This window comes from Alkalihalobacterium sp. APHAB7 (genome assembly GCF_048323755.1).
Lineage (GTDB): Bacteria > Bacillota > Bacilli > Bacillales > Bacillaceae_F > Alkalihalobacterium.
In genome coordinates this window covers 1-98,754 of record NZ_JBLWFS010000015.1, presented here as the reverse complement: position 1 = coordinate 98,754, position 98,754 = coordinate 1, and the positions used below count along the sequence as shown (strand labels likewise).

The following is a 98,754-nucleotide window of genomic DNA, read 5'->3' as shown; positions in this document are numbered from 1 at the left end:
TAGCTTTTTACTCATGATTCTCCATCTCCAAGTTATGTCTCAATTTGTAGTTCTTACATTATACAAAAAAGTACCCTACAGAGAGAGCACTTTTTTTAAGTGTCTACTCTATAGGGTACATTTTAGAATAGGAGTCATCTTTTTATATTTCTTCCAGTTAGGTTGTCGAGATAGAACTTCTTTGGATTGCACTTTGAGCAAGTGTTTGAATCGTTGCGTCGTCCATCGGTGGATTATGCAGTCCAGCGCGGACGTCGCGGTAGTATCGCTGAAGTGGACTTTTTTCGGATAAACTTCTTGCGCCGACGACCCGCATCGCTTGATCGACCACTTCAATAGCTGAATTCGTTACGACATGTTTGACTGCGGCTAGATCAGGGATCGTAACCGTTTTATCTTCTAACTCATCCCATTTTTCTGCAACTGATAAAAGAAAATGTCGGGAGTGTTTTAACTTAAGCTCCATTTCACCAATTTGTCTTTGTAGATTAGGTAATTTAATAATGGGATGAGTGAGGCTATTTGGTTGATAGGAACTTGCAAACTCAATAGCATAGTTACTTGCTGCTTGTGCAATTCCTAAATAGCAAGCAGGAATATGAAGGAGCCAGCCGTTTGCTCTATGTCTCGGTCTTGAAGACACCATTTCTAATAAATGATCTTCCTCTACTTTTACATTCTCTAAAATTAAATCATGACTTTCCGTTGCCCGCATCGCAATACTATCCCACGTTTCCTCAATACGAACACCTGGTGTATCACGGGGGACTATAAACTCTCCAACCTCTTCACTCCCATCAATGGTAGCTGAAACTAAAAAGAAATCAAGGGCAGGAGCCATCGTTGTAAATGTTTTTCGACCATTCACTCTCCAATGCTCCCCATCTTTTACTGCCATTGTCTGCGGTTTACCGCCTCGTGTAGGCGAACCGGTTTGTGCCTCTGTGGCTGCACGATTAAGTAAGGCATTTTCTTTTACTTTCTCCATAATCGCTGCGTATTTTACTTTCGTCCAAGGCCGATTGGTTGCCAAATCTAAAATAATTCCAACATGCCAACCAATCGAAAGAGCAGTCGGCCCGCATCCTTGAGCTAATCGTTCATGCAGTAATATAAATTCATATAAGGAAGCGCCTTTTCCACCGAATTCTTTCGGGAGTGTTAATGTGGTATAACCGATCTTTTTTAAATCATTTATATTTTCAATTGGAAATGTAGCCTCAAGGTCATGAAGTTGAGCTCGTTTCGAAAACTGATCTGCTAATTGACCAATTTCTTCGTATCGTTGATTTTGTTCTTCTGTCTTAAAAAACATATGACATCGCCCTCCCAGCTTCTTACTTATTAACTACCATGAGTTCGTTTGGAATGCAAATTTTAAGTGCATATTTTCTAGAGATATAAGTAAGTTACAGTTGCTAAATGGTGTGAAATGGTAAAATAAGGTTAGGTTATTTTGTCACACAGTATTTATACGAACGAATTATATTGAGAAGGAATTGTTGTATACATAGAATTTTTCAAACTAATGTTAAAAGATTGTAACCTTTTGAAGCTGAAATAAGACTAATCAGTATCAATAAAAAAGGGGAGGTTGAGTTTTGGAACGAGAACATGTAAAAGAAGAGATTAAACAAATTTACCGTGACCATTACAATGATGTGTATAAGTTTCTTGTAGCTTTTACAAATACAAGAAATGAATCTGAAGACTTAACGCAAGAAGTCTTTATCCGTTTATTTAAATCGTTACCTAAGTTTAAAGGAGAATCACAATTAAAAACATGGATTTTCTCGATCGCACGGAATGTTGCCATCGATCATTTAAAAAAATGCAGAAGACAGCAGTTGGTGAGTGACATTATCCTAAAGTTCATGCCTTCCAAAGATAAGACAACCGAAGAGCTAATTGAAGCGAAAGAAGATATTGATACTGTGTATGCTTCACTAAGATAGTTAAAGTATGAATATCGGATGGTAGAGGTATTTTTAAATGAATAACATGTTCATTTAAAGCAAGGGAAAAGGGATCTCTTGCTTTTTTTTGTTTTTTAAAGTTTTAAGTATATATATAGGGGGAAGTTTTAATTTTAATATACATAAAATGTACCTACATACTTCAGTACTAGGTTAATATTCCCGGTGATTATAGGAAGTGATGTCATGAAAGTATTTATTTCAGGTGGAGGTATAGCTGGTCTAACGTTAGCGTTGAAACTTCTTAAGTATAACGTAGATGTCATCGTTGTTGAAAAAAATGCAAAACCATCGACTAAATATAAAGGTGAGCTATTACAACCGAAAAGTATTGAGATATTGAGTCACTTAGGTTTGGGTAAACAATTATCGCGGTATGGTCAAAAAATAGAAACGATGGTAGTAAAATCACTAGACCCCACTCATGGGGAGAAATCTGCCAAATGGGATTATCGTATTTTAGAACATTCTTTTAATTATGCAATGATGATCCCGCATGAAAAATTAAAAGAACTATTACTAGAAGCCTGTCATCAATTAAAGAATGACTTTTATTTAGCTGATACGAAGTTTCTATCACTCGAACCAAAAGAAACTGACTTAAAGGAAATAGCTGTAATTGAACAGTCTGGAGAGGTGAAGAGAGTATCTAGTGAATTTTTTATTGGGGCTGAAGGCAGGATATCTCCTGTACGCCAAGCCCTCGGGATCGGTGTGAAACAAAAGAAATATAATCATCATTTTTTAACAGTATCGTTTCCTAGACCACCGCAATTAAAGGATGCAACGATTATTACTAAAGAAGATCAACTATTAGGTCTTTTTCCATTACCCAACGATTTAGTTCGAACCGTCTTACTTATTAAACAAGGTGAATATAAACAATTGCTTCGAAATGGTTTAAACACCTTTTATAAAAAATACATCAATTTAATGCCAGAGATGGATGGGTATGTTCAAAGTATCGACAGCTTTAAGAAAATTCAACTGATGATCCCGGTTAATCACCATGCCGAAAACTATGTTTACGAAAATGCAGCAATAATTGGAGATGCGGCTCACAGTGTTCACCCTATTGCTGGGGAGGGGATGAATTTAGCCATTCAGGATTCAGATGTACTTGGTGAATTGTTAGCGTGGATGAACAGCACCAATCGATTAGATCCAATACATCTTCGTTGGTTTGAGCGTGTAAGAAGGCCTAGGGTTGAATACATTTCTAATTTAAGTCACTTTTCTGCGCTCGTATATTCTTATGATTTTGCTTTGTGGAGGAAGTTTAGAATGCAAGTCCTGCAAAGAATAGAGAGAAATACACGTCTTCATTTTAAGCAAATATTAAATATTTCAGGCTTAGGAGCATGGGAAGAAAATATGCTTGATCGGTTAATACAAGCTGGTTTTCCATTAGCTCAACAGTTTGGCCAATCTTTTGACCAAGTAGAACATTTTTACAATAAAAAGGACGATTATCCGTGGTACTAAAAACAGGGAGGGGGAATCAAATTGTTTAAGGAGTGGAGAAGAGTATGGGAAGCAAGAAAGTGGATGAAAAGAAATGAAGGGTTTCTTCCGACATGGCACGCCTATATTGGCTTTAAAATGAATTTATTTGATGAACTTGCTAATGGTAAGACGCTCTCTGAACTTCAACAGTCTACTGGTATGGACGAACAGTTAATCACCTGTTGGGTAGACGTAGGGAAAGTAATCGGCCATCTAAAAATAGGGGACAAGCAAAGAATCTATCCTACTAAACAAATGATCACGTATTTCTCGACTAATAGTCGCTATTCTGTTGGTGAACTATTGAGAGAAATGATGGAATTGCATATTCCGACTCTATTAAACTATCCTCATTTATTGACAAACGAGACTACTAGAAAGAACTATGATCATGAGGGGTTTGGTCAGACTGTTGCAGAAACTTCAGCACTCATTGAAAAGTTCGCCTTTCCTAAAGTGAATAAGAAAATAAAGAAGTCAAAGGCTACTTCTATTTTGGATATTGGGTGTGGTCATGCTGGTTATCTTGTACGCTTATCCAAACTCTATAAAAACAAGGAATTCACTGGGATTGATATAAATAGAAGTATAGTAGACGAAGCACAGAAAAAAGTAAAAGAAAACAAGATTAAAAATGTAAAAGTTTATCAAAAAGATATAACAAACGGAGATAAAATCAATCAAGTCTTTGATTACATTATGATGAATAACCTTCTGCATTATTTTAGTAGAGAGGGAAGAGAAGAGTTGTTTCAATTAACATACGATAGTTTACAAAAAAACGGCTCCTTATCTATTATCTCTCCTTTATACTTGAGTAAAAGCGGGAAGGTATTTTCGGTAGCCTTTAATAGCTTTATGACCGCCCATGAAAATTTACATCCGATTCCTACCGAAGGTGAAATTAGAACGTATGCTAAAAATACAGGGTACCAAATTGATGAAATTACTCCTGTCGTTAAAGAAGGTAGCTGGTACATGATCGCACTGAAGAAAGAGGGATAGCTTTACAGGAAATGCTTATTGACAAGGATTGAAGTATTATAAAATGCGCTCAGCTATTGCGGTCTGAGCGCATTTGAATTTCAGTTTACTTTAAAATAAGAATTAAATAACCTTCGTTGTCCAAGTCTCGCAATTCCATTTTTCAGTAACGATATCATTATAAAATTCAGGTTCGTGGCTAATAAGAAGGATGCTTCCTTTGTAAGCTTTCAATGCACGCTTTAATTCTTCTTTTGCATCGACATCAAGGTGGTTCGTCGGCTCATCGAGAACGAGTAAGTTCGTTTCATTGTTAATTAGCTTACAAAGACGAACTTTTGCTTTTTCCCCACCACTTAAGACCATAATTTTACTTTCAATATGCTTTGTCGTTAATCCACATTTTGCTAATGCAGCACGAACTTCAGCTTGGCTGTAAGAAGGAAACTCTCTCCAAATTTCGTCGATACACGAATTTTGATTAGCCGCTTTCGCTTCTTGTTCAAAATAGCCAATATGCAAATAGTCACCACGTTCAACCGAACCTGAAACAGGCTTAATCTCACCTAAAATGCTTCGTAATAATGTCGTTTTTCCGATACCGTTTGCCCCGTACAATGCAACTTTTTGTCCGCGTTCCATACGAAGGTTTAATGGTCTTGAAAGTGGTTCATCATAACCAATCACTAGATCTTTCGTTTCGAAGATTACTTTTCCAGACGCACGAGACTCTTTGAAATTAAACTCAGGTTTTGGCTTCTCCTTAGCAAGTTCAATGACTTCCATCTTATCTAGCTTTTTCTGGCGAGACATCGCCATATTACGTGTTGATACACGCGCTTTATTTCTTGCGACGAAGTCTTTAAGTTCAGAGATTTCTTGTTGTTGCTTTTTATAGGCTGACTCTAATTGCTGTTTTTTCATTTCGTGAACTTCTAGGAAATGATCGTAATCACCGACGTAACGATTTAACTCCTGGTTTTCCATATGATAAATAAGATTAATTACACTATTTAAGAACGGGATGTCATGTGAGATTAAGATAAACGCATTTTCATATTCATTTAAATAACGCTTTAACCACTCAATATGCTGTTCATCTAAATAGTTTGTCGGCTCGTCCAATAGTAAAATATCAGGCTTTTCTAATAGGAGTTTAGCAAGGAGGACTTTGGTTCGTTGTCCACCACTTAAATCATCGACATCACGGTCTAATCCGATATCAGTTAGTCCAAGACCACGGGCGATTTCTTCAACTTTTGCATCAATCGTATAAAAATCATTATTTGTTAAAATATCTTGAATCGTTCCTGTTTCTTCTAGCAACTTTTCTAGTTCATCTGGAGAAACATCGCCCATTTTATCAAATAGATCATTCATTTGTGTTTCTAAGTCAAATAAATATTGAAAGGCACTTTTTAATACGTCGCGCATCGTCATGCCTTTTGTCAGAACCGTATGTTGGTCTAAGTAGCCGACACGAACTCGTTTGGACCACTCAACTTTTCCAGCATCGGGTTGTAATTTACCTGTAATGATATTCATAAACGTTGATTTTCCTTCGCCGTTTGCTCCAATCAGACCAACATGTTCTCCTCTTAAAAGGCGGAAAGAAACATCATTAAAAATCGCACGGTCACCAAATCCGTGACTTAAGTTTTTTACTGTTAATACACTCATGAATGGACAACACTCTTTCTATATAAATTTATAGATAATCAATTTAATTTTTTGCACCTTACCTATTATAAAACGAATGAAGCTATTTTAACATACTTTGAAAATATCCAATTTATTTTTTTGTAAATGAGAGCTTTGTAGAGAAGTGTTGTTTCTTTACAAAAAGTTTGTACAATCAATCTTATGACTATTGTAAAATGAAGTATCGGAGTTAACTTAGCCTACGGACTAACGATGATAAACCTTACCCCCTTTAGTTCTTTTAACTATAACAAGTAGAAAAGGTCATTTTCCTCCATTTATAAAAATAACAAATTCCTTTACAATAGAAAAAGCAGTAGTTAGGAAGGAGTTCATTCATGCAAACAAAAGCAGTTGAACTTTTAAAACAATACTTTGGCTATGAAGCTTTTCGGAAAGGCCAATATGATATTGTCGAGAAAGTTTTGGAAGAAAAAAATACACTTGGTATTATGCCAACAGGTGGAGGTAAGTCCATCTGTTATCAAGTTCCAGCGCTTATCTATTCTGGAATGACAATCGTTGTTTCACCACTTATTTCATTAATGAAAGACCAAGTGGACGGTTTAAATCAGCTTGGAATTCCGAGTACATATATAAATAGTTCTCTCTCGAATAGTGAATTAAGTGAACGAATCGAGAAGATGAGAAATGGACAATATAAACTAATTTATATTGCACCTGAGCGGTTAGAAGATGTTCGTTTCTTTTATTTATTAAATGAGCTGCCGATTTCGCTCGTTGCAATTGATGAAGCGCACTGCCTTTCACAATGGGGACATGACTTCCGCCCGAGTTATTTAAATATCTCATCACTTATCAGGAAATTGCCAACAAATCCGGTTGTGTTAGCTTTAACGGCAACTGCAACGCCTCAAGTAAGAGAAGATATTTGCCGTCATTTAAGCATTGAAGAAGAGAATACGATTGTGAATGGAGCGAGAAGAGATAATTTATCGTTACAAGTGGTCAAAGGGCAAGAGAAATTTTCTTATGTCTCGCAGTACTTAAAAAAGCACGCCTCAAGTTCAGGGATTATTTATGCGTCAACGCGGAAAGTCGTAGAGCAACTGTATGATAAATTAACAGAAAAGGGAATAGCTGTTGGAAAATATCATGCCGGCTTATCAGATCTCGAACGAGCGAAGTATCAGGATGATTTTATCCGTGACAATATAACGGTTATGATCGCAACAAATGCATTCGGAATGGGTATTGATAAATCCAATGTCAGGTTTGTCATTCATTACAATTTGCCAAGAAATATCGAATCGTATTATCAAGAAGCGGGAAGAGCAGGACGAGATGGTGAAGAAAGTGAATGTTTGTTACTTTTTGCACCTGACGATATTCGTATTCAAAAATTTTTAATTGAACAATCCGATCTAGAAGAAACCAGAAGAACGAATGAATACAAAAAGTTGCAGCAAATGGTAGATTATTGCCATACGGAGTCGTGTCTTCAACAATATATTGGACACTATTTTGAAGATGAAGAATTTGAAAAGTGTAAAAAGTGTTCGAATTGTCTAGATGATGGCGAAACTTCGGATGTGACCAGAGAAGCACAAATGGTCTTTTCCACGATTAAGAGGATGCGAGAAAAGTTCGGAAAAACAATTGTCGCACAAGTTCTAGTTGGATCGGAAAGTAAAAAGATCAAAGACTTTAAATTAGATCAATTGACGACCTATGGCCTACTCAAAACGTGGACAGGGAAAAATCTATCTCAATTTATCGATTACTTGACGGCAGAACAATATTTGAAGCCTTCTGAAGGTAATTTCCCGACGTTACGTTTAACGGATAAAGCAGTTGCTGTTTTAAAAGGAGAGCTACAAGTATACAGGAAAGAAAAGGTGGCTCATGTAGCGATTGAAGCGAATGACGAAATTTTTGAGAGTTTACGTAAGGTACGTAAAGAGATCGCAGATGAAGCAAAAGTCCCGCCTTATTTAATTTTCTCAGATAAGTCGCTTCGTGAAATGAGTCGCTCAATTCCTTCAAGTACCGAAGAATTATTACTTGTGAATGGAGTCGGCCAACAAAAACTAGAGAAATACGGTGAACAATTTTTAGCTGCATTGCAACCGTATCGGAATCAAAAAAGTGAACAGGGCGTAACAGTACAGAAGAAAGTTTCGTCAAAAACACCGAGTCACCATATTACGTATGAAATGTATGAGCAAGGAAGTTCAGTCAAGGAAATCGCTGCCGAGCGGGAGTGTACAGAAGAAACAATCTTAAGTCATCTAGAAAAATGTGTCGATGAAGGAAAAATCATCGATCTTCATCAATTTGTTAATGAGCATCACGAACAATTAATTGAAGAAGCCATTGAGAAGATCGGAGCAGAACGATTGAAGCCTCTCAAGGAAAGCTTACCAGAAGAGGTAACGTATTTCGAAATTCGTTATGTGATTGGAAAGAGAGTTAGGCATGGTTAGCTGAATAAGGATTTAGAGCGAGTGGGTGTAGATAGGCTATGTAAAAACATTAAGAGAAGAGGCTAGGTAACTCACTCAGCCTCTTTTTTGATATCCTTGCAACTAATACTTCTTAAGGAGACCGGCTGCGCAAATAGCATTTTTCATTGAAGAAAAACAAAAAAACCTCTTCATCGGGAAGAGGTTTTCAGGACGATTAACCGTTAATTGCATTGTCTAAAAATTCAATTGCTTGTTCTTCTTCAAATCCTTTGACAAGAATGAGTTCGCTAATAAAAATGCGTCGTGCATTATCAAGCATAAACTTATCTTCAGTACCAAGCTTCTTATTTTTATTTAAGAACATTAAATCCCTAATTACTTGGGCACTTTCACAAATATCACCCGTTTTCATTTTCTTCATGTTTAAATGATAACGTTGGTGACGATTAACCGAGTCGTCTGGTTCACCATCGTGAAGAATTAATAAAGCTTTTTCTAACGTATCTGGGTCTACGACTTCACGTATACCGATAATTGATGTTTTCTCCATAGGAACCATTACTTGCATCGTACTATGAGACAAATTTAAGACATAGTATTGTTGGGTCTCCCCAAGAATCTCTCTTTCCTCGATATCTTCAATCACACCAGCGCCGTGCATAGGGTAAACAATCTTGTCTCCAACTTGAAACATAGCTCGACCTCCTAAATTTGAGTTCTTTATTATTATATCACACTTGTCTGATAATAGCAAAATTAATAATTTTATCACTCATTAATTTCACTGTCAATCAATTTATGATATAGTTTTTAATAGTTGTTGTTGAAAGGGTGTTTTTATGAAAAAAACAGTAGTTCTGGCTGAAAAACCTTCAGTAGGAAGAGACATTGCAAAAGTTTTAAATTGTCCGAAAAAAGGCAACGGATTTTTTGAAGGTGATCGTTATATCGTTACTTGGGCGCTGGGCCATTTAGTGACGTTAGCTGACCCTGAATCCTATGATGAAAAATATAAATCCTGGAATCTGGATGACCTTCCTATGTTACCCCAAAATTTAAAAATTATTGTAATTAAAAAAACAAATAAACAATATCAAGCCGTAAAAGCTCAATTAAATCGCAAAGATGTTGGAGATATCGTTATCGCGACCGATGCTGGTCGAGAAGGAGAGTTAGTCGCAAGATGGATTATCGAAAAAGCGAGTGTGAAGAAGCCAATTCAACGTCTATGGATTTCCTCTGTTACGGATAAGGCGATAAAAGAAGGGTTTCAAAAGCTTCGACCAGGTAAGGATTATGAAAATCTGTATGCAGCGGCGGTTGCACGAGCTGAAGCCGATTGGATTGTCGGTTTAAATGGGACAAGAGGATTGACATCAAAGTACAATGCTCAACTATCTTGTGGAAGGGTCCAAACCCCTACACTTGCGATTATCCATCAAAGAGAACGAGAAATTGCTGAATTCAAACCGAAGAGTTACTATGGTATAACTGTTCAAGCTAATAAATCGTTAAAACTAACTTGGCAAAATACTGAGACGAAAGAGTCTAGAACATTCGACCTAAATCACGTGAAAAGAGTACAAGAGAAAATAAGTAATCAACCGATACAAATTGTAGATATCGAAAAAAAATCAAAAAAGACATACTCACCACAACTGTTTGATTTAACCGAATTGCAGCGTGAGGCAAACCGTATATTTGGCTTCTCGGCAAAAGAAACGTTAAATACGATGCAAAAATTATATGAGCAACATAAAGTTTTAACATATCCCCGAACAGATTCGCGTTACTTATCTGAGGATATTGTAGATACTCTAAAAGACCGAATAGAAGCATGTGGTGTTGGTCCGTATGCGAAGCAAGCTTTTAAGATCGCACAAAAACCGATAAAGGCAAGCCGTCATTTTGTTGATAATCAAAAGGTTTCAGATCACCATGCTATTATTCCAACGGAAGTCGCACCTATACTTTCTTCATTAAGTGAGAAAGAACGTAAAATCTATGATTTGGTTGTGAAACGCTTCTTAGCCGTCCTTTCACCACCATATGAATACGAACAAACAACGGTTGTGACTAAAATAGGAGGAGAAACCTTTATTGCAAAAGGAAATGTTGTTCAATCTCTAGGTTGGAAAGAAATTTACGGAGATGATATTGAAGAAAAAGATAGTGCAATGAGTAGTGACATCCTCAAATTAACGAAGGCGGATGCTTTATCGCTTCAGTCTGTCACACAAACCGAGGGAGAAACAAAGCCACCAGGATTATTTAACGAAGGAACTCTACTCTCAGCGATGGAAAATCCAGCAAAGTTTATGGCAGAAACGAATAAGGATCTTGCCAAAACGCTTGGAAAAACTGGAGGACTAGGAACAGTTGCAACGAGAGCGGATATTATTGAGAAGCTTTTTAATAGTTTTCTTATTGAAAAAAGAGGAAAAGATATCGTAACGACTTCAAAAGGAAGACAATTACTAGAGTTAGTACCTTCTGACCTTAAGTCACCAGCACTCACAGCAGAATGGGAGCAAAAGCTTGAGGCCATTGCAAAAGGAAAGTTAACGCAGCAAGCGTTTCTCGTTGAAATGAAAGAATATACAAAAGCAATCATTCGTGAAATTAAAGTGAGTGAGTCCAAATATAAGCATGATAATATTTCGGGACGGACATGTCCGGAATGCGGGAAAAATCTACTACAAGTGAACGGGAAAAAAGGGAAGATGCTTGTTTGTGAAGATCGTGAATGTGGACATCGAAAAGCAGTTGCGAAGAAAACGAATGCACGTTGTCCGAAGTGCTTCAAAAAACTAGAATTACGTGGACAAGGTGAAGGACAAGTATTTGCTTGTAGCTGCGGACATAAAGAGAAGCTTTCAACCTTTAATGAGAGAAAGAAAAAAGAGAAAAATACGAAAGTCTCCAAAAAAGAAGTCAATCAATATTTAAAGAAACAAGACAAACAAGAAGAGCCATTCAATCCAGCCCTAGCAGAAGCCCTAGCCAAGCTAAATCTAAAAAAATAAAACATCAGGTGCCATTAAATATTCGGTGCCAGGCACCTTTACCACTGTAATAGAGTAAAGGTGCCTGGCACCATTTTTTTTATTTCTCTTTTCTCTATTATTTATTCTAAAATCTATTTTTTTGAATAGAGTAATAGAAAAGAGATGAAATGAGGTGTGGAGATGGTTTTCGTTCTACCATTTATATTCGTTCTATTTGGATTTATTTTTGCATTTATTGGGGGTACTATTTCTAGTCAAATGAATCATGTCCCGTTCTATCAAATGATTGATGAAATCCTTTTCTATTTTCAATCGATCCTAACTGGGGCAGGACAAGCCTCGTTTGTTTTTAGTTTTGATATTATCCATGAATTTTTAATACCAGGGAGCTTATACTTTTTAGCAGCAGCATGTTTGGTCTCAGCGTGTAAAATGCTTTATCAACAAATTGAGACAGAACAGTTGGAGGAGTCATTTCTCCGAATAGCAATTATTACCGTTATTGGATTGATGACAATCGTATTGTTCTATAAGGGTGGAGCTACATTGCTTATTATTTCAGTATGCTTTGTTTTAGTGATTAACATCTATCAGTGTGTAAAATTTTTATTTGTAAAGACGGTACAACCATAAAAGAAAGGCTGACAGAAGTGAGCGACTATCACTTATAAGTCAGCCTTTTTCTCAATCTTTTTTATCAAACTGTTCCTCCAACCATTCATAAAAGTGATCTTGATTATGAAAGGCTGTTGTATCTTGAGCATAAGTGTTATCACGTGCTTTTAATTGCCCTTCATCCATAAAAAATTCCCACCCTAAATCTTTTGCATCTTGAGTTAATAAAACGATTTGTTTTAATTGATCATAGTTCATTTGTAGCCCCCCTAGTAGATTCCTTTTACCATCACTTCTTGAATTTCTTTAATTTTTCGTTGTAACTCGGTTAATCTACTTCGTTGATCTGGATATTGGACCATTAATTGATCTGCTTCATTTACCAGTTCATGTAATTGCAGTTGAATATACGAATAGTCAGAAAGGTCATTTTCACGGATGATTTTCGTTTCTAAAAGTTCATCCAATCCATCATCTACCAAACCTTGTGCTTTATCTAAAAAACGTTCGATTTCCTCATTTATTTCCACATGAAAACCTCCAGACTTCCCGTTTTTAATAACATGTGAAAAATTCATTCAAGTTATTCCTGTTCGCATTTCCTGAATGAACAACATGGAAAGTGTTTACCTACAATGGCCATCACTTCTTTTACGAAGTCTATTTTTAAAAAATTGATGAATTTGATGGAGTTGTCACATAATAATATAACAACTTAGAGTGAGGAGTGACATCTAGATGTTTCATTTATTTACTCATAATGATTTAGACGGGATTGGTTGTGGGATCCTGGCGAAATTGGCCTTTAAGGACCAGGTGCGAGTACGCTATAACTCCGTAAGCGGATTAGATTTTCAAGTCGAACGGTTTTTAGAGCGTGCGAAAAAGGACGATTTTATTATAGTAACCGATTTGTCAGTCAATGAAAAAAACACCGAAAGAATAAATGAATATTATAAAAAAACAGGCAAAGCAAAATTAATCGACCACCATAAAACGGCTCTTCATTTTAATGAGTATGAATGGGGAAGTGTAAAAGTTGAATATGAGGATGGGAGGTTAACGGCAGCAACCTCATTATTTTACGAATATTTAGTTGCTAACGGACAGTTGGAGTCTTCTCCTGCGGTCGAAGAGTTTGTAGAATTAGTAAGACTCTATGATACGTGGGAGTGGGAAAAAAATAATAAAGAAACAGCGAAGCGACTCAACGATCTTTTCTTTATGATTTCAATTGAAGATTTTGAAGAGCGAATGGCGGGGCGACTACAGCAAAGTGACAGCTTTTCTTTTGATGAATTTGAAACAAAAATATTAGATATGGAAGAGAATAAAATTGAACGTTATGTTCGCAGAAAGCGAAGAGAAATGGTGCAGACGTTCATTGATAGTAAATGTGTAGGCATTGTCCATGCGGAAAACTACCATTCAGAATTAGGAAATGAATTAGGAAAAGAAAATCCGCATTTGGATTACATAGCGATTATGAATGTCGGCGGGAAAAAAATCAGTCTGCGTACGATTCATGATCATATCGATTTATCAGAAGTTGCAGGGCAATTTGGTGGAGGAGGACATGCGAAAGCGTCAGGGTGTCCTTTAACAGATCATGCTTATCAACTGTTTGTTGCAGAAGCATTCCGTATTGAACCGATGAAACCAGATGCTTTTCGTAATCAGTACAACCTTAAGGGAGCCGAAAAAGGTTGTTATTATGAAAATCATTTTGAAGATCAATTTTTTGTTTATCAAGTCGGTGAAAATAAATGGTGTATGGATCGAAATGGTAAGATGGTTGGACAAACTTTTACAACGTTTGATGAAGCAGTATACTATTTAAAAAGAAATCATTCTGCTTGGTTAGCAAGAGACGAACAATACGTCGATTACCTCTCACAAACCTTAATTCAATCAATAAAAAAAGAACAAACGAATGAATATGGAAAATTAACTGAGAAGGATACGAGTTTTGTGCCTTATGAACCGATTGTACACGCTTCTGAACAAGAGGACCGACCATTGTCGCACTAACAGGTATTTTAGCTCTTATCAAAAGTTATTCCAGAAGAACTTTGATCAATTTAAAGAGGCTGACTCATAAGGGGACGCACCCTTTCGAGTCAGCCTTTTGTATTTTAGTTCATTATAACGAAGGTTACACACAAGAAGAAAGGAATAGGATGATAAGGTTTCTACAGTGATTTGTTTCCAAAAGGAACAGTTATAGTTTTCCAGACAGCCTCTTTTCTAGTTCTCACTTTAGTGAAAATTCTTTTGTAACTTTTTTTCGTTAAAGGTCGTCTAATTGTTTAAACCGAAACGAATGGAGTGTATAAGTTCATGCAGAAAATATACCTACAATGGTTAGTTTTAATTGCGATACTAGGAATCAGCATCGTGTTATCAGCTTGTAGCAGTAATGAATATCAGATAATGAGTGAAGACTCTGGTGGAATGGATATGGTCGCTGAAGAAGCGAGCTATAGTGGAGTGGCAAATCGGGGGATGACATCTGAGAAGGAAATGATAGAGGATACTCCGGCTTCTAACGATGAGCCTTTAAGTGGTGCGACTTCTGAGAGAATGGTCATTTACAATGCGCACCTATCCCTTGAAGTGAACGATTATCATCAATCAGAAGCTGCCATTCAAGATCGAGTAAGAGGCCTTGGTGGGTTTGTCATAGAGTCCTCGATTTATCGATCAGGTGAACAACAGCTTCACGGAAATCTGGTCGTGAAAGTACCACAAAAACATTTCCAAGCATTTTTAGATGATGTAGAGTCTGAGAGTGTTAAAGTAAACGAACGAATGATAAGTGGAAATGATGTAACGGAAGAATATGTAGATTTAGAATCTCGTTTACGTTCGAAGCGAGTCGTAGAAAAACGTTTGCTTGCATTTATGGAAGCCGCTGAAAACACGGAAGACTTATTAAAAATTTCTTCAGATTTAGCGAAGGTGCAAGAAGAAATTGAGCGAACACTTGGTCGAATGAACTACTTAGAAAAAAATGTAGAGTTCTCAACAGTCACCCTCTACTTACAAGAAAATAAAGTGAATGTTCCATCGATTCAAGGAAGTAATGACTTAAATACTTGGGAAAAGTCGAAAAGTTTATTTATGGCGTCCATCAATAATACGATCACTTTATTTTCTGGTTTTATTGTTTTACTTATAGGTCTTTCACCGATTTTTATCCCAGTTACGATTATCGCACTATTTATCATCTATAAACTTCGAAAAAGACCTAAGAATACGGAGACATTGTAGACGCTCCAACGAGTTTACGCTATATTTAAATACAATGGTAGTTTTTCCGGTATTAAATAAAAATAAAAGGCTGATTTATATTCAAAAACTTCACGCTAAAGCGTGAGTAACCAAGCTTTTGCTTGGTTACGGTCCAATATCTAAAAGCAACAATAGTTTAGAATTGAACAAAAAAAATATAAAAAGCTATGATCTATAAATTAAAGGGTCATAGCCTTTTATAATGGACAAATGCCTGCATAAAAAAGTAAATACAGCCGATGGCAACGGCGGGGACCATGATGAAATGAAAAAACGTGGCCTCATCTAGGCTGTAAATGACCACATCTAAATATTTAAAAAAACTACTTAAAAGCAACAACCCGAAAATCGTATAAAATACAACTTTTTTCTTTTTCTTAATTGTAAAGCACATCCTTACTCTAATTAGTACCTATCCTTCATTTTAGTAGCAATCCTTTGTGAAATAAAGTGAAAACTAGGAACAATAGTATGCAAGCACAATACTTTTGGTATAATAGGTAAGGCATTGGTCAAATATACCATTGGTCATTTTTTAAGGTGGATAAATAGAATAAGGAGTTTTTTAAGAATGAATAATTTACAAGCAGGTTCAATTGCCGAATTACGAGTAGAGAGACAAGCCGAATTTGGTTATTTTTTAACGGATGGCGAACAAGACTTTCTATTACATACAAATGAAATCACAGGCGAAGTAAAAGAAGGCGAAATGATTCAAGTTTTTTTATATAACGACAAAGAAGGTCGTCTCGCTGCCACGATGACAATTCCAAAGATTCAGTTAGGTGAATACGATTGGGTTGAAGTCGTTGATATTAATCCCCGCTTAGGTGTCTTTGTTAATATCGGTATTCAAAAAGATATTCTGGTTTCCCTTGATGATTTACCCGCTTTTAAAACGGTCTGGCCAAAAGTTGGAGATCAATTACTGGTTACATTAAAAACGGACTATAAAGATAGATTACTCGGGCAGCTTGTTACAGAAGAGGTCGTGGAAGAAATAGCGAAAGAAGCTACTGTCGAAATGGACAAACAGCAAATTTCAGGACGCATTTATCGTGCATTAAAAGTAGGTTCTTTTATGATGTCAGATGAAGGCTACCGTTGTTTTATTCATGAAAGTCAAAGACGACAAGAACCACGCCTTGGAGAACAGGTTACCGGTCGTGTTATCGATGTAAAGGAAGATGGAAGTCTTAACGTATCGCTACTTCCATTAAAACAAGAGAGTTTAGATGAAGACGCAGAGATGATTTATTCCTATATAGAGCGAAGTGGCGGCAAAATGCCGTATACGGATAAGAGTGACCCAGCAGACATTCGCTTAGATTTTGGAATGAGTAAAGCTGCATTTAAAAGAGCCCTCGGCAGATTAATGAAAGAAAAGAAAGTCGAACAAAAAGGGGACTGGACATTTCTAATCAAAGGCGAGTAGAAGAGAAAAGCCGATGTCTAGCTTGAGATTAGAGCCACGAATTAGTATTCGGATCAAAAAAGGAAAATCTAGACCATCAATGGCTATGATGACCTATTCATACAAAATTCAATTAGAACAAATAAGAAAAACCTTCAAAACTCGCTGTACAGCACGAGTATGAAGGTTCTTTCTCGTTCATTATTATTTAAGCAGAATAACCCTCTAGCCATTCATCTCTTCGATTTTACGATCGGATGGTAAGAAAAACGTCAAAACCCCAATCAATGGAAGAGCAACGGTGAATAGCATCGTGTTTGTTAAGCCGACAACATCGGCAAGCCATCCGAGTGCTACAGAGCCGATTGCTCCCATACCGAAAGCAAGACCGACAATTAGCCCAGAAACTGTGCCGATTTTGCCTGGTACTAATACTTGTGCGTAAACGACAGTTACCGAAAAACTCGATAAAATAATAAAGCCAATAACAGCTAATAAAAAGTAAGTTGCAGTGGGCCCTGCATACGGAAGGATCAGTGCTAATGGAGCAGAAACTAGCATCGAAAGCATGATCATCGTTCTTTTTCCAAATCGATCAGCAAGCGGTCCTCCAGCAAATGTTCCGATCGCGCCAGCTAAAAGAAAGACGAAAATATAGCCTTGGGATTGGGCAATTGTTAAACCGAATTTTTCAATAATGTAGAAAGCATAAAAGTTGGTGATGCCAGCATGGAACCAAGATCTAGCAAATACTAAAAAGATTAATAGACTAATAGCAAACATGACCATCTTCTTATGATTAGGACTCATCTTAGTTGGTACAACTTGCTTTTTTGGCATTTTAGCTATGGCAATGATTTGACTAGAATACCACCTCGCAATGTAAACGAGCAGTCCAATCGCCAAAGCAGCAATGATTGTAAACCAAATTGCGCCAAATTGGCCTAGAGGAACTAAAATTAGTGCAGTTATAAGCGGAGCCATCGCTTGACCTGCATTTCCTCCAACTTGATAAATAGACTGCGCAAATCCGCGACGTTTTCCAGCTGCCATATAAGCCACGCGTGATCCTTCAGGATGAAAAGTTGCTGATCCTAATCCGATAAAAATGACTGAAAGAACGACAAACCAAAACGACGGAGCAAAAGCGAGCCCGAGTACTCCAAAAAATGTAAAGCAAAGTCCGATAGGTAAAGCATACGGTGACGGCTTTTTATCTGTATATAATCCTACGACAGGTTGAATTAGTGAAGAAGTTATATTCAATGCGAATGCAATGATACCGAGCTGAGTAAAGGTTAACCCCATTGACCGTTCGAGTATTGGGAACATAGCCGGTACGAGTGCTTGTATCGCATCATTAAGTAAATGAACAAATCCGATAATAAGTAAAATGTTGTACATTGTTTTTTCTTGAGGCTGAACAGTTTGTTGTTGAGCTTTTGCTTGCATAGAAGTTCTCCTTTCGTAATACGAAATTATCGTATCATTAAACAGGCAAAACTGCTAAGTGAAATTTTATTATGAGACAATTCGCTAATTATGAGCAGAACACCACCAATTTATTGCGAGGTGGTAATTTAAGAATAAAATACTAAATTTTAAAAATATTGGTAAGGGGCAGTTAAATATATTAAAATGAAAAGGGAAATTTTATTTTTGTACACCTAAAAACGTTGGTATCAAAATGGTTAATTTTTAATTTTTTTTGAAACCAAACAAAACCCCGTTCGTAAATATAGCATAAGCTCACTCAACGCCCACTTTTTTGCAAAAGGTCAAAACAAAATAAAAATAAAGGAAGGTAGTTTATGACAACACTCATTGTAGTTCTTTTACTAATCGCAATACTCATTCCGGTTAGCGTCATTATTTATTTATGGTTGTCCTACAACAAACTCGTTCGTCATGAACAGTATGTAAAAACCGCTTGGTCCAATATTGACAATCAACTGGATGCTAAATACCGAATTTTAACGAATGTGGTCCAAATGTTTGAACTCGGTTCAGACCGAGAGAAAGATTTTGTGGAATCCGCTTTACTGGCACGAAAAGGGTTAACAAGTAAAAGTGTCAAAGAAAAAGCAGTCGCCAACGAAAACGTCAACTCCTTATTACCACAAATGTCTATGCTAATGGAGGCGTACCCAAATTCAAATGTCGCCCACTCCCTGAAAGATGCTATGTCTTCTATCAAACAAGCAGAAGAAAAAATTACGTATGCACGCACGGGCTACAATGGAGGCGTTGAGAATTATAACATTCTCATTCGTTCATTCCCGACGAACTTAATAGCTAGTAAATTTGGCCATACACCTAAAGAGTCTTTTTCAATTACGGAAGAAGAAAGAAAGGTTTACAATCATTTATCAGTGAATGACGTTCGGTCGAAATAGGTGATGGAAATGACAAAAACTAGTGAAAAAGATTTACGATATTTAATGTCCGGAGAAGAGATTCGGAAGAATAAATTTAATTCAATCTTTCTACTCATCGTTTTTTTCTCACTTATTGTCGGTGCAGGTGCACTATATGGCTACCTTGAAGGAGATGTCATTACTTTTACGTTTATTACGATGGCTATTACCGGGGCTTACTTATTATTCAATTTCGTAACGTTCAAGTTCATGATCAAAAAAAGCATTAACGGTAGATTGGTGACGAAGGAAGCTCAAGATGAAAAGTTACGGACTCTTTACTATATTGTTGAGAGATTATCGGTAGGATGCAACATCAAAATGCCGGAAATCTACGTAATTCCTACAAACATTCCGAATGCTTTTGCAACTGGATTTAACCATAATAATGCTATTGTGGGTGTAACAGAAGGTTTGTTACATATGCTTGATGAGGACGAACTTGAAGGGGTTATGGCCCATGAATTTGCCCATATTATGAATTACGATATTAGGTTAAAAGCTGTGACGATCGCACTTACATCGTCTTTCGTTCTTTTAGCTGAAATTATTTACCGAAACATGCGGGTTAAAGGAAGATCAAGGAACAATAATAATGATGGTAAAAGTACAGCCCTATTATTTGTTGTTGTGCTAATTATTCTAGTATTTTCTCGAGTCATTTCTGCATTACTTTCTTCAGCGATCTCAAGACAACGAGAATACATGGCCGATACGAAAGCGGTACGGATTGTATCCAATAATCGAGGACTAATTAATGCATTAGCGAAAATTGGTGGTTATCGTCCTCGCTATAGTAAATCTGAATATGAAGCACAACTTGGGGGAAATAATCTTAAGTCATCCTACATCTATAACCATTTCTCCAAGAAAACCGCATCACTTTTTTCGACTCATCCTCCTATTGAGGACAGAATTCAAAAGTTAGAAAGAACCATCTAAGCCAGTCACTATAGATCGTAAAAAATATAGTTTAAAAGGAGTTTTGTAGAATGTCTATTTTCGGAAGATTAGTTACGTTAATTAAAGGAAACGCTCATGCTGCCATTGATTCGATGGAAAATGTGGAAAATGTCTTAAATCAAAAGATCAGAGATTTAGAAGGTGCCTATGCAGAGGCTCGAGATGGAGTAGCAGGAGCTATGGCAGAACAAAAACGGTTAGAAGGGTTAGCAAACCAAGCAGAAAAAGAAGCTGAAAAATGGTTAAATCGAGTGAACAACGCGTTAGACTCTGGTGACGAAGCAGCTGCAGAAGAAATGGCAGTCCAGTATGAAAAGCACCTAGGTGAAAAAGAGAATTTCCACGCCCTAGCCGAAGAGCAGGCCGATACAGTATCGGTTTTACGAGATCAGTTGGAATCGCTTCAGGAGTCCATTGCTGAAGTGAAATCACAAAAAGCATCGATTGTTGCTAAACATAAAATGGCAGATGCTAATGAAAGTATCAATAAAGTATTTGAAAAAGTAAACAAAAATAGTTCACTTAATACTTTAAATCGTTATGAAGAACGAGCCAATGAGCGATTAAATAAATCAAAAGCTGTTAAGCAGTTAAACTCTACGACTTCTGTAGAAGAGGAGTTTAAGAAATATGATAAACCAAATGGCTCTTCCGCATTAGAACGAATTAAACAGCAACGAGAAGATAACAGTCAACAATAAGGACCGAATAAAACGTACTTTGCTATGATTGTCTAGTAAAGTACGTTCATTTTTATTCTTGTAGAGAAGGTGGTGCTCAATATGTTAAATGAAAATAAAGAAGATATGGCACATCATTTTATCCAATTGCACTTGAAAAGCTTGCCTATTACGAATGAAACGATTGAAAAGGTAATCGATGGGACTGCCATTCGCGTTATAACGAATAAGACACCGTTAAGAAGAGAAGCGGACGTTCAAGTGAAATTGGACGATACTTATGAAACACTGAGGTTCTTAAGTCCGAACTTACACATTACTTCCGCATTTATAAAGGCTCAATTAGCTAACTTTGTTTACCATAATAAAGCTGAATTAGAAAAAATGTTTAATGATATTATTTGATTGTCCGGTAGCCGTAATTCAGTATTCCTATCGTGCAAACTAGGAACCTAAAGAACGATGACGTTGAAACATTTGTATAGAATATCGTATGAATTGAGGAGAGGTGATGACGGTGTTCACAGAACTAAATGAGAGGCTGTTTGTAGCTAAAGAAAAGAAGCGGAAAAAAGTGAAATACGAAGAACATATTGCTCGTAGTGAGGCTTACTTAGAAGAAGAAAAAGAAAAAGTTAATCACTTGTATCTTCAATTGAAAAAAGAAAAGAAAGACGTTTCCCGGCTTGAAAAAATTACATTAACGAATATCTTTTTTACGATTATGGGTAAAAAATTGGAGAAGCTTGATCAAGAACAACAAGAAGTTATTGCAGCTGAATTAAAATATAAAGAAGCAGCAGAAACGATTATGGACTTGGAAAAAGAATTAAAAGATTTACGTATGATGCTGCAAACCGTTGGAAACGCAGAAAATGAATATAAAAGTTTATTAGAGGAAAAAGAACGGTTAATCCATGATAAGCATTCAGTTTTAAGCAGAGAATTATACGACCTTTCAGAACAAGAAACGAGTATTCGGTCGTATGTAAAAGAATATGAAGAAGCGATTTCAGCAGGTCTTGCTTCTCTATCCTCACTACAACGAGCCATTCATTCGCTTGATAAAGCAAAAGGCTGGTCAACGTGGGATATGTTCGGTGGTGGGATGCTTACAACATCTATTAAACATAGTCATTTAGATGATGCGAGAAAACAGATCCATCATGCACAAAATCAACTTCGTCTGTTTCAAGAAGAGCTTCTTGACATTGAAAATCACTTCCACATTAACATGGATATAGGCAATTTTCTTACATTCGCAGATTATTTCTTTGATGGAATCGTTGTCGACTGGTTAGTGCATGGAAAGATCAACGACTCATTAAATCAAGCTGAAGAAACCACTGCGAAAGTACGTGAAATTATTTCTGTATTAGATCAACATAAAAAACAATTAACTGATGACTTTAATGAGATCGTTAGAAAAAGGAAAGAAAGGTTGGAAAGTGCATAATTGTTCATAGTGCAAATCCGTATACGTTTTTATCTATTAATCTAGTTCATAAAGAGGGAGTGACAATTAATGGTCACTCTCTCTTTTCACTATCCAATTCAACAATAGTTTGTTAGGATAGATAGGTACGTCCTAAAAGTCAGGAGTGGGTTTCTTGGAAAATAATAAATTAATGCTAGTTGATGGCATGGCTCTATTATTTAGAGGCTACTACGCAACAGCATATAGAGGATATATAATGAAAACCAGTGCAGGCGTTCCTACGAATGCGATCTATGGTTTTGTTAGATATATGTGGGATGCTATTCAAACATTTGAGCCGAGTCATGTCATTTGTTGCTGGGATATGGGCAGCAAGACGTTTCGTACCGAGCTCTACGATCAATATAAAGCCAATCGAGGCGAGCCACCTGAAGAGTTAGTTCCTCAATTTGATCTCGTCAAAGAAGTCGTATCCAGTTTTGATATCCCGAATATTGGAATTCATCAGTTCGAAGCAGACGACTGTATCGGTTCATTAGCCAAAAAATATAGTTCTGAAATGCAGGTTCAAATTTTAACGGGAGACCACGATAGTTTACAACTTGTTACCGACCGGGTACAATCGATTATTATGAAAAAAGGGATGTCTAACTATGAAGTATATACACCTGAGAAATTACTTGAAGAAAAAGGTCTAACTGCAGCTCAAATGATTGATTTAAAAGGATTGATGGGAGACACGAGTGACAATTTCCCTGGGGTTAAAGGAATTGGCGAGAAAACAGCGATTAAGTTATTAAAAGAGTATGAAACGATTGAAGCTATCATTGAAAACTTAGAGAAATTACCAAAGGGAATGAGAACAAAGATTGAAAATGAATTGGACATGCTCCACCTGTCACGCCAACTAGCTGAAATTCGTTGTGATGTACCAATTGAGTGTGTCGTTGAAGACGCATTATTAACCATTGACGCAGAAAAAGTAAGAAAGCAATTTGAAACGCTTGAGTTTAATAAGCTATTAAAAGAAATGGGGATCCAGTAAGTACTTGAAAATAGCAGGGAGAAATAGCATTGCTTATTTTCGGTTTAGCGCGCAATGGATCGTTATAACTTTAAATGTCAAACACACCTTTCTTCTAGAGAGGTGTGTTTGTATTTTTAAGCAGAATGAAAACTTCTAATGGCCAGGCATTTAATTCACCTGATTGAATACAGTGATAGGGTAAATATTGGGCATTAGGGAGGAAAAGCTGTGCAAATACATGTTGTTTCACCAGGGCAAACGCTGTTTGGAATTGCTCAAGCATATAATACAACGGCAAATGCGATTGCTCAAGCCAATCAACTGCCAAATCCAGATCAGCTCGTCACCGGGCAAGCGTTAATTATTCCAATTGTCGGCAGGTTTCATTTTATTCAACCTGGAGAAAGTTTATGGCAAATTAGTCAACGTTATCAAATTCCAGTGGAGAAGATTCTTGAAGTAAACCAAATTCAGGACCCGCAAAACTTACCTGTTGGCTTTAGGCTATATATTCCAACTCAGTTTCTAGAAAAGCCAACTGTCGATGTAGGAGCTTATGTTGATTTGCAAATAACGGGGGAGGAATCTCCTGAATTTGTTGATGCAGTAGGTGAGTACTTAACGTTTGTTCAAATTTTTAGTTATGAGTTAAACCCAGATGGGACATTAACGCCAATCGATGATCAAGCAATTATCAATGTATCATATGAAAATGGCATTGTTCCTTTGATGGTCATAACGAATATTCAAGATGGAGCTTTTGATACAGATCTAGTAACCACTGTATTGCAAAGCGAAGCATTACAAAACCGATTATTGGATGAAGCGATAGCAATTATGGATCAAAAAGGATATCTAGGGCTAGACTTTGATTTGGAGTATCTAGGTGCCCAAAACCGAGAGCCGTACAATGAACTGATGCGTAAAGCGAAAGTAAGGTTAGATGAAAGAGGTTATTTTCTTTCGAGTGCACTTGCACCACAAGTTGAGCCGGGCATGGTTGGTGTTTTGTATGAAGGTCATGACTATGCGGCCCATGGGGAATATGCCGATTTTGTCTTCTTAATGACGTACGAGTGGGGCTGGACAGGTGGACCACCGATGGCTGTTGCACCGATCGATCAAGTCAGAAGAGTCATTGAATATGCAGCATCAGAAATGCCGAATGACAAAATTATGATGGGTATCCCACTTTATGGTTATGACTGGACTTTACCTTTTGTCGCAGGTGAAACGAGAGCCAGGGCAATTGATCACCAGGAAGCGATACGATTAGCGGCCACATATAATGCGGACATTGAATACGACCCAGTGGCACAGTCTCCTTTTTTTAACTATGTTGATGAAGACGGCGTAGAGCATGAAGTGTGGTTTGAAGACGCAAGAAGTATGCAAGCTAAGTTTGATCTAGTCAAAGAGCTTGGTCTGCGAGGTTTTTATTATTGGGTATTAGGGTGGGATTTCCCGCAAAACTGGTTACTCATTGATGAGAATTTTAATGTAAGAAAACGTGTGTAAAGAGCAGAGGCCGCCTAGATGTAAATGTACTTTAAGATGATCAAGTGCATTACATATAAGGCAGCCTCTTTTCTAATGGTGTAAGTCTTATTCTTTTCGAATGATTCACTTTATTTTATTTATGTTGCCAGATAATTGCTACCGTTCCTTCGCCAGCGTGAGCTGCGATCGTTGAACTGATCTCACCGATAACGACATTCATGTTTGGAAATTTACTTTTAACGTCTTTTTCTAGGGCTACTGCTTTTTCCAACACATTTCCGTGCATGATTTGAACTTCACTTATGGAGTGTTTATCATACGCATGTTCAATAAGTTCTAATAAACGACGGACGGCTTTTTTCTCTGAACGAACTTTTTCAAACACTTCAAATTCTCCGTTTTGATTAATACGGATGATGGGTTTAATTTGTAGAAGATTTCCTATTAAGAATTGGGTTCCTGACATTCTCCCGCCTTTATAAAACTGCTCAAGACTTCCTAAGAGGATGTAGTTTTCGCCTTTATCTGCTTCCTCGCGAAGTCTTTGTGCAATTGTATCTCCTTCTACTCCTTCTTCTGCTAATTTCATACCAGTTTGGATTAATGAAGTAATCGCATAAGACATGGATTTGGAATCAATGATTTCAACAGGGAATTCCGCCATTTCACTTGCGGATCTGCTGCTTTCTAATGTTCCACTTAATTTGCTTGAAATGTGGACAGCAATTGCTTGTTCGTAGTCTTTTTTCAGTTTTTCATATAACTCAACAAATTTACCAACAGCTGGTTGTGAGGTTTTCGGTACTTCCTTAGATTGCTTAATTTTTTCGTATAGTTGTTCTGTTGTTAAGCTAATCCCGTCTTCGTAGACAGTATCACCAAAAATAATCGCAAGAGGCATGACATAGACATCAGGATGATTTTTTAAATCTTCCGTTATATAAGCGGTACTATCGGTCACAAAAGCAATCTTTTTCATATGTATCAACCCTTTTCGTTATCCAAAGTGTAGTATTTGTAAATAAAGTTATTGTAATGATGTTTATAGCATTTGTCTTTTCTCGTATTACATTCACGTTTTCAAGCAGTTTTAAACTAAATAGGGCAAAGTTATAGAACTTTACCATTTTAATTAAAGTAGTCTTCTAAAAACTGAAGCGATTGTAAAGTGTAGCTAAGTAGTTGTTCAAAGTCCTCAATTTGATCTTCATTGATCTTTCGGCCGAAGCTGATCGTAATTTTATCAGTTAAGATAGGTTCCTTACCGTATGAAAATGAAATACTTTGTGAGATGAGCGGCCGATTTTTCCAAATTTGCATCAGCTTTTTTTCGATTTTATCGCAATCATTAGCTGTGTTTTGGATGGTAGTGAATAAAATAACGTCAAGAACACATCCAGCTGCTTTTTCGTCTTGATGAATTTTTTCAGTCGCAAAGTCTTGAAGCGTTGAAAGGAGTCGAACTTCAGCCATGGGGTAAACATTGTTAGCATTTATTGTTTTAAATTGCATTGAAAATTCTCTCGACAATTTTGCTAAATCGATGATGTCAGATCGATTGGTCACATGGATTTCTTTTGCAAAGTCAAGATCATATATGGCGCCTTCTAAAACAACCTTCAAGTTTTCATAAATGGTCGGGTCGAACAAGTGGACCACTCCTTAGTAAATCGATTAATATTAGTGTAGCACTATCTATTCATAGGTGAAATTAGTAAGAATAGTAAGAATTAATACATAAAATAGAGGTAATGTTATGAAAACAACTGGTTTAGTTTTAGAGGGCGGTGGGATGAGAGGGATGTATACAGCTGGTGTTCTTGAGTACTTTTTAGAGCAAAAGCTACTATTCCCATATGTCGTTGGTGTGTCAGCAGGAGCTTGTATGGGAGCTTCTTATTTGTCTAGGCAAAAGGGGCGAAATAAAGAAGTGAATGTAGGCCTTGCTGGCGATCACCGATTTATTTCTTTTCGTAATTTGCTGTTTAAACGACAATTGTTTGGGATGGACTTTCTGTTTGATGAAATTCCCAATAAGATCGTTCCTTTCGATCATGAGACGTTTCGAACGGGGAGCGAGCAATTTGTAATCGGGACGACGGACTGCGAGACAGGTAAACCCATTTATTATAATAAACATAATAATGGTGAAGATATCTTAACCATTATTCGAGCTTCTAGTTCTTTGCCTTTTGTTGCGCCAGCTGTATCATATGGTGGGAAAACATTGTTAGATGGAGGAATCATTGACCCTATCCCTATTCGGAAAGCACAAAGCGATGGCTTTAAGAAAAATGTAGTTATTATGACGAAGGCTGAGGACTTTAGAAGACAGCCAACCAAAGCGGCAATGTTTGCAAAATTTATCTACCGGAAGCATCCTAAAATAGCAGAACTACTGGAAAAGCGACATCTCGTATATAATGATACATTAGCTTTACTTGAGGAGCAGGAAAACGCAGGTGAGGTCTTTGTAATTAAGCCTAGCATAGAAGTTCCTGTCAGTCGTATTGAACGTAATCAAGCGCGTCTCTTAGCCTTATATGAATTAGGTTATGAAGATGCTAAAAAACAATATTCAAAACTCCTTTCATGGTTAAGTTAAAAGACGAAAAAACGAATTGGGATAAAGTACCATGAACAAAAAAATGGCATGAAAGAAATAATAAGAAAGATAATTCACGAAGGGAAGTGTTTCTTCATGTCATTAGAGTGGTTTGATCGAGTTTGTGGAGAGTTACAGGACTATATGGAGTCCATTTGCGAAGAATATGATGAGATGGGGCATATTACTGTAGATCGAGCTGCTAAACATCCTAGAATTGAATGTTTTGTTGAGATGGAAGATAATGAACGAGAGTTTTTCTGCACGCTGTTTTTTGACCCGCATAACGAAGAATTTTACATGGAAGCGTTCGATTTAGAAACAGAGCAGACATCGAGAACGTTACTTCCTGATATTGAAGATATCATTGAAGCAGTTCACGAATCATTCCATGATTTCTTAGATGAATTTGAACTTGTCGATGAAATAGAAGTGGAAGAGGAAGATGAGGAAGATACGATTCTTCTCGAAGATGATGCAGATTTAATGGATGACTTAGAAGATGAAGATTATGAGGAAATCATAGTCGATGTCGAGTGGACAACTCCTGAAGTAATGGCTTATACGTATCTGGATGAAGTTGAAGTATCTTATCAATTCGGTGTAATCCATGATACAGGAGACGGAATTCTTCGACGTGTCAACCGAATTAAAACAGAAGATAATGAATTGTTAGAGGATGAGAGTAACTTTATCTTTAGTAAAGAAGAAGCTGGAACGATTATTGAACTCATTGAAAATAACATGGAAACCATGGACGGGTTTGATATGTAAAGTTGTACATAGCACCTTCTCTAGTGACAATAATCTAGAGGAGGTGTCTTTTAGTTACATGTAAAATAAATCATCTTTTAGGATATCGGGAGATGCTGTAATGGATAAAAAAATAATTGATCTAGTAAGTCCTGAATTAAAAGAACGAATTGATAATGAACTATCGGCTTTAACATTTACAAAAAATTTCCGTTCTGCTACCGCTGAAGAATGGTTTATTTTTCTAAAAGAATTTAAAGACCCTAAAACCGGAGGGGCTGCAGGGAAAGTGATTATTCACTACGATCTACAGGGAAATCGTGATATCTTTATTAATACAACGATCATTTTTGACGATCCTTCGTTATATCGAGGGGAAATAGAACCTCTCGTATATGCAATTTGCGACGAATTAGTAAATCGGCTTGTCGGCTATGCCAATACATTATTAGCTGTCCATGCTGGGGAAAATTCGTATGAAGCTGAATATGTGAGGTAGGTATGCCAATAAAACTTGATATACAAAATAACGATAAGAAAAGCACTTTAAAGAGTCCCAATTACTATAAGCAATATTGAGGTATTGTGTTGAGAAAAATGATAGATTAAACAGTGGGTGATGACAAATGACAAATGTTGAGAAAATAAAACAAACAGAAGCATATGTACATAACCAATTAAGTGGTGAAGCTAGTGGACATGATTGGTGGCATATTTACCGTGTCACCAAGCTTGCAAAGACCATTGCCAGTGTTGAGGGAGCAGATGTATTTATTTGTGAAATGGCCGCACTCCTTCATGATATAGCCGATGAAAAACTGAATGAGAGTGAAGAAGCAGGATTGAAAAAAGTAGAATCGTGGTTACAAAGGATTGAAGTGGAAGAAGCGTCGATGAAGCATATCATGGAGATTATTGCCTCGATGTCATTTAAAGGGGGTGGACAACCGCCGATGAAAACAGTAGAGGGACAGGTTGTCCAAGATGCAGATCGTCTCGATGCGCTAGGTGCAATTGGGATTGCAAGAACGTTTGCTTTCGGAGGGGCGAAAGGTAATATTATGTATGATCCTTCGATTAAGCCCCGAAGAGATATGAGTAAAGAAGAATATCAAAAGCGGGATAATACCGCTATTAATCATTTCTATGAAAAACTGTTAAAATTAAAAGGTTTAATGAATACTCCGTACGGAAAACAATTGGCTGAAGACCGACACTTGTACATGGAACAATTTCTTAATCAATTTTATAAAGAGTGGGAAGGTGAGCGTTAATTTTGACGCTCACGCCTCTCAATATACTCGATCAGTAAGTGATAGATAGCTAATAATTCGTAAGCGACTGTCGTACTCTTTGTTAAAATTTCTTTTTCATCTTGGTGATCATAAATTAGAGAGTAAAGCATAGATCTTACTTTTTCTTCTGCCGTATGATCAATTTCCTTTTTCTCATAGGCATCTTTAATGTGTGTCCATGCGGTTTGCAGAACCGCTTTATCTTCTTTAGGTATGGATTGTTGCTCTGAAGCAGACAAGATATCCCCTATATGAAAAGAGACTTTATGTAGTAAATCAATTTGTCGTTCTAAATCATAAAGTTGCTGCGTTTTTGTCACATCTTTCTTACGGTACCGGAAGTCTTCCCGTTGAAAACGGATCGTTTCGGTGGCCCGTTCAATACCTTTACTTAAATGTTCAAATCGAAGCTTCAATACCTGACGACTTCGTTTGCCCATTAATTGATATTCGAGAATGTCTTCAACCAGTTCAATGGTTTCACCAAAGAGGGCATGACAGTCTTCGTGTATTTCTTTCATAAAGTTCGGTGGCCAGATAATAAGATTAACAAGTGTAGAGACGACAATACCTATTGTAGTCGTAGCAATTCGAATTAAAAATGCTAAGAAAAAGCTTTCCGAAGTCATTGGAATCATAGCTATGGCTGTTAAAGTTGCAACTAAAATAGCATCATCCCAGCGCAAACGATGACAAATATAAATAGTAAAAAAAGCAGACAAAGCAAAGGTAATCGGTACTTGCCCAAATAAAAAATCAAATGTCATTGCAATTCCGGCACCAATGGCAGCGGCTGGCAGTCGAATTTTTCCTTTTTGAATGGAAGCATGAACGGTCGGTTCAACGGTAACAATAGCTGCAATCACGGCAAATACTACAGGCCAATTAAGCCACTGGCATATTAACGCAGTAATAAATACTGCAAGCCCTGTTTTCAGTAACCGTTTTCCTAGAAAAGATTGAATCCAATTATTCATAGCCCTACTCCAAAGTATGTCTTTACTATATTGTAAAAGGTTTATTTACTTTTTAGTAGTAGAAATCCATTCTTTTATAATCTGAATTTCTTTTTCGTGTATGTCTGGCTCATCATTAGGTGTTTCAAGGATGATTGGAATTTCGCTTATAAACTCCCCATCTAAGAGGGTAAACCATTGCTTTTTAGTGATATGTCCGCTCGTAATATTTGCGTGGCGGTCTTTTCTTGCTCCAAATGAATACTTGGAGTTGTTGAAATGGATGGCTTTTAAATTAGAAAAGTATTCAAGTTCTATTCCTTTTGCTTCTAGTTCAGACCAGTTCTCCCCATTCCAAATTCCACTCGCATAGGCATGGCATGTATCAAAACAAAAACCGATTTTTTCAGGATAGTCAGACAGCTTACGAATTTGAATCATTTCTTCAAATGTAATGCCCATATCCGTGCCAGCACCCGCATTATTTTCAATGAGAAGCAGTGTGTTTCCGTCCCAATCCATTAAAATACGATTCAACACCTCAATCATTTTTTGATAGCCTTGTAATAGTTCGAGTTTCTTTGTCGTTCCAAAATGAACAACGATCCCGATGGAGCCACATGCTTCAGCTATTTCCAAATCATTTTTAATAGATGCAATAATTAGTTCTTCATCATTTGGATCTTCAGGAATGAGTTTTGTAGGGTAGGGAGTGTGAGCTATGGTTTTTATATCATGTTCTTTACAAAACGAAGCACACTGCCTGGCATCTTCCATATCAAAATCTTTTACTTTCAAACTGCGGGGATTTTTCGGAAAGTATTGAAAAGCTGAAGCGCCAATACGACTAGCTGTTTTTGCCGCTTCATAATATCCATTTCGAATACTGATATGACTCCCAACATACATGTGTATCACCTACTTTAAAGTTGACAATTTTGACAGAAAAACGTTTTTCTTGAAGAGACTTGCTCTAATATAATTGTTCCATTACATCTTGAACAAGGGCTTCCTTCTCGATCATAGACGAGTGTTTGGTACTTACCGGTTAATTGATCATCTTTTGTGAATGGGGAATCCATATAGCCGCCTTGTTGAATACCTGAATGAAAAATAGTAATCATAGCATCAAACAGTGCTTTTATTTGTTGTTCTTTTAGTTCGTTAAATTTTTTAGTTGGCTTTAACTGGGCTTGAAAACAGATTTCGTCTGAGTAACAGTTACCGATGCCAGCAATAAATGATTGATTGACTAATGTTGTTTTGAGCATTCCTCTTCTATTTTGAACTAATTTTACAAATGTTTCATAAGTGAAGCTAGGATCTAATGGTTCTGGACCGAGCTCTTTAAATTCGTCTTGTAATTTCTGATCATTTATAAGATGTAGAAACCCTAGTCGAAGGCCAATGAAAAATAGTTGTTCAGTACCAAATGAAAGAGTGACTTGTTTGGTTCGGTCTGGTTGATCTTGTTCATTACCATAATACATCCAACCGCCTAACATTAAATGGAGAAGTAAATTCATTCCTGAATCCAGTTCAAATATTAAATGCTTGGCACGACGTGAAACCTTTATAACTCTTTTATTCATAACACTCTGTTTAAATAGTTCAACGTTTGTATTGATCGTTTTTTCACGAGTTACAGTAACATTTGAAATCGCTTTTCCTTGTATCTTTTGATTAAGTAAATTTTTATAGTTTTCCATTTCCGGTAATTCAGGCATAGAAAAGCTCCTTTATATGAATTACAGTTAGTATGGGAAACAGTCCCTCGTTTTATTATTTTTAATTATCTTGCCACCTTCTCATTCTTTATATTAGGATATGAAAAAGGCATTCACCGGAACAAATCCTGGAATGCCAATTTCTTTTTGTTATCTAGATCCTTTTTCATATGGTTTACCAATAGCTTTTGGCGCATCAGCTCTTCCAACAAGTCCTGCAAGAGCTAATATCGTTAATACATATGGTGCAATCAGTAAGAATACTTGCGGTATATCTTGCAAAACAGGGATTTGTTGTCCCACTATACTTAACGATTGAGCGAGTCCGAAAAAGAGGGCCGCACCTAAAGCTCCAAGTGGGTGCCATTTTCCGAAGATTAAAGCTGCTAATGCCATAAACCCTTGTCCAGCGATCGTTCCAGCAGCGAAGTTTCCTGAGATGGTTAAGGCATAAACAGCCCCACCCATAGCTGCAAAAGCACCGCTTAGCATAACTCCAATATAACGCATTTTAATCACGTTTATTCCCATTGTATCAGCGGCCATCGGATGTTCACCAACAGAACGTAAGCGAAGACCAAATGGTGTATAGAAGACTACATACCAGACAGCGAAAGCTACACCGATCGCAATATAAGACGTTACATAAGCATTCGAGAAGAATAATCTTCCAATGATTGGTATTTCACTTAATACAGGTACATTAATACGATAAATTAAGTTTTGAACAAAGTCAGTTTGTCCTTTTTGATAAATATTTTTAACTAAAAATACAGCTAAACCAAGTGCTAAAAAGTTTAGTGCAACACCACTTACGATTTGGTCAGCTTTTAAGGTAATTGAGGCAACTGCATGAAATAAAGAGAACACCATACCAGCCAAAATCGCAAATATGAAAGCAATCCAAGGAGATGCAGCACCAAGCCCCATACTTTCTAGTGTAAGAGTTGCAACTATACCGACGAAGGCACCAATTACCATTAAACCTTCAAGCCCAATATTAACAACACCAGATCGCTCACTAAATAATCCACCGATCGCTGTAAAAATAAGAGGGGCAGCTGAAAATATAGCAGCCGGGATGATTAAACCTAAGATTTGTAGAAAGTCCATTTAAATGCCCTCCTTTTTCAATCGGCTAATAATCCAACGAACTAAGTAACTGGATGCTACAAAAAAGATGATTAATGCAATAACGATATCTACTAATTCAGTTGGGATGCCAGCTTGAGATTGCATATTTAAAGCTCCAATTTTCAGTCCCCCGAATAATCCTGCAGCAAGTACAACACCAATGGCAGTGTTTGCACCGAGAAGGGCAACGGCGATCCCATCAAATCCAACGCCTGTAAAACCGGACATTACAGTCATATATTGATAAGTACCTAGACCTTCCATGGCACCAGCAACACCAGCGAAAGCACCGGAAATGACCATCGATAATACGATATTTGTCTTTACATTCATTCCCGCATATTCTGATGCGTGTTGGTTAAATCCAACAGAACGTAGTTCAAAGCCTTTTGCCGTTTTCCAGAGCACAAACCAGAGAACAAAACATGCGGCAATAGCGACGAGAATACCGTAGTGTAACCTTGAAAAGTCGGTAATTGACTGTAAAAAGGGTGAAGCAAGAGATGCGGAAGGGTTGATCGTTCCTGTACGCTCACCGGGCTCTAATAAAAAGCTTCTAATGATGTAATTGACAACATATAAGGCGATATAATTCATCATGATCGTCACAATGACTTCATGAACATGAAAACGCGCTTTTAGAAGTCCAGGAATTAAACCCCAAAAAGCTCCAGCAAGAGCACCTGCTCCAATAGCGAGTGGAAGGTGAATGATTGCTGGTAAGTCGAAAGCAAGTCCTACATAGACAGAAGCTAACCAGCCCACGATCAGTTGTCCTTCAACACCGATATTGAACAGACCCGTACGAAAAGCAAAAGCAACGGCTAAACCAGCTAAAATAAGTGGTGTCATCGTACGGAGTGTCTCACCTATAAAATACATGTCTCCAAAAATCCCTCTGACTAACGCTGAGTAGCCAGTTATCGGGTTATTGCCACTAAGTAACATAATAATTGCTCCGATAATAATACCAAATAAGACAGCGATAAGAGGAAAGAGAAGATGAGATAACTTTGAATCTAGTGCTTTCTTCACGATGGATCACCTGCCTTTTTCACTGAGCCTCCAGCCATCAGTAGGCCGAGTTCATTTTCATTTGTTTCGTTCGCATTAACGATAGCTACAATTTTCCCTTCATAGATAACGGCAATGCGGTCGCTAACGTTTAAGATTTCATCAAGCTCGAAAGAAATGAGTAAAACGGCTTTACCTTTATCCCTTTCTTTAATTAAGCGACGATGAATAGTCTCAATGGCTCCGACATCTAATCCGCGAGTCGGTTGAGCAGCTATGAGTAGGTCAGGAGAACGATCGACCTCGCGAGCAATAATTGCTTTTTGTTGATTCCCACCAGATAAAGCACGAGCTAAGGTGTGCTCACTTGGAGTTCGAACATCATAATCTGTAATTAATTCATTTGCTTTTTTATAAATTTCTTTGAAGTTAAGAACGCCAGACTTCGAATAAGGCTGTTGATAGTACGTTTGAAGAACGATATTCTCACCAATCGTAAAATCAAGAACGAGTCCGTGCTTATGGCGGTCTTGTGGGATATGTCCAACACCTGATTCTGTTACTTTACGAGGGGGTAAATTCGTAATATCTTGTCCATTCAAAGTGAGTTTTCCGCTAGTCGGTTTTTTTAAGCCTGTAATCGCTTCGATTAATTCGGATTGACCGTTGCCATCGACCCCTGCAATCCCAAGAATTTCGCCAGCTTTTACCTCTAAATTCAACTCATTCACTGCGCTGACTTCTCGTGCGTCTTTTACAATTAATTGTTCGATGTTAAGTACAGTATGTTTTGGTTCGGCAGGGTCTTTCTCAACGGAAAAGTTAACTTCACGGCCGACCATCATAGCGGCTAAACTATCAGGAGTAGACTCGGATATGTCAACTGTGCCGATCCCTTTGCCACGGCGGATAACCGTACAACGATCACAAACTTCCATAATTTCTTTAAGCTTGTGAGTAATTAAAATGATGGATTTCCCTTCAGAAACTAGTTTTTTCATAATTTGAATTAGTTCCTTGATTTCCTGCGGAGTTAGCGCAGCTGTCGGTTCATCAAAAATTAAAATTTCTGCTCCTCGATATAAAGTTTTTAATATTTCAACACGTTGTTGCATCCCAACCGAGATATTTTCAATTTTGGCATGAGGGTCCACAGATAAACCGTATTGTTTAGAAATCGTTTCGACTTCTTTTGCCGCTTTCTTAATATTAATTTTGCCTCTTGCTGTTGGTTCTTTTCCTAAAATAATATTTTCAGTTACAGTGAATTTCTCCACCAGCATAAAGTGTTGGTGAACCATTCCGATACCTAGACGATTAGCCACATTAGGATCGGTAATTTTAACAGGTTTCCCTTTCACAAGGATGTCACCTTGTTCAGGTTGATATAGTCCAAACAAAACATTCATAAGTGTAGATTTTCCGGCACCATTTTCACCAAGTAAAGCATGAATTTCACCTTGTTTTAATTGAAGCGTTACATTGTCATTCGCGACGATACCAGGAAATTCTTTACGAATGTTCTTCATTTCAATTACATAACTCAAATGTCACACCTCCAACAGAAATGTTTCCTAAGACAATCAATACAGTTAGCTATCAGGTCAAGGTCTTATTTTACCTTTGTAGGCAATATTAATTAAGAAATAACGAGAACAAAACGCCTAATAGCGACACTGATAAAAATTTATCAATAAAAAAGGCGGTCTCATGGAGTAGTCAAGCCCTTTAACCCCAGAAAGTGTAAGATGTTCGGGATGCAGGTTGCGAGACACAATTGAGACCGCCTACCATTTAATGATGATTATAGATTTTTCTGAAACTCTTCCAATGTTTCATCTGTTTGTGGTACTTCAATTTCTCCAGATTGGATTTTTTGGATGTACTCTTCAACAGCGGATAATGCTTCTTCAGAAACATTATCTGTTGTAGGAGCGATTCCAACCGCTTCTTCTTCTAATCCAAATTCTAATACTTCACCACCAGGGAATTGGCCGCTCATTGTTTGTTCATTTACAAGATATAAAGCAGTGTCTACACGTTTAATCATTGAAGTTAATGTTACGTTTTCAGGAAGTCCTTCTTCATGTTGGTCACGGTCTACACCGATTGCCCAAACGTTTTCATTGTTACGCTTACGATTTTTTGCTTCAGTAAATAATCCATTACCAGTACCACCAGCTGCATGATAAATGATATCAGCACCTTGGCTGTACATGGCATTAGCGATTTGTTGACCTTTTGATGCGTCATTAAAATCTTCAGCGTATTGGACAATAATTTCAGCATCAGGATTTACTGATTTCACACCAGCTTTAAACCCATTTTCAAACTTTTTAATAAGTGCACCGTCAACACCACCAAGGAAGCCTACTTTGTTAGATTCTGTGTGCATACCAGCAATAACTCCAACTAAAAACGACCCTTGATGCTCTTTAAATGTAATGTTTGCAACATTTGGGATGAGTTGATCATCATCGTCTGTGACAACCATATCAACAATTGCAAGTTGTGCTTCAGGACGCTGTGTTGCAACTGCTTTAATGTCACTTGCCATTAAAAATCCAATTCCCCATACAAGGTCGTAGTTTTCACGAATAAGTGAATTTAAATTTGGACCATAATCAGCTGCAGCAGTTGACTGTAAGTATTTGTAATCAGTTCCTTCAGTCAGGCCAAAATCATTCCCGAATTGTGTCATACCTTCCCAAGCCGATTGGTTAAATGACTTATCGTCAATTCCACCTGTATCCGTTACCATTGCCACTGTGAAATCTTCAGCTACATCTTCAGTAGGTGCAGCTTGTCCATCTGTTTCTGGAGCAGTTTCTGCTTCGTCTCCACCAGTACCACAAGCCCCAAGTAGTGTTCCGCCTGCGAGGATGATGGATAGTAGAAGTGATTTACTTTTCTTCATGTGTTAAACCCCCTGAATAGAAATAATGTGATGTTGTCGAATTTAGTACAGAATGTTAGTTAGTCTTAAGTATGTTATTAAGTATGTAAATGCTTACAAGTAACTATACACCATTCTTTTTCCAATTAAATGACATCTGTCCTCTGACGTTCGACACATTTCGACTTAATATACCTTAAATATTTAAATATACAATTAAAAAATGACACTTATCTTTACAATTTTTCAAACAAAAGGTAGTTTTTAACTAGTTAACATCATATAATAGCCTGTGCAATTTTCTGGAAAGTATGAAGTAACTTAAAATGTTGTTCTAAATAAAACAACAAAATTTCAAAAAATGGTCCAAAAGCAATAAAGGATAGGAAAACAGCCCAAAAAATTAACAATTTTATTGAGAGTTTTTAAAATATACACTCGATAATAAAATATTTAACGAGCATTTATTATAAACTAGAAGATGTTCAGCTTTACTTGAGGAGGAGATGAGGCAATGAGATGGCAAAAGGACTTATTAATTATTCTTTCTAGACGTGAGGACAAAAAAATTGCACTTGCAGTTGATACGTCTACTACGGACTATCCGACCGAGACGATTTCGAATATTGTAAAACTTTTTCATGAATTAAAACCAGAAACCCAATTGATCTTAGCCGACTATAAAATACGTGAATTGACATCAACAGATAATAGCGATATTCAATATTTCACTCATGGGAAATCTTCTTATACGGAAGTGTTGGAATGGGCCAATGAAAATGAGATTGAAACATTATTTTACATAACCGATGTTACTGGTTATGTGGTTGAAGATATGGAAATCAACTATGAACTTTTTTGGATAATTCCTGGAGGCTTCTCACCGAAAGTACCTTTTGGAAAGAAATTATTAATTAAATAATCTTTAAGACTATAGAAACGATTTGAATAAATAGAGCCTGATGAGTCCCCCGTATTGGTGGGCTTTTTTTAAATTCGATTTGTCTTACATAAAGGCTCTTTTCACAAAGATTGTTGCTCCGTGCTTTTGGACCGTAAGCCAAGCGAATGCTTTGCTCTTCACGCTAGCGTGAAGCTTTTGAAAATAAAATAGCCGTTCAGACAAATGAATTTGTCTTGAAAAGGCTATTTTATTTTCAAAAAACGGTCCAAAAGCAACAAAGTTTACGAAAACAGCCTACATAAAAGAAATATACAAAGAAAATACTAGGAAAATAACGGTATGAATAGGTGAATGTATGGTGACAATCGCATTTTTTCTTGTTTTATTTGGAATGGTTTTATTGATGACGGTGTTGAACTTCTTTGTATATGGTCAAATTTCTTTATTGGAAAGCTTTCTTTTTTTAATTTGGTTTGAAATGGGGTCACGGAGAATGATTGTCATCGGTGCAGTTGTCGTTGGTTTATTGGTGGCGATTTCCCATGACATACAAAGCAAAAAGAATAAAAATCAAAAGAAACAAGAGAGGCAGCAATGAAAGAAAGAATATCGCTTTGGCAATTATTACTTGTGTTAATCATTTTTTTAGTAGGAAGCGCCGTTGTTGTTGGTGCGGGTGAAGAGGCTAAACAAAATTATTGGTTGGCTGAATTAATTGCAACGTCATTTGGGGTCATTATTGTGCTTGGTTATTTTTTTCTCTTAAGTCGAATTCCTGGAAAAAATATATTCGAACTAATTGAAACGGGATTTGGTAAAGTGGTTGGAAAAGCCATTATATTTTTTTATATCATTTACTTTATTTACATTGCGGCGAGGGTACTTAGAGATTTTGGAGAGTTGATACTAACCACCATACTACCGCTTACACCGGTTGAAATTATTCCATTAGTCATGTGTTTACTATTAGCGTATGCGCTCTATCTCGGTATTGAAGTATTTGCGAGAATGACTGAAGTCATCGGCCCGTTTATTGTTCTTGCCTTATTTTTAGTAGGAGTTTTCTTGTTTATTGGTGGAGATCTTGATTTTCAACAACTTCTCCCTGTTTTAGAAGATGGAATCGGACCGGTAATCGACGCTGTTTTTCCGACAATGGTAACTTTTCCTTATGGAGAACTTATTGTATGTACACTATTGATGACACAAACTAATCATTTTCAGTATGTTGGTAATGTTGGGGTGGTTGCTGTTATCATAAGTGGCTTATTAATTGCCTATTCCAATGTGATTCAAATTGTCACGTTAGGGGTAGATATTAAAGTTCGTTCCAGCTTCCCTCTTTTAGTTGCTGCTAGAGAAATAGAAGTGTTTGATTTTTTTGAACGAGTTGATGTTCTAGTGGTCTTTATATTGATGTTTGGAATTATGATTAAGGCCGGTATTTTTTTATATGTAGGAGTAAAAGGGCTAGAACATTTATTTAAAATTCCTTATCGGGCTTTTTTGTTTCCTACCTCTATGCTGTTAGCCTTCTTCTCGGTGATCATTGCTGATAACATTGTTGAGCATTATGAAGAAGGGTTAGCCCTTGTACCGTATTTTCTTCATTTACCTTTTCAATTCGGAATTCCTATCGTACTCTGTCTCATTCTACTTATTAAACAGTGGAAGAGTCAGTCGAGTGCAGGAGGTCTAGACGTATGAGTATATATAGAAAACTAGTAAAAAGCCGGATAAAAACGAGGTCTAAAAGCCAGGTTCAAACTCTCGATGAACTATTAGAAAGAGGGCATTCGCAAAGAGTCATTTCTAAATATTTAAAGCTAAATAAAAACCAAGTTCAAAGTGTATTCGAAGGGAATTTTGATTTTCTAATGGAAGAGATGAAAGTCGGTCAACAAGTCGCCGCTATCGTCTATTTAAGAACTATGGTTGATTTAAATATGGTTGCCAAACAAATCACGGAAACGTTAGCTGAAATAGAAGACGAAATGGTGCTGGAAACAAGAGGACAGTTAGATCAACTTTATAAAAAATACTTTTCAAGTCATGAGTGTTACTTGATTGAGCATGAACATGAGGTTGTTTGGTATGTACTTTTGGGGTATGCAGTAATTTTTTTAGAAGGGCTGCCATGTGCGTTAGCCATTAATGTTGTGACTACTCAGGAACGGGATATTTCCATTTCCGAAACGCAGACGATTGTTCGCGGACCGCAACATAGTTTTACAGAATCAATTAATACAAACGTAAGCTTAATCCGGCGGACCGTTAAAAACCCATCGCTTAAGTTTGAGAGTTTTACAGTTGGGACTGAAACTAAGACCACGGTTTATTTAGGGTATATTAAAAATATCGCAAATTCTGATCTTGTAAATGAAGCGAGGCGAAGAGTTGCAGAAACGAACATTAATGCCATATACGACTCTGGAAATTTGGAAGAGATTATTAGTGATACGACACTTACGCCATTTCCATTAACTTACCATACTGATCGTCCAGATACGATCTCATCTCATTTGATCGATGGGAAGTTTATTCTGCTAGTGGATGGGAGTCCTTATGTCATTAGTGCCCCTGTAGTATTTGTTGACTTTTTTCAAGTAAGTGAAGATTATTATCAGAAGTATATGATGTCATCTTTTATTCGTTTGATAAGATATATTTCTTTTTTCTTAGCTTTATGTTTACCGGCAATCTACATCGCACTTACGACCTTTCATCATGGACTCATTCCGACAGATTTGTTAATAAGTATCCAAGCTCAGCGTGAAGGAGTACCCTTTCCAGCTGTCTTAGAATTATTGTTAATGGAGATTACGTTTGAGATTTTAAGAGAAGCAGGGGTCCGTATGCCTAGAGTAGTCGGACAAACGGTTTCCATTGTTGGTGCACTCGTTATTGGACAAGCAGCAGTTGAAGCTGGTGTGGTGTCTAACTTTTTAGTCATAATCGTTGCATTAACTGCGATGGCAGGATTCGTATCTCCAATCTATAGTTTTGCTAACACCGTTCGATTATTGAGGTTTGGACTTATTTTTATCACAGCAGCATTAGGTATGTTTGGAACATTAGTCGGTCTTTTAGCCATTCTGCTACATTTAATTAGTTTACGTTCATTTGGTGTACCTTACTTCGCTCCGTTAGGTCCGTTTATCATTGAGGATCAAAAAGATGTTTTCGTACGATTTCCTTTTCAGAAGACAAACTCCCGTCCCACATACTTGAAGACGAGTAGTGTAAATAAGTCTTCTAGTAAAGAAAGTGAGGGATAGAATGAGGCGCTTCCAGTTTTATATTATGCTGATCTGTCTTTCCTTTTTAATTATAGTAACGGGTTGTTGGGACCGGTATGAGTTAAATGATGTTTCCGTTGTAAGTGGCATGGCTTTGCATAAAGGAACCGAAGGAAGGTTGCAGTTATCAGTAGAAGCGATTAATGCTAAGCAAATCTATGAAGGGGAAAGTGAGGGAGGTACACCAGCGATCGTATACGGAATAGAAGGAAATACAGTTGCAGAGTTAGTGGATAAACTGAATGTAGGATATACAAGAAAGCCAATATTTTCTCACATCCAAACGGTAGTCATTGACGAAGAACTGGCAAGAGAAGGGGTAGGTGAATTCTTTCAATACCTAGAACGAAATGGTGAATTTCGAAATGATTTTAAAATTATTGTTGCCCGTGGAGTTAGGGCTGAGGATATCATTAGTACTACGTACCCCGTTCAAAAAGTACCTTCCTTAAAATTAAGTGTACAAATTGATACGATGGAAGAAGAGTGGGGAGGGGAACCGAAAGTTCGTTTGACGGACTTTATTCGTGCCATTACTGCAAGTGGACGGCATCCAGTAACTGCAGCAATGACAATCGATGGTGACCCTACAAAAGGACAACACTCAGCACATATAAAAAAATTAAAACCTGAACCAATTGTTATTGTAGACGGGATAGCTGTATTTAATAATGACAAGTTAGTAGGCTATTTAAACACTGAAGATACGAGGAATTATCTATGGACGCAGGATGAAATTAAATTAACGACAATAAGTGTCCCGTGTGATGAAAATAACTTTTTAGGTATTAGAATCAAGAATTCTTCAACAAAAATTAAAACTTCTTATCATGATAAGAAGCCCAGAATTACAGTCGATATTTTACTGGAGTCGGTTTTGCAGTCGTCCCAATGCGCTGAAGACTTAACGTCAATTGAAACGTATGAAAAGTATCAAGAGTTAATTGATAAGTATATAGAAGAGCAGATCAAAGGAACTATCCAAAAGGTCCAACAAACCTATGGCATAGATATATTTGGCTTTGGTAATACGTTTCACCGGCAACATCCTAGAAAGTTTAAAGAGCTTAAAGATCATTGGGATGATGAATTTGCAAAGGCAGAAATTGATGTGGTAACGAGTGTTTATATACGACGAGCAGGTATTCGAACCGATGGGTTTTTAGATAAGATAGAAAATTAAGTATAACAGAAAAAATGGACAAACAGAGGTGGACTATTTTAGTCCACTTCAAAATTAATGTTGACATCCTAGAAAAAACAATTATATAATTTATCTTGAATTCAAGATACTCGAAGGATATGGTTCATATGACAAATGATGAAAAAATTAATAACGAAGAGTTAGCGTTAAAATCATTTATCGTCTTATCCCGTGCACATCGAGCGGTTGCAGATCGTGTAGAGGAAGATATTCGTCGGTACGGGTTAAATCCGACTGAATTTGCAGTATTAGAGTTACTTTTCCATAAAGGCGACCAGGCCATTCAACAAATCGGCAAGAAAGTTTTGTTAGCAAGCGGGAGCATCACGTATGTGGTGGATAAACTAGAAAAGAAAAATCTTATCATACGCAGAGCATGCCCAAAAGACCGCCGCGTGACGTATGTAGCCATTACTGAAGAAGGAAATGAATTAATGCGTAAAATCTTTCCGAGTCATCAGGAAGCGATAGAAAAAATCTTTTCCAGCTTAGATCAAGGCGAAAGAGAAACATTAATTGAATTATTAAAGAAATTAGGGATCAACGCTTAAAGCGCTCTAATTTTTAACTAGTATCTCGAATTCGAGAATAATTAAATGGAGATAGTTTGTCTTATGAAAAATAGTTTAGTATCGCTAAGAATGTGGGTATAGCTTTATTAATGGGTAAGACAAAACGCACGTTCAGTATTTGTGACATTAAGAATTATTTGTCGGCTTAAATATCTTGAAGTCATATTATTTGAATTCGAGATTTAAGATAAAATTACAATATAATCCAAAGGAGAGTGTCATACGATTATGTCAAATTTAAATTTAGCAATTATTTATTACAGTTCTACAGGTACTAACTACACGTTAGCAAAATGGGCGGAGGAAGCAGCGCAACAAAATGGTGCAAACGTCAAAGTTTTAAAAGTACCTGAGTTAGCGCCCCAACAAGCGATTGATTCCAACCCAGCATGGAAAGCTCATGTGGAGGCAACAAAAGAGGTTCCTGAAGTTTCACTTGAAGACTTAGAGTGGGCCGATGCCATTATTTTCAGTGTACCAACTCGTTTTGGTAACATGCCGGCGCAAATGAAACAATTTCTAGATACCACTGGAGGATTATGGTTCCAAGGGAAATTAATTAATAAAGTAGTAAGTGCAATGAGTTCAGCACAAAACGCTCACGGTGGTCAAGAAGCAACAATTTTATCTCTATATACTTCGATGTTCCACTGGGGAGCAATTGTGGCTGCACCAGGATACACAGATCCTGTGTTATTTACAACCGGCGGAAACCCATATGGAGCAAGTGTTACTGTAGACCAAGACGGAAATATGCAAGAAGATGTTCAGCCTGCTGTACAACACCAAGTAAAACGTACATTAGACATTGCAAGATTAGTTAAACAAGGTAATCAATAAAAAAATATATGAGCAGGAGTTGATCACTTAAGTCAGCTCCTGTTTTTTTATCGTTGGGGGAAACATCCAGAAAAGGGTGTTTTTTTGAATTGAGAAAAAGAAACAGATCTAGGAAAATAAGTAGAAGTGTGTTCATTTTAAAGGGGCGTGATGGCGTGGGTACTAAGGAAATGAATGAAGTATATTGGCTGCGTATCATAGCTTGTTTGAGTGTTGTCCTAACTCATGCTGTAAGCAGGGTAATAACAGACTTCTCTTTGTCGGGGGATATACGGGTGGTATATCGCACCCTTCAAATGTTGTTGTTGTACGGGACGCCAATGTTTGTATTGATCTCAACTATTGTGATGACGCATGCTTACAAAGAAAAAATTCCTACGGGCTTTCTAAGAAAAAGGATCAAGTATATATTAGTCCCTTATTTAGTAATGGCCACATTTTATGCGGGTCATAAATATATTCGATTTGATTGGACATTTAAAAATTTTGCCATCGAACTTGGGTTTAATTTTATAGGACAGTGGCACGGGTATTTTGTTTTAATTATCTTTCAGTTTTATTTACTGCATTTATTATTTATAAAGTATTTGAAGCGATTTAAAGCTATGCATGTCTTAATCGTAAGCTTTATCATTAGCGCAGGGTATTGGATAAGCTTTTATTTCTTTTTTATCGATTTCGTGCAGCATTCGAGTTATCTGACTCTATTCTTTTCAAGAATTTTGATTTTTGGTTGGTTATTTTATTATGTTGTTGCCTACTATTGTGGGAGAAATTATGAAATGTTTATCGATAAGTTGCATAGATATTGGATGGTTGTAGTGCTAGGTACTATAGTATCAATGGGGCTTGTACAGTTTATATATCATTCAGGAATGTTAATGCGAGTGACATCAGCTCGTTTTGATATTATTCCTTACACAGTCATGTTATTCTTTCTCTTCTTTCTGCTGTTTTCGAAACTGAACCGAATTCCAACGTGGATCGTTTCTATAAGTGGATATTCGTATGGGATCTATTTGCTGCATCCTTTTGTTCAAACGATGGTTAGAAGCTGGTTCCCATTATTAGAAATAACACCATTCGGTTATATGATTGTTCAATTTATGGCGGGGGTTATTGTTCCGATTATTTTCATCTATCTTTTATCTAAATTTCATTTGGGTGCCTTTATTGTGGGGAAAACAATGACTCGCAAGAAAGTCTTCAGAGAAACAGCAATGTCTAAAGCGGCATAAGGAACGAATTAAAGGTTTGTAAGTATAGGTTTTATTAGAGAAGTTTAAAAAGGGAATATATTCGTGTAGAGTATAAAATTACAAGGTTGAAGTACACTATAGGTGATTTTCTTGAAAGGGATGGTTATGTGAAAAAATTATCAATTGGTGTACTTTCAGCTTTATTTTTGTCGTTGACGGCATTCGGACCGTTGCCTGCACAAGCAGAATTTAACGATAACGAAGCTGAAGTCCAAGAAGTCGAGCTAACAGAAGAGCAAAAACAAGAATTGGCAGTCTTACATAAAGAAGCTTTTGAAAAGAAGAAAGAAATTATTGAGAAGTATGTAGAGTTTGGCGTATTTAGTGAAGAGAAAGGAAATAAAATTATCAAAAAATTTGAAAGTCATTATGAAAAGCTTGAAGACGATGGTTATATTCCGAAATGGGATCATAAGAGGAAGCATCATTAAAGCAGGCTTATTGCTAGGTTAGTTCAATTAATTAAGATAAGTTGTAGTTTTTAAGAAGGTGTATAGTGATAGTGAATGAAAAGAGGATGACCATCGTTGTCATCCTCTTTTCATATTTAAAATTTAACCGTTTGTAATTGCTTTAATAAAGAAGGTGTAATATCTTCGGCTTCTTCTTTATCGAGGAGGTGAAGTGTGAATTTGACGAGTTGGCCATTCATTTTTTTAACAACTATGCTCTGTTGTACTTTTGGGTTAGAGCTTGTGAAATAAAATTCGGGTCCTTTATAAAATGGGTGAACATTTTTTAAGTCTTTAACTTCTTTAACATTCCCTGTCGTTTTCAAGTATTCTTGGGCATTCTTCTTGAGGTCAGCCATGGTGACTTTGGCATCAATGAGTTCTACTCTTACAAAAAATCCTGGATCTCGTTTAGAGAAAAGTTGATATTTACCAGGTTCTTCTTTTACAAACTGATATCCGTTTTGAACCGTTAGTTTAACTTCTTTGTTCATCGTAGGTATAGAGTTGTCTGCGACAGGTTTTCCTTTAATCACTAGTTTTTGCCCTGGGAAAATGGTATTCGTTGTCAAGTCGTTTAAATTCTTTAAGTTCTCTACTTTCATCTGATGTTTCTTAGCAATACTGTATAAAGTGTCACCTCTTTTCACGACATAAGATAAAGTGGCTGCGTCCTGCACTTGAAGTTTTTGCCCAGGAAAAATGATGTTGCTTTTTAAGTTGTTCGCTTGTTTTAATTCATTAACGGTCATCTTATTTTCTTGAGCAATTCGAAATAGTGTATCTCCTCTTTTTACTTCATAAATTGCTGCATCTGCACTATGAGCAAATCCCATCATAGCTGTTACTCCAAGTGATAAAGCCATCATTTTTATCGCATTTCTTTTCATATTAAACAATTGAATGCACCTCGATTGATTATATTTTTATTAACGCACATTTTTACGTGATCCATTTTAAACTGGATAAAAGAAACTAGTTAAGTTGAAGCACTTCCAATCAGCAGGGGCCCTCCACTGAGTGAAGTGAACTTCTTGTGAATGTGTTTCCAAACGATTAGACGGAGGATTCCGAAAGAAAGTTACAAAATAAACAAGCCCAAAATTAAAATTATTAGAAACTGACAAAAACGCTGATGACAAGGTACACGCCTACACGTCATTCCTACAAACGCAATAGTATATATGGACTTTGCAAATGTAGGGAGGCGAAATAGTGCGTCAGTATGTTGTTTTAGCAGCCGTTTTTATTTTAGCTTTTGCTTCCTTTTTCTTTTTTGTAATAAATGACGGTTACGAACGAACTCTTATTTGTGAAAACGGACATATCGAAGACCAAGATGATCGTAATGGAAGTAACGGGGAAAGCAATGGAGAGGGAGAAAACGGTGAAACTGGAAATGGTGAGAGTGGAGAGAGCAACGGAGAAGAGACAAATGGAGAGAACGGCGAAGGAAGCGGTGAAAACGGAACGATTAATGGGAACGGTGAAGATACAGGTGAAATCGTCTGGGGTGTAGATTCAGCAAGTTTAACGACTGAAGAATTATACACGTGCGTGACGTCGAACTTTGGGGAGCCAGAAATTTGGGGAAGGTATTTAGAAGATAAGGACGGCGTTTCTTTTGGCTTAACGGAAGATGAAGTAAGTTTTCTTCATCAACAAGGTGTGTCTATTCTAGTAATCTATAATCACTTTACAGATGGTACGACATACGACAAAGGAGTAGCGGAGGCCGAAGTTGCGATTGAGTATGCAGAACGTATTGGCGTTCCAGAAGGAGTAGCGATCTTTGCAAACGTCGAACCAGAATATCCAATCGACTCGGCTTTTATACAGGGGTGGTACGACACACTACAACCATCCGTCTACAATGCTGCGATTTACGGATTATTTGATGCAGAAAGTGATGTGTGGGCAGCGTTTGAAGGTGCCATTAACGAAAACGCTGATATCGCGGATAATATGATTGTCTGGGCAAACCAACCTCAAATTGGGATTACAACAGAAGAAAATGCACCGGAAGAGTACGAACCAGGCCCGCCAAACGAATGGTTGAATTGGGCATGGCAATATGGAATAGATGCTGAGACCTGTAATATTGATACGAATTTGTTTCAGTCTGCTATCTTTGAGTATCTTTGGCAGCAGGAATAAGCGATAAAAATAATACTAGGAAGGAGCGAAGTTACGATATAGCTTCGTTCCTTATTTAGTATAAAATAACTTTATTATATTTCCCTCATAAACAATCTATTTATACTAGTGCCTTGTATTAAGTTGAGGTTAAATTAGTACTATATAAATATGATCTAGAATATTTATTAAATGGAATTGGTGTTGTATTGGCATATTTTCAAGTAGGTTACTATTAAACCCATAAATTAATATTGTAACTTAATTAATAGTTTATTATACTTTATTATTGATTTCATTAGAATAATAGAAGTGAATACTTTTTGGGGGGAGAAACCGAAAATTGAAATATATTCCAAACCTTGTACAGGAACTTCAAGGGATGACTAGCCAACATTTAAAATTATCAATTGCAATAACAGATAACCAAGGCGAATTAATGGTATCCCCAACCCATATTGGAAACATGTCAGTAGAAATCTTAAATGATCAAGATGTAAGCTTTGGTGAAATAATTAAGAGGTTTGATAAAAATGAACAAACGATCGTTTTTGATGCTTTTAATGAAAAGTATCTAGGTATGAAGTTTTTTCTCGTTCCAATAACTAATAATAGGGTAACCTCTCATTTCATTTGGTCCGGGCCATTTGTGGAAAGTGAAAGCACAAAAGATTTGATAGAGAATAGAAATAGAAAATTGGGGTTGTCCGTAAAAAAAATTCAGGGTTTTATTAACAATCTTAGTATCATTGATTCTAAAAGTGTGAATGAATACATTGATCAGCTACAAAAATTAGCTATTTTTGTAGGAGATTTTTTTTACACGAAATTTAATAAAGAAATTGAAGGAAAGTTACATCAATTAAATAATGAGATCGATCAGCTGTCTGAAGACGAAGGTAGTGTAATCCCGGTACTACTTACTAAAATTTTTCAAACATATAATAGTAATCCAAATCAAGTGAAAAAAACAGAGATCGTGTTTATTGGATATGCAGATAAAAAACAGAATTCTATCTATGAAATTGAACATATAGTTGGAGCGGGTGCAACATATTTAATAGGTAATCAATTTTTTGTTGGTGAAGGATTTTTAGGACAATCCATAGTATTAAGGGAAAGTATGCAGTGGCATAATATTAAAAATGATCCAAGACTATCTTTCTTTGGTGACCGAGGGTTGGATATTGATCATTTATTTAGCTTTCCAATTATGTATAAGGAAGAAGTCTATGGAGTGATTTTTGGTTCTTGTAAAGAATTGTTCCCATGGAGTGACCATTATATTCATCATGCTAGTCTAATTGCAAATAAAATAGGTAAAAGATTATATATTAAAGAATTAAAAAGGGAAAAAAACAATACAAAACTAAAACTCGATATTCATAAACAAGTTTTACAAATTTTAATGCATAAAAGGTCCAAAAAAGCAACATTATATATAATTATAGATATGTTACGAGATTATACTCGATCAATAGATTTAAGTTTAATTTATACGAATAATCACGAGACTAAAATTATTTCGCGAGGCATTTTTTCTAATCAAGACCACCTTCTGGAACTTTTCACCAAGTATATAAAAACTGACCTTTCATCAGTTCGTCTAAACTTATATAACCTTGTTAGTGCAGGGAAAAACAAAATTATAGAGATACCCATTGTGAAGAAAGGAAACGTATATGCTTTATTAGTAGCTCATGTAGAGAGCGAGAAGCGCGACAAGTTGGAATTACTTCACTTTTGTAGTGATATCATAAGTGAAATCTTCTCTCATTCAGAGTTCTTTAATGAAGAAGTTCAGTCCTCTACCAATACAGGAGATTATTCCTATACCGAGACTGCTTCTAGTACTGCATTACTAGATCCTAAATTATCAGTTCAACAACAAGGGGTTTTAAAAGAAGAAAATCTTACCAAAGTTTCTAACATTAAAACGGTAATAGAGGATTTATCCCTAACAAAAAGAGAGAAAGAAGTATTATATTTAGTATTAGAAGGACTCAATAACCAAGAAGTAGCGGAAACTTTAGTCATCAGTATTCATACAGTAAAAAATCACTTAACAAACATCTTTCAAAAATTAAACGTTCAGGATCGCTCACAAGCTTTTGCTTTAATATACCGTCTCAAATACAAACAATAGTAATAGGTTAAAAATATAATATAAAAAGGCCTCTTTTCTAAAAGATTGTTGCTGTTAGCTATTGGACCGTTAACCAAGCGAAAGCTTGGTTCTCACGCTTTAGCGTGAGGCTTTTTAACATAAATCAGCCAGATGGACAAATGAATTTGTCCATCTGGCTGATTTATGTTAATAAAACGGTCCAATAGCAACAAAGTTTACGAAAACAGCCTATAAAAAATAGAATATGAAAAGCTAGCTCTTAAGTACTAGTTTTTCAGTTACTACTAATGATGTTTTATTAGAGTGATTGAGAAATGAAACTTAATAAAGAGCTAGCTTTTTTATGGGTTAAAGCTATATAAACCCCAATCTACTGTGATATCTATCACTTAAAGTATAGTAGGTTTTAATATAAAAATAGGAAAGATGGTTAGTAGCTTTGATGTTAAATAAAAGAGAAAATAAAAATATACAAAGGACTAATTTACTAGAATGAATTACTTATAAAAATTGGGTGGAATAGAAAGAGGTGGGATTATGAGTGTAACAGCCACTAGGAACCAATATGTAGTTTTCACGATTAACCAACAGTTATTTTCACTTCCGATAAACGAAGTTGTTGAAATTCTTAGACCGCAGACGGTCACGCAAATACCCGGGATTAAACCGCATATTCAAGGTGTGATCAATTTAAGAGGAAAGATTATTCCAGTAGTTAAAATGCTCGGGCAATTGAATTCTGGTGCAAAGGCAAATAAAAAAAATAGAATCGTCATTGTTCAAGGTGATAGTGAAAACATAGGAGTCAAGGTTGATGAAGTAAAAATGGTTACCTATGTTGAACTAGAGAATATCGAACCACCGCCAGGGATGCAGGTCGATGAAGATTTTTTTCACGGTTTTGTTAAATTAGATGGTCAGGTGATCGGAATTTTAAATTTAGAAAAAGTATTATATCCAACCGAGTAGGAGGTGAGAATGTGGAAGGAATAAACATCTCGGAATATATCGGGGTTTTCCTCGATGAAGTTGATGAGCAATTGTTAATTTTGGATCAGCAAATTATCGACCTAGAAAATGATCCAATGAATAGAGAAATTATCAATAATATTTTTAGAGCTGCACATACGTTAAAAGGCTCTTCTGCAGCGATGGGTTTTGATGTGATGAAAGAATTGACTCATCATCTTGAAGGAGTCTTCGATTTAATCCGCAGACAACAGCTGAAAACGTCTAAAGAAATTTTTGATGTCATGTTTCAATCTATTGATGTCATCAAGCAAATAAAAAGCTCAATTATTGAAGGTCGAGGTGAGGATGTAGATATATCATCTTTACTAAAAAAAATAGAAGCAACGAAAGCACAAAAAGTCAGTATTGAAAATCAAGTCAGCATTGAATATGTACTTGATGAGATGAAAGGTGAATTGGCAGCTGAAGAACCTTTAGTCATTGAGTTCGATGAATATCAAAAACACGTATTATATTCAGCACTTAATGATAATTATCTGATTTTTAATATTCACATTCAGCTTCAGAAGAAATCGTTAATGAAATCTGTACGAACCATTTTGCTACATAATAACCTGAAAGAAGTTGGCGAAATTGCGGTTACCTCTCCGCTACGTGAAGAGATTGAAGCGGAAACATTCAATGGAAATGTTATCTTCACCCTTATAACGTTGGAAGAAGAAGGGGCCATCTATAAAGTAATCGATCAGGTTTCTGAAATTGAAAGTGTTAAGGTCATCCCAGTAACGATTGATCAATTAGTAGTAGTGGAGAAAAAAATGATTGACGGAGATGAACTAGTAGAAATCAAAAATACTCTTTCTTCAGAACCGATGGAATTACTTGAAGGGCAGCAAAGTGAAGAAACCGTTAAGACTGATGAAACATTGAAACAAAAATTAAAAATTAACCCAACGGTTCGAGTAGATGTTGATAAATTGGAACACTTGATGAACTTAGTAGGTGAACTCGTTATTGATCAAACGAGATTAGTAGAAGTGAGAAATCGCTTTAGTCGAGTGACAACCGAACATCAGGAAGAAGTAGAGACTTTAACAGAAGTAACGAATCATCTTAATCGTGTCATCGGAGAATTACAAGAAGGAATGATGAAAACGAGGATGTTACCGATTGAACAGCTCTTTAATCGCTTTCCTCGTCTAGTAAGAGACACAGCAAGTATTGTTCAAAAAGAAGTAGACTTTTTGATGGAAGGAAAAGAAACAGAATTAGATCGAACGTTAATCGAGGAAATTAGTGATCCACTCATTCACTTACTTCGTAATTCTATAGATCATGGAATCGAGACACCGGACGAGCGTGAACGTGTTGGGAAACCAAGGAAAGGAAAGGTATTAGTAAAAGCATTTCATCAAGAAAATCATATCGTCATAACGATTACAGACGATGGGCGTGGAATAGATGCCAAAAAGATTAAAGAAACTGCGATCAAAAATGGCACACTTACTGAAGATGAAGCAAGTAAGATGACAGAACGAGATCTAATTTTTCTTATTTTTAAATCAGGTTTATCAACAGTAAAACAAGTCTCGGATATATCTGGTCGAGGGGTTGGCATGGATATTGTCCGCTCGCACATTGAGAAACTAAATGGAATTATAGATATTGAAACAGAAGTTGGCGAAGGTACGACCTTTACCATAAAGCTACCTCTAACCCTAGCAATTATTCGTTCTTTACTCATTGAACTAGGAAAGCGAATTTTCGCTATTCCACTTGTAAACGTCCTAGAAATTATTCGTCTTAATCCAGAAGAAGTGCAATCAGTGAAAGATAAGGAAGTTGCAATCGTCCGTGGAAGTGTGTTGCCGCTTGTACGTATGGATCAAAAATTAGACATCAACCAAGAAAAAACTAGTAATAAATTAAACGAAACAAAACGAATTTTTGTGATCGTTGTTGGAATCGCTAATAAACGGATTGGAATCATTGCTGATCGAACGTTAGGTAACCAAGAAATTGTAATAAAATCTTTAGGTCAATACATTGGCAATCCACCACATATAGCTGGGGCTACGATTATGGGGAATGGTAATGTTGCCCTTATTTTAGATATTGCATCGGTAGTTAATGAAGAAGGGGCTCAAGATAATTTAGCAGATCAGAAGCAAAACCGTAGTGAAGAAAATGAGGAAGATCAACTTGTAACGTTTAAACTAGCTAATGAGGAGTATGGAATTAATATCTCATACGTCAAAGATATAATTTCGATACCGAAAATTACAAAAGTGGTCACTTCTGCTCCGAGTGTCCTAGGAATGATTAATTTACGTGGTAAAGTCATTCCTGTGATTGATTTAAGAAATTACTTTAATTTACCAACGAAGTCTTTCAATAAGAAAACAAGGGTGATTGTTGTCAAGATGAAAGAAACGGAAATTGGTTATTTAGTAGATGAAGTCACTCAAGTTCTAAAAGTGAGTAGAAACAGTTTGGAATTATGTGATGAAAAGAATACGTATGTAAATACCGAGATTATAGAAGGTATTTGTCATTTGGGTGAGCGATTAATTACAGTTCTTGATTTTGAACAATTGATTTTTAGTCAAGAAATTCACCAACTTACAAATGAAAAGCTGGATGAAATTGCAGCACAACTAAACTAGCAGTTATTTAGGAGGAATTCATATATGTTTGGGAAAGCTAGATTAATAAATAAATTGAAAGATGCATCTACTGCAACAAGATCGGTAGAAGAAAAAGTAGATAGTTTAACAGAAACGACACGACAAGTTGTTATAGGAGTAAAAGAGCAGTCAGCGACGATCGAGTCAACAACTTCGATGATGAACAATTTAAACCGTTCAGTAGAGGGTGTCGTGAAAAATACGGAAAGTCTTCATTCAACAGTTGCAGATACGTTAACAAATTTAAGCGCGACGACAAGAGATATTAAAGATGCGGTAAACAATAGTCAAAGTACTACCGCATCTGTAGAAGAAATATCTGCTGCAATCGAAGAAATGGGCACGCAAATTAAAGGTGTGGCTAAAAATGCAGATAATATGACTGCTTCAACGAAAGACACTTCAGCGTCTATTCAAGAAGTCGCGGCCTCAATTGAACAAGTCGCTGGTAATTCACAGAGTACTGCAAGTTCGGTTGAACAAATTTCTGCCTCGATTGAACAAATGAGTAAGTCTATTACAGATGTTGCTAGTAATGCCGAAAGTTTAACGAAGTCGGCGAAAGAAACGACAGATGCGATTCAAGAAATGGCGGTCTCAATTGAACAAGTCGCTGGAAATGCGCAAAGTACAACTGGTTCTGTCGAAGAAGTGGCCGCTGCGATTGAAGAAATGGGTAGTTCGGTAAAAACGGTTGCCCAAAATGCGGAAGTATTGACGAAGTCTTCTCATGAAAATGCCTCAGCGATACAAGAGATGGCGGCCTCAATTGAGCAAGTAGCTGGAAATGCTCAAAGTACTACGGGCTCTATAGAAGAAATTTCAGCAGCGATTGAAGAAATGGGGAGTCAAGTAAAAGGTGTGGCTCAAAATGCGGAAAGTTTAACGTCATCTTCTAAAGAAGTTAATTCTGCGATACAAGAAATGGCGGCCTCGATTGAGCAAGTAGCTGGAAATGCAAGTAGTACAGCAGCTTCTGTCGAAGAAGTGTCAGCAGCGATGGAAGAGATGGGGAGTCAAGTAAAAGGGATTGCTGGAAATACTGATAGTTTACATCGTTCATCAGAAGAAGTGTCAGCTGCGATACAAGAAATGGCAGCATCAGTTGAACAGGTAGCTGGTAATGCTGCAAGTACAGCAAGTTCTGTAGAACAAGTTTCAGCTTCAATCGAACAAACGAGTAATTCCGTAAAAGCAGTAGCCCAAAATGCGGAAAGCTTAACCGTATCAGCAGTTGATACGTCAGCATCAATACAAGAAATGGCGGCCTCAATTGAACAAGTAGCGCAAAATGTTCAAAACGTCAATCAACTAAGTGTAAAAGTATTTAGTGACGCTAATGATGGAAAGAATGCGGTCCAACAATCCATTTTTGGGATGAAAGAAATCGGTGAAGTGGTACAGCAAGCTTCTGGCGTCATGCAAAATCTAGGAAAAAGCTCAGATGAAATTGGGAGTATTATTGAAGTTATTGATGATATTGCCGAGCAAACGAATTTATTAGCACTAAATGCAGCGATTGAAGCAGCTCGTGCAGGTGAGCATGGGAAGGGGTTTTCAGTTGTAGCAGATGAAGTTCGTAAGCTTGCCGAAAGAACAGCAACAGCTACAAAGGAGATTGCAGGCTTAATTAAAGGAATTCAAGCTGAAACGACAGATGCGATTAAAGCAATTGAAGTTGGTGAACAAAAAGTAGAGCAAGGTAACAAACTCTCTGATCAAGCGAATTCAGCAATAGAAAAAATTGTTGATGGTATTGAGCATATTACAACGGAAATGAGTCAAATTACAACCGCAACTGGGGAGCAAGCTAAGCAAGCACAATCGATTGTAAATTCGGTGGAAAATGTCACAACACAAGCTCGTTTAGTAACTCAAGCGACCAATGAACAAGCTATTGGTGTAGAAGAAATTGTAAAAGGTGTTATAAATGCGAGAGAGCAAGTTCGCCAAATTACAGCAGCTACAACAGAACAAACAAAGCAAGCTCAAGGGATCGTAAAAGCGGTTGGAAGTATGACAGAGCAAGTTGGTCAAGTAACAGTCTCTATTAGAGAGCAAGTCGCTGGAGTTGATGAGATCAACCGTAGTGTTCGCAGTGCAAGAGAACAAGTGTCCCAAATTACCTCAGCGACGAATGAACAAGCAAGGCAAGGTCGAGATATTGTAACATCTGTTGTAAGTATGGATGGACAAATTGAGATTGTTACCCAGTCTGTAAAAGAACAAGCAGTAGGTGTTGAAGAGATTATAAAAGGAATTGTTAGTGTCAGAGAACAAGTCCGCCAAATAGATACGGCAACAGATGAGCAAACAAAACAAGCAGTTAACATCGTAAAATCTGTGGATGACATGACGCATCAAATTTTAATAGTAACTCAATCCGTCAAAGAGCAAGCGTCTGGTGTCGAGGATATTGTTCAATCAACAGCAAGTGCAAAAGAACAAGTTCGTCAAATTTCAGTAGCTACAACCGAGCAAAGTAAGCAAGCTCGAGAAATTGTGAAATCGGTACAAAATGTAACGGAACAAGCGGAGCTTGTGACGACTGCCACGAAAGAACAGGCTGTTGGAATCAAAGAAATTATCTCCGGAATTGTTAATGCAAGAGAGCAAATCAATCAAATTAGTCTAGCGACTGTAGAACAAGCTAAACAAGCAGACACAATTGTACAATCTATCACTAGCATTACAAAGCAATCTGAACATGTTACTGTTGCGACGAAAGAACAAGCGTTAGGTATAGAAGAAATTATTGCTGGTATTAGTAATTCCCGAGATCAATTACGTCAAATTGCTCAAGGTCTAGTAACGATTAATACGAGTACTGAAGGCGTAGTGACATTAATGTCTAATGTATCCCAACAATCTGAAAATGTAACTGATGCAACAAAAGTTCAGCTGAGTGAATTATCGAATGTAACGAATACAATATTGAATATGAAACAAGTGGTGCAACGTAATGGTGATGTGTTAGATGGTCTGCACGCTGCCACACAGGACATACAGCAAAAAACGAAAAACTTATCATACCAGTTACAAGATTAAACTTTACGAAGAGATTTAACGAAAAGGACAAATAACTTCATTTATACGTACATTCCATGGGGAGTAGATATTCCCATGGAATGAGTTTTACTTTTATTGAGAGAGGTTTGAAAGATGAATCAATTTTCTATAAAGCATTTTAGTCAATTAGTGTACCAAAAATGTGGACTGAACTATTTGAACAACTTAGTGGCGTTAGAAAATAAAATTATGAAACGTATCCATGAGCTACAACTAAATTCTTTATGGGAATATTGTAGATACCTTGAAGAACTACCAGCTGAATGGGATCGAGCAGTTGAAATATTAACTATCAATGAAACCTATTTTTATCGAGAAGAAAATCAATTGGTTGAATTAAAAAATGTTGTTTTACCACTTATTAAGCAAAATGGTGGGAAAGTTAGAATATGGAGTGCGGCCTGTTCAACAGGGGAAGAACCCTATACATTAGCAATGATGATTAAAGAAACAGGTTTGTTTCGACCTGATGAATTCGAAATCGTTGCTACGGATATTAATAAGCGGGTAATAGGAGTAGCTAAAAATGGGTTTTATAATAAAGCGTCGCTGTCATTTCGAAGGATACCTGATGAGTTGTTGAAAAAATATTTTGTAAAAGACCCCACTGGTTATACGGTCACAAATGAAATAAAAGAACAGGTGCAATTTAAATACCTAAATTTATTGGATGAGTCCTCGATGAAGGAAATGCTCCACTTTGATGTAATCTTTTGCCGGAACGTTCTTATTTACTTCGATCAAGAAACAATAAAAAAAGTAACGACTAACTTTTTTCACTCACTAAAAAAAGACGGATATTTGTTTTTAGGTCATTCAGAAAACATTTCTACCTTTAATTTAGGATATAAAACGATCAACACTCCGAGCACCTTTTACTATAAAAAGGAGTAATAATATGAAAAAGTATGGAGTACTCGTTGTAGATGACTCAGCTTTTATGCGAAAAGCGATTGGTCAAGTCATTGAACAACATGAAGAGCTATACGTCGTTGGCATAGCTAGAAATGGAAAAGATGCCATTGAAAAAGTAAAAAGATTACAACCAGCCGTTGTCACTTTAGATATAGAAATGCCAGAAATGGACGGACTGGAAGCATTAGAAATTATTATGAATGAATGTCCAGTTCCTGTCGTCATGCTTACGAACGCCTCAGCTGATACAGCTTCTGCGTCTATTACATCAATAGAGCTAGGAGCCGTTGATTTTATTATTAAAGAAAAATTATTTCCTCAAGCCTCTATTGAAACCTTAACCGTTTTTTGGGAAAGTCTTGAGGTTGCCATTTGTTCAAATGTACAGCGAAAAAAACTTCAAACTACTCATGAGGAATTGCCAATTCGATCAGTAAAACGAAAAAACAAACCATTATTATCTGAAAATTTAGACCTTTTAATCATTGGGTGTTCTACAGGGGGACCAGCGGCACTTCAATCCATTCTCCCTTATTTTGAAAACGGATTATCTTTTCCAATCGTTGTTGTTCAGCATATGCCAAAGGGGTTTACAAGACCACTTGCGGAACGCTTTGACTCAATATGTCATCTGATCGTTAAAGAAGCAGAACATGAAGAAGTGCTAGTGCCAGGTACTATTTATATTGCCCCAGCTGGCTTACAAACGACGATTAAAAAGGATGGTCACGAGGCGTTTTTCCACTTAGCTGAAGATGCACCCATTGAAACCTTGTATCATCCGTCTGTTGATGTCACGTTATTATCGGCTTCAAGTATATATAAAGAAAAGCTTTTAACTGTGATTTTAACGGGAATGGGACAAGACGGGTTAATAGGGTGTAAACAAGTAAGAGAAAATCAAGGTAAGATCATTGTAGAATCGGAATCAACTTGTGTCGTATATGGAATGCCGCGAGTCGTATATGAGGCAGGGCTTGCGGATAAACAAGCACCAATTACGAGTATCGTTTCCACTATAAAATCACTAATATAAGGAGCAGGTTATGGGGAATTTTAATCGCATGATTATCAATCGTGTAGAAATTTTAAAATGTGATGGTGAAATCACCTTAAAGAATGGAGACATATTTAAAACGTATATTTATGAGTTAATCAAAGCTGAAACGAATCAATTGTTACTAGATTTAAGCGACGTAGCTTATTTAAATAGTGCAGCTATAGGATATATAGCTGATGCAGTGTTAAAAGCAAGGAGTAAAAACAAGGAGTTAATTGTAGCAGGTCTTCAACCTAATATTCAAGAAATATTTGAAATCACAAAATTGGGTACATTTGTAAAATTATTTAATGATGTCGGTGAAGCTTTGTTAAATTTTAAAGAAGTATAACTCTGTTTTATGAGGGAGGTAAAACTAGGTGAAAATAAAAGTACTAGTCGTAGATGACTCTCTCTTTATGTGTGATTATATAACAACAATGTTATCGACTGACCCGCAAATTGAGGTAGTGGGTCATGCGAGAAGCGGTTTAGAAGCTATAGAAAAAATAGAAGCGCTCACTCCAGATATTATTACTCTTGACCTTGATATGCCCAATATGAACGGATTAGAAACCCTAAAGTATATGAGGAGAAAAAAAACGGTTCCGGCAGCTATTATAGTAAGTGGACTTACGCAGCAAAGTACACATGATGTTCTAGAGGCTTTGCAACTGGGTGCAGATCATTTCTTATTTAAACCTGCAAAAGATTGGGATAGGTTTAAGATGGAGTTAGTTGAACAAGTCAAATTATATGGTAATCAAAAAAAAAGACAACTTTCGCAGGGTAGAAATAGACGGGTGCTCCAATATGAAGTAATGATCAAGGTAATTGCACAGCGTCTCCCGCTCCATGATATTCTTTCCATCATCTCGTGGTTTATTGAAGACCATTGTGATGGTTTATCTTGTTCTATTTATTCATTTCAACAAAGTAATAAATCATTAAAATTAGGTGGAGCCCCAAGTATTACCGACCCGTTGTTTGTACTTGAAGAAATTGCACTCGGAATAGATCGGATTAATGATGAACATTTAGACTTTTTTAATAGTGTACTTCCTGTACACGTTCTTGAACTAATGGGTCCTTTTAGTAAAATCTATCCTGTTGCAAAATTGAATGATTTAAATTATTTTATAATCATTCCTGTTCTTTCTGTTCAGAATGACTTATTAGGAGGGTTAATTTTATTTTCCAAAACGGATACCCTGCAGCAACATTTAGGAAGTTTAAATTCATACAACCAATTAGTCAGAATTGCTATCGAGCATAATAATAATATAAGCAAAGTATATTCGAGTCAGAACCAAATCCAAAAACTAGTTAATTTTGATAGTTTAACAGGATTACCCAATCGGTTCTATTTTCAGCAGAAGATTGAGCAAAGTATGTTAGAAGGTAAACATAAGTTTGGGATATTACACCTTGATATTGATCGCTTTAAGTTAATTAATGATGCATTTGGTCTGCAACAAGGTGATGCTTTGCTGAAGAAAGTAGGGGCTCGTATTCGAGTACTACTTCAAGAAGGAGATTTTATTTGCCGAATGGGTGGAGATGAATTTGTCATTCTCCTCGCTCAAGCAGATGAAAAAAAGTGCAGAAAGGTTGCTCTTGACATTTTAAATGCATTTAAGAAACCATTTTCTTTTACAGGTAATGACTTATATGTAACTTCAAGTATTGGCGGTGCCCTTTATCCTTATCATGGCACGAATTTTAGATCATTAATGAAGAATGCTAGTTTAGCGATGAAAGAAGTGAAAGAAGGAGGAAAAAATAACTTTACATTTTATTCTGCTACCAAAGAGCATTCCCCTAAAGAAATTTTGATATTACAGAATGATTTGCATGTAGCAGTAGAAAAAGGTCAATTTTTAGTGTACTTTCAGCCGAGATACAAGTTAGATACTGGAAAAATCATTGGTGCAGAAGCTTTAATAAGATGGAACCATCCCAAACTTGGGCTATTACCACCTATGAACTTTATTCCACTTGCTGAGGAAACTGGATTAATTATTGATTTAGATCACTGGGTATTAGAACAAGCATGCAAGAAGTTAAGTGAATGGGAACAAAAAGGGTTAGACCTTATTAATATTTCAACTAATATTTCAGTACAACATTTTCAAAGAACGAATTTAGTTGAACAAGTAAGGCATATTATAGAAACGTACAATATTAACGGTAAGAATTTGGAGCTCGAAATAACGGAAAGTATGTTAATGAAAAATGTAGATTATGTAATAGATGAATTAGAGCGGTTAAAAACATTAGATATTAAGATATCTATAGATGACTTTGGGACAGGTTATTCTTCGTTAAGTTATCTCGAACAATTTCCAATAAGCTCTTTAAAAATTGACAAATCCTTTGTTATTAAAATTCAAAATAATACAAATAAAGAAATTGCACACGCCATTATTCAATTAGCCAAAAGTTTAAATCTGCATGTGATTGCTGAAGGTATAGAAACAAAGGAGCATCTAGAATTTTTAATTGCAAGTGGTTGTTCCGAAGGACAAGGTTATTACTTTAGTAAGCCTTTACCAATTGCGGACTTTGAACAGTTACTATTTAAACAACAAAGGGAAGAGGGTAGGGGTTGTGAATATATCGAAGCATAAGGATCAATTCTTCCTCTTTTACCTCGAGGTCAAGAGTGACATCTTAAAAGCAATGGACTTTGTAAAACGCCTTGCTTTAGGGCTGGATTTTAATAGAAAGGAATCATTGCATCTTCAATTAGTAGTAGAAGAATTATGTACAAATGCGTTTGATCACACAGACCGTTATTCTATGAAATTTCTAAAGGTTGAGAAATTAGAAGATCAAAAGGGCATTACGTTAACTTTATACACCGAAGGCGAGCTTTATTCTCTAATCCCACCCAAAGAATCCGAAAATAAAGGTCCAAGAGGAAGAGGACTAAAACTCATTTTATCTTTAGTTGACTTTGCAGAAGTAAAAACCGAAGGGAATTTTATAAAAACACAGTTAGTGAAAAAGAGAAGCCAAGAACATTAATAAGGTATTACCAAAATATCTGCTATCGCCAAAATAAAAGAAAAAATAATACTAGAAAGGTGCGATGTTCAGTTTAAGTGCAACCTCGCTCCTTTCTAGTTAGTCATTAGAATGCATCCTTTTTTATTAGCTTATTCCGCGTACTGAGGTGGACAACCCCAGCATCTTGTTTAGGTTGATCTTCTAGTACTGAAATATATTCTAACGTATTCCCGTCTGGATCTAAGAAGTAATAACAAGCAGACGGCATCCAACCATGTACAACTGGTTCCGTCGTATCAAGTCCAAAAGATGGAATTAAGGAGATCTCCCTTTTTTTGAGAAAATCAGGAACTTGAAGTAATTCTTCAAAGGAAACATGAAAAGCGAAATGGGATTTACGGAAATTTTCTTCAGTCACTTCCCACACCCCAAGCATAAATTCTTTTATAGTCGGACCTCCAACCCAGAAGAAAGCTGCTCTTCTATCATTTAATACACAAGCTAACTCTAGATCTAATTTTTTATAAAAAGCAATCGATCTTTCTAAATTAGTCGATTGAACATGTGTTTCGTATAAGCGTGCATTTTTCATTTATAATTCCTCCTCATATTTTTTCCTATGATTATAGATTACATAAAGTTGAAAACGAGTTAATCAAGAGAAAGATTGAAATATAATTACAACTTTAGGAGGAGAAGCAGATTAAGAGCTTGAATAAAAGTTCATAAAACCGATTTTAATAGCAAGGAAAAATATGTTATTAAAGCGAATTACCTACTATTAATCTATTAGGAGGAACCCTTTATGAACGAAATCAAAGATGAAAAGTCGTCAAGGTATCAAAACCCAATTCGTGGCATGTTTGCAAAGATGAGTGAAGCGGTCCAAACGAAAAAAGTATATGGTGATCCAATTGAATTGGAAGATAAAAAAGTCGTTCCTGTTTCTAAAGTAACCTATTTATTTGGTGGTGGAGGCGGGACTGCCGAAGAAACGAAAGAGGGCTCTAGCCTTGGTGAAGGGGAAGGTGGAGGCGGAACGATGTTGGTTCGGCCTGTAGGGGTATATGAGATTACTAAAAAGAAAACTCGTTTTATTCCAACGGTAGATTTATCTGCTTTGTTCCTATTAGTGGGATCTGTAGTCTTTCTATTTTCTATATTAGGGCGGAAAAATAAAAGGACAAAAGAAAAATAAAGTATTGACAGTAACAAATTGGTCGAAACGCATCGGTTTCTGGTAAGGAAAACCAATGCGTTTTCTTTATGGAGATATTGAATTAACAGCCCCCTATTGTCCTTAATTATTAAAAAGAAGGCAAGAGTCAAATAAATTCTATTATATGGATGTTTCGTGTAGTATTAATGTATACATAAGATAAAAATACATATACATCGATTGCGCTTACAGAAGGTAGTCTGGGGGATTTATTATGGCTGTAATATTTTCATATTTAAAACGGTATCGATTATTTATGGTTATTGCGATTGCTTTAACCTTAGTTGAATTAGCAGTTGAACTAGTGCAGCCGTTATTTATGGCGAAAATTATTAATGATGGTATTTTGCAAGAAGATCTTACGGTTGTTATTTATTGGGGCAGTATTATGATTGGTCTGTCCCTCGTAGCCTTTGCGGCAGGTATAATTAATTCATTTTATGCAGCACATAGTAGCCAAGGGTTTGGTCATGACATTCGAAACGGGTTGTTTGAAAAAATTCAATCATTTTCGTTTACGAACTTAAGTCATTTTCCAACGTCATCGTTAATTACGAGGATGACGAACGACGTGAATGTCCTTCAACTTACTTTGTTTACCGGCTTACGTATTATGTTACGTGCTCCTTTATTAGTCATAGGAGGACTAATCATGGCGCTCGTTGTTAACGTAAAGCTTGCTCTCGTGTTAGCAGTAGCCGTTCCCCTAAGTCTGTTATTTTTAATCTGGATATTTAAAAAAGGACGTCCTTTATTTAATATCGTCCAACAAAAGCTAGACGGTGTGAACCGGGTCATGCGTGAAAATTTACTAGGAATTAAATTAATCCGAGCGCTCCTTAGAAAAGAAACAGAAAATGACCGGTTTTCAAAATCGAATCAAGAATTAATGGGAGCGTCTGTTTCTGCATTACGAATGATGGAAATTACAATGCCCATCATTTTGCTGCTAATGAATATAAGTATTCTAGGCGTGCTTTGGTTCGGCAGTTTTCAAGTAAATTCAGGCGGGGCCAATGTAGGTGAAGTCGTTGCGGTAATCAATTATGCAACACGAATAAGCGGGGCTTTTTCGGTATTTTCGATGATTATTATCTTCTTCTCACGGGCTAGAGCTTCATCAGAGCGGATTGTTGAAGTTCTCAATACAGAAGTCGATTTAGTAGATGTAGATAACTCCAATGAACCGAACGAACCGACTGAGAAATTGGTGGGCAACATAACATTCCGAAAGGTGTCATTTCGTTATCCAGCTACCGACAGAGACATTTTAAAGGGAGTATCGTTTGAAGCACAACGAGGTAGTACCGTAGCTATTCTAGGCTCAACAGGGTCTGGAAAATCATCGATGTTTCATTTGATCCCACGGTTATATGATGTGACAGACGGTGAGATCGAGATCGATCATAAAGATATTCGAACGATAAAGCTAGAACACCTTCGTAAACAGATAGGGTATGTCCCTCAAGAAACGTTATTGTTTACAGGAACGATTAAAGACAATATTGCTTGGGGAAAAGAAGATGCAACAGACGCTGAGATAATAGAGGCAGCTAAGAAAGCTCAGATCCATGAAACGATTGCTAAGTTTACGAATGGTTATAACACAGTACTCGGCCAAAAAGGTGTTAATTTATCAGGAGGACAAAAGCAACGGCTTGCGATTGCCAGAGCACTTGTACGGAGGCCAAAGATCCTTTTACTTGATGATAGTACGAGTGCATTGGATTTAAAAACAGAAGCAAAAATACTAGCAAGTTTACGTGAATTACAATGCACAACACTAATCATCACACAAAAAATAAGTACGGCTGTTGAAGCGGATAAGATCCTAATATTAGATGACGGGAAACTGATTACAGAAGGAACACATCAATATTTAATAACCAATGATTCACTGTATCAAAAAATATATCGATCTCAGTTTGGAGAGGAGGCGATGTACGTTGCTAAAGGAAGTGAGTAAACCTTTCCAACATAAAAAAATAACGATTGATCCCAAGGAAACTAATACCGGAGCAAACCAAAAAAAGAAAGCTAAAAATTGGGCAGGAACGTTGAAACGAATTTGGGGTTACTTGGCCCAAAATAAAAGCCCACTATTGCTAGTATTATTATTAGTTATTGTAAGTTCTGTGTTTGCTCTACTTGGACCATTTATCGTTGGTATGGCCATTGATGAGTTTATCGTGACCCGTAATTTAGACGGTATATTTTATGTGATTATAGGTTTGATGATTATCTATGTCATCCATTCGACAGCTGTTTGGGGACAGAATTTTGTAATGATCCGAGTTGCTCAAAAGACCGTCTTTCAAATGCGTTCAGATTTGTTTAAGAGGCTTCACCAGTTACCGATTGCGTTTTTTCAGAAGAGGCAGCATGGGGAGTTAATGAGTCGGGTAACAAATGATATCGAAAATGTCAGTTCAACGTTAAACAGTTCAGTTATTCAAGTCATTTCGAGTGTTCTGACGCTCGTCGGTATTTTAATCGTGATGTTATGGCTTAGTCCACTGTTAACTCTAGTCACTCTTACCATTATTCCTTTAATGGTACTAGGAATGAAGTGGATTACGAAAAGAACAGGAAAGCTGTTTAAAGAGCAGCAACGTAACCTTGGTGAAGTAAATGGTTTTATTGAAGAAACGTTATCTGGTCAGTCCATTATTAAAACGTTCTCGCAGGAACCAAAAGTGTTAGCTGAGTTTCAGGAGAAAAATAAACGTCTTCGTGAAGCGGGATTCTGGGCCCAAACCATTTCTGGATTTATCCCGAAGCTCATGAACGTCCTAAACAACTTAAGTTTCGCGGTTATTGCACTTGTTGGCGGGATTTTCGTTTTGAATGGGATGGTATCTATCGGTGTAATTGTCATTTTTGCCGAGTATGCGAGGCAGTTTACTCGTCCGCTAAATGATCTAGCGAACCAGTTCAATACGATCCTCTCAGCAATTGCAGGTGCTGAGCGCGTGTTTGAAGTCATCGATGAAAAAGAAGAAAGTGCAGATGAAGCGAACGCTATAGCTCTTAAGGAAGTGAAAGGGGAAGTTGAGTTTAAGCAAGTATCGTTCTCTTATGAAAGTGATGAAAATACTTTAAGAAATGTTAGTTTTACTGTAACCCCAGGTCAAACGGTTGCTTTAGTTGGTCCAACTGGTGCAGGGAAAACAACGATCATCAACCTCCTAACTCGCTTTTATGATGCCGATGGTGGTCAGATCTTAATTGATGGATACGAAATGAAAAAGATACAACGAGAAAGTCTCCGCAGGCACATGGGATTTGTTTTTCAAGACTCTTTTTTGTTTGAGGGCACTATCAGGGAAAACATTCGATATGGCAGGTTAACTGCAAGTGACAGGGAAGTGGAGGAAGCGGCAAAACTTGCGAATGCACACTCTTTTATTATGAAGCTGCCGGATCAATATGATACCGTTTTAAAACAAGATGGCAGTGGTATTAGTCAAGGTCAAAAGCAATTATTATCGATTGCGAGGGCGATCGTTGCTGATCCAAAAATATTAGTCCTAGATGAAGCTACTAGTAACATTGATACGATCACAGAAGTGAAAATTCAAGAGGCCCTGCAACGTTTAATGAAAGGGCGTACGAGCTTTGTCATTGCTCATCGTTTAAATACGATACAAAAAGCGAATCAAATTATTGTTTTACAAGAAGGTGAAATTATAGAGAAGGGTAATCACAAGTCTTTAATCCAAGAAAGAGGCTTCTACTATGAATTAAACAGTAGTCAAATTAGCAAAATTTGAGAACTTCCTTCATAATAGAAGTAACAGTTCGTAGTTATTATAATGGAACAAAATGGGAGGAACCGAATATGGCAAAGCACATTCAAGACACAACAACGTTACATAATGGAGTAAAAATGCCTTGGTTAGGCCTAGGTGTTTGGAAAGTAGAAGACGGTTCACAAGTGACTGAATCTGTAAAAGCAGCCGTTCAAGCAGGCTATCGAAGTATTGATACGGCAGCTATTTATAAAAATGAAGAAGGCGTTGGTAAAGGAATAAAAGAATGTGGAGTACCACGCGAAGAATTATTTATTACAACAAAAGTCTGGAACGCTAATCAAGGATATGAAACGACATTACAAGCCTTTGAAGAAAGTATGGAAAAGTTAGGTCTAGATTATTTAGATTTATATTTAGTACACTGGCCAGTGGCTGGAAAGTATAAAGACACTTGGCGTGCATTGGAGAAATTATATGCAGATAAAAAAGTACGTGCGATTGGTGTAAGTAATTTTCACGTTCATCACTTAGAGGATTTACTAGAAACGGCAAACATTGTGCCGATGGTCAACCAAGTTGAATTCCATCCGCAACTGGCACAACATGATTTACGTACATTTTGTAAGGAACACCAAATTCAATTAGAAGCTTGGTCTCCATTAGCACAAGGTAAATTACTAGACCATCCTACGTTAGTTGAAATTGGACAAAAGCATGGGAAATCACCAGCACAGGTGATTTTACGTTGGGATTTACAGTGTGGTGTAGTGACCATTCCGAAGTCAGTCAATGCAGATCGAATTGCCACAAACGGAGATATCTTTGATTTCGAATTAACAAGTGAAGATATGGAGCAAATTAATGCATTAAATAAAGATGAGCGAGTCGGTCCAGATCCGGATAATTTTGATTTTTAATCCTCCTTTTAGAACACAGTAGATTTCGACATAACAGAAAGAAGGCCAAAAGCTGTAATTACTCAGCTTTTGGCATTTTCTTTATAGCAACTGTACAACGAGAGATACAAATTAGTTTCTCTTGTTCATCGATAATTTTAATGTCCCAAACCATCGTTGTACGTCCTTTGTGAAGAGGCGTTCCAATCGCTGTTACAATTCCGTCTGTTTTGGAACGTAGATGATTGGCATTAATTTCTAAACCAACAGCGACTTCGTTTTTTTGGTCAACAAGGTTCCATGTCCCCATACTCGCTACCGTTTCCGCTAATACAACTGATGCACCGCCGTGCAGCAAGCCAAACGGTTGGTGTGTTGCAGAGTGAACAGGCATAGTCGCAACGACACGGTCTTCAGAAGTTTCAACTACTTCAATTCCTAAAGCTCCTAATATTGTTTCTTCTAACGGTTTAATCACTATTCAGACTTCCCTTCTTATCAATTTAGATTCTAGTAAAATACTATATTCTCTATCGTTCGATGAATTCCTCTAAAATTCTGAAAATAATGTAGAGCGAAGGTGTTGAGAAATTAATTTGAAACTTTCGTTTTATAGCCATGAGACATAGAAAATAGGCCAACTCTCCTTATGAGTTAGCCTATTCCAATTTCCTTTTGTAATGGACCGTATTTATTTAGCAAAAGGACTCGCCCCATGCTGCACAACCTTTTTCATAACCTCAAGGTTTGGATATTGTAAGCTTTCATATTGGGATATTACTCTTTCAATATCGTAAGGAACTCGTTGAATTGAAATGCTAAACTGATCCTGCTTTTCTTCTACAATCGCGTAAGAAGCTAAAGGTTGTCCGTCAAACGGCAAACCTACACTACCTAGGTTTGCAATACATTTTCCATTAAAGTATCGAACATAAGGTAAGTGGATATGAGCATAGATGTATAGGTTTGCATCACTCGACGACATCATTTTATCCATTAAAATCGTTGGGTCTGTATCAGGTAAAACCACTTCGAATAAACTTGTCGGCGTAGCATGAAAAGCATAAATAGCTGTACCGTTTGGTAAGGTGATCTCTAAGTCGGTAGGAAGTTGTTCAAGATAAGAAAGATCCTCTTCATTAAGTTGTGCTTTGCACCAGTCTCTTTCAATGTTCATCATTTCAAGCATTTGATCTGGAACCTCACCTTGTTGTACACCTCGAACCACCCATTCATCAGCATTTCCTTTAATGACTTTTGCTTGTAATGCTTGTACAAGTTGTAACGCTCGTTTTGGTTCTGGACCCCGATAGCATAAATCTCCTAACACAAATATTTCATCAACGTTTTGTGACTGGATATCTTCTAGCACGGCTTCTAGAGCTATAGCATTCCCGTGTATATCGGATAGAAACGCATATTTTTTCACAACATCTCACCCCGTATTTTTTCGTTAACCAAAGTATAGCAATCGCTTCGTTATTTAGCAAAAATGACATTTTTCCTATTTGTATAGTGTAAATTCCTTATAGGTTATGGAAGAATTTTGTTGAAACGTGTATTATTGTATATAATTATTCGTAGTACATAAGGGGGGCATTGTGGACAAGCAGAAACAAGATCATAGGAAACTTACAACTTTTTTGCGAACCGAAGATGGTCCATATAAAAAACTTTTTTATACTTATCCTGAAGCTTTGTTCTTAGTCGATACGAAAGGAAACATTATTGAAATTAATCAGCGTGTTTCTACATTAACAGAATATGACTCAATAGAGATCATAGGAAAAAACTTTAAAGAGTTTATCCTAGATGAAGACGTTTCTAAAGTCATGGAGTTCTTCCAATTCGTCTTACAGGAAAAAGAGAAAGAGATCACATTTAGAATTCAGCAAAAAAGTGTAAATATAAAATATGTCGAAGTAACGGCTACTCCTATTAAGGTTAAAGGAGAAGTTGTAGGTGTGTACGGTGTCGTAAAAGATATAACAGAAACTGTTAAACTTGAACATAAAGTCATTCAAAGTGAAGAACGATTTCAACATTTGATTCAATACTCAAGTGATGTTATTGGAATAATTGATGCCAATGGAGTGGTTTTATATGAAAGCCCAGCATGTGAACAAATGCTAGGCTATGAGGCAAAAGATTTGGTTGGTACATGTGCGTTCACATACATACATCCAGACGATTTAGAACTTGCAAAAAATACCTTTGCCCAAATACTTACTAAACCAGAAACAGCCTCGAAGGTTGAAATAAGGATACAAAGAGCAGATGGGCGTTGGATTGATACGGAATTGATTGCATCTAACTACCTAGATAACCCTTATATCAAAGGGGTTGTTGTGAATTATCGAGATATAACAGAACACAAAAAAAACCAACGAGAAATTGAGTACTTAGCCTATCATGATCAATTAACCGGAATGTATAATCGAGGATACTTTGAAAAGCGTTTGAAAGAACAAGTAGAAATAGCCAATCAAATGAAACAAGAATTTTCGGTTTTTATTATTGATTTGGATGGGTTTAAATTTATTAATGACACACTTGGTCACCATATTGGCGATTGCTTGCTAAATGAAGTTGCCGAAAGAATATTAACGAGCATTCAAGATGTTGAAGTGTTAGCTCGTTTAGGCGGGGATGAATTCGGTTTACTTCAACCTTCTGCGGAAGGTGAACAGGATGTTACTAATTTAGCGAAGAAAGTTATACAAATTTTTAAGGAACCGTTCTATATTAATGATTACGAGTTATATATGACGTGCAGCATTGGAGTAAGTACTTACCCTAATGGGGGAACCAACATTCATAAACTAATGAAAAATGCGGATGCTGCCATGTATCAAGCGAAGGATCAAGGGAAAAACCAGTATGAAGTCTATACACCATCCATGACGAATAATACGTATCGAATTTTCACTTTAAAAAATCATTTGCGAAAAGCAATAGAATACAATGAATTCTTGCTGCACTTCCAACCAAGAATAAATAGCCAAACCGAAGAAATTGTTGGTGTTGAAGCATTGCTCAGATGGTACCATCCGACCTTTGGCAATGTCCCGCCAAACGAATTCATTCCAGTAGCAGAAGAGGGTGGGCAAATTATTGCCATTGGTGAATGGGTTTTAGACCGTGCGTGTGAACAAAACAAGCAGTGGCAAATTCTTGGCTTGCCGCCAATAAAAATGTCAGTTAACTTTTCGGTGTTACAGTTTTTAAAGAAAGACCTGGTAGAAATCGTTCTCGCTACATTGGAGAAACATAATCTTAATCCTGCATGGTTGGAAATTGAAATTACCGAAAGTGCAGTATTAGAAAATAACCCTTATATTCTTGAGACGATTAAGATACTACAGTCGATGGGCATAACCATTGCGTTAGATGATTTTGGAACGGGATATTCTTCACTCAGTTACTTGTCAAAATATAAAATTGATACGTTAAAAATTGATCGTTCGTTTGTGATAGGGATCCCGCAAGAAGCCGAAAGTTATGAGATTACAAAAACGATTATTACATTAGCGCAAGCCCTTAAGATGAATGTTGTAGCTGAAGGGGTAGAAACAGCAGAACAATTAAAAGCCTTGAGTGAAGTGAACTGTAAAGAAATACAAGGATACTATTATAGTAAGCCAATACCGGCCTTACAGATGGAAGAGATGTTAAGATATAAATTCCCTAAGAAGAATAAATAATGCATTGAAAACAGGCATAGTTCTCTATGCCTTTTGTAATCTTTGTATATCATTATTGTGGGCATCTTCGTTTAACTAGAAGGTTGTTCACGTAAAAGTGGCATAGTACAGCACCGAAAAGAACCGCCTGATTTAATAATTTCGGTAATATCGACCTCAATTACCTCGAACCCGCGCTCCCTGAGTTGTTGGTTGACATTTTTATTAACAGGTAAGCTAATAATTTTCTTATTTCCAATTGATAAAACATTCGTTCCTAGTGTAAACTGTTCTTCTTCTGTAACCTCAATTAAATCATACCGTTGGCTAAGAATATCTATTTCTTTTTGCTCAAGCGCCGCCGGGAAATATATTGCTTCTTTAGGTGAAATTACATTAAACACACAATCAAGATGTAAATATTTTTCTGTAAAGGGAACGGTGACAACTTCAAATTGAGGCAGTATACTTTGTAAATGGTCGATCGCGAATTGATTCGTACGATTACTTAACCCAACATAAATGGTCGACTGATCGATAATGACATCTCCACCTTCAATTTCATCACCAATGAGATTGAAATACGAAATCTTCTCGTTTTTTAACCACTCTTTTAAAACATCTTCTTCTCCTTTTCTAACATCATGTGCCATTTCAGCTACAAAGATCGTTTGTCCTAAAGTAAAACCAATATCACGAGTAAATACTTGTTCAGGAAACTTTTCCAATGGTGAAAGTAGAACGACATCAATCCCATGATTTAGTAAAGTCTCAACAAATTGTTTGTGTTGTTCAAGGGAGCGCTCAATGTGAATTCCTTCATCTTTAAAGTGCTTTTGTGTATCATTAATAACTTCACGGATCTTCATATTCTGAGGTTCACATAAAATCACTTTCTTTAATACATCGTATTCACTCATAGCAAACGATTTATATTTCTGTTCAGTTATTACAGACATAATAATCCTCCCAGTTGTATCATTTCAGTATAGTATTTCCACTAATTACGTGGATATGTGAAACCCTTTTAAGTAGTAGTTTTTTCTGAAATTAATTATTTCGATTTCCTTAATAGTATTGTATGATTGTCTAAACAAGTAAATCTAAAATATAGGAGTGCAATAGTATGTCTAGTGAGAATGGATGACGATTTTTGTTAATGTAGTATTACCTGCCATTTTAATATTCCTTTCTGGTTTTGTTGTTCAGCGTTGGAAAAAGATGGACTTGAAATCGATTTCGACGTTAGCAGTATATATATTAACGCCAGCACTAGTTTTTCGAACGTTCTATGATGTTCAGTTAGATCAACAGTATGTGTTTATTACGGTCTTTTCTCTTATTCTTTTATTTGTCCTCATTATTATTAATAAGGTTTATGCGAAATTTCGTAAATATCCGCGTGATGTAGAAAGCGGCTTAATTTTATCGACAGCCTTTATGAATGCAGGTAATTATGGTGCGCCGATCATTTTATTTGCTTACGGTGAAACTGGTTTTGCTTATGCCGTTTCGTTTATGGTTCTACAGTCCGTTATTATGAACTTTTTCGGGGTATACTATGCAGCAAGCGGACAGTTAGGATTTAGAGCCGCAATCAAAACAATAGGTGCCATGCCACTAACGTATGCGATGATTATTGCGATCCTGTTTAACCTGGTTAACATTCCCTTATCAGCTAATTTATATTCAGCTGTTGATCTTGTCGGTCAAGCGACAATTCCAGTTGTCATGTTAATACTCGGCATGCAATTAGCCGAATTAAAAGTCGATAAAGTAATTAATAAAGAAAGACTTATTTATGGAACGACAGTAAGGATGTTTGTATCGCCACTTATTGCTTTTATATTTGTTATGTTGTTTCCTGTAGACCCGCTCTTAGCAAAAGTACTGATTGTATTAACCGCGATGCCAACAGCAGTTACAACAACGATGTACGCATTACAATTTAACACAACACCGAAGCTTGTCTCGAGTATTGCATTAGTTACTACTTTAGTCAGTGTTGTGACAATCTCGATTCTTTTAACGATTTTAGGGTAAACTAGATTTATAGGATAGAAGTGAAAGGAGTAAACAAATGGGAAATGCATTAGCCGGAAAAACCGTAGTTTTAGCTGCCTCACGTAAAACAGAAGAGATGGCAACATTAATTGAAAAACAAGGAGGAACGGCGATCGTTCGTCCTCTACAAGGTACTGTCTTCTTAGCGGAAGAACTAGTGGAGCCAGAACTTAAACAATTGATTGAAGATGGAACTGACTGGATGATTTTTACAACGGGTATTGGTACTGAAACCTTGTTGAAAATTGCACAACAAAATGGGTTAGAAGAACGGTTTTTACATATGGTTCAAGAGGTTAAAGTGGCTGCAAGAGGATATAAGACATTGGCGGCATTAAAGAAAATAGATGTGAAACCTATTGCTAAGGATGATGATGGGACAACGGAAGGATTATCGCGAGCTCTAAAAGACTGTGACCTTAGAGGAAAACGTGTAACGATCCAATTACACGGAGAAACAGCACCACGTTTAACGAAGTTTTTAAAAGAGAAGGGTGCAATTGTTAAACACATTTTACCGTACCGACATATTGCTCCTGAACCAGCAACGGTTGACGCATTATGCGAAGATATTTTTGCAGGAAAAGTAGACGCGGTATGTTTTACAACTGCGATTCAAGTTCGTTCCCTTTTTAATTATGGAAGAGAAAAAGGAATTTATGATCAGTTATTACCTTTCTTCAAGGGAAAAGTCGTTCCGGTAGCAGTGGGTAAAGTGACGGCCGAAGCCTTTAGAGAAGAGGGGATTGACAACTATGTAGCACCTGAGCTAGAAAGAATGGGTGCGATGATTATCGAACTTGCCAGGTATTATGAAAGCTCAAAAGAGGTATAAAAAAAAGGTTGTCATGAAGTGATTAGTATCCTTTATTGACAACCTTTTAGATTTATAATCAATCTGTATTTGTGTTTCTAATCACAGTGGTATAATTAATAAGAAAAACTTATATTACTTAAAGGCAGTTATAGGGAGATAAATGATGTCGATTGATAACTTACGGATATATGTGACTGTTGTAGAACAAAAAAATTTTTCGAAAGCCGCGAAAATCTTAAATCTTTCACAACCGAATGTTAGCTTACACATTCGTAATTTAGAAAATGAATTTGAAGCTACGTTATTACATCGGTCACCCAAACAAGTGAAAGTGACTGAAGAAGGAAAAATATTGTATGTAAAAGCAAAACAAATGCTTTCTTTATATGATGAAGCAAAACAAGAAATGAATGATCGTAAAAACATTGTTCAAGGGTCTATTAAAATTGGTGCTAGCTTTACCATTGGTGAGTATATCCTTCCGAAACTTTTGGCTGAATATGCTCGTGAAAACCGTGGGGTTACCGTTGAAGTGACGGTTGGGAATACCGAAGAAGTAATTGAGCGAATTCGTAAGAATGATTTAGATATTGGATTAGTCGAAGGGGAAGTCGTGAACACGGATATCGTAGTGCACCCATTTATGGAAGATGAAATGATCATGATTGCACCGGCAAATCATCCATTAGCGCAATTACAGGTAGTCAAGCCTGAAATGCTACAGGAAGAAGTTTGGGTTTGGAGAGAAAGTGGTTCAGGTACACGTGCCTACAGTGATCGATTTATGCATGAGTTGAATTTAAACGTCAAACATTCCTTTATTTTTAGCAGTAGTCAGGGGATAAAAGAAGCGGTGTCTGAAGGTTTAGGAATAGCAATGATTTCGAAATGGACAGTAAGGAAGGAACTTTTAGCGGGGACGATAAAAAGACTAAATATCAACAACCAAAAGTTTGTTAGAAACTTTTCTCTTGTCCAATCGAAAAACCCAGGGTATTCAAAAGCTCATCAATTATTTATAGAAAAAATTGAAAGTGCCAATACCTACTTTGATTAATGTATATATTCATGTGCATTTAGTTAAAGAACAAAGAGCTTGTACATGGTAAGGAATGTACAAGCTCTTCGTTTAAAAAGATAATAAATGATAAAAATTCGAAGCTGTCTATCTCCAGCGCTAGCGACTAACGAGACTTCGCTCCTCCTTGCGATAAGTCAACATCGGCTCACTTGCGTTTACTGTGTTTCCTTTATCTCAAACGGCGGTCTCTAGTTCGCACTTCACTAAACGGGCGCTTGCGCTAATCCTGGTTATTTAGTTGGTTCTAAGTATTTTTCAACGAGATTAGCGATTTCAAATGTAGTGTGAGACAATTCGTAGTTTTCAACTGAGTACTCACATTTTTCTTTGTAAGTCATGTCTTCGTTATAGTGATCTATGTGACTTTGAATCACTTCATCTGAGTCCCCTCGACCATATTGACGTCTTTTGACTGTTTCTTCATCTGCGTATACAAACACGCGAATGACTTTATCGCCATACATTTCTTTTAGAATGTCAGCACCTTCTGTATTCAATACAACCCAAATACAGCCTTTTTTCTTAAACTTCTCTTCAATTTCTTTTTCTTTAATTCCATACAAATACCCGTTAATTTCAACTTTCTCTAAAAATTCTCCGTTACGGTGAGCTTCAAGGAAATCTTCTTCACTTAAATAGTGATAATCGACACCTTCAGTTTCATATCTTCTTTTTGTTCTGGTAGTATGTGAAACGACACCGTTCATATGGAAGGTTGCTCCAACTAATTTTGCAACGGTTTTTCTTCCTGAACCGTCTGGACCAGTAAAAACAAAAATGCGTTCACTCTCTTTTAAGTTATACATGTTCTTTCACTCACCTTTCATATGTATGGGACTGCTTCTTTATTTTACCTTTTTTTGAAAAGAAAATCGAAGGTTAACCTGATATTTTTTAATTTTTTTGTGAGTAATAGAAGTTTTGTTGAACATTAATCATTTTTTGATTAGAAGGAAGAAGTAATTAGAGTTTTCTAAGTTGAAAGTTTTCTTTGTTTAGTCGAACGTTATCGAAAATGGTTAATATAAAGTTCGTAATTTTATAGTAGAATAGTTGATTTATCTAGTTACCTAAGTTAATATGTTCGTGTATAGAATAAATAAGGGGGAGTTTACATAATGTATGGTGCACCGTTTGAAGGTAGTAAAAAAAAGATCATGTTGTTAGGTTCGGGAGAGTTAGGAAAAGAAGTGATTATCGAGGCACAACGTTTAGGTGTCGAGACAGTCGCTGTTGATCGTTATGAGAACGCACCAGCCATGCAAGTAGCCCACCGTTCTTATGTCATTGATATGCTGAATGGCGAGGAGCTTCGTAAAATAATAGAAGCGGAAAAACCTGACTATATTGTACCTGAAATTGAGGCTATTGCTACTGAAACATTAGTAGAGTTAGAAAAGGAAGGTTTCAATGTAGTACCTACAGCTAAAGCAACACAATTAACGATGGACCGTGAAGGAATTCGTCGCTTAGCAAGTGAAGAATTAGGACTTCCAACTGCTAAATATGCTTTTGCCAATACGTTAAGTGAATTGAAAGAAGCTGTTGAAGAAATTGGAACACCTTGTGTAATTAAGCCAATTATGAGTTCTTCAGGAAAAGGGCAAAGTGTTTGTCGTTCCATTGATGATGTAGAAAAATCTTGGAATGAAGCTCTTGAAGGCGGTAGAGGAAAGCAAGCGAGAGTGATAGTTGAAGAATTCATTCATTTTGACTCTGAAATTACATTGTTGACGGTGCGTTCAGTATCAGGTACTTCCTATTGTGCACCGATTGGACATGTTCAAAAAGATGGTGATTATATTGAATCGTGGCAGCCCCATCAAATGACGAACGAACAAATCGCTGAATCTCAAGAAGTGGCTAAAAAAATCACGGATGCTTTAGGTGGGTATGGTTTATTTGGAGTCGAACTATTTTTAACTCCGAGTGGCGTTTATTTCAGTGAAGTTTCACCCCGCCCGCATGATACAGGTATGGTCACACTAGCTACCCAACAATTATCAGAATTCGCTCTACATGTTCGTGCGATTTTAGGTTTACCGATCCCAGACATTCGGTTAGTTTCACCAGGTGCAAGTCATACGATTAAAGCTTGGGAAGAGAGTAAATCTTATCAAGTAGATGGTGTTGAAGAGGCTTTAACTGAGCTAGATACGCAAGTTCGTATTTTCGGAAAACCACAAACGTTGGTTGGTCGAAGAATGGCTGTTGTGCTTCATACGTCAGACTCGGTTGATACTTCAAGAGAAAAAGCGAAAGCCGCTGCCGACAAAATAAAGGTTATTTATAAATAATTCCTCGTTAATATAAGAGGGTGACTTTTTGTGGTTATTGCTGCTAGAACACCAAACCGTTTGGTACTAATAAGTGGTGGTGTATAGCAATGAACCAGTTGAGTCACCCTCGAATTTTTAAAGCTTATAAGAACATCAAAGCGAAAACTGTAGACACGGTTAATCCGATAATGACAGGAATAAAGCTCTTGCGAACTAAATCCATAACCGGAATTTTCGCAAAGCCTGCAATCGCAATGATAGGTGACCAAGCGATTAACGTACCGCCACCAACCCAAATGGCACCCATTTGTCCGATAGAGGCTAGTGTCGTCCCATCCACTCCAATACTTTGACTTAATGCATCGGATAGGGAACCGATTAACGGTAAAGCCGAAAATCCTGAACCATCTAAGCCTGATATCATTCCTAATAAGAGGATGCCAAAGCCAGTTATAAATGCATTTTCAGGAATGGCGTGTTGCCCGGCTTGAACTAAATCAAATAAAAAAGCCGGAGCTTGATCAGGGTCCTCTAAGCGAAAAATCTTCGCGGCAAAATCTCCACTACCAATGAAGAAAAAGCCCGCAATTGGAATAACAACGCCCATTACTTTAAACGCAAACATAAAGCCTTTCGTTATATGATCAGCCACAGCCTTTAGAGAAGTCTTCACATTTTTTGCGAAAGCAGCCCCAATAATTAAAATAACGGCAATCCCACCGATGAGAGATGCACCTGCACCACTCTCAATTGAAGGTACTGCATTCGAAAATGTAGCAAGCACAACATAGACAATGATCGCTAAAAAGGTTAGGGGAACGATTAGGGCAAAAAGAAAGCTATATTTGCTATTAACCTTTTGGTTTTGTTCGGGTGGACTAATTGCTTGATCTTGTTCTTCATCCTCTTCATCATTTTGTTCCCATTTAATAAGGTTCTCTTTCGAGGGCTTAACTATGGACTTCCGGATCATAAAATAAGCAATTGAAAGTGCAACCGCTCCAGTAATGAGTGATAGAATAAACGTTTTGTCAGTAATGGCTGCTACATCTAAGCCTGCAGAAGAAGCGGTTAATCCCGGTGCGACTCGAATGACAAAGTCTGAGGATAAGGCCATCCCATGCCCTGCTAATGAAATCGCAATAGCCGCACCGATTGGTGGTAAACCTGCTCGAATGGCCACCGGGATTAGAAGTGCACCGATTAGCGGAACAGCTGGTGCCGGCCAGAAAAATAAAGATAAGGCATAGGTGACAAATACGAGTATCCAAAAGGACAAGTGCCCATTTTTCATCACTTTTTGAAACGGAACAATCATTTGTTCATCAGAACCTATCGCTTTTAATGCATGAAGAAGTGCCGTCATGATCGCAATGATTAGAAATATATTAAAAAGCTCTGCTGCGGCTGTTAAACTCGCATTAAAGATTGATTGAACCCCCATCAAAAATGAACCACTGTAGATCCATCCGACAAAAAAGGTCATTAACAACGCAGGAACGACGACGTTTTGTCTAAAAAGCATCGTCATTATAATAATACATGTACCTATTAGGTACATCCAATGAGCTGCAGTTAACTCCATGATATAAATGACTCCTTTCTGAGAAGGTAAAATCGTCAAACCATTATCATGAAATAATGTATGTCAGCGCATAGGCATTTGTGAGCATTTGTGAGAAATAAGAAAAGATGGGAAAAAGAAGATGAAAAAGAAATAAGAGAAAAAGAAGAGGTAGGAAAAAAAGAGGAGGTACCAGGCACCTTTATCACTTTAACAAGGTAAATGAATAAAGGTGCCTGGTACCATATTTTTATTTTTATGGCGCGTATTTGTTTATTTCAACTTTTACTTTGAGGATCCGGCGTTCTTCCGCTTCGGTAATGGTAATTGTTAAATGCTCATATTCTAATTGCTCACCCACTGTGGGAACTTTTTGAAAGAGTTCAACTAACCAGCCGCCTAATGTGTGGTTGGTACTATTAGGAATTTCGATTTTCGCCAAATGTGCAAAGTCATCTAGATCAAAATCACCGTAAAATTCATAAAGGTTTTCTTCTAATTGATCCACACCGCGGACCTTATCATCATGCTCATCCCAAATCTCCCCAACTAATTCTTCTAATATATCTTCCAATGTAATAATTCCAGATGTCCCACCGAACTCATCGATGACGACAGCCATATGAACGCGGTTTTTTTGTAAGATCGGGAGAAGTGTTGAGACGGTTAAGGTTTCAATAACAAACATCGGTTTACGCACAATTTCTCTAATGTTCACTTCTTTATGCTTAATTAAGTGCGATAAAAAATCACGCTCAGATAAAATACCTATAATATTATCGATATTTCCATCATAAACAGGGATCCTGGAATACCGTTCCTCAAATAATAAAGCCGTGACTTTCTCGAAGGGCATTTCCACATCGATCGCAAAGACATCTGTCCTTGGCGTTAAAATCTCTACAACCCTAATATCATTAAAATCTAATGAGTTATGAAGTAATTCTTTTTCATGATTTTCAATGACACCTTCTTCTTCACTAATGGTCACCATTTCTTTTAGTTCTTGCTCTGTGATTGAAGGAGTTAACTCTTCCTTTGTAACGAGAGCCGAAATTTTTTCTTTTAATTGAACGAGCACCCACGTCAACGGCTTAAATAATTTCATCAAAAACGTTAAAATACCAGCAATTTTTAAAGCGAATGGTTCCGCATTTTCTTTTGCAAATGACTTCGGTAAAACTTCACCAAAAATGAGTACAAGAATCGTCATGACAATCGTACTTACGAGAAGTCCAGTATTTGCTCCAAATAAGTTCGTTGCAATTTGAGCGGAAATTGTGGCAGCTGCAATGTTAACTAGGTTATTTCCAATTAAGATCGTTGATAAAGCATGATCAAAATGCTGAGTAATAAAATAAGCCTTCTGTCCTCCACTTCGATTTTCCTCGGCGTAGCTTTTAATTCTAATCTTATTTGCGCTCGAATATGCTGTTTCCGCTGAGGAAAAGAAGGCAGATAAAAATAAAAGGATACCAAGAAAAAATAATAAACCTACAGGGATATCCGACAACATAATCGCTCCTAAAATAAAAAGATATATTGGTTATTCTGTCCTAAAACATGAAATTGATGAGAGTTGATATAAATTCGAACAGCAAATGTACTATATATGCAGGTTGATGGACGAAAAAATAGAGCAAACCAAATGCGTCTAAGCAACGTTTTGTGTAAAATGAGTATAGTATGACTAACTAATTTACAGGACAATCGAAACGATTGGTGATTTCTTTCAAACTTAATCAATCGGACCTTGATCCATATACATAGAGGTGGAGACATGGAGTGGAAATATAAAACATTTGAAGAACTGACAAACCTAGAAGTGTACAATATATTAAAAGAAAGAACGAATGTATTTGTCGTCGAACAAAATTGTCCTTATGAAGAAGTGGATGGATTCGATCTAGTTTCCCATCATTTATTTAAAGAGTTGAATGGTGAGATTGTTGCTTATTTAAGAATACTTCCTAGACATTCAAAGTATAAAGAATGTTCGATTGGAAGAGTCATTGTTAAAAAAGAATTTAGGGGAACGGGGCTAGCTAAAGAAATGCTTGAACGTGCGATTACTATAATTGAAAATGATTTAAATGACACCGAAATTAAAATTCAAGCCCAACACTATCTGGAGCATTTTTACGGATCATTTGGTTTTAAAACCATTTCGGATGTGTATTTAGAAGATGATATTCCTCATATTGATATGGTCTATAAAAGTAGTGAGAGATAAGCTCATACGAATTAAAAAAACCACGACCCTTATAAGCTAAGTAGTTTGGCTTTCGTGGAGATACATTGTAAAGAACATATGAACTAGCATATCAATGAACATAGTAATTGGTATGCTGTTTATGGTTAGTACTAAAGATATTTAGATGAACGAGGCAGTTGTAACAGCAATAAAGAAGCAGTGTCCCTCATAAAGCTGATGAAGGACAAAACAAGGTAGGACTGCAAGTGGAGTGTCCCTCATAGAGCTGATGAAGGGCAAAACAAGGGTAGAAATGCAAGTGAAGTGTCCCTCATAGGGCTGATGAAGGACAAAACAAGGTAGAAGTGCAAGTGAAGTGTCTTTCATAGAGCTGATGAGGGACAAAACAAGGGTAGAAGTGCAAGTGAAGTGTCCTTCAAAGAGCGAATGAAGGACAAACCAAGGTAGAAATGCAAGTGAAGTTCCCTCATAGGGCGGATGAAGGACAAAACAAGGTAGTAATGCAAGGAGAATGGTCTTCATAGGGGTTAAAAACGGTATGTTTTATAAGTGTAATAATAAATTTTAAAGGTTGGGATAAATTTTAGAAAACCCAACCTTTTTTGTGCGGTGATTATATGGTTAATTTTGCTGTTTTTTGATTTAGTTTTCTCCATGTTAGCGGAACTACTTATTTATAAAGAGTGCTTCTTTTTTAACCTTGAAACAATTTTTTCTTTTGTAAGAACTTAGGTTCAAGTTTAATAAATAACTTGGTCTTTCCGAATGAAAAGATGAATAGGGCTGACCAAATAAATAAAAACGAGCTAAAATGAGCAAGTGTAAAAGGCTCTTGAAATAATAAAATGCCAAGAAATAACATAATCGTTGGACCGATATATTGAAAAAAGCCAATAAGCGATAAAGGTATTCGTCTAGCACCACTTGCAAATAAAAGAAGTGGGATAGCTGTTGCCACACCTGCGCCAATGAGAAGGAGCATGACTTCTATTCCTTCATTAGTAAATGAATTGGCATTTGACCGAGATAAATGAACTACAAATAGTAAGGCGAATGGCGAAATAAGCAATGTTTCAATTGTTAAACCCGTCATCGCACCAACATTGGCAATTTTCTTACATAATCCGTAGAGGGCGAAACTAATCGCTAACGTTAACGCTGCCCATGGGATACTACCAAATTGCACCGCCATATGTAAAACACCAGTGAATGCTAACACAACAGCAATCGTTTGCCAAAATGATAACTTTTCCTTTAAGACGAGCACACCTAGGATGACTGTGACGATCGGGTTAATATAATATCCAAGACTCACTTCGATTACCCGGTCGTTAGTTACGGCCCAAATAAATAAATACCAATTAACACTTATTATGAAAGAAGCTATGGTAATACTCATCATTTGTTTCGGTTGAGTAAGTATTCCTTTTACTTCTTCTATGAAACTTTTAAACTTTCCGAGTACGAGTAGGATGATAAACATAAAAACTAAGCACCATATGATTCGATGGGCAAGAACTTCATGCGGTGGAATGACGTCCAGCAACTTCCAATAAAGAGGTAATATCCCCCAAAGTACATATGCACCGATAGCAAATAAGACACCCATAAGATGTTCTTTTGACTGATCTTGTTCCAAGTTGACTCCTCGATTCCAATTTTAGTAATTTGTAAGAACATTTTATGGCGATTTTGAACAAAAAGCAAGAATTTTTAATTTCTCTAAATCAAAAGCAAGGTTAAGTAACGTAAAAAATGATAGAATAGTAAACGAATCAGTGAGTAGAGAGGATGCTTAATTTGCCTTCAGTACAAGAGAGTTTGCGCCATAAAATTTTTCCTCACAAAAAATCATTAGACTTACCATGGGTCGTCATGCTTCATGGGCTTGGGGGGAATTCGAAAATTTGGTACAAGCAATTGAAATATTTTAAACAAAATTTTAATGTAATTACAATTGATTTACCTGACCACCATCCTAATCCATCCTTTAAAGAGTGGGAGCAACAAAGTTCTTTTAAAACGTGTGCTCAAATGGTAATTCGAGTGTTAGATGAACATAAAATTCGTAAAGCCCATTTTGTAGGGATTTCTTTAGGGTCTGTTGTCATTTATCAGTTGATGAAAACACACAGTCATCGTTTTCATTCTGCTGTTTTAGGTGGTATGGTCGTTCGCTTTAATATGCTGTCAGCAACGTTAATTCGATTGGGGAGTGCACTTAAAAACTTCGTGCCATACATGTGGCTGTACCGATTATTTGCCCAAATTATGATGCCAAAGAAAAATCATAAGACATCAAGGAGTATATTCATCCAAGAGGCAAAAAAGATGGGAAGAGCCTCATTTTTGCGTTGGTTTCAATTAGCGAATCACGTAAAAGAAACGACGCTCGGTGCACATGTAAACATACCGAAATTATATATTTCTGGTAATGAAGATCATCTGTTTGTACGACTAGTAAGGGAACACGTGAAAAGTGATGAACATGGTAAATTGCATGTGATTGCTAATTGTGGCCATGTATGTAACATTGAAAAAAGTGATGAGTTTAACGAAAAAGCTATTTCTTTCATCAAGTCCAGAGACGAGATTACTAGTTTAATAGAAGCTAAATAAACCTTAAAAAACTCATTCCAGCGGGAATGAGTTTTTGCGTTATTGAAAAATGAGTATCCGTGTTGATTAAAATATGAATTTACTTAAACCCAACGCAATAAAAATGAAACCAGGTAAAACAGCAAGGTACCTAAGTACAAAAGAGTTTCGAATCGTATTTCCTTGCACAACCCCAAATACAATCGCTACAAATAAGAAAATGCCCACAAAGAAGGCGAAACTATACGAACGCCCAGCTAACCCAGCTTGTACGCCATAAGCGAGACCGTCTATATTGATAATGATCGCTAGCCGTATTAAAAAAGAGGGTTGATAGAGGGGAGGATTACTTAGTAATTGATAGGCTCCAATTACGACTAACAAAATTCCCGATAACACTTTGATTGCATATGTGGGAATAAACTCTCCGACGACATTACCAAAAAATAAAGCAATGAGCATAACAAGTGCGGTGAAAATTGAAATAATGGTTAAAGTTGATAACTCAATGCGAATTCTTTTTAACCCAAAAATAAACCCAATGATAAATCCGTCTATACTTAGTAGAAACAGTGAAAACAGAAAGGCTAGTGCTTCCATTTAAAAACTCCTCCTACATTAAGATATTGTTGCAGGTAGGAGGTTATTATAGTTTTTTTATGAAATTATCTGTAGAAAGAAAAGAAGACCTTTAGCCTAGCAATCTCCAATGGGATTTGGAAACTTCTAAATGGCTGTTTGAGTCACCTATCTCTGTTATGCATGTTCTTTTTGTTCCGCCTTTTTCACAAACGACATCTGTTGCCATTTACGACCGCGCCAACGCCACAGCATAAACAGCCCACGTAGCCATTCATCCAAAATAAATGCAATCCATATTCCGACTAAACCTAAACCGAGGTAGATTCCTAGAAAATAAGAAACGGTAACAGCAATACCCCACATCGAGAGAATGCCCATATAAACTGGAAAACGAACATCTCCAGCAGCTCGTAAAGAATTAATAACGACTAAGTTGAACGCTCGGCCGGGCTCAAGAATTATAGTTAAAAGGAGTAATAAACTTCCGACTCTAATAATCTCTTCATTCGTTGTAAAAATGGAAAAGATCACATCACTAAGTAAATAGAATATAATCGCCATACCTGTAGACACCGCTACAGCTATTTTTAAGCTGCGGATACAACGTTTATAGGCATCATCCAATTTGTTAGCACCTACTTGATGGCCGATTAAAATTTGTGTACCTTGCCCAATAGCTACAGAAAAAAGCAAGATAAACATCATGATATTTTGTGTATATACTTTCGTCGTTAAAGCTTCTGTTCCAATCGATGCAATAAAATAAACAATCACAACTTGCGAAGTATTGTAAGCAAGGTGTTCCCCTGCTGAAGGAATACCGATCTTCAGTAAGGATTTAATTTCGTACTTTGGAAAGGACCGTAAAAAAGAGAAGGGTAGATTTCCATTGACGCGTTTATAAAGAAGAACGAGTAATACGATGACGCCAAGTGCGCGGCTAACAACGGTGACAACAGCCACCCCAGTTACACCGAGTTCTGGAAACCCGAACGCACCAAAAATAAAGATATAATTCCCGATAATATTTAAGATGTTCATTCCGATCGTGACATACATCGCATCTTTCGTAAACCCGTGACTACGAATAATCGCGCCAGCTGTCATAATTAATGCTTGGATAAATGAAAATCCTCCAACAATTTGTAAATAAGTGACACCATTGTCCATGAGTTCTGGTGGTAGGTTCATCATTCTTAATAAAGATTCGCTAAAGCAAAAGAGAATAATACTTAATATGAGACCAAAGATGACATTTGCGAATAAGGATACAACAGCAAACCGGTGAGCCTTTTCGCCTTCGTTTGCCCCTAAATATTGTGCAACTAAAATACTTGTACCTGTTGCAATAAACCCAAACATGACGATAATGACTGCAAGCAGCTGGTTGGAAACTCCGACAGCGGCTACAGCATCATCTGAATATTGGCTGAGCATTAACGTATCCGCATTACCCATAATCATATGAAGCATGATTTCGATGAAAATTGGCCATGTAATGGCAAAGAGGGTTAATTTTCGTTGTTGTTGCTTATCGGTTTGAGGCACTTTAATCCCCCTTTCCTTCTGTAGTGTCTCGTTGATTTTGCCTTGGATTACGTGACACTTGTTTAGAGTCACCCTTTATATAAATCGTTACAGCATGATGATATGAAAATCGTATGCTCTTAATTCAATTGTAGAGGCTAGCAGAGTTTTTTGTTGATCCCACAGGTTTCTGGCTTGTTTATTTTGGTATTTTGCCGGAATTGCTATTACTTTTCTTTCTGCATTGTTATTAATCATTACAAGAATTTCGCTTCGTTCATCTTTCTTTCGATACATCAATATATTTTCATCGTCCGAGACAGCGAGAAATTGGAAGTTTTGATTTGTTCGGAATAAATGATTGTTTTTACGTAATGAAATTAATTTTTGGGTAAAAGAGAACATATCCGCGTCTTGTTCTTTTTTATCCCATATCATACATTTTCGACAGCCTGGATCTTGTTCTCCTGTCATACCAATTTCATCTCCATAATAAATACAAGGTGTTCCAGCCATAGTGAATTGAACGAGCATCTGAAGTTTTACTTTGTCTTTGTTGTTGTCACTAATCGTAAGAATTCTTGGTGTATCGTGACTTCCGAGTAAGTTAAATTGTACATTATTAACCGTTTCTGGATATAGATTCGTTACTGCAGTCACCGAATTTGCAAACTCAGACGTACTTATATTGTTTTTAGCAAAATACTCAGTAATTGCCGTCGTTAATGGGTAATTCATCACGGCATCAAACTGATCTCCTTGAAGCCAAGGCATGGAGTCATGCCAGATTTCCCCTAAAACGTAGGCATCAGACTTTGCCTGTTTGACAGTTGACCGAAACTCTCGCCAAAACGAATGATCAACCTCATTAGCAACATCTAAGCGCCAACCATCAATATTAAACTCCTCAATCCAATAACGGGCAACATCTAATAGATACTTTTTAACTTCTTCGTTTTCTGTGTTTAACTTCGGCATTGATGGTACGTATGCGAAAGTATCATAGTTAGCCGGCTCCTCGGCTTTTACAGGGAATCCGTGTAGATGAAACCAGTCTTGATAACGAGAATTTTGTCCTTGTCTTAGCACGTCTTGAAAAGGTTCAAAATAAAAACCACTATGATTGAATACAGCATCTAACATAACACGAATCCCTTTTTTATGGCATTTTTGCACAAGCTTTTTAAAAGTTGCTTTGTCTCCAAATTGTGGATCAATCTCCATATAGTCGATCGTGTCATATTTATGGTTAGAGTAGGCCTTAAATATAGGAGTAAAGTATAACCCTGTGATTCCAAGTTCTTCTAAATAATCTAAGTGGTCAATCACGCCTTGAAAGTCTCCACCAAAGAAATTAGTAGGGGTAGGCACAGTGCTTCCCCAAGGGAGTGCACCTTCTGGGTCAATCGTTGGGTTGCCATTTGCAAACCGCTCAGGAAAAATTTGATACCAGACGGTGTTGTTCACCCAAGCAGGAGGGGAGAATACATCGATTTTATTCAAGAAAGGAAAACAGAAATAATACCCGGCATCTTTTGGTTGGTCTTTATAGAAACCTTTTTCCGTGTAAAAGAGAGACTCATCATCATTTTCAAGAAAAAAGCCATAACGTAGACGACGATGTTCAGGAGAGATAGCGACTAACCAATAATCGTGCAAACCATCACTGCCGTTGAATGTCATTTTTCTTTTTTTCGATACCCAACCTTTTTCCTCATCATTATAATCGTAAGGATCACCGTAGATTAGAAAAACTTGATGTACGTCATTTTTGTTTGTTTTTATTCGAATATGTAGTGTTCTTTCATCTATAGCATAAGCAAATTCATTTTTAGGACGGTGGTAAATGGCTGCTTTTAACATAATTGACACACTCCTTATGTAAGACACAAAATTTGTTTGTTGCTCATCAAGAAATTTACTAACAACGACCATGGTTGTCAAGCGCTTGCGCAAGCTTTAGTATGGACATGTATGGAAGGGAAATATTGGTTTTACAAGAGAAATTATAGCTAAAAAAATCTTTTTAGAAACGATACTATGAACAGGAGATCGATTGTTCTATAACCATAGTGCAATCGATTGCTTTATTTGAAGCAACATCTTCTGTTAAGGATCGTATAATGTACGTGTCGAGGTATGGATACTTCTCCAATAAGGGTACTCTTTAGCACTAGTAATTATACTAAACTGGATAAATGAAAAAAAGAAGAGTTATTACATTAAAGCTAGGACCTATAAACAAAATAAGTCATTTAGGTGACAACAAAAATATTTTCTTAAAAAAGTATTGTCAGTGTAGATATTCGATTGTATAATAAATTCAATAAAGTGCAAGCGTTTTCACATGTATTGTGTGCGTAAGCCTTTTTTTAAAAACTTTTTATGCAAGCGGTTGCTCTAAGGCGTTATAATTTATTTTTCTAATTCCGAAATGAACTAGGATAAATTAGTCTCTAATTTGAATAGAAAATAGCATTGTAATAGAAAATAATTGTATCGTATCGATCAACTATACTTGCTGTGAAAATGTGTACAAGCCTTTATGATCTTTAATCAACTTAAAGGAGGTGTATAGTACTTAGTCGTTTTGTAAGTAAGAGGATGTTTAAATATCTTAAATTAATTCTTTAAAAAGGGGAAATCGATTATGTTCAAAAAGACAAAACTTTTAACGGCTTCTGTGTTGTTAACATCGTCAATGATGCTTGCAGCTTGTGGTGGAGCAGCAGATGAAGAAGTACAAGAAGATACGGGGATCGGTGAAGACACTACTGAAGAAACAGTAGAGGATTTTGAAATCGTTCCAGAAGAGGGTGCAGAGTTACTTTTATGGAGTGACGGTGACCAACAACTTGAATGGGCAGAGTTAATGGCAGAAAAGTTTGAAGCTGAATACGGTGTACCAGTTCAAGTAGAAGAAGTAAACCAAGAAGATGCGCCAGAACGTCTAGCAACTGATGGTCCACAAGGAATGGCTGCTGACGTATTCGCATCAACGCATGACCGTATCGGACGTGCAATCTCAGCTGGTCTAGTAATAGAAAACTTCTGGCCTGAAGAATATAGTAAAGATTTCATGGAAGCAGCTATTACAGCTACTTCATTCGAGGGTGAATTATTCGGATATCCATCTGGTATTGAAACATATGCCCTTTACTACAACACAGACTTAGTAGAAAAAACACCTGAAACAATGGAAGAGCTATTTGAAATGGCTGGTGAGTTAACAGAAGGTAAACAGTACGGATTTATGATGGAGCCTGCTAACTTATACTTCTTATATGGTTTCCTTGGTGGACATGGTGGTTATGTATTTGGTGATGACGGTACGAACCCAGAAGACATCGGTTTAAACAATGCTGGTGCTGTTGCTGGTACTGAAGAGATCTTATTGCCATTAAAAGAGTTAAATCAAGGTATGGCTGTAGAAGATATTACTTATGACGTTAGAACTGGTATGTTTGAAGGTGGGGAATTAGCGTTTGACATCAATGGTCCTTGGGCTGTTCGTGGTTATGAGGATGCTGGAATTAACTTTAACGTAGCTCCACTGCCAATTTTAAGCAATGGTGAAAACCCAACAACTTTCTCTGGGACTCGTGGTTTCTATGTTAATGCTTATTCTGAATTCCCAGATGCAGCGTCTTTATTAGCGAAATTTATCACGAACGAAGAGAACCTTTTAGCAGCTTATGAAATTACTGGTGCATTACCGCCGCGCTTTGCTTTAACAGAGCATGAAGATATTCAAAGTAACCCGATTTCTGTAGGTTTCTTAGAGCAAGCTACTCACGCTGTTCCAATGCCAAACATTCCTGAAATGCCACTTGTTTGGGGACCAATGGAAGCTGCGTTCACAGAAATTTGGAATCGTAACGTTGATGTTCAAGAAGCATTAGACCGCGCAGTAAACACAATTGAAACGGCTATTCGCGAGCAACAACAATAATCAAACTATTAATAATGGTGACTGCATTCCATCTTTATTACTAAAGATGAACTAATCATCAAAATAATCAGTGAGTGTGGTATGAAGGAATAATCCCCCTAACCACCTCACTGATTATCCATTTTACCGACAAAAATTTTAAGTTTTTTGAAAGTTTACTTATTCCGTTTAAAGGGGGAATAATCAATGGCAAATCATTCAGAAATGAAAGTGTCACATAAAGACAAAAGTCATAGCAAAATTGCAGCTTTGCTATCTGTTCTCTTTATGGGACTAGGACAAATTTATAATAAGCAATATTGGAAAGGTATTTCTTGGGCGATATTTGAACTTATTGTATTAATCTTCGCGGTAAGACCTATTATTAGCGGGGTACACGGATTAATTACATTAGGGGAACAGCCGCAGGTTAGACAAAGAGGTCGTATTATCGAACAAGGTGATCATTCAATTCTGTTAATGGCTGAAGGGCTAATGATGGTCATTTTATTACTCATTATCTTAGCTATTTACTACCTAAGTGTTCGTGATGCCTACTTTGTAGGAAAATTACGTGAATTAGGTCAACCCGTTAGCGACTTTAAAACATCTATACGTAACGCATGGGATACAGGATATGCTTATATTTTAATCGCACCAACTGCGACTGCTATGCTTTTGTTAACTGTATTCCCGTTAGTTTTCACAGCATTAATTGCTTTTACGAACTTCTCTTCACCAAACTATTTGCCGCCAAGGGCCTTAGTTGATTGGGTAGGGATCGAACAATTTCTTCGCTTATTTACAATGGAGTCTTGGAGAGGGACGTTCCTTGGAGTCTTTTCTTGGACAATTATTTGGGCAGTTTTATCTACGGTTTTAGTTGTATTTGCAGGTCTTTTTGTAGCTGTTGTTTTATCACAAAAGATTGTTAAGTATCGTAAGTTCTGGAGAAACGTTTATATTATTCCTTGGGCTGTACCAGGGTTTGTAAGTATTCTTATTTTTAGAAATATGTATAATGGTCAGTTTGGTGTTATTAATGAAATGCTAAGAACTGTGGGCTTGAACCCCATTCCATGGTTATCAGATCCAATGTGGGCAAAAGTTGCCGTATTACTGACTAACTTATGGCTAGGCTTTCCGTTCTGGATGGCATTATTTACAGCTGTATTAACAACGATTAGTAAAGAACTTTATGAAGCAGCTGAAGTAGATGGAGCAACAATTGTTCAACAATTTCGGAAAATAACATTCCCGATCGTTATGGTAGCTGCGACTCCGCTAATGGTCTTTACATTCGCGTTTAACTTTAACCAGTTAACGTTCATTTATCTAATGACAGAAGGTGGCCCAACAAACGCTAATTACAACTATGCTGGTCACACGGATATCTTATTGTCATGGATTTTCAAAATGACATTAGATAATGGTCAATATGCGATTGCTTCTGCTGTTGCTTTAGTCGTCTTCTTGATCATTGCTGGATTTGCGTATTTCAATTTACGAAATACCAAAGCCTTGAAAGGGGATGTGTAATAAATGCTTAACCCTAAAGTAAAAAAGACAATCAACATGTTTATTGTATATAGTATTTTAGTTTCGCTCGTTATCATTTGTTTGTTCCCTGTGTACTTTATCTTTATCGGTTCAGTAAACCCTGGATCTTCACTTCACACATCGAGGATTTTCCCAAGTCCTGCAGAATGGAACTGGGGACATTACAAAACTTTATTTGCTGAACATGATTATATTACTTGGTATCGAAATACGATGTTTATTGCATTTTCTAATATGATCATTTCAACGACATTCGGAGTTTTATCTGGTTACGCCTTTTCAAAGTTTAGATTTAAAGGTAAAAAGCAAGGTTTAATGGCAATCATTATTCTTCAAATGTTCCCAACGATCATGGGGATGATTGCAATCTATACTTTATTAGGAACGTTTGGCCTTTTAGATACTCATCTTGGTTATATTCTTGTATTAGCTGCGGGTAGTGTAGCGTTTAATACATGGATTGTTAAAGGTTTCTTTGATGGAATTCCAAACAGTTTAATGGAAGCTGCTCGCATTGACGGGGCATCGAATACGGATATCTTCCTTAAAGTTATGCTTCCACTTGCTACACCAATTATTGCTTTCGTAGCATTTAATAGTTTTGTTGGTGCGAGTATGGACTTCATTATGGCTGAGGTTATCTTGCGTTCAAGCAGTAACTGGACATTAGCACAAGGACTCTTTACTTTAGTTTCAGGTCAAGCTAATAATAACTTTACTGTGTTCGCAGCAGGTGCCGTTCTTATTGCACTTCCGCTAATGATCCTGTTCTTTGTGTTCCAACGCTACATTGTAGAAGGTTTAACTGCGGGTGCTGAAAAAGGATAATAAGTAACAAGAAGGTGATTTCAAGTGTTTAAAGGATTTAAACTACTATCTATTATTTTGTTAGTACTTGCTGGAGGTCTATTCCTATACTCGGCGTTACTCATGTGGATTGTAACAACATCATAAGGGAATTCGTATAAAGTTGATAAAAGTGAGGAAAGGAAAAGATTGTCTAAAGTGGTGCTAACAGCTAAAATATAGATGAAATCACTGTAGAGGAGGTGGATACCGATGGCGGTCACTATAAAAGATGTCGCTAAACGGGCAAATGTAGCACCGTCGACGGTATCTCGTGTTATTGCAAATAGTTCACGTATAAGTGAAAAGACGAAAGAACGTGTTAGGGAAGCAATGAAGGAATTAGGTTATCACCCTAATTTAAACGCAAGGAGTCTTGCCAATAAAAGTACGAAAACAATTGGTGTAGTTATGCCTAATTCGGCTAAAATTGCGTTTCAAAATCCATTCTTCCCAGAAGTTATTCGGGGAATTAGTACGAAAGCACATCAAGAAGGGTTCGGACTGTATTTATCAACAGGTCAATCGGAAGATGAAATTTTTGAAGAAGTAAAGCAAATGGTATATGGGGGGCGAGTAGATGGAATTCTACTACTTTACTCTCGAGTAAATGATAAAGTTATGCCATTTCTTATTGAACAAGGCTTTCCGTTTGTCCTGATCGGCAGACCTTATAATATAGACGAAGACCAAGTAACCTTTGTTAACAATGATAACTTTAAGGCAGCGAAAACTGTAACAGAGTATTTGATGTTACTAGGCCATGAAAAGATTGGGTTTATCGGTGGAAATTTAGATTTTGTCGTAACGATTGATCATCTAAAAGGATATAAACAAGCATTAATTAATGCAAATATCCCTGTTCGAGACGATTACATTGTTCATCATGAAGAATTAGAAAAAGGTGGACAAGATGCGGTTATTGAGCTAATGTCTCTTGAACAACGCCCAACTGCACTTATTGTTGTTGATGATATTATGACTTTTGGTGTGTTGAAAATGCTAGCGGATATGAATGTTTCAGTTCCTGGTGATCTATCCGTAGTTAGCTTTAATAATGTAATGATTTCAGAACTTTCGTCACCTACAATGACAACCGTTGATATTCATATTTATGATCTAGGTTATCAAGCAACGAATTGTTTAATCAGTAAGATTAATCACCCTGACAATGGGGAGAAAAAAGTAATCGTACCTCATAGGTTAGTCAAAAGGCAATCTTGTAAATAGAAGCGGGGATGTCCCATCACAAAGTGCAATTTTTATCCAAAAAGAGTTTGAGAAATGAAGACTTTCTACTAGACGCTTATATGGAATTGAGAATTACGCACTATTGGGACACCCTTCTTTTTTATGGGAATTTTATTCATATAGTTTGTTATTAAAACTATTAGTAAGGAAAAAGGGAGTTATAGACATGAATAAAACGTGGTGGAAAGAGGCAGTCGTATATCAGGTGTATTGGCGCAGTTTCTATGATACGAATGGTGATGGCTACGGCGATTTAGAAGGAGTAATCGAAAAGCTTGATTATATTAAAGAGCTCGGTGTCGATGTGATTTGGTTAAATCCTTGTTATGAGTCACCTGATTTTGATAACGGTTACGATATATCAGACTACAATAGCATTATGGATAAGGCTGGAACCATGGAAACGTGGGAACGTCTTTTAAACGAAGTGCATAATCGTGGGATGAAATTAATTATGGACTTAGTCGTTAATCATACGTCGGATCAGCACCCGTGGTTTATTGAGTCTCGTTCTTCTAAAAATAATCCGAAACGTGATTGGTACATTTGGAAGGATCCTAAGGACAGTGAAAAGCCAAACAATTGGCGCTCTTATTTCACTCCATCGGTTTGGGAATATGATGAAAAAACAGGTCAGTATTACATGCACTCGTTTGCAGTGGAGCAACCTGACTTAAACTGGGAAAACGAAGATGTTCGTCAAGAAATCTATAAAATGATGCGCTTTTGGTTAGATAAAGGCATTGATGGATTTCGTTTAGACGTCATTAACTTACTTGCAAAATTAAAAGGCTTTCCGAGTGTAGAAAATCCAAATGATATCAACTATTTAGGGAATAACCCGGGTATTCACGACTATTTACAAGAAATGAACCGAGAAGTATTGCAGCATTACGATATTATGACCGTAGGAGAAATTCCTTTTGTAACACCAGAAGATGGACTTCTTTATGTAGGAGAAGACCGTAAAGAGTTACATACATTATTCCATTTCGAGGTTGCTGATGATATGCCGACATGGGATATGAAACGGTTTAAAGAAATCCAAACACGCTGGTATGAAGGATTAAGAGGAAGAGGGACAAATTCACAGTTCTTGAACAATCACGATCATACTCGTCAAGTCACCCGTTATGGAAACGACCAAGAGTACCGGATCGAATCGGCAAAACTTTTAGCTACGATGATTCATACACTACCTGGTATTCCATACATTTATCAAGGTGAAGAGATTGGAATGACAGGAGTTCGTTTTAATTGCATAGATGATTATAATGATATCGCGATGAAAAATAAGTATAAGGAAGAAGTTGGTAAAGGTCGTGACCCAGAAGAGGTATTTGAAAGTTTACTACTATTAAGCCGTGATAATTCACGTACACCGATCCAGTGGGATGATACAGACCAAGCTGGATTTACAACAGGAACACCATGGATTAAGGTGAATCCAAATTATAAAGAAATTAATGTAAAGCAAGCATTACAAGACCCTAATTCTGTTTTTTATTACTATCAAAAATTGATTTCATTACGAAAAGAAAATCCTGTCATGATATATGGGGCCTACGAGGATCTTTCTTTAGACGAGGAAAATGTTTATGTGTACACACGTACGTATGGAAGCGAAACATGGTTAGTGATTTTAAATCACGCTGATGTTAAAACGGACTTTTCGCTGCCTACAAACCTGGATACGCAATCGGTGGAACTTATCATTGCTAACTATGCTGATGTAATTGGAGAGGTAGATTTCCAAAATATTAGCCTTCGTCCTCATGAAGCGCGTATATATAGATTAATTTAAGGGAATTCTGAGGGAGAAAAAATATAAAAAATATTATAGTGCAAACGATTGCGCTTGAAGTGTAAATATGCTATTTTTATGGTAGAGAGAAGGAGGCGTTTGCTTTGAAAAAGAAATGGTGGAAAGAAGCAGTAGCTTATCAAATATATCCTCGTAGTTTTATGGATTCGAACGGTGATGGAATTGGTGATATCCAAGGTGTGATTTCAAAGTTGGATTATTTAAAGAACTTAGGAATTGATGTTATTTGGATCTGTCCGATTTTTAGCTCGCCAAATGATGATAACGGTTACGATATTAGTAATTATAAAGGAATTATGGATGATTTCGGAACGATGGCTGACTTTGATCAACTTTTAAAAGAGGTACATGACCGCGGCATGAAATTAATTCTAGATCTTGTGATTAATCATACGTCCGATGAGCACCCATGGTTTATTGAGTCACGTTCTTCAAAAGACAACCCATATAGAGATTACTACATTTGGCACCCCGGTAAAGACGGGAAAGAACCGAATAACTGGGAATCCATTTTTAGCGGTTCGGCTTGGCAATTCGATGAAGCGACAAAAGAATACTATATGCACGTATTTTCCCGTAAACAGCCGGACCTTAACTGGGAAAATCCAAAAGTAAGAAACGACTTATATGAAATGGTCAATTGGTGGTTAGATAAAGGAATTGATGGCTTCCGTGTTGATGCCATTTCGCACATTAAGAAGGTACCTGGTTTCCCTGACCTACCGAATCCAAACAATAAGCGCTATGTCCCGTCGTTGAAAGGACATATGAACCGTGAAGGCATTCATGTTTTCCTTGAGGAACTGAAACGTGAAACGTTTGATAAATATGATATCATGACAGTCGGTGAAGCAAACGGTGTTAAAGTGGACCAAGCGGAAGAGTGGGTAGGCGAAGAAAAAGGTTGCTTCAATATGATCTTCCAATTCGAACATCTTGACCTGTGGGGGAAAAGTACAGATGGAGGTTTAGATCTCCCAGCTCTTAAAAAGACGTTAACGAAATGGCAAAAAGGTCTTGATGGATTAGGGTGGAATGCATTATTCCTAGAAAACCATGACCAGCCACGTTCAGTTTCAACTTGGGGGAACAGTGAACAGTACTGGGAAAAGTCTGCAAAATGTCTAGCAACGATGTACTTCTTAATGCAGGGAACACCGTTTATTTATCAAGGACAAGAAATTGGAATGACCAATGTGAAGTTTCCATCCATTGATGATTACAATGATGTAGCGATTAAGAACTTATATAAAAGTGAAATTGAAGATGGAAAAACCCACGAAGAGATAATGGAAGTTATTTGGAAAAACGGTCGAGATAATTCGCGTACTCCAATGCAATGGAATACGGATGCAAACGCTGGATTTACGACAGGAACTCCTTGGTTGAAGTTGAATGAAAACTTTTCGGACATCAACGTAGAACAGGCCATGCAAGATCCAAATTCAATCTACCACTATTACAAAAAGCTAATTGAACTCAGAAAAGACGGGCCAGTGCTTGTCTATGGGACGTATGACCTTATTGCTGAAGATCATGAGCAAGTATATGCCTATACTCGTACATTTACTGATGAAACTGTATTGGTTATCACGAACCTCTTTGCAGAAGAAACAAAATTTAGCTTCCCAGAAAACTTATTAAAGAAATCAGTACAATTGTTATTGAGTAACTATGATGTTGTTTCAGAAGAGACACTTGAAAATGTCGTATTGAAACCTTATGAAGCAAGAGTGTATAAAATAGTCTAAAATACGTAATAGGTGACGTGCGCAAACGTTTGCAGTTACGGAGTATTAAAATGCCAAAAGGACACTGGAGACAGTGTCCTTTTGGACTATATTTGGACAAAAAGCTGACTATATATATCTAAGGAAATTAAGAATTGCTAAAAATAGACAAGCAAAAAGAGTTAGTATGAACAAGGAGAGGTTTATATGGAGGAGAGATGGCTCGTTGGTGTTGATATCGGGGGGACTACAATTAAACTAGCATTTGTGACCGAAGATGGTGAAGTAGTGACAAAGTGGGAAATTCCAACGGATAAATGTGAAAATGGTCATCGTATACCAACTGACATCGCTATATCAATTGATCAAAAGTTACTAGAATTAAACTCACCTAAAGAAAAATTACTTGCACTAGGTGTTGGCGCACCCGGACCTGTTAATTTTACAGATGGTTCAATTGAAGTTGCTGTAAATCTAGGATGGGAACACTTCCCTTTAAAAGCTCTTCTAGAGAAAGAAACAGCCTTACCGGTTGTTGTTGACAATGACGCGAATTTAGCAGCACTTGGAGAGATGTGGAAAGGCGCTGGAGCTGGAGCTAACGATATGATTTTCGTAACATTAGGAACGGGTGTCGGTGGAGGTATTATTTCAAATGGCAAAATTGTTCACGGTTTAAATGGAGCTGGGGGTGAAATTGGTCACATCACATCGAAGATCAAAGACGGTGCAAGTTGTAATTGTGGAAAAAAAGGGTGTCTAGAAACAATCGCATCGGCAACGGGTATCGTTCGTCTCGCACTAGAGGAAGTTAGCACTACTGCAGAACCTACTAGATTACGAGATGTCTTCGAGCAAACACAATCGTTAACTGCAAAAGACATACTCGATTTAGCGAAAGAAGAGGATGGAGCTGCGAAAAAGGTAATCGATGAAGTGGCTCTGTACTTAGGTCTCGCATTAGCTAATTTAGCAAACGGGTTAAACCCTGAAAAAATAGTCATCGGTGGTGGCGTTTCAAAAGCTGGAGATGCGATCTTAGCGCCAATAAAAGAGTATTTTGTGAGTTTTGCATTCCCTAAAGTGTCTGAAGGTATTGAAATTACAATTGCAACGTTAGGGAATGATGCAGGTGTCATCGGTGCAGCTTGGTTAGCGAAGACGAGTGTCACAGCAAATACAGGTGTAACAACAAATACAGTGTAACAGTAAATCCGTTTCTAACAGCGAATTAGTCTAAACTTTTTTTCGTACATGAGGGGCCCTTATTTGTGTCAAAATGAGTCTTTTTAAAAATTTAGGGCACTCAGAAGCTCTTATTTTATGAAAAAGTGGACGATTTCACAGGAATTCTTACAAATAAGGGCCTCTCAGTTCCATAACAGATAAAGTCCATATAATTGTGTAAAAAGAATAAGCCATATCAATTTCTGGTTACAATGTTTTCAACCACGAAAAACCGTAAAGGAGAAATTGATATGACTCAAATTAAGTTTACCCTAAATATGGAA

The 98,754-nt window shown here is 36.8% G+C and carries 84 protein-coding genes; 57 read left to right on the top strand and 27 right to left on the bottom strand.

The window, feature by feature from the left end:
- Positions 1 to 157: 157 nt before the first annotated feature.
- The gene (locus ACNSTQ_RS15060; protein ID WP_418200637.1) at positions 158 to 1,315 is read right to left on the bottom strand and encodes an acyl-CoA dehydrogenase family protein; all 1,158 of its coding nucleotides are present in this window, start codon (positions 1,313 to 1,315) and stop codon (positions 158 to 160) included.
- A 286-nt stretch (positions 1,316 to 1,601) separates the two neighbouring features.
- Between ACNSTQ_RS15060 and ACNSTQ_RS15055 the strand changes: the two genes are divergently transcribed.
- The 3 genes from ACNSTQ_RS15055 to ACNSTQ_RS15045 all read left to right on the top strand — a co-directional run bounded on the left by ACNSTQ_RS15055 (position 1,602) and on the right by ACNSTQ_RS15045 (position 4,487).
- Positions 1,602 to 1,955, top strand: a complete 354-nt coding sequence (locus ACNSTQ_RS15055; protein WP_418200636.1) for an RNA polymerase sigma factor — start codon at positions 1,602 to 1,604, stop codon at positions 1,953 to 1,955.
- A gap of 207 nt (positions 1,956 to 2,162) precedes the next feature.
- A complete protein-coding gene (locus ACNSTQ_RS15050; protein WP_418200635.1) occupies positions 2,163 to 3,461 on the top strand; it encodes an FAD-dependent oxidoreductase in 1,299 nt (432 codons plus the stop codon).
- Between the two features lie 21 nt (positions 3,462 to 3,482).
- The gene (locus ACNSTQ_RS15045; RefSeq protein WP_418200634.1) at positions 3,483 to 4,487 is read left to right on the top strand and encodes a class I SAM-dependent methyltransferase; all 1,005 of its coding nucleotides are present in this window, start codon (positions 3,483 to 3,485) and stop codon (positions 4,485 to 4,487) included.
- A 102-nt stretch (positions 4,488 to 4,589) separates the two neighbouring features.
- On the opposite strand, the gene ACNSTQ_RS15040 is transcribed toward ACNSTQ_RS15045, so the two are convergent.
- Positions 4,590 to 6,146, bottom strand: a complete 1,557-nt coding sequence (locus tag ACNSTQ_RS15040; protein ID WP_418200633.1) for an ABC-F family ATP-binding cassette domain-containing protein — start codon at positions 6,144 to 6,146, stop codon at positions 4,590 to 4,592.
- 359 nt (positions 6,147 to 6,505) lie between these two features.
- Here ACNSTQ_RS15040 and recQ point away from each other — a divergent pair, with 359 nt between their 5' ends.
- Positions 6,506 to 8,614 carry a DNA helicase RecQ gene (recQ, locus tag ACNSTQ_RS15035; RefSeq protein ID WP_418200632.1) on the top strand — a complete coding sequence of 703 codons (2,109 nt, stop codon included), beginning with the start codon at positions 6,506 to 6,508 and terminating at the stop codon, positions 8,612 to 8,614.
- A gap of 196 nt (positions 8,615 to 8,810) precedes the next feature.
- On the opposite strand, the gene ACNSTQ_RS15030 is transcribed toward recQ, so the two are convergent.
- Positions 8,811 to 9,290, bottom strand: a complete 480-nt coding sequence (locus tag ACNSTQ_RS15030; RefSeq protein WP_418200631.1) for a CarD family transcriptional regulator — start codon at positions 9,288 to 9,290, stop codon at positions 8,811 to 8,813.
- Between the two features lie 145 nt (positions 9,291 to 9,435).
- Between ACNSTQ_RS15030 and ACNSTQ_RS15025 the strand changes: the two genes are divergently transcribed.
- Positions 9,436 to 11,622: a DNA topoisomerase III gene (locus ACNSTQ_RS15025; RefSeq protein WP_418200630.1), complete on the top strand. Its 2,187-nt coding sequence runs from the start codon at positions 9,436 to 9,438 to the stop codon at positions 11,620 to 11,622.
- Between the two features lie 162 nt (positions 11,623 to 11,784).
- Complete coding sequence (locus ACNSTQ_RS15020) at positions 11,785 to 12,237, top strand: hypothetical protein (protein WP_418200629.1); 453 nt, start codon at positions 11,785 to 11,787, stop codon at positions 12,235 to 12,237.
- Positions 12,238 to 12,288: 51 nt separating this feature from the next.
- On the opposite strand, the gene ACNSTQ_RS15015 is transcribed toward ACNSTQ_RS15020, so the two are convergent.
- Entirely contained in the window at positions 12,289 to 12,477 is a 189-nt protein-coding gene (locus tag ACNSTQ_RS15015) for a hypothetical protein (protein WP_418200628.1), read from the bottom strand.
- Between the two features lie 11 nt (positions 12,478 to 12,488).
- Entirely contained in the window at positions 12,489 to 12,749 is a 261-nt protein-coding gene (locus ACNSTQ_RS15010) for a DUF2524 family protein (protein ID WP_418200627.1), read from the bottom strand.
- Positions 12,750 to 12,957: 208 nt separating this feature from the next.
- Here ACNSTQ_RS15010 and ACNSTQ_RS15005 point away from each other — a divergent pair, with 208 nt between their 5' ends.
- The 3 genes from ACNSTQ_RS15005 (at position 12,958) to ACNSTQ_RS14995 (ending at position 16,948) form a co-directional block, all read left to right on the top strand.
- A complete protein-coding gene (locus tag ACNSTQ_RS15005) occupies positions 12,958 to 14,250 on the top strand; it encodes a DHH family phosphoesterase (protein ID WP_418200626.1) in 1,293 nt (430 codons plus the stop codon).
- 309 nt (positions 14,251 to 14,559) lie between these two features.
- Positions 14,560 to 15,492, top strand: a complete 933-nt coding sequence (locus tag ACNSTQ_RS15000; RefSeq protein WP_418200625.1) for a DUF4349 domain-containing protein — start codon at positions 14,560 to 14,562, stop codon at positions 15,490 to 15,492.
- 592 nt (positions 15,493 to 16,084) lie between these two features.
- A complete protein-coding gene (locus tag ACNSTQ_RS14995) occupies positions 16,085 to 16,948 on the top strand; it encodes a S1 RNA-binding domain-containing protein (protein WP_418200624.1) in 864 nt (287 codons plus the stop codon).
- Between the two features lie 204 nt (positions 16,949 to 17,152).
- On the opposite strand, the gene ACNSTQ_RS14990 is transcribed toward ACNSTQ_RS14995, so the two are convergent.
- Positions 17,153 to 18,379 carry an MFS transporter gene (locus tag ACNSTQ_RS14990; protein ID WP_418200623.1) on the bottom strand — a complete coding sequence of 409 codons (1,227 nt, stop codon included), beginning with the start codon at positions 18,377 to 18,379 and terminating at the stop codon, positions 17,153 to 17,155.
- A 359-nt stretch (positions 18,380 to 18,738) separates the two neighbouring features.
- Between ACNSTQ_RS14990 and ACNSTQ_RS14985 the strand changes: the two genes are divergently transcribed.
- From ACNSTQ_RS14985 to ACNSTQ_RS14955, 7 genes are all read left to right on the top strand, one after another.
- Entirely contained in the window at positions 18,739 to 19,323 is a 585-nt protein-coding gene (locus tag ACNSTQ_RS14985; protein WP_418200622.1) for a LemA family protein, read from the top strand.
- A gap of 9 nt (positions 19,324 to 19,332) precedes the next feature.
- Positions 19,333 to 20,286, top strand: a complete 954-nt coding sequence (locus ACNSTQ_RS14980; protein ID WP_418200621.1) for a M48 family metalloprotease — start codon at positions 19,333 to 19,335, stop codon at positions 20,284 to 20,286.
- A gap of 50 nt (positions 20,287 to 20,336) precedes the next feature.
- Entirely contained in the window at positions 20,337 to 21,008 is a 672-nt protein-coding gene (locus tag ACNSTQ_RS14975) for a PspA/IM30 family protein (protein WP_418200620.1), read from the top strand.
- Between the two features lie 81 nt (positions 21,009 to 21,089).
- On the top strand, positions 21,090 to 21,392 hold the full coding sequence (locus ACNSTQ_RS14970; RefSeq protein WP_418200619.1) for a hypothetical protein: 303 nt from the start codon (positions 21,090 to 21,092) through the stop codon (positions 21,390 to 21,392).
- A gap of 106 nt (positions 21,393 to 21,498) precedes the next feature.
- Positions 21,499 to 22,443 carry a hypothetical protein gene (locus tag ACNSTQ_RS14965; RefSeq protein WP_418200618.1) on the top strand — a complete coding sequence of 315 codons (945 nt, stop codon included), beginning with the start codon at positions 21,499 to 21,501 and terminating at the stop codon, positions 22,441 to 22,443.
- Positions 22,444 to 22,615: 172 nt separating this feature from the next.
- Positions 22,616 to 23,470, top strand: coding sequence for a 5'-3' exonuclease (locus ACNSTQ_RS14960; RefSeq protein ID WP_418200642.1), 855 nt, complete (start codon positions 22,616 to 22,618; stop codon positions 23,468 to 23,470).
- Positions 23,471 to 23,680: 210 nt separating this feature from the next.
- Positions 23,681 to 24,970, top strand: coding sequence for a LysM peptidoglycan-binding domain-containing protein (locus ACNSTQ_RS14955; protein ID WP_418200617.1), 1,290 nt, complete (start codon positions 23,681 to 23,683; stop codon positions 24,968 to 24,970).
- 115 nt (positions 24,971 to 25,085) lie between these two features.
- On the opposite strand, the gene ACNSTQ_RS14950 is transcribed toward ACNSTQ_RS14955, so the two are convergent.
- Positions 25,086 to 25,931 (bottom strand): DegV family protein, encoded by an 846-nt coding sequence (locus ACNSTQ_RS14950; RefSeq protein ID WP_418200616.1) that lies wholly within the window; start codon positions 25,929 to 25,931, stop codon positions 25,086 to 25,088.
- A 149-nt stretch (positions 25,932 to 26,080) separates the two neighbouring features.
- Positions 26,081 to 26,602 carry a hypothetical protein gene (locus ACNSTQ_RS14945; RefSeq protein ID WP_418200615.1) on the bottom strand — a complete coding sequence of 174 codons (522 nt, stop codon included), beginning with the start codon at positions 26,600 to 26,602 and terminating at the stop codon, positions 26,081 to 26,083.
- A gap of 106 nt (positions 26,603 to 26,708) precedes the next feature.
- Here ACNSTQ_RS14945 and ACNSTQ_RS14940 point away from each other — a divergent pair, with 106 nt between their 5' ends.
- The 4 genes from ACNSTQ_RS14940 to ACNSTQ_RS14925 all read left to right on the top strand — a co-directional run bounded on the left by ACNSTQ_RS14940 (position 26,709) and on the right by ACNSTQ_RS14925 (position 29,584).
- On the top strand, positions 26,709 to 27,557 hold the full coding sequence (locus ACNSTQ_RS14940; RefSeq protein ID WP_418200614.1) for a patatin-like phospholipase family protein: 849 nt from the start codon (positions 26,709 to 26,711) through the stop codon (positions 27,555 to 27,557).
- 96 nt (positions 27,558 to 27,653) lie between these two features.
- Positions 27,654 to 28,331, top strand: coding sequence for a hypothetical protein (locus ACNSTQ_RS14935; RefSeq protein ID WP_275120118.1), 678 nt, complete (start codon positions 27,654 to 27,656; stop codon positions 28,329 to 28,331).
- Between the two features lie 100 nt (positions 28,332 to 28,431).
- Entirely contained in the window at positions 28,432 to 28,809 is a 378-nt protein-coding gene (locus ACNSTQ_RS14930; protein WP_418200613.1) for a hypothetical protein, read from the top strand.
- 127 nt (positions 28,810 to 28,936) lie between these two features.
- The gene (locus ACNSTQ_RS14925; protein WP_418200612.1) at positions 28,937 to 29,584 is read left to right on the top strand and encodes an HD domain-containing protein; all 648 of its coding nucleotides are present in this window, start codon (positions 28,937 to 28,939) and stop codon (positions 29,582 to 29,584) included.
- Here the strand turns inward: ACNSTQ_RS14925 and ACNSTQ_RS14920 are convergent.
- The 7 genes from ACNSTQ_RS14920 to ACNSTQ_RS14890 all read right to left on the bottom strand — a co-directional run bounded on the left by ACNSTQ_RS14920 (position 29,581) and on the right by ACNSTQ_RS14890 (position 37,353).
- Positions 29,581 to 30,582, bottom strand: coding sequence for an aromatic acid exporter family protein (locus ACNSTQ_RS14920; protein WP_418200611.1), 1,002 nt, complete (start codon positions 30,580 to 30,582; stop codon positions 29,581 to 29,583). The genes ACNSTQ_RS14925 and ACNSTQ_RS14920 overlap by 4 nt on opposite strands.
- Before the next feature lie 45 nt (positions 30,583 to 30,627).
- Positions 30,628 to 31,470: a deoxyribonuclease IV gene (locus ACNSTQ_RS14915; protein ID WP_418200610.1), complete on the bottom strand. Its 843-nt coding sequence runs from the start codon at positions 31,468 to 31,470 to the stop codon at positions 30,628 to 30,630.
- Between the two features lie 14 nt (positions 31,471 to 31,484).
- Positions 31,485 to 32,288: a DNA-formamidopyrimidine glycosylase gene (gene mutM, locus ACNSTQ_RS14910; protein WP_418200609.1), complete on the bottom strand. Its 804-nt coding sequence runs from the start codon at positions 32,286 to 32,288 to the stop codon at positions 31,485 to 31,487.
- Positions 32,289 to 32,438: 150 nt separating this feature from the next.
- A complete protein-coding gene (locus ACNSTQ_RS14905; protein ID WP_418200608.1) occupies positions 32,439 to 33,401 on the bottom strand; it encodes an ABC transporter permease in 963 nt (320 codons plus the stop codon).
- Positions 33,402 to 34,457 carry an ABC transporter permease gene (locus tag ACNSTQ_RS14900; protein ID WP_418200607.1) on the bottom strand — a complete coding sequence of 352 codons (1,056 nt, stop codon included), beginning with the start codon at positions 34,455 to 34,457 and terminating at the stop codon, positions 33,402 to 33,404.
- A complete protein-coding gene (locus tag ACNSTQ_RS14895) occupies positions 34,454 to 35,983 on the bottom strand; it encodes an ABC transporter ATP-binding protein (protein WP_418200606.1) in 1,530 nt (509 codons plus the stop codon). Before ACNSTQ_RS14895 ends, ACNSTQ_RS14900 begins: the two co-directional genes overlap by 4 nt.
- A 257-nt stretch (positions 35,984 to 36,240) precedes the next feature.
- A complete protein-coding gene (locus tag ACNSTQ_RS14890; protein ID WP_418200605.1) occupies positions 36,241 to 37,353 on the bottom strand; it encodes a BMP family lipoprotein in 1,113 nt (370 codons plus the stop codon).
- 493 nt (positions 37,354 to 37,846) lie between these two features.
- On the opposite strand from ACNSTQ_RS14890, the gene ACNSTQ_RS14885 reads away from it, so the two are divergent.
- From ACNSTQ_RS14885 to ACNSTQ_RS14845, 9 genes are all read left to right on the top strand, one after another.
- Positions 37,847 to 38,254, top strand: a complete 408-nt coding sequence (locus ACNSTQ_RS14885; RefSeq protein WP_418200604.1) for a VWA-like domain-containing protein — start codon at positions 37,847 to 37,849, stop codon at positions 38,252 to 38,254.
- Between the two features lie 340 nt (positions 38,255 to 38,594).
- Entirely contained in the window at positions 38,595 to 38,834 is a 240-nt protein-coding gene (locus ACNSTQ_RS14880) for a hypothetical protein (protein WP_418200603.1), read from the top strand.
- Positions 38,831 to 39,943 (top strand): GerAB/ArcD/ProY family transporter, encoded by a 1,113-nt coding sequence (locus ACNSTQ_RS14875; protein WP_418200602.1) that lies wholly within the window; start codon positions 38,831 to 38,833, stop codon positions 39,941 to 39,943. Before ACNSTQ_RS14880 ends, ACNSTQ_RS14875 begins: the two co-directional genes overlap by 4 nt.
- Positions 39,940 to 41,514, top strand: coding sequence for a spore germination protein (locus ACNSTQ_RS14870; protein ID WP_418200601.1), 1,575 nt, complete (start codon positions 39,940 to 39,942; stop codon positions 41,512 to 41,514). The genes ACNSTQ_RS14875 and ACNSTQ_RS14870 overlap by 4 nt, the downstream gene beginning before the upstream one ends.
- Before the next feature lies 1 nt (position 41,515).
- Positions 41,516 to 42,718, top strand: a complete 1,203-nt coding sequence (locus tag ACNSTQ_RS14865) for a Ger(x)C family spore germination protein (RefSeq protein WP_418200600.1) — start codon at positions 41,516 to 41,518, stop codon at positions 42,716 to 42,718.
- A gap of 128 nt (positions 42,719 to 42,846) precedes the next feature.
- Positions 42,847 to 43,290 carry a MarR family winged helix-turn-helix transcriptional regulator gene (locus ACNSTQ_RS14860; RefSeq protein ID WP_418200599.1) on the top strand — a complete coding sequence of 148 codons (444 nt, stop codon included), beginning with the start codon at positions 42,847 to 42,849 and terminating at the stop codon, positions 43,288 to 43,290.
- Between the two features lie 249 nt (positions 43,291 to 43,539).
- A complete protein-coding gene (wrbA, locus tag ACNSTQ_RS14855) occupies positions 43,540 to 44,151 on the top strand; it encodes an NAD(P)H:quinone oxidoreductase (RefSeq protein WP_418200598.1) in 612 nt (203 codons plus the stop codon).
- A gap of 170 nt (positions 44,152 to 44,321) precedes the next feature.
- Positions 44,322 to 45,389 (top strand): acyltransferase family protein, encoded by a 1,068-nt coding sequence (locus ACNSTQ_RS14850; protein WP_418200641.1) that lies wholly within the window; start codon positions 44,322 to 44,324, stop codon positions 45,387 to 45,389.
- Between the two features lie 128 nt (positions 45,390 to 45,517).
- A complete protein-coding gene (locus tag ACNSTQ_RS14845) occupies positions 45,518 to 45,841 on the top strand; it encodes a YckD family protein (protein ID WP_418200597.1) in 324 nt (107 codons plus the stop codon).
- Positions 45,842 to 45,957: 116 nt separating this feature from the next.
- Here ACNSTQ_RS14845 and ACNSTQ_RS14840 read toward each other — a convergent pair whose 3' ends face one another.
- On the bottom strand, positions 45,958 to 46,761 hold the full coding sequence (locus tag ACNSTQ_RS14840; RefSeq protein ID WP_418200596.1) for a LysM peptidoglycan-binding domain-containing protein: 804 nt from the start codon (positions 46,759 to 46,761) through the stop codon (positions 45,958 to 45,960).
- Positions 46,762 to 47,077: 316 nt separating this feature from the next.
- Between ACNSTQ_RS14840 and ACNSTQ_RS14835 the strand changes: the two genes are divergently transcribed.
- The 10 genes from ACNSTQ_RS14835 to ACNSTQ_RS14790 all read left to right on the top strand — a co-directional run bounded on the left by ACNSTQ_RS14835 (position 47,078) and on the right by ACNSTQ_RS14790 (position 61,838).
- Positions 47,078 to 48,019, top strand: coding sequence for a glycoside hydrolase domain-containing protein (locus ACNSTQ_RS14835; RefSeq protein WP_418200595.1), 942 nt, complete (start codon positions 47,078 to 47,080; stop codon positions 48,017 to 48,019).
- A gap of 322 nt (positions 48,020 to 48,341) precedes the next feature.
- Positions 48,342 to 50,144: a LuxR C-terminal-related transcriptional regulator gene (locus tag ACNSTQ_RS14830; protein ID WP_418200594.1), complete on the top strand. Its 1,803-nt coding sequence runs from the start codon at positions 48,342 to 48,344 to the stop codon at positions 50,142 to 50,144.
- A 519-nt stretch (positions 50,145 to 50,663) separates the two neighbouring features.
- The gene (locus ACNSTQ_RS14825; RefSeq protein WP_418200593.1) at positions 50,664 to 51,095 is read left to right on the top strand and encodes a chemotaxis protein CheW; all 432 of its coding nucleotides are present in this window, start codon (positions 50,664 to 50,666) and stop codon (positions 51,093 to 51,095) included.
- 11 nt (positions 51,096 to 51,106) lie between these two features.
- Positions 51,107 to 53,764: a chemotaxis protein CheW gene (locus ACNSTQ_RS14820; protein ID WP_418200592.1), complete on the top strand. Its 2,658-nt coding sequence runs from the start codon at positions 51,107 to 51,109 to the stop codon at positions 53,762 to 53,764.
- A 24-nt stretch (positions 53,765 to 53,788) separates the two neighbouring features.
- A complete protein-coding gene (locus ACNSTQ_RS14815; protein WP_418200591.1) occupies positions 53,789 to 56,833 on the top strand; it encodes a methyl-accepting chemotaxis protein in 3,045 nt (1,014 codons plus the stop codon).
- 114 nt (positions 56,834 to 56,947) lie between these two features.
- Complete coding sequence (locus ACNSTQ_RS14810) at positions 56,948 to 57,748, top strand: CheR family methyltransferase (RefSeq protein ID WP_418200590.1); 801 nt, start codon at positions 56,948 to 56,950, stop codon at positions 57,746 to 57,748.
- 4 nt (positions 57,749 to 57,752) lie between these two features.
- Complete coding sequence (gene cheB, locus ACNSTQ_RS14805) at positions 57,753 to 58,805, top strand: chemotaxis-specific protein-glutamate methyltransferase CheB (RefSeq protein WP_418200589.1); 1,053 nt, start codon at positions 57,753 to 57,755, stop codon at positions 58,803 to 58,805.
- 10 nt (positions 58,806 to 58,815) lie between these two features.
- Positions 58,816 to 59,160 carry an STAS domain-containing protein gene (locus ACNSTQ_RS14800; RefSeq protein ID WP_418200588.1) on the top strand — a complete coding sequence of 115 codons (345 nt, stop codon included), beginning with the start codon at positions 58,816 to 58,818 and terminating at the stop codon, positions 59,158 to 59,160.
- A gap of 28 nt (positions 59,161 to 59,188) precedes the next feature.
- Entirely contained in the window at positions 59,189 to 61,438 is a 2,250-nt protein-coding gene (locus ACNSTQ_RS14795; protein WP_418200587.1) for an EAL domain-containing protein, read from the top strand.
- Positions 61,419 to 61,838, top strand: coding sequence for an ATP-binding protein (locus tag ACNSTQ_RS14790; RefSeq protein WP_418200586.1), 420 nt, complete (start codon positions 61,419 to 61,421; stop codon positions 61,836 to 61,838). The genes ACNSTQ_RS14795 and ACNSTQ_RS14790 overlap by 20 nt, the downstream gene beginning before the upstream one ends.
- A gap of 106 nt (positions 61,839 to 61,944) precedes the next feature.
- Here ACNSTQ_RS14790 and ACNSTQ_RS14785 read toward each other — a convergent pair whose 3' ends face one another.
- Positions 61,945 to 62,412 (bottom strand): VOC family protein, encoded by a 468-nt coding sequence (locus tag ACNSTQ_RS14785; RefSeq protein WP_418200585.1) that lies wholly within the window; start codon positions 62,410 to 62,412, stop codon positions 61,945 to 61,947.
- A 213-nt stretch (positions 62,413 to 62,625) separates the two neighbouring features.
- On the opposite strand from ACNSTQ_RS14785, the gene ACNSTQ_RS14780 reads away from it, so the two are divergent.
- The 4 genes from ACNSTQ_RS14780 to ACNSTQ_RS14765 all read left to right on the top strand — a co-directional run bounded on the left by ACNSTQ_RS14780 (position 62,626) and on the right by ACNSTQ_RS14765 (position 67,711).
- Positions 62,626 to 63,018, top strand: a complete 393-nt coding sequence (locus ACNSTQ_RS14780) for a spore germination protein GerW family protein (RefSeq protein WP_418200584.1) — start codon at positions 62,626 to 62,628, stop codon at positions 63,016 to 63,018.
- A 235-nt stretch (positions 63,019 to 63,253) separates the two neighbouring features.
- Positions 63,254 to 65,005 carry an ABC transporter ATP-binding protein gene (locus tag ACNSTQ_RS14775; RefSeq protein WP_418200583.1) on the top strand — a complete coding sequence of 584 codons (1,752 nt, stop codon included), beginning with the start codon at positions 63,254 to 63,256 and terminating at the stop codon, positions 65,003 to 65,005.
- Entirely contained in the window at positions 64,986 to 66,812 is a 1,827-nt protein-coding gene (locus ACNSTQ_RS14770; RefSeq protein WP_418200582.1) for an ABC transporter ATP-binding protein, read from the top strand. The genes ACNSTQ_RS14775 and ACNSTQ_RS14770 overlap by 20 nt, the downstream gene beginning before the upstream one ends.
- A gap of 68 nt (positions 66,813 to 66,880) precedes the next feature.
- Positions 66,881 to 67,711 carry an aldo/keto reductase gene (locus tag ACNSTQ_RS14765; protein WP_418200581.1) on the top strand — a complete coding sequence of 277 codons (831 nt, stop codon included), beginning with the start codon at positions 66,881 to 66,883 and terminating at the stop codon, positions 67,709 to 67,711.
- Between the two features lie 58 nt (positions 67,712 to 67,769).
- On the opposite strand, the gene ACNSTQ_RS14760 is transcribed toward ACNSTQ_RS14765, so the two are convergent.
- Both ACNSTQ_RS14760 and ACNSTQ_RS14755 read right to left on the bottom strand, forming a co-directional pair.
- Positions 67,770 to 68,171, bottom strand: a complete 402-nt coding sequence (locus ACNSTQ_RS14760) for a hotdog fold thioesterase (protein WP_418200640.1) — start codon at positions 68,169 to 68,171, stop codon at positions 67,770 to 67,772.
- Between the two features lie 210 nt (positions 68,172 to 68,381).
- The gene (locus ACNSTQ_RS14755) at positions 68,382 to 69,119 is read right to left on the bottom strand and encodes a metallophosphoesterase family protein (RefSeq protein ID WP_418200580.1); all 738 of its coding nucleotides are present in this window, start codon (positions 69,117 to 69,119) and stop codon (positions 68,382 to 68,384) included.
- 172 nt (positions 69,120 to 69,291) lie between these two features.
- Between ACNSTQ_RS14755 and ACNSTQ_RS14750 the strand changes: the two genes are divergently transcribed.
- On the top strand, positions 69,292 to 71,394 hold the full coding sequence (locus ACNSTQ_RS14750) for an EAL domain-containing protein (RefSeq protein ID WP_418200579.1): 2,103 nt from the start codon (positions 69,292 to 69,294) through the stop codon (positions 71,392 to 71,394).
- Positions 71,395 to 71,465: 71 nt separating this feature from the next.
- Here ACNSTQ_RS14750 and ACNSTQ_RS14745 read toward each other — a convergent pair whose 3' ends face one another.
- A complete protein-coding gene (locus ACNSTQ_RS14745; RefSeq protein WP_418200578.1) occupies positions 71,466 to 72,332 on the bottom strand; it encodes a dimethylarginine dimethylaminohydrolase family protein in 867 nt (288 codons plus the stop codon).
- Positions 72,333 to 72,516: 184 nt separating this feature from the next.
- Here ACNSTQ_RS14745 and ACNSTQ_RS14740 point away from each other — a divergent pair, with 184 nt between their 5' ends.
- From ACNSTQ_RS14740 to ACNSTQ_RS14730, 3 genes are all read left to right on the top strand, one after another.
- On the top strand, positions 72,517 to 73,416 hold the full coding sequence (locus ACNSTQ_RS14740; protein ID WP_418200577.1) for an AEC family transporter: 900 nt from the start codon (positions 72,517 to 72,519) through the stop codon (positions 73,414 to 73,416).
- Positions 73,417 to 73,453: 37 nt separating this feature from the next.
- A complete protein-coding gene (locus ACNSTQ_RS14735) occupies positions 73,454 to 74,272 on the top strand; it encodes a uroporphyrinogen-III synthase (RefSeq protein ID WP_418200576.1) in 819 nt (272 codons plus the stop codon).
- A gap of 145 nt (positions 74,273 to 74,417) precedes the next feature.
- Positions 74,418 to 75,311 (top strand): LysR family transcriptional regulator, encoded by an 894-nt coding sequence (locus ACNSTQ_RS14730; RefSeq protein ID WP_418200575.1) that lies wholly within the window; start codon positions 74,418 to 74,420, stop codon positions 75,309 to 75,311.
- 254 nt (positions 75,312 to 75,565) lie between these two features.
- Here ACNSTQ_RS14730 and ACNSTQ_RS14725 read toward each other — a convergent pair whose 3' ends face one another.
- Positions 75,566 to 76,141, bottom strand: coding sequence for a guanylate kinase (locus ACNSTQ_RS14725; protein WP_418200574.1), 576 nt, complete (start codon positions 76,139 to 76,141; stop codon positions 75,566 to 75,568).
- Positions 76,142 to 76,453: 312 nt separating this feature from the next.
- Between ACNSTQ_RS14725 and purT the strand changes: the two genes are divergently transcribed.
- A complete protein-coding gene (purT, locus tag ACNSTQ_RS14720; RefSeq protein WP_418200573.1) occupies positions 76,454 to 77,632 on the top strand; it encodes a formate-dependent phosphoribosylglycinamide formyltransferase in 1,179 nt (392 codons plus the stop codon).
- A gap of 124 nt (positions 77,633 to 77,756) precedes the next feature.
- Here purT and ACNSTQ_RS14715 read toward each other — a convergent pair whose 3' ends face one another.
- Both ACNSTQ_RS14715 and ACNSTQ_RS14710 read right to left on the bottom strand, forming a co-directional pair.
- Entirely contained in the window at positions 77,757 to 79,199 is a 1,443-nt protein-coding gene (locus ACNSTQ_RS14715; protein ID WP_418200572.1) for a hypothetical protein, read from the bottom strand.
- Between the two features lie 235 nt (positions 79,200 to 79,434).
- Positions 79,435 to 80,691, bottom strand: a complete 1,257-nt coding sequence (locus ACNSTQ_RS14710) for a hemolysin family protein (protein WP_418200639.1) — start codon at positions 80,689 to 80,691, stop codon at positions 79,435 to 79,437.
- Positions 80,692 to 80,958: 267 nt separating this feature from the next.
- Between ACNSTQ_RS14710 and ACNSTQ_RS14705 the strand changes: the two genes are divergently transcribed.
- Positions 80,959 to 81,411 carry a GNAT family N-acetyltransferase gene (locus ACNSTQ_RS14705; RefSeq protein ID WP_418200571.1) on the top strand — a complete coding sequence of 151 codons (453 nt, stop codon included), beginning with the start codon at positions 80,959 to 80,961 and terminating at the stop codon, positions 81,409 to 81,411.
- 676 nt (positions 81,412 to 82,087) lie between these two features.
- Here ACNSTQ_RS14705 and rarD read toward each other — a convergent pair.
- Positions 82,088 to 83,002, bottom strand: coding sequence for an EamA family transporter RarD (gene rarD / locus ACNSTQ_RS14700; protein WP_418200638.1), 915 nt, complete (start codon positions 83,000 to 83,002; stop codon positions 82,088 to 82,090).
- Between the two features lie 191 nt (positions 83,003 to 83,193).
- Between rarD and ACNSTQ_RS14695 the strand changes: the two genes are divergently transcribed.
- Entirely contained in the window at positions 83,194 to 84,012 is an 819-nt protein-coding gene (locus ACNSTQ_RS14695) for an alpha/beta fold hydrolase (RefSeq protein ID WP_418200570.1), read from the top strand.
- Between the two features lie 66 nt (positions 84,013 to 84,078).
- Here the strand turns inward: ACNSTQ_RS14695 and ACNSTQ_RS14690 are convergent, their stop codons facing one another.
- From ACNSTQ_RS14690 to ACNSTQ_RS14680, 3 genes are all read right to left on the bottom strand, one after another.
- Positions 84,079 to 84,591, bottom strand: coding sequence for a manganese efflux pump (locus ACNSTQ_RS14690; RefSeq protein WP_418200569.1), 513 nt, complete (start codon positions 84,589 to 84,591; stop codon positions 84,079 to 84,081).
- A gap of 156 nt (positions 84,592 to 84,747) precedes the next feature.
- Positions 84,748 to 86,121 carry an MATE family efflux transporter gene (locus ACNSTQ_RS14685; protein ID WP_418200568.1) on the bottom strand — a complete coding sequence of 458 codons (1,374 nt, stop codon included), beginning with the start codon at positions 86,119 to 86,121 and terminating at the stop codon, positions 84,748 to 84,750.
- Between the two features lie 87 nt (positions 86,122 to 86,208).
- On the bottom strand, positions 86,209 to 87,963 hold the full coding sequence (locus ACNSTQ_RS14680) for a glycoside hydrolase family 13 protein (RefSeq protein WP_418200567.1): 1,755 nt from the start codon (positions 87,961 to 87,963) through the stop codon (positions 86,209 to 86,211).
- A 787-nt stretch (positions 87,964 to 88,750) separates the two neighbouring features.
- Between ACNSTQ_RS14680 and ACNSTQ_RS14675 the strand changes: the two genes are divergently transcribed.
- The 7 genes from ACNSTQ_RS14675 to ACNSTQ_RS14645 all read left to right on the top strand — a co-directional run bounded on the left by ACNSTQ_RS14675 (position 88,751) and on the right by ACNSTQ_RS14645 (position 98,449).
- Positions 88,751 to 90,052: a sugar ABC transporter substrate-binding protein gene (locus ACNSTQ_RS14675; RefSeq protein ID WP_418200566.1), complete on the top strand. Its 1,302-nt coding sequence runs from the start codon at positions 88,751 to 88,753 to the stop codon at positions 90,050 to 90,052.
- Positions 90,053 to 90,238: 186 nt separating this feature from the next.
- The gene (locus tag ACNSTQ_RS14670) at positions 90,239 to 91,570 is read left to right on the top strand and encodes an ABC transporter permease subunit (protein ID WP_418200565.1); all 1,332 of its coding nucleotides are present in this window, start codon (positions 90,239 to 90,241) and stop codon (positions 91,568 to 91,570) included.
- A gap of 3 nt (positions 91,571 to 91,573) precedes the next feature.
- Positions 91,574 to 92,419, top strand: a complete 846-nt coding sequence (locus tag ACNSTQ_RS14665; RefSeq protein ID WP_418200564.1) for a sugar ABC transporter permease — start codon at positions 91,574 to 91,576, stop codon at positions 92,417 to 92,419.
- A gap of 231 nt (positions 92,420 to 92,650) precedes the next feature.
- Positions 92,651 to 93,667 carry a LacI family DNA-binding transcriptional regulator gene (locus tag ACNSTQ_RS14660; RefSeq protein ID WP_418200563.1) on the top strand — a complete coding sequence of 339 codons (1,017 nt, stop codon included), beginning with the start codon at positions 92,651 to 92,653 and terminating at the stop codon, positions 93,665 to 93,667.
- A gap of 187 nt (positions 93,668 to 93,854) precedes the next feature.
- On the top strand, positions 93,855 to 95,492 hold the full coding sequence (locus ACNSTQ_RS14655) for a glycoside hydrolase family 13 protein (RefSeq protein WP_418200562.1): 1,638 nt from the start codon (positions 93,855 to 93,857) through the stop codon (positions 95,490 to 95,492).
- A gap of 104 nt (positions 95,493 to 95,596) precedes the next feature.
- Entirely contained in the window at positions 95,597 to 97,264 is a 1,668-nt protein-coding gene (locus ACNSTQ_RS14650; RefSeq protein WP_418200561.1) for a glycoside hydrolase family 13 protein, read from the top strand.
- Between the two features lie 186 nt (positions 97,265 to 97,450).
- Entirely contained in the window at positions 97,451 to 98,449 is a 999-nt protein-coding gene (locus ACNSTQ_RS14645; protein WP_418200560.1) for an ROK family glucokinase, read from the top strand.
- The last annotated feature ends 305 nt before the right edge of the window (positions 98,450 to 98,754 follow it).

What these genes read in the sequence shown, in the direction of transcription:
- ACNSTQ_RS15060 (WP_418200637.1), bottom strand. Translation starts at nt 1,315, where the DNA reads ATGTTTTTTAAGACAGAAGAACAAAATCAACGATACGAAGAAATTGGT.
- ACNSTQ_RS15050 (WP_418200635.1), top strand. Translation starts at nt 2,163, where the DNA reads ATGAAAGTATTTATTTCAGGTGGAGGTATAGCTGGTCTAACGTTAGCG.
- ACNSTQ_RS15040 (WP_418200633.1), bottom strand. Translation starts at nt 6,146, where the DNA reads ATGAGTGTATTAACAGTAAAAAACTTAAGTCACGGATTTGGTGACCGT.
- recQ (WP_418200632.1), top strand. Translation starts at nt 6,506, where the DNA reads ATGCAAACAAAAGCAGTTGAACTTTTAAAACAATACTTTGGCTATGAA.
- ACNSTQ_RS15030 (WP_418200631.1), bottom strand. Translation starts at nt 9,290, where the DNA reads ATGTTTCAAGTTGGAGACAAGATTGTTTACCCTATGCACGGCGCTGGT.
- ACNSTQ_RS15025 (WP_418200630.1), top strand. Translation starts at nt 9,436, where the DNA reads ATGAAAAAAACAGTAGTTCTGGCTGAAAAACCTTCAGTAGGAAGAGAC.
- ACNSTQ_RS15020 (WP_418200629.1), top strand. Translation starts at nt 11,785, where the DNA reads ATGGTTTTCGTTCTACCATTTATATTCGTTCTATTTGGATTTATTTTT.
- ACNSTQ_RS15015 (WP_418200628.1), bottom strand. Translation starts at nt 12,477, where the DNA reads ATGAACTATGATCAATTAAAACAAATCGTTTTATTAACTCAAGATGCA.
- ACNSTQ_RS15005 (WP_418200626.1), top strand. Translation starts at nt 12,958, where the DNA reads ATGTTTCATTTATTTACTCATAATGATTTAGACGGGATTGGTTGTGGG.
- ACNSTQ_RS15000 (WP_418200625.1), top strand. Translation starts at nt 14,560, where the DNA reads ATGCAGAAAATATACCTACAATGGTTAGTTTTAATTGCGATACTAGGA.
- ACNSTQ_RS14995 (WP_418200624.1), top strand. Translation starts at nt 16,085, where the DNA reads ATGAATAATTTACAAGCAGGTTCAATTGCCGAATTACGAGTAGAGAGA.
- ACNSTQ_RS14990 (WP_418200623.1), bottom strand. Translation starts at nt 18,379, where the DNA reads ATGCAAGCAAAAGCTCAACAACAAACTGTTCAGCCTCAAGAAAAAACA.
- ACNSTQ_RS14985 (WP_418200622.1), top strand. Translation starts at nt 18,739, where the DNA reads ATGACAACACTCATTGTAGTTCTTTTACTAATCGCAATACTCATTCCG.
- ACNSTQ_RS14980 (WP_418200621.1), top strand. Translation starts at nt 19,333, where the DNA reads ATGACAAAAACTAGTGAAAAAGATTTACGATATTTAATGTCCGGAGAA.
- ACNSTQ_RS14975 (WP_418200620.1), top strand. Translation starts at nt 20,337, where the DNA reads ATGTCTATTTTCGGAAGATTAGTTACGTTAATTAAAGGAAACGCTCAT.
- ACNSTQ_RS14970 (WP_418200619.1), top strand. Translation starts at nt 21,090, where the DNA reads ATGTTAAATGAAAATAAAGAAGATATGGCACATCATTTTATCCAATTG.
- ACNSTQ_RS14965 (WP_418200618.1), top strand. Translation starts at nt 21,499, where the DNA reads ATGACGGTGTTCACAGAACTAAATGAGAGGCTGTTTGTAGCTAAAGAA.
- ACNSTQ_RS14960 (WP_418200642.1), top strand. Translation starts at nt 22,616, where the DNA reads ATGCTAGTTGATGGCATGGCTCTATTATTTAGAGGCTACTACGCAACA.
- ACNSTQ_RS14950 (WP_418200616.1), bottom strand. Translation starts at nt 25,931, where the DNA reads ATGAAAAAGATTGCTTTTGTGACCGATAGTACCGCTTATATAACGGAA.
- ACNSTQ_RS14940 (WP_418200614.1), top strand. Translation starts at nt 26,709, where the DNA reads ATGAAAACAACTGGTTTAGTTTTAGAGGGCGGTGGGATGAGAGGGATG.
- ACNSTQ_RS14935 (WP_275120118.1), top strand. Translation starts at nt 27,654, where the DNA reads ATGTCATTAGAGTGGTTTGATCGAGTTTGTGGAGAGTTACAGGACTAT.
- ACNSTQ_RS14930 (WP_418200613.1), top strand. Translation starts at nt 28,432, where the DNA reads ATGGATAAAAAAATAATTGATCTAGTAAGTCCTGAATTAAAAGAACGA.
- ACNSTQ_RS14925 (WP_418200612.1), top strand. Translation starts at nt 28,937, where the DNA reads ATGACAAATGTTGAGAAAATAAAACAAACAGAAGCATATGTACATAAC.
- ACNSTQ_RS14920 (WP_418200611.1), bottom strand. Translation starts at nt 30,582, where the DNA reads ATGAATAATTGGATTCAATCTTTTCTAGGAAAACGGTTACTGAAAACA.
- ACNSTQ_RS14915 (WP_418200610.1), bottom strand. Translation starts at nt 31,470, where the DNA reads ATGTATGTTGGGAGTCATATCAGTATTCGAAATGGATATTATGAAGCG.
- mutM (WP_418200609.1), bottom strand. Translation starts at nt 32,288, where the DNA reads ATGCCTGAATTACCGGAAATGGAAAACTATAAAAATTTACTTAATCAA.
- ACNSTQ_RS14905 (WP_418200608.1), bottom strand. Translation starts at nt 33,401, where the DNA reads ATGGACTTTCTACAAATCTTAGGTTTAATCATCCCGGCTGCTATATTT.
- ACNSTQ_RS14890 (WP_418200605.1), bottom strand. Translation starts at nt 37,353, where the DNA reads ATGAAGAAAAGTAAATCACTTCTACTATCCATCATCCTCGCAGGCGGA.
- ACNSTQ_RS14885 (WP_418200604.1), top strand. Translation starts at nt 37,847, where the DNA reads ATGAGATGGCAAAAGGACTTATTAATTATTCTTTCTAGACGTGAGGAC.
- ACNSTQ_RS14875 (WP_418200602.1), top strand. Translation starts at nt 38,831, where the DNA reads ATGAAAGAAAGAATATCGCTTTGGCAATTATTACTTGTGTTAATCATT.
- ACNSTQ_RS14870 (WP_418200601.1), top strand. Translation starts at nt 39,940, where the DNA reads ATGAGTATATATAGAAAACTAGTAAAAAGCCGGATAAAAACGAGGTCT.
- ACNSTQ_RS14865 (WP_418200600.1), top strand. Translation starts at nt 41,516, where the DNA reads ATGAGGCGCTTCCAGTTTTATATTATGCTGATCTGTCTTTCCTTTTTA.
- ACNSTQ_RS14860 (WP_418200599.1), top strand. Translation starts at nt 42,847, where the DNA reads ATGACAAATGATGAAAAAATTAATAACGAAGAGTTAGCGTTAAAATCA.
- wrbA (WP_418200598.1), top strand. Translation starts at nt 43,540, where the DNA reads ATGTCAAATTTAAATTTAGCAATTATTTATTACAGTTCTACAGGTACT.
- ACNSTQ_RS14850 (WP_418200641.1), top strand. Translation starts at nt 44,322, where the DNA reads ATGAATGAAGTATATTGGCTGCGTATCATAGCTTGTTTGAGTGTTGTC.
- ACNSTQ_RS14825 (WP_418200593.1), top strand. Translation starts at nt 50,664, where the DNA reads ATGAGTGTAACAGCCACTAGGAACCAATATGTAGTTTTCACGATTAAC.
- ACNSTQ_RS14815 (WP_418200591.1), top strand. Translation starts at nt 53,789, where the DNA reads ATGTTTGGGAAAGCTAGATTAATAAATAAATTGAAAGATGCATCTACT.
- ACNSTQ_RS14810 (WP_418200590.1), top strand. Translation starts at nt 56,948, where the DNA reads ATGAATCAATTTTCTATAAAGCATTTTAGTCAATTAGTGTACCAAAAA.
- cheB (WP_418200589.1), top strand. Translation starts at nt 57,753, where the DNA reads ATGAAAAAGTATGGAGTACTCGTTGTAGATGACTCAGCTTTTATGCGA.
- ACNSTQ_RS14800 (WP_418200588.1), top strand. Translation starts at nt 58,816, where the DNA reads ATGGGGAATTTTAATCGCATGATTATCAATCGTGTAGAAATTTTAAAA.
- ACNSTQ_RS14785 (WP_418200585.1), bottom strand. Translation starts at nt 62,412, where the DNA reads ATGAAAAATGCACGCTTATACGAAACACATGTTCAATCGACTAATTTA.
- ACNSTQ_RS14780 (WP_418200584.1), top strand. Translation starts at nt 62,626, where the DNA reads ATGAACGAAATCAAAGATGAAAAGTCGTCAAGGTATCAAAACCCAATT.
- ACNSTQ_RS14775 (WP_418200583.1), top strand. Translation starts at nt 63,254, where the DNA reads ATGGCTGTAATATTTTCATATTTAAAACGGTATCGATTATTTATGGTT.
- ACNSTQ_RS14765 (WP_418200581.1), top strand. Translation starts at nt 66,881, where the DNA reads ATGGCAAAGCACATTCAAGACACAACAACGTTACATAATGGAGTAAAA.
- ACNSTQ_RS14745 (WP_418200578.1), bottom strand. Translation starts at nt 72,332, where the DNA reads ATGTCTGTAATAACTGAACAGAAATATAAATCGTTTGCTATGAGTGAA.
- ACNSTQ_RS14740 (WP_418200577.1), top strand. Translation starts at nt 72,517, where the DNA reads ATGACGATTTTTGTTAATGTAGTATTACCTGCCATTTTAATATTCCTT.
- ACNSTQ_RS14735 (WP_418200576.1), top strand. Translation starts at nt 73,454, where the DNA reads ATGGGAAATGCATTAGCCGGAAAAACCGTAGTTTTAGCTGCCTCACGT.
- ACNSTQ_RS14730 (WP_418200575.1), top strand. Translation starts at nt 74,418, where the DNA reads ATGTCGATTGATAACTTACGGATATATGTGACTGTTGTAGAACAAAAA.
- ACNSTQ_RS14725 (WP_418200574.1), bottom strand. Translation starts at nt 76,141, where the DNA reads ATGTATAACTTAAAAGAGAGTGAACGCATTTTTGTTTTTACTGGTCCA.
- purT (WP_418200573.1), top strand. Translation starts at nt 76,454, where the DNA reads ATGTATGGTGCACCGTTTGAAGGTAGTAAAAAAAAGATCATGTTGTTA.
- ACNSTQ_RS14715 (WP_418200572.1), bottom strand. Translation starts at nt 79,199, where the DNA reads ATGGAGTTAACTGCAGCTCATTGGATGTACCTAATAGGTACATGTATT.
- ACNSTQ_RS14705 (WP_418200571.1), top strand. Translation starts at nt 80,959, where the DNA reads ATGGAGTGGAAATATAAAACATTTGAAGAACTGACAAACCTAGAAGTG.
- rarD (WP_418200638.1), bottom strand. Translation starts at nt 83,002, where the DNA reads ATGGGTGTCTTATTTGCTATCGGTGCATATGTACTTTGGGGGATATTA.
- ACNSTQ_RS14690 (WP_418200569.1), bottom strand. Translation starts at nt 84,591, where the DNA reads ATGGAAGCACTAGCCTTTCTGTTTTCACTGTTTCTACTAAGTATAGAC.
- ACNSTQ_RS14680 (WP_418200567.1), bottom strand. Translation starts at nt 87,963, where the DNA reads ATGTTAAAAGCAGCCATTTACCACCGTCCTAAAAATGAATTTGCTTAT.
- ACNSTQ_RS14675 (WP_418200566.1), top strand. Translation starts at nt 88,751, where the DNA reads ATGTTCAAAAAGACAAAACTTTTAACGGCTTCTGTGTTGTTAACATCG.
- ACNSTQ_RS14670 (WP_418200565.1), top strand. Translation starts at nt 90,239, where the DNA reads ATGGCAAATCATTCAGAAATGAAAGTGTCACATAAAGACAAAAGTCAT.
- ACNSTQ_RS14665 (WP_418200564.1), top strand. Translation starts at nt 91,574, where the DNA reads ATGCTTAACCCTAAAGTAAAAAAGACAATCAACATGTTTATTGTATAT.
- ACNSTQ_RS14660 (WP_418200563.1), top strand. Translation starts at nt 92,651, where the DNA reads ATGGCGGTCACTATAAAAGATGTCGCTAAACGGGCAAATGTAGCACCG.
- ACNSTQ_RS14655 (WP_418200562.1), top strand. Translation starts at nt 93,855, where the DNA reads ATGAATAAAACGTGGTGGAAAGAGGCAGTCGTATATCAGGTGTATTGG.
- ACNSTQ_RS14645 (WP_418200560.1), top strand. Translation starts at nt 97,451, where the DNA reads ATGGAGGAGAGATGGCTCGTTGGTGTTGATATCGGGGGGACTACAATT.